This is a genomic window from Delftia deserti (assembly GCF_042653485.1).
GTDB classification, from domain to species: Bacteria; Pseudomonadota; Gammaproteobacteria; order Burkholderiales; family Burkholderiaceae_C; genus Comamonas; species Comamonas acidovorans.
Genome location: NZ_JBHSIH010000001.1, coordinates 2501765 through 2610201, shown reverse-complemented (window position 1 = coordinate 2610201; position 108437 = coordinate 2501765). Strand labels below are relative to the sequence as shown.

Below are 108437 nucleotides of genomic sequence, written 5' to 3'. Positions count from 1 at the left end.
CGGAGTTCTCTGAGATTGCCAATATGGAGCCATCAGGGAGCCGCGTGAGCTTCTTGATCAGAAGCTCGCCGCCGCACCTGAATGCATAGAGCTTGCCATCCTGAATTTCTGTAGCCCCTCTATCCACCAGTACCACACCTCCGCTGTGGATAACTGGGTAATTGCTGTCACCGTCAGCGTCCACAAGTACAGCGTCTTTCACATACATCCCGAGTTTTCGGATGAAATCTGGACGGAAAAAGAGAGAGGGGTTTTCCTCTTCATCGAAAACAGCTCTGCCATAGCCGTTTGAGAACTTCACGGCCATATGGCGGACTGCCACAGACTCCTCCGAGGACTCCTGAGGGGAGACAGCAGCCGCAGCGGCAGCCTCGGCGGCCAAGCGTGGGCTGAAGTCAGCAATGTCGCAGCCGAGCCCCCGAGCGAAGCCGATCGCCGCCTTCATGCTGATGGGCATGCCTTTGCCGTTAAGGCACTGCCAGACGGCACCCTGGTTGCCGATGTCGTACTTTGCGCCAAAGGCTTCTTGCGAGAGGCCGTGGCGCGCTGCCTGGTACAGGGTCTTCAGGCGGGCCGACTCTTCGAAGTTCTCCTGAGTCAGCTTGGAGGATTTGGAGGACTTTTCCATGTCGCGCGAAAAATAGCAGGCCTAGTGGGAAGCGCAACTAGCGCATCTATTGACGGTGTGGACTAGCGCAGCTAGTATTGCGGCATGAGCACGATCAAAGCCATCCGCGAACGCCTGGGCCTGTCCCAGCTTGCCCTGGGTCGAGGCATCGGCTGCACGCAGGGGAACATCTTCCACTATGAGCGCGGCCAGACGCTGCCGCCTGATGCGGCAAAGCGTGTGATCGCCTTCGCCGCAGAGCGTGGACTGATCCTGACGATGGACCAGTTGTACGGCCTGCAGCCACTCCCTCCAGCAGCACAGCCCCCCGAGGCCTGAGCCATGCCACCGCGTCAGAGCCTCCCACGCTCGCTGCGCGCTGTCGCCAGCTCGCGATCCACGCACATCACAACCCGGCTCGCCCGGCAGCGGATGTGCAGCTCCCCCGCTCTCCAAGACAGCTCCAGCTGGCTCGTCGTCAACGTCTGCTCCCGAGCGCTGGTGTCCGGATTCACGTTTGTGCTGACGCTGGTCCTGGTGCTGGCGTGGAAGGGCTGTGTGCTGAGGTTCATGGCGGCTCCCTTTGGTGTGGTGTTTGTTTGCATGGCCGCGATGTTCGGCTACCCCCTCTTTCCCGTCCACGTCCAATTTTTCAGGAGCCGGATATGAGCGCTCTCGATGCACTGCGCCGCGGCGTAGATAACTTCCCTGGTGGCCGCGCTGTCGTGGCTGTTCGTCTCGGCAAGACCGATGAGGTTCTGCGTAAGGAGCTCTCCGGGGCCTCGTCGCACAAGCTCGGCGCCGTCGATGCGCTGACCATTGCCAGCCTGCTGCGCGAGGCAGGCATGCCCCACTGCTACGACTACGCGGCCTACGTGGCCCACGAATGCGGTGGCCGCTTCGAGGTGCTACAGGAGCCCGTCGCTGGCGCTGCCAGCCCGATGACCAAGATATCCAAGCTGGTGCTGGAAACCTCGCATGTGACGGGCGCTGTGATCGCTGCCATGCAAGACGGCGTGATCTCAGACAACGAGCTGGCGCAGATCGAGCGCGAGATCGCCGAGGCCGAGGAGGTGCTGCGCAAGCTGCGCCAGGCCGCGCGAGCCGTGAATGCTGCAGGCAAGCCGAACCGGGAGGTCGCATGACCGTCCAACAGCAACATCCGCTCTCCAGCGTTTTTCCGAGCATGCCTCGCACAGTCTTCGAGAAATACCGTGATGGTGTGCTGCCGCCACCCCAGTCGGTGATCGACGCAATGCTGTCCAGCGACTGGTTTCTGCGGCTCAAGAAGGGGCAACGAGCGATCTACGCGGCTGGGTGGCACCACCTCCGCAAGCAGGGGTCCAACCAGTACAAAACCATCCTGCGAACGGACACGATTCGCTTCAAGGCCGAGGAGGCCCAGCGGTTGGTGCATGCAGCCAAGGCCCAGGCGGCTCGGGAGTTGGCGCATGCAGCTTGAGCTCCAGCGTATTCGCATCGACGGTGGCACCCAGTCTCGCGTCGAGCTCAATCATGAAGTGGTGGAGGAGTACGCCACAGCCATGGAAGAGGGAGCCACCCTCCCTCCCGTGGTCGTGTTCTTCGACGGGACAGACCACTGGCTTGCAGATGGGTTTCACCGCTACTTTGGCGCAGACCATGCGGGGCGCGATTCGATTGAGGCGGACGTGCGCAACGGCACCAAGTTGGATGCGCAACTGTTCTCGTTTGGCGTCAATGCCCATCACGGGCTTCGCCGTTCCAGCTCAGACAAGCGCAAGGCAATCGCCGGGGCATTGAACCATCCAGTTTCGTGCAAGTGGAGCAACAACCAGATCGCCAAGCACTGCGGCGTTTCTGACAAGACGGTGGCGGCAGTGCGTGACGCTCACTTCGGAAATTCCGAAGTGACGCAGCAAGAGCGCTCGTACACCACAAAACACGGAACCCAGGCGGTGATGCAGACCAAGAACATTGGTCCTGCTTCTAGCCCTGCAGCCATTGATGCAAAGACGTTGCCACCTCAAGCTGCTGGCCCCGTGATGCCCCCTCTTGAGGAGGAGCTGGCCTCACCTGCGCCCGTGCAGCAATGCGGACCTGCGGCAGCCGAAACAAGCCCGCAGGAGCCTGCTGAATCGCGCCCTCCCGAGTACAGCGATTTGGAGCAGGCGCAGGACCAGATAGCCGATCTGCAGGCGGCGCTGGCGCTGGCGAACCTGGGTAGCGCATCCGAAGAGGACCGCCAGCAAGCGGCTGAGTTGATTGCGTCCCTGCAGGCCGACGTGAAGTCCCTGCAGGCCCAGCTGCGCGCCGTCACCAGCAGCCGCGATTTCCTGCTGCAAGAGAACGCGCAGATGAAAGCGCAGATGGCTGCGCAACGCAGGGAAATCACACGCCTGAAGGCGTCTGAGTCTGCATGACCACATGGGCCACGTCGCCGGCCTGTGATGGCGACCGTTCAGGAGTTGATATGTCTCAGTTGGTGTTGCGCGACTACCAAGTCAACAGCGTTGAAGGCCTGCGCGATGGCTTCAGGGCCAAGCACACGCGCCAGGTGCTGACCCTTCCCACTGGCGGCGGCAAGAGCCGAGTCATGGAGCACATGATCCATGGGGTCCAGGCAAAGGGCACTCGAATCATGTTCGTGTGCGAGCGCCGGGTCTTGGTGGAGCAGTTCTCCAAGCACCTCGACCGTGCCGGCATCGACCACGGCGTGCTGATGGCAAAGCACTGGCGTTTTCGGCCGCAGTGCCAGGTACAGATCGCAAGCGTGCAGACGCTGGAGCGCATGAAGACCTTGCCCAAAGTGGACCTGATCTTCATCGATGAGGTTCATGCCTGCATGCGGCAGTTCGTCATCAACCTGATGCTGGCGCAGCCAGATCTACGCATCATCGGCGCGACCGCAACCCCGTTCCATCCTGCCCTGGGGCGCCATTTCACGAACGTCGTAAGCACGATCACCATGTCGCGCTTGGTCGATGAGGGGCATCTTGTGCCGTTCCGTGTTTTTGTGGCCCGCGAGGTCAGCACCGAAGGCTTGAAGGTCGTGGCGGGTGAATGGAAGAAGGACGATCTGGAGCAGCGAGGCCGCCAGATCGTGGGTGACGTAGTGGCGGACTACGTGCGCATCTCCCACGAGGTCTTCGGCGAGTACCGCAAAACCATCTGCTTCTCTTGCGGCGTGGAGCATGGTGCAGAACTGGCCCAGCGATTTATCGATGCTGGGGTCAATGCAGTGCAGATCAGCTCTGAGGATGCGGAGGAGTATCGCGATCAGGTGCTGGAAGAGTTCGCGCGGCCAGACACCGACCTCAAGGTGGTGATCTCCGTAGCCATCCTAAGCCGTGGCTTTGACCAGACAGACGTCGAGCATGTGATCCTTGCGCGACCTCTGAAGAAGAGCTTTTCGGAGCATGTCCAGATGGTCGGGCGCGGAGCCAGGCCTCATGCCGGAAAGCAGTTCTGCGTGATCCAGGACCACAGCGGGAACTGGCTGCGCTTTCAGGAGGACTGGGAAAAGCTGTTCAACGACGGTGTGGAAAGCCTTGGCCCGGGCACAGACACGAAGCCGCGCAAGGAGCCGACTCCCAAGGAAAAGGAGGCAGCCAAGTGCCCGAAGTGCTCCGCGTTCTGGCCGCCCAAGACCGACACCTGCAGCAACTGCGGGCATGTCCGAACCAAGCACAACGCCGTCGAAACCGTCGCCGGTGAAGTGGTCGAGGTGGGTGCATCGAAAAAGCCGAAGGCCGAGAAATTCAGCGCCGAGTACAAGCGCGACTTCTACGCCCAACTGCTCGGCAACGCCCTGCAGCGCGGACACAACCCCGGCAGCGCATACCACCGCTATGTCGAGAAATTTGGGGTAGGGCCTTCGGGGCCCAAGCCTGAGCCGGCACCAGTGGGCGAAGAGGTCCGCCGCTGGCTTGTGAGCCGCAACATCCGCAACGCTGCAGACCGGAAGCGGGTGGCTGCATGACCGACCGCATCCGCGATGCATTGCAGTACCTGAACCACGACGACCGCGAGGTCTGGATCATGGCGGGTATGGCCATCAAGGCCGAGATCGGCGAGAGCGGATTCGACCTCTGGGACGAATGGAGCCGCCGCGCTGACTCCTACGACCCAAAGGCTGCGCGCTCGTCTTGGCGCTCCTTCCGTGGGTCCGGCGTCACTGTTGGCTCACTCTTTCATGAGGCGTCGGCCGCTGGCTGGAAGCCGCGTGACGACGTTGATTTCCAGCCGCTGACGGAGGCCCAGCTGCAGGCGCAGCAGGAGGCCCGAGACGCACGCATCGCAGCAGAGCAGGCGCAGCGTCGTCAGGACCAAGAAAAGGCGGCGCGTAAAGCTGGATGGATCCTGCACCAGTGCAAGCATGAGCAGCACGCCTACCTCCACTCCAAGGGGTGGCCCGAGGCTACGGGCAGCGTCTGGTGGGCTGCAGAGGACTCGAATCTCTTGTGCATCCCCATGCGTGTTGGCTCGGCCCTCGTCGGGGTCCAGATGATCGACCGCAAGGGCGAAAAGAAGTACCTGCGTGGGCAGCGCACCAGCGGCGCCTCCTACTGCATCGACAACAGCGGCCCTGGTGCCCTGGATTGGTGGGTGGAGGGTTATGCCACCGGCCTGAGCCTGCGCGACTGCCTGCAGGCGCTGCGCATGCGCTATCGGATCCACATCTGCTTCAGCGCTGGAAACCTCAAGCGCATGGCGAACCGTGGGGTTGTGGTGGCCGACAACGATGCTTCCGGCACCGGGGAGGCCGCCGCCAAGGCTACGGGCCTGCCTTACTTCCTGCCGCCTCAAGGCGACTTCAACGATATGCACCGCAAGGACGGCGCTTTCCGGGCTTCCCAGGCATTGCGCCGTTGGCTGACCCAGGCCCGCACGGAGGCCGTCATGTAGCCCCTCATGCGCAACCCATGCCAGCGGCTCAATACGCGGGGGCATGGGCCAAGAAATCGGCTACCCGGGATGTGCAAGCCGAAGCGTGGGTGGAGTACCTAGAGCGCGCGCAGGGTCTCGATGCAGAGGCTGTAAGTCTGGGTTACCTGCTGGGGCGCATCGGCCACCACAGGGCGCGAAGCGATGGGCTAACTGCCACTGCCTCTTGCGCGTACCACGAACTCATGGAGCCCCATGGGTAAGGGGTGGTATGCGCTTTGCTCCGGGTCTTCAACCTTGCCTCAAGTGAATACAGGACTTGAACAGGAATAGAGATAGAGATGAATGGATTACGAGGAACACAGGCGCGAGATGTTGAAGCACTGCATCCGGCTCGCGCAGATAGACAGGCACTACGCCTGGTGGGCCGCTCAGCGATACGCGGCCGACTCACATGGGGTGCTGGCAGACCTGCCGCGCCAATTGACCGCCGCCATGCTGGCGCTGGCCACAACGACAACACCAACCACAAGAGGACCGCATGAACATCGACGCACCAACCAAGCCCGCAGCCGCTGAGCGGCCCACTGTCGCAGAGCGCTTGACCAGCGCCAGCACCAGCAGCGACCTTTCCGTCGATCTGGAGAAGCGCGGCGACGCCGACTACCTGATCGCCGCAGGCATCCAGCGCGCAGTCCTGGGCCGGCTGGTCCAGCAGCTGATCTGCGAATGGGACCGCCGCGAGAAGCCGCGCCCACTGACCGACGAGCAGCTGCAGCGCGTTGCCGAACAGATGCCCCGCAAGAGCCGGGGCCGTCTCGACATGGTGGGCGCCCGCGTGGCTGAGGGCCGTTGGCACATGGAGCGCCGCATGGAGATCCTGCGCGGCCTGCCGCAGTACACCCGCCTGGTGGACGCGCACGCTGGCTTTCTGCCCTGGGTGCTGGCGCAGGGCATCAAGGACGCCCGCGCCAAGCTGACCGACGTGCTGCTCTGGTGGTGCGACCGCAAGTGCCCAGGCTGCGGCGGGGTCAAGCTGGGTGAGATGGCGATCTGCGAGACCTGCAAGGGGTTCGGCACCCGCGAGGTGCCGCACGAAGCCGAGGGCCAGCTGATTTCCGGGCACATCGCCGCCCATGTGGACCGCGCACGCTCGGGCACCATCGCAGCCCTCAAGCGGATGAAGGGGCTGAAGACGGTTGCGGCCGGCAAAGGCTGAGGTATACTGCGTGCCTAGAGCGCAGGCGCAGACAAAACCGCCAGCGCTCACCCTGACAAACGTCCCCAGGCGGTGAGTCTGGCAAGACATGGAAGCGATGGGGGAACACGCCCCTACAGATCACAAGCCCGCACGGTTCACGCCTTGCGGGCTTTTTCGTTGGCTCCCCGATCCAGCCGGGGCCGCCCCTGAGTGGGTTGATGGGGCGGGCACTCCTCCGCAAGCGCAGCGGCGCTGGATAGTTCGCGAACGGCATTTCCCCTGTGGCATTGGCCATAAGTCCGAAGGGGCGACCAATTCAAGGCTCCGCTTGTGCGGGGCTTTTTCGTTTCCGCCGCCACCAGGTGCACCCGGCAAAGCATGCATTGCGCATGGGGTGCAAGGCCTGCGTGGCGGCTCCTGTTCCACCATCAAGGAGATCCACATGTCCCAGACAGAAGAAGCCGAAGGCGTTGTTTACCGCCATCTCGAAGATTCCATGGAGCGAATCATCCCGGCGCAGCCTCATGTGCTGGCACCTGACTTGGGCCAGAAGGTGGAGATCCTCCACGATGGCGTTCGTCGCCTGCTCTTCGTGAATGGGCACCTCATCGGCCAGCTGCTGAAGCTCGAAACGCCACGCGGCGTGGGCATGTTGGCCGGCGTCCTGGACATCAGCTTCGTGGCTTCCGAGATCGTGGAGCGCAAGGTGAGCCGCGATGAGTTCAACGCCCTCAAGTCCGAGGGCGTGGCGAGGAGCTGACGATGAAAGAGCGCATCGCCAAGCTCCTCGACTACATGACCAAGCAGCAGGCGCTGGCGCTGGGCTTCACCAACCATGGTGCGATTTACGGCATCCCCTGCTGGATTGGCGAGACCGACGCCAAGGGTCCGATGGTGGCTGCGAAGTGGGGTCCAGCCGAGTACCTGATCTCGCTGGGCCACTGGGTCACAGGCCTGACGCTCTCGATGCTGGGGCGCGAGCCCAATTTCCGCATCCAGATCGGCCGCGAGATCCGCTGAGGTGCTGCCATGGGCCAGCGACCACGCATCAGCGCGCTGCCGCTGAGGATCCAGAAGGCCGACTCCCGCAAGCTGCAGCAGGCCCCGCGCCTGGGTGCCACTGGCCGATCCAGGGGACGAGCCAGGCAAGAGGCTCGGCTGCGGATCTGGTTGCGGGATGGCCCGCGCTGCGCCTGCTGCGGCGAGCTGATCGACATCACGCCCGGCACGCCCCGGCCCTTCGAGCTGGATCACGTCGTCCCGCTGTGGCAGGGCGGCGAGGACTCCGACGAGAACCGGCAGTGCCTGTGCGTCAGCTACGACGCCGAGGGCAACAAGCACGGCTGCCACGTCGAGAAGACGGCCCGCGAGGCGGCGCTACGAGCCCAACTTTGAAGGAATGACCATGCGATCCATCCGAATGATGGCTGCTGCGGTTGCTGGCGCTGCAATCCACTCCCTGGCCCAGGCCGCGCCCGTGGTGGTGATTCCGGTGCGCCCTGTGATCGTGATCCCGCCTGCCAGGCCGGCGCCGATGGCGCCACGTCCGACGCCCACTGCACCGAAGCCAGCCAAGGCAACCCCGATCCCCGTTGTCGTGCCGCATGTCGCGGCCCCTACGTGTTCCAACGAGCGCCGCGAGCGCAAGGAGTGCTGACCTATGCGAATGATGTGCCCCCACTGCCAAGAGCATGCCTACACCCGCACCAGCCTTCAGCTGACCAGCACCAGCCGCGAGACCATCTTCCAGTGCCGCAACTTCGAGTGCGGCCATGTGTTCTCGGCGGTCACCGAGATCAACCGCACCATCAGCCCCAGCGCCATCCCGAACCCTGCGGTGGTCCTGCCGATGAGCACGCACATCAAGCGCAAGCTGCTGCAGACCCAACTGGACGCAATGCCGTCCTCGCAGTACCAGCCCGGCTCCCACGCCGCGCCGGCCGTCACCACATCGCACCAGGGCACCGAGGCCCGCCACTGAGGAGGCTGCCATGACCCCGCGCGACCAAATCCAAGAGCACGCCAAAACCGCCGCCGCGAAGATCCGCGACGTCATGCAGGAGTTCTCCAAGCAGACAGGCATGCGCGCCAGCGTGGAGGTGGGCTGGCATCAGACGAGCCGCCTTGAGTCCGCGACGCCGGAGTTCATCGTCACGACCGTCCGGCTGCGCATCGATGACGAGGCCCAGGGATGAAAGTCCGAGCACTGAAGAGGCGCGCCATCCCAAGGATGCTGTTCGCTACCCGGATGCGGACATACGACCGCGCATGGCAGGAGATGCTGGATGCCCTTTGCGCATCGCTCGTGGAGAGCATCCGAGGCATTCAGGCGTGGACTGCCTCGCCCGTGCCAATGCCGCCTGAGCATGAGTTCAAGGAGGGCGACTACGCCACCCGGGACGGCACGGACGTGCAGCTGGTGACCTACGCCAACGACCGATATGCAGACTTCCTGTGCCTGAAGGCGCCGCGCACCGGATGGATCGGCGTTGGAGAGGTAGAGCACAACGGCCAGTGGAAGTACGCGCCGCTGACGGCCGAGGAGGCTCGGGATATGGGCGCGGTGCTCGAAGCGGCGCCAGAGCCCGCCTGACGCGATCCAGGGGCATCGCCGGGGCGACCGAGGGGAGGGGAGGGGGTCAAAGGCTGAGAGGCCTCTGCCCGGATACCGCCCTGTTCCGCACGCGCAGAAAATTCCCCCCTTTTTGATTTAGGAATCAGCAAATGGCAGGCGTCAAAGGCAAGAGTGGCGGCCCGCGCGCCAACTCTGGCGGCGCTCGCCCGGGTGCTGGCCGCAAGAAGGCGGCACCCAAGGAATCAGCAAATGGCTCGGCCGTCCAGGTGGCGATGGAGCCACAGGCCCAGGGCGGCGCGTTGAAGCGCTCGCGGGCCAAGGCGGTCGAGATCCCGGAGCGCGACATGCTCACCCTGTTGCAGGACATTGCCCTCGGGCGGGTCGATGCCACGGCGGGGCAGATCCGGGCCGCCATCGCCGCAGTGCAGTACACGCACACAAAGAAGGGCGACGGCGGGAAGAAGGAGGAGCAGGCAGCAGCCGCCAAGAGGGTGGCGAGCCGATTCTCTGCTGCCACGCCACCGAAGTTGGTGGCCGCAGGAGGCAAGAAACTGTGAGGTGATGGATGGACTGGTCAACAGCCTGTGTCGATTGGGAGAGCAGGCTGGTAGAAGGTCGCTCCATCATCCCGGCACCAATTTTCCCGGAGCAGGCAGAGCATGCGCTCGGCATCTTCAAGCAGCTGCGGGTCGTGGACCTGCCGAAGACGGTATGGGACGAGGAACTGGAGGAGTACCGCAGCCCGAACTTCGGGGAGTGCTCCGAGCCATGGGTGTTTGACTTCGTGGCGGCCATCTTCGGGGGCTACGACGCCGAAACCGGCAAGCAGCTGATCCGCGAGTATGGGCTGCTGATCTCGAAGAAGAATACAAAGTCCACCATTGCGGCGGGCATCATGCTTACGGCTCTGATCCTGTGCTGGCGCGACGAGGAGGAGCACCTAATCCTCGCGCCGACCAAGGAAGTCGCCGACAACAGTTTCAAACCAGCGGCCGGCATGGTGCGCGCGGATCCCGAGCTGTCGGAGATGTTCCACATTCAGGATCACGTCCGCACCATCACCCACCGCGTCAACCGCAACAGCCTGAAGGTGGTGGCGGCCGACACGGACACAGTGTCCGGCAAGAAGTCGGGTCGCATCCTGGTGGATGAGCTCTGGCTGTTTGGCAAGCGCTCCAATGCGGCGGCCATGTTCCTGGAAGCGCTGGGCGGGCAGGTCTCGCGCGATGAGGGCTGGGTCATTTTCCTGACCACGCAATCCGACGAGCCGCCTGCCGGTGAATTCAAGCGCAAGCTGAATTACTGGCGCGACGTGCGGGACGGCAAGATCAACGACCCGAAGACGCTGGGCATCCTGTACGAGTTCCCGAAAGCCATGGTCGAGTCCAAGGCCTACATGCAGGCCGAGAACTTCTACATCACGAACCCGAACCTCGGCCGGTCGGTTAGTGCCGAGTGGCTGCAAGACCAGATCAAGCTGTACGAGGGCGAGCGCGACGGCACGTTCCAGAAGTTCCTCGCCAAGCACCTCAACATTGAAATCGGGCTCAACCTGCGCTCCGACCGTTGGGCTGGCGCTGACTTCTGGGAGGCCGCTGCCATCCCGGTGTTCTCGCTGGAGGAACTGCTGCAGCGTAGCGAGGTGGTGGAGGTCGGTATCGACGGCGGTGGCCTGGATGACTTGCTCGGCCTGGCGGTCGTCGGTCGCGAGATTGATACAGGCCGCTGGCTTTCCTGGGGGCGTGGCTGGATCCACCCAATTGCGCTGGAGCGCCGCAAGTCCGAGGAGTCCAAGTACCGCGACTTCATCAAGGCCGGCGACCTGGTGCTGGTGGATAGAGTGGGTCAGGACGTCGAGGAAGTTGTCCAGATCGTGGAGCAGATCGTGGACACGGGCCTGCTCGACAAGGTGGGCGTGGACCGCCTGGGCCTGGGCGCCATCTATGACGCCCTGGTGGGCACAGAGGACGAGCCGGGGCCTGTGGAGGCTGCCCAGGTGGTGGGCATTCCGCAGGGCTACCAGTTGAACGGGGCGATCAAGACGGCCGAGCGCCACGTCGCCGCCAAGAAGCTGGTGCACGGCGGCAGCGCCCTCATGGCCTGGTGCGTGGGAAACGCCAAGACGGTGATGCAGGGCAATGCCGTGACCATCACCAAGCAGGCCAGCGGCGTCGGCAAGATCGATTTGCTGATGGCCCTTTTCGATGCCGTGTATCTCATGGCCCTGAACCCGGAGGCTAAGGCCGGCCCGGCGATTTACTCACTGGAGCTGGGATGACACAGACATTCAACATGACCGCGCAGGATCGCGGCAGCCGCGTGCTGTCCGGCTGGATCGCGGGACGCGAGGGCGCGGCGGAGCGCGCCGGCCTGGTGGCGCTGGGCGAAAACGAGGTCACCAGCAGCGGAACGTCCATGGGCGAACTGGCAAACCTGCTGGGGGCTTCCAGCCGCTCGGCGGCCGGTGTGCGTGTGACCAAGGAAACGGCCATGCGCGTGTCGGTGGTCTATGCCGCCGTCTCGCTGGTCGCGGGCGCCATCGCCTCGCTGCCCATCTCGATCTACGAGCGAGACACGCGCGAGAAGGTGGACCACGATTATTGGTACTTGCTCAACGAGAACGCGGGCGGCGTCTGGTCCGCCTTCACGTTCTGGGAGTACCTGATGAGCGCCAAGCTCTTCGAGGGGGACGGCTTCGCCGAGTTGGTGCGCTCCAGCGTGCGCAGCTCCAAGATCATCGCGCTCAAGCCGCACCATCCGCTGAGCGTGGACCCGTTCAAGAAGGGCGACAAGGTGCTGTACCGCATCAATCCCTCAGACGGCGGGCCGGCATACACGCTGGACAGCGCGGACATGCTGCACGTCCCGAGCCTGGGTTTCGACGGCCTGCGCAGCCCCAGTGCGATCACCTTCGCAGGGCGCGAGGCCATCGGCGCGGCCATTGCCGCCCAGGAGCACACAAGCCGGTTTTTCGCCAGCGGCGCGAACATCGACTACGCGCTCAAGGCGCCTGGTCGGCTCTCCGACAAGCAGCTGGGCGACCTCAAGGCCTCGCTGCTGGCGCGGGCGATGAACGGTGGCCGTGGGCCGCTGATCCTCTCGGGCGGTCTGGAGCCGGCGCAGCTGTCCATCAACAGCAAGGATGCCGAGATCCTGGCCACCCGCCTGTTCAACGTGGAGGAAATCTCCCGGATTCTGGGCGTGCCGCCGCACATGATCGGTCACACGGACAAGCAGACCAGTTTCGGCACGGGCATCGAGCAGCAGGGCATCGGCTTCGTGCGCTACACGCTGCAGCGCCACCTGACGCCGATCAAGCAGGAGCTGAACCGCAAGTTCTGGCCCGTGCGCGAGAAGCTGTTTCTGGAGCACATGGTCGAGGCCCTGGAGCGGGCCGACCTGAAGACCCGGTACGAGGCGTACCGCATCGCGATGGGCCGGGCCGGCGAAATGCCGTGGATGGATGCCAGCGAGGTGCGCCGCCGCGAGAACCTGCCGCCGAACGCCAGCCTGCTGCGCAACCCCGGCAACCCTGGAAAAGATGACGGGAAGGGAAACAATGAAAAACCGACTCAGTAAGCTGTACGCGGACAACCGCCGCGCCAGTGCCCGCAAGTTCGAGGTGGTGGCCAAGGCCGACGACCGCGAGGCCGAGGTCTTCCTCTATGACCACATCGTGTCCAGCGAACTGGAGGCTGAATGGTGGGGCGGCATCGCCCCGGGGCCGTTCGTGAAGGCCATCCGTGATCTGGACGTGGACACCATCCATCTGCGCATCAACAGCCCAGGCGGTTCGGTGTTCGCGGCACGCGCCATGGAGCAGGCCCTGCGCGAGCACGGCGCCAAGGTGATCGTGCACATCGACGGCATCGCGGCCAGCGCGGCGACCTTCATCGCCATGGCGGGCGAGGAGGTGATCATGGCCAAGGGCGCCATGTTCATGATCCACAAGGCATGGACCGGCATGTGGGGCAACGCGAACGACCTGCGCAAGGAGGCCGACCTCCTGGACAAGATCGACGGCACCCTGGCCGAGACCTACGCGGCCAAGACTGGCAAGGAGTTGGCGCAGATCTCCGAATGGATGGCCGAAGAAACCTGGTTCACGGCCGACGAGGCTCTGGAGAACGGCTTCGCCACCTCCATCGCTGCGAGCGACGCCAAGGCGCGCGCAAGCGCCAGGGCCAACGCCAAGGCCTGGAACCTCTCGGCCTACGCCAACGCGCCGCGCGACCCCTGCGACGAGCCAGAGCCCACGCCCCAGACTGAGCCCGCGAACGACCAGCAGTTCGCCACCGAAGACCACCGCGCCCGCCAGCAGCAGCGTTTGAGCATGCTGGCCCGCCTCTCCCATCAGTAAGCGCCTCGCGCAACTGAGACCGCCGCCCACCGAGGCGGCTTTTTCATGTCCGAACGACCTGCGCGAGCGGTCACAACCTGAAAGAAAGGCTCACCATGAGCAAACTTGCACAACTGCGCGCCCAGCGTGACGCGAAGGCCAAGGCCGCCGCCGAACTGAACGCCAAGACCCCGGCCGACCAGCGCATGCCGTCCGCCGATGCCTCGGCCCTGGACACCATCCTCAACGAGATCGAGGCCATCGACGGCGAGATCGCCCGCGAGAACCGCATCAACCAAGTGGCCGGCGACGAGCGCGCCGAGCACGAGGCTGCGCTCAACCAGGCCACGGTCCATGGCGGCGGGCGCACCGAGGAATCCCAGGCTCTGCGCGCCATGCTGACTGGCGGCCTGTCCAACCTGTCTCCTGAGCAACGCAACGCCATGGCTGCGCGCCAAAATCCCGACATCCGCGCCGCCATGTCCACCACGACCGGCTCCGAGGGTGGCTACACCGTGGCCACCGAGTTCAGCCGCTCGCTGATCGAAGCCATGAAGCAGATGGGAGGCGTCCGCGCCGTGGCCAGCGCGATCCAGACGGCGACCGGCGCGCAGATGCTGTTCCCCACGGCCGACGCCACGTCCGAAGAAGGCGAAATCGTGGGGCAGAATGCCTCGGCCACCGTCGGCGAAACCACCTTCGGCCAGGCATCCATGGATGTCTACAAGTACAGCTCCAAGAGCATCGCGCTGCCCTTCGAGCTGCTGCAGGACTCGTTCATCGACATCGAGGCCTACATCAAGTCGCTGCTGGCTCTGCGCCTGGGCCGCATCCAGAACCGCCACCAGACCGTGGGCACTGGCACCGGCCAGCCTCGCGGCATCGTGACGGGCGCCTCCGTCGGCAAGACCGGCGCCACGGGCCAGACCACCAGCGTGACCTATGACGACCTGGTGGACCTGGAGCACTCGGTGGACCCGATCTACCGCTCGCGCGCTGCCTGGATGTTCCATGACGATGTGCTCAAGGTGCTGCGCAAGATCAAGGACACCCAGAACCGCCCGATCTTCGTGCCGGGCTACGAGCAGGGAAACCCTGGCGGCGCCCCTGACCGCCTGATGGGCCGCGCCATCAACATCAACCAGAACATGGCCGCCATGGCAGCCAATGCCAAGTCGATCCTGTACGGCGATTTCAGCAAGTACCTGATCCGCGACGTGATGGACGTCACCCTGTTCCGCATGACCGACAGCGCATACACGCTCAAGGGCCAAGTGGGCTTCGTGGCCTTCTGCCGTAGCGGCGGCAACCTGCTGGACGTGGGCGGCGCCGTCAAGGCCTACGCCAACTCGGCCACCTGATCGGCCACCGATGAACCCAGGCCCCGGCTACGGCTGGGGCCGCATCTCAAGGAGCCGACATGGCAACGAAACCGAAACCTACACCCACGGCACCCGAAGCACCTGTCGCCGACCAGGCTGCAGTCCAGCAGGACCAGCAACAGGGTGCAGACGAGACTGCGCAGGCCGGCGAGATCCAGGCCCCGGCTACGGCTGGGGCCGCAGATGAGCAGCCCGCTGGCGCTGACGTGAAGCAAGACCCCGGCCCGCAGGAACTGGTGCTGGTCGATGTGCGCGTCCTGGCCGCCGTGACCATCGATGGCGTGCGCTTCCAGCCTGACGACGTGATCGAGGGCATGCCTGAGACCATTGCCCAGGCCTACGCCGGCAGCGTGGACCCGCACGCCGACGCCGTGGCCTACGCCCGCTCGGTGGGCGCGCCCGTCAAGCCTTTCCCGGGCCAGGCCCATGCAGAGGATTGACCTCGCGCGGGCCAAGCTGCACCTGCGGGTCGATGGTGATGAGGAGGACGCCCTGATCGAAGGCTGGATCGCTGCTGCGTACCTGGCCATCGAGGGGAAGATCTTCGCCAAGCTCTACGAGGACCAGGCCGAAATCCCGGAGGGGGCCGTCGGCGTGGTCATCGATGAGGCCATCCACTCGGCCGCGCAGCTGATCATCGGGCACCTGTACGCCAACCGCGAGGCCGTGGCCCCGGGCCAGGCCGCCGAGATCCCGATGGGTGCCGACTGGCTGCTGCTGCCATACATCAACACGGCAGGAGGCTTCTGATGCAGGCCGGCACCCTTCGAGACCGCATCCACATCCAGCGCAAGACAGGCGGCGCGGATGACTGGGGCACTCCGCTGCCCGAAGGCTGGGAGAACATCTCCCCGGGCCGCATCGCAGCCAGCGTGCTGCACAAGTCTGGCCTGGGCACGATCAAGGCAGACGCTGAGGTGTCCATCGTCCGCGCGAGCATCCGGATTCGCCGCCGCGCTGGCGTGGACGCCGGCATGCGGGTGCTGTTCGACGGCCATATCTACGAGGTCAAGGCAGTGCTGCCTGGGCCAACCCGCGAGTACATCGACTTGGTGTGCGAGCTCACGAAAGGACCGACCCAATGACAAAACCACGGACCCCGCGCACCACGCGGGCGCCGCGCGCTGCCCAGGCGCCGGCCGACGACGGCGGGCCACGCACGGTGCTGACGACCAAGCCCGGAACCATCGGCCCTTACGGCTACGACGCAGGCCTGCTGATCGATGACGTGCCCGCCGATGTGGCTGCGGCAAACGCGGGCTGGATGAACGCGGACCCTGAGCGAGTGGCCGAGGCCCGTGCCGCGCGTGCCGACGCTGTGCCGTTCAAGGGCTGACGACCATGGCCAGCCGGCGCGATCTGCGCAAGCAGGCCCTGCAGGGCAACAAGACCTTCGGCATGGCGGTGGACCTGGGCGCGCTGGACAGCCTGCTGGCGGACCTGGGCGACGATGTGCATGAGGCTATTCGGCCAGTTGCCCAGGCGGGCGCTCAGGTGCTGTACGAGCGGGTCAAGATCAACGTGCGTGCGTTGGGGCGCTCCACGGGCAATCTGGACCGCTCGATCTACCAGGCCTTCAGCCCCGAGAAGTCGGCCGATGGCCAGCGCGCGGAGTACCACGTCAGCTGGAACCATGTCATCGCGCCCCATGGCCACCTGGTGGAATGGGGCTACCTGCAGCGCTACCGCTACTACCGGGGCAACGACGGACAGGTGCGGCCCATGGTCCGGCCTGGCATGGATGGCAAGAAGCCGCCAGGCCGGCGCGCCAGCCAGGCGCAGAAGGATGCCTACTACGTCACCCTGCCGACGCCGATCCAGGTGCCTGGCAAGGCATTCGTGCGCAGTGCGGAGAGCTCTGTGCCTGAAGCGCAGAAGGCCGCCGAGGCTGAACTGTGGCGCAGGCTGTTCGAGAAGGGGGCCTACGGTGGCACTTGAATCTGACCTCATGGCCGAGCTGCTGGCCGAGTGCCCGCGCGTCGTCGTGGGAACCGCGCCCTACGGCACGGCCATGCCCTACGTGACCTGGCAGCACATCGGCGGCGACGTCCTGCGCTACACGGACAACGCGCCGGCCGACAAGCGCAAGCCGCTCATCCAGATCAACACCTGGGCCGCCACGCCGCTGCAGGCCTTCGCGCTGATCCAGCGCATCGAGGAGCGGCTCTGTGCCGCTGCCGCGTTCACTGCGCGCCCGCACGGCGACCCCATCGGGGCCTATGACGACGCAGGAGTCGTTTCTGGCTACCTGCAGACCTTTTCCATTCTGGGCGCCAGATAGGCCGCCCGACCTGTTCCGCCGCCCAGGCGGTCTCCCGCCCGCGAGGGCACTCCATCAACCCGCTTCGGCGGGTTTTCTGCTTTTGAAAGGGCCACAACATGGCATCTCTCCCTACCGGCTCGCGCATCGCCGTGGCCACTTCCATCGGCGCCAAGGTGCCCATCACAGCGATCACCAACGCGACCGAGGCGGTCTGCACGGCAGCTGGTCACGGCCTGGCCGTCGGCAACATCGTGATCATCCTGTCCGGCTGGGGTCGTCTGAACGGCCTGGTGTTCCGGGTCAAGGCCGTCCCGACGCCTGACACGTTCACGCTGGAGGGCCGCAAGGCGAACACCAGCAACACCAACCTGTTCACCCCTGGCGGTGGCGCTGGCTCGTTCCAGAAGGCGCTGACCTGGGTGGACGTGGTGCAGATCCTGTCCAACAACACCAGCGGCGGCGATCCCAAGAAGGTCACGTACCGCTACCTCGAATCCGAGAACGAGCAGGAAATCAACGACGGTTTCAGCCCGGTCTCGCGCTCGCTGGAAATCGACGCCGACGCCATCGAGACCCCCGGCTACAACGCGCTCGAAGACCTGTCCGCCAGCGGCGCCGACACCATCCAGCGCCTGACCATGAAGAACGGCGCCACGTCGTATCTGGCCTGCACTGTGGCGCTCAACGACGAGGTGCTGATGCAGGACGGCCAGGTCAACCGCGTGAAGGCCGACTTCAGCGGCAAGGGCCGCTCCACCCGCTACGCCAGCTAAGGCGTCCACCCCATGCACCGACGCAGCCGCTTCGCTCCTTTCAGCGGGGCGGGCGGCTGCGCACGGGCTTTCTCTTTTTCCATCCGCTGAAAGGATCAATCCATGCCCGCTCAAACCAAGACCGCTGTTTCCTCTGCCGCAGACCAAGCCGGCAAGCAGAAGCCCCCAGCCTTCATCTTCGGCGACCGTCCCGAGTCCATCACCGCGCCCGTCTCTTTCGTGCGCGTGACCGGCGAGGTGGTCGAGCTGGAGTGCAAGTTCAAGTACCGCACGCGCCGCGAATTCGGCGAACTGTGGGACGAGGTGTCCAATGCCAATGTCCCTCAGCCTGCCGACGGCGAGAAATTCAGTTTCGCCAACCTGGCCGACCGTGGCCTGGAATTCAGCGCCGAACGCACCCTGAAATACCTGGTGGGCTGGGATGTGGAGATCGACCTCGACAAGGCGGCCCTGGTGCAGCTGTTCGATGAAGAGCCCAACGCCGCGCCAGCATTCTGGGAGGCCTACCGCGCGGCCCTTGTGGATGGCCGCGTAAAAAACTCCTGAGCGCCACCGTCGCCTATTTCACGCCCGATCCCGAAGTTGCAGAAGGCTGCGAGCCAGAAGACTACTGGGAAGACCCAGTGGAGGCCTGGCCCGAGAACGCCGAGCCGCTGGCACTGTTCGTCGGCCTGCAGACGCAATGGGCCTGGGTTGTGGGAATGGGCGGCGGCGGGCGCATAGGCCTGCGATATGAGGCGGTCTATCCGCTGCTTGACCGCGTGGCACAGGGTGACCAGGAGCTCTGGGACGAACTCTTCGCCGACGTGCGGCGGATGGAGATGGCCGTGGTCAACATCCCGCAGAAAAGGTGAATGCTATCGACTAACATCGTGCTGCAGTTAACTAGATTAGGGGTATTACATGAGGAAGCTGGGTTCTACCTGCATATCGGTGGCATTCGCCACTATGTTGTCAATTGCGGCTCCAGTTGCGTCCGCTCAGGCGTCCAAGCCGTCAAAATCAGTTGAAAACATGGTAAAGGCTGCAATTCGTGACGGGCTAAAGGACCCGACAAGCGCGCAGTTTTCTGAAATGTACACTTTTATGTCAGGGGGCTCCCGGCATACTTGCGGCTATGTGAATGCTAAAAATTCGTTTGGCGGATACACAGGGAAGAAACCATTTTTTGTACGCAGCGTTGATTCCGAGATTAAGGAGATAGCTACAGAGGGGTCTGGAAATGGGGCAATGGCAGTCATCAGCTCCATGTGCGATCCAGTCGAGGTTGGAAGATTGGCTGCGGTTAGATCTGCTGCAGAGGCCAAGGATAGAGAGGCCGAAAAGAAGGCGATTTGCCAAAAAAATACGAACGCCTCAACTGAAGGGCAATGCGGAGAGTGGTATCGAAAGTGCGAGATTAAATTTAAAGGGCTTGGGCCAGATGAGTTAAAGGAGTACATGAATTTGTGCAGAAGATCTGGCTATGATGCAGCAGCAGAGAAATGGCAGTCCACGATGGGTAAAACTATTACTTTTGGCAATGATTAGGCTGGACAGCCTAGACTAATTTATCTGGAATTGAAAGCCGCCTGAGGGCGGTTTAATTATTTATGGCTCGCTTCGGTGGGCCATTTTGTTTGGGGGTTTCATGGAAGAGCAAAACCGCAAAATTGGCTTCGTGGTTTCTGCGGAAGACGATACCAAGACCACCTTTCAAAACATCAAGACGGGCGCCGCCGATATGGCCGACTCCGTCACAAAAGCTGGCGAGCGTGCGGGTAAGGGCATGAAAGGTATCGGGGACGGTGCCGATGAAGCCGCCCAAAAGATGGACCGCGCCGAGAGCGCTATGGCCCAGGCGTTGACCCGTGCGGCGGAAAAGGCGCGAATTGCCGCCGAAGCCGGCAACAGTCTTGCGAAGGCCTTTGAGATCAAGCTCGATATGCGAGGAATGGATGCCTCCAAGTTTGATCCGGTAATTGCCAAGATACGTGAATATGAGAACGCATTGGCGGCGACGAAAGCCCAGCAGGCCAAGGATGCGGGCCAGAGCTCGTTCCTTGAATCCCTGCGTTCTCAGACACAGGCCCTGGGCAAGACCAAGGCCGAGCTGCTGGAGCTGCAGGCTGCGCAGCTGGGTGTCGCCAGTCAGGCCGCCCCGTATATCGCCAAGCTGCGCGAGACTGAGGCCGGCATGGGCAAGGTGGGCGTGTCGGCTGCGCAGACCGCCGCCGCGATGCGCATGGTGCCAGCGCAGTTCACGGACATCGTTGTGTCGCTCCAGTCTGGCCAGGCCCCGCTGACGGTGCTGCTGCAACAGGGCGGCCAGCTGAAAGACATGTTTGGCGGTGCTGGCGCGGCTGCGCGCGGCATGGCTGGCTACGTGGTCGGCTTGGTGAATCCCTTCACAGTGGCTGCTGCTGCCGCCGCAACGCTTGGCGTAGCGTATTACCAAGGCAGCAAGGAGTCGGACAACTTCCGCCGCTCCCTTGTGCTGAGCGGCAACCAGGCCGGCACCACCGTCGATGAGCTGAATGCCATGGCTCGCGCCATCGCCAGTACGTCAGGCACACAAGGCGCCGCAGCTGCAGGCCTTGCTGAGATGGCTCGTTACAGCAAGGTCGCATCCGACCAGCTGAAGGACTTCACCGCCATCGCTCTGCAATGGGAGAAGACCACGGGCCAAGCCGTCAGCGAGACGGCCAAGCAGTTTGCGGAACTGGCAAAGGATCCGCTGCAGGCATCGCTCGCTCTGAATGAGCAGATGAACTACCTGACTGCGAGCATCTACGACCAGATCAAGGCGCTGGAGAAGCAGGGCAAGACTGCTGAGGCTGCGGCTGTGGCTCAGAAGGCCTACGCAGACGCGATGAAGACAGGCGCAGACGAGCTGACCCAGAACCTGGGCTACATCGAGGCGGGTTGGAATAAGGTCAAGACCGCTGCAAAGAAGGCATGGGACGCCATCCTGGATATCGGCCGTGAAGGCACAGCCGAGCAGAAGCTCGCCTCCGTGCAGAGCGACCTGCAGGCGGCAGAACGTCAACTCGCGAATGCTGAGCGTGCGGCCTTCGGGGGCAGCCGTGCCAGCAAGGCAGAGGTGGAGCGGCGGCGTGCGGCTGTCGAGGATCTGCGCGCACAGGAGAAGAGCCTGCGCGACGGCATAGCGGCTGGTCAAAAGAAGGCGGCAGAGCAGGTCGCAAGCAATGATTACGTGGATGCCATGCAGGCATTCGACCAGGTCGCCGGGCAGTTTGCCTCCAAGGAGGTCAAGCGCAAGCAAGAGCTGACGGTCGCACAGAACCTCTACAACGAGGCCGTCGAGAAGACGGAGAAAGCCTTTGCGAAGAACCCCGAGTTGATGGCTTCCAAGCTTGCGAAGCTGAAATCGGACTACGACAAGACAGTCGCTGGCATCGAAAAAAAGTTCACCGAGAAGGGCGCGGGCGGCGGGATCAACGTTACCGAGAACCAGATGGCGGGACTGGAGGCCAAACTGGCAGGCGCAAGGCAGTACCGCGAGCAGCTGCTGACGCTGGGAGCCGCCGCATCCGATCTCAACGAAGGAGAGCGCGAGTCCATCAAGCTGGCGGCACAGATCGAAAGGACCACCAACGCCAAGACCAGGGCAAAGCTCGAAGAGGCGAAATCCATCGCCGACGCATGGGGCGCACAGGTGCGCAGCAACGACGAGTTGCACAAATCGCAGAAGGCCTATGAATCGCTGATCGCCGGCAACTACAAGGCGGCCGATTCCCTCACCGAGCGCGCCCGCGAGCAGGAAGCCGCCAATGCCGTGTTTGGCAAGGGCCGCACCGAGATCGAGCGCATGACCCTCGCCACGCTTGAGCAGCAGATGGCCGAGGCACAGGACAGCCTCCGCTTTAGCCCGCAATACATCGCCAGCCTGGAGGCCAAGATCGCCGCGCAGAAGCGTTGGGTGACCGCCTTGCAGCAGGCCGACTATAAGCAGATGGATGACCGTCTCACGAAGTCGCTCCAGACATCGAAAGATGAGCTTGCGATCCAGAAAGAGGGCCTGTCGCTCCTGGGTGCCGATGAGGTGCAGCGCAAGAAGATCGTCGCGCAGCGTCGCATCGCATTGGAGCTTGCCAAGGAGCTTGCGGCGATTGATCGCGCTACCTACAGCGACGATGAGATCGAAAACCTCATCGCAAAGCAGGACCTGAAAAAGAAGGCCCGCGAAAAGGCTGAAACCGACACACAGACCTCGCTGCTGCGCATCCAGGAGGAGTACGTCAACAAGCAGGTTGAGCAGTACGACGAGATCTTCCGCAAGGGCTTCGCCGACATGCTCAACAACGGGCGCGACGGCTGGGACAGCTTCACGAAGAGCCTGACCACCACGTTCAAGACGACCGTGGCGGACCAGATCTACAAGATGTTCCTGCGCCCGTTCGTTGTGCAGGTTGTTGCCTCGCTCATCGGGGTTCAGGGAGGTGGCGGCGGTGGCCTGGGAGGCGTAGGCGGCACGGGGGGCTCAGGTGGCGGCTTTGGCGGGGGCATCCCTGGCCTGGGTCTGCTGGGTGAGAGTGGCCTGTTCGCAGGCACGAACTTCGGCGCAGGTCTCATGGGTGGCATGCCGGCTTTGTCTGGCGGCATCGAGATGATGATGGGAGGCGAGTTGCTCGCGGGCGGCATGCAGGCCTTCGGCGCTGCGCTGCCATGGGCGGGAGCTGCCCTTGCGCTGATCAGTCTGATCAAGTCTTTCGACAAGTCTGGCACCCCGCACTACGGTGCGGATGCCGTCTACTCTGGCGGAGAGACGACCGCTGTGAAGCGGCGCGAAGACGGTGCCCTGGGCTACTACGAGGGCGCCAAGTACTGGAACCAGGGCGCGCAGGACTTTGTGAACGGCGTGGCCAAGTCCGTGGGCGGCATGCTCGACTCGTTCGCAAAGAGCTTCGGCCGCGAGACGGGATACATCGTCAAAACCGGCTTTGCAGACGACAGCAGCAAAGACGGCGCCTGGGGCGCGCTGCAGATCGTGGGTCCTGACGGCAAGACCATTGTTGACTGGTCCAAGGATCAAAACAACAAGTGGGCGCCGCGCGAATTCGCAGATGGCGAAGCAGGGCAAAAACAGTACTTGGACATGATCGCCAAGGATGTGGCGGCGGCGATGAGCAAGACGCTCGGTGATGCAGACTGGGCAACTAAAGCGCTGGAATCCGTCAAGGACCTTGATAGCCTCAACGCCGTGTTGCAGCAGATCGGTGCTGTCAAGGCGGCGTTCGACGGTTGGGCCAAAACGCTCACGGGGTTCGCTGATATCACCGGCAAAGCTCAGACGGAGTTGCTCAAGTTCGCCGGCGGCATTGAGGCCTTGGCGAGCGGTGTGAATGCCTTCTACGCCGGCTTCTATTCGGAGCAAGAACGGGCGCTGATCCTGCAACGCCAGGTGCGCGACCAGCTCAAAAAGCTGGGCATCGACATCGACCCTGCGGGCGGCGAGGCAGCGAAGAAGGCTTTCCGCAAGCTCATCGAGGATGCGCTGGCCTCTGGCAACAACGAGCTGGCGGCGAAGCTGCTGGCCCTGGCGCAGCTCTTCGGGGTGGCTGCCGATGCCGCGCAGAAGTCAGCGGACACGGCGGCCGAGGCGGCCAAGACGGCGGCAGACGAGGCGGCCAAGGCCCTGGAGGAGTCGCGCAAGAAAGCCAAGGAGGCCGCATACGCGAACTTCGAGGCTGCGATCCAGCGCGAGCAGAAGTATTGGCAGGACGTGGCCAGCGCATCGCAGGAAGCCATAAGCAGCCTGTCGAGCGCACTTAGCACGTTGCGCAGCAATGCGCGCGACCTGTACGGCTCGCTGGACGCCACGCAGCAGATGCTGGCCGCCCAGGGGATGGTCTACATCGAGGACGCGCTTTCCGGCGTGCGCGGCGGGCGAAAGCTCACCGACTATGCAGGCTTGACAGATGCCATCGGCGCGGCCCGGGGTGGCATCAACTCGGGGCGCTACGCGACGCAGTTCGAGAAGGAGCGCGATGCGCTGATCCTCGCCGGCCAGCTCACCGAGTTGGCTGAGAAGGGCGATGCGCAGCTCAGTTTGGAGGAGCGGCAACTAAAGAACTCGCAAGAGCAGCTTGAGCGCCTGGACAAGACGCTCGGCTACTGGCGTGACCTGATGGACGGCAACAAGGCTCAGATCGACGCCACGCTCAGTGTCGAGGCGGCCATCCAGGCGCTGAAAGCACTGATGTTCCCGGAGCAGCCAACCGGAGCGGGATCGAAGCCGGGTAAGGGCGGCGGCTTGGGATCTGACGTGACGCCAGGCCCTGGCAGCAACCTGCACGGCGGCGGAGGCGACTCCCCATACAAGCATGTCTACACGAACCCGGACGGCTCTGCGTACTACGCATCTGTGACTGCCAAGGATCGCGTGGATCGCTTGGACAGCCTGAAGGATGGCTACCACGCATTTGACGGCACGGGCAATGCTGCAGGCCTCTATGACTGGGCGCGGCAGAACAACGCCACACCGCAGGACCTGGCCGAACTGTCCGGCCTGCGGCAGTCCGACTGGGAAGCCTGGCTCGCGGCGCAGCGCGCGCCTGGCTTTGCGTCAGGAGGCCTGCATCTGGGTGGCCTGCGCATGGTTGGCGAGCGTGGCCCTGAGTTGGAGGTCACAGGCCCTGCACGGTACTGGTCTTCAGCGCAGACCCAGCAAATGCTGAGCGGTGTAGGAGGCAGTGCTCGTGTCGAGTCCCTGCTGGAGCAACTTGTCGCGGAGAACCGGCAGATGCGGAGCCAGATCGCGGCGCTGGAGCGCAATACAGCCGGCATGCCGCAAATGGCCGACCAATTCGACACGGTTGCGGACTCCGGTTTCGTGAGGATGAAGAGCGTATGAACATTCTTTTGCCGAAGACGATCACGCCGGATTCCTTCGGCCCTGCCACTTCGATTCCCGAGCTTGATTCGGCCCGAGGCGAAGTGGCATGGGTTGGCTCTGGCAACTACAAGGTTGGAGACCGCCGCGTCTATGAAAGGAAGATCTATGAGTGCGTGAAGGATCACACGGGCACAGCTGTAACGCCGGACAAGTTGCCGGCTGAGTGGCTCTTCAAAGAGCCCACGAACCGATGGTGCCCGTTTGATCAATACCTATTCACAAAAGCCCGTGCCCTGCATTCGCTGACCTACGAGCTGAAGGGCGTTTTCGTGGATGGGGTTGTGCTGTACGGGCTGGAGGCTGATGGGCTGGACATCTCGGTCACTGCCGGCCCTGGTGGTGCGAACCTGATCCCGCCCGTCAGCGTGGATCTCTGGCAGCAGGCCTACGGGGAATTCGAGTACCTGTTCGGCGACCTGCAGCGGGGCACGCACTACACGCTCAAAGGCCTGCCCATCCATCCCGATGCGCGAATCACGCTCACAGTCCGTCGCAACAACGCGGATGTGGAGGCGGCTGTGGGCTACATCAGCATCGGCAACCAGAAGACGCTGCTGGCGCCCTCAGGGGATATTAGCGCCGTGGAGGACGGGGCAGAGGTGGCCACCAAAGACTACGGCTACACGGAGGATTTCCCAGACGGCACCTACAGAGAAATCGAAGGGCGCAAAGCAAAAAACATCAGCCTCAGCTGCGTCATCAAGGCCGACCAGGCGCCGTTTGTTGACTCGCTGCTCACGCAGATAGCGGGCAAAGCAGTGGCAATCGAGGTCTCGCAGATGGCCAAGTTCTCGCACCTGGCCACGGTGGGGAAAGTCACCGGCACCGTGCGCTCGACGGGTGGGCCTACGGCGCGCGCCGAAATTCAGATTAAGGGAAATGTATGACGGACATTGTTCCAACTCCAGCGGCGCCGAATGTGCCGATTTATCCGGCCCTGGGCAGCGCGAACTTCAATCAGGAGGCGTACACCTACGGCACTTCAATGCCGGCTGTGTCGTACCGCATCTGGGAGATCGGCAAGTCCAGCGAGACGAATGCGATGGCTGCCAACGAGCGGGCCACAGCAGCCGCCGAATCTGCGGGCCAGGCGCAAGGATTCAGGAATGAGGCCGAGAGCTTCCGGAACGCCGCGCAGGGCTACCGCAATGAGTCGCTGACATTCCGCAACGATGCGGAAGGATTCAGCACCACGGCCAAGAACTACCGCGACCAAGCTCAAGGCTTCCGCAACGAGGCGGAGGGTTTCCGGAACACAACGCAGGGCTATCGAGATCAGACCCAGGTATTCCGCAATGACGCGGAGGGCTTCCGCAACCAGGCCCAGGCCTACCGCGATCAGGCCGCCGTTTTCGCATCCGAGCAGATCAAGGGCAGCAGCACCACAAGCGTGACCCCTGGTGCCGGCGCAAAGAGCTTCACGATTGAAGCGAGCCGCTCGTTTGTCGTGGGCATGTATGTGGTGGCCACGTCCACCAGCGACCCGGCGACTAGCATGAGCGGCCTCGTTCAGAGCTACAACCCGAACACGGGCGCCATGGTCATCGGGGTGGACGTGTTCTCGGGCTCCACAGCGAAAGCGGACTGGGTGATCGGTGTGGCTGCCCGAGCGGCGACCGACAGCCTCACGCGCCAGGTTGTCACGACGAACACGACTTGCGTCGCGGGTGTCGCATACATCGTTGCTGCCGCAGGCATCACGCTCACGCTACCTGCATCGTGGATGCCAGGCGACAAGATCGCAATTATCGAAGCCATTGGTGACGGTGCCCAATACACCCAGGCTTGGGGCTCCACAAAACTACGCAGCCGCAGCATTGGCACGCAATTGCTGACCGCAATATTTGGCAGCACAAATGTTCTAACTTATCAGGATTCGACACGGGGGCTTGTATGAATATTAATGACTTGCTAGGCCAGGGCGGGAGTATCCCATTTTGGCAATCTGGCCGAACAGTGCTTAAAGGGGACTACGTAAAAAGTCCTCTGGACCTGGAGATATACCAGCGACTGACTGCGGATGGTGCCGGCACAACTGACCCAGCAGACGACTTCACAAACTATGTGGCGGCCAGCTATGTCCGAACATCGTCTCTTCGGTCGTCGGCACTTTCCCCCATAGGGGCTTCTTCAACATTTGCTCAGTACGGCGCGACACTTGCAGCCCCTTCAATATCCGCAGGAGTGCGGACGCTAATAGTTAGCGCGACGGGGCGTGGTAGTGTTGGATTTCTTGGCGTCTCAAATTTTATTGGTTCTTCCAGGACATTCCGGCTTGAGTTAATAATTGATGGTCGCGCCCTGGTAGACAACAATATATCTCTTTCGACAAATCAATATATCTTGCCTATTGGTCGCACATCAATGAATAGCGCAGGAAATGAGGGGTACTATGCGTGGGATGACAACTACCCCATCAATTTCAGGAGATCAGTTGCTGTATACGTAACTCCAACGACTGCAGTAAGCACATCTTTCTACATCGCGCATAATCTGCGAGGCATGGCATGACAGAAATGATCACTGAAATCATTGGCGGTCTTGAGATCACGCGATGGCCTGATGCCCCTCGCGTCGAGACTGGGCCGCACTCGTGCTCGCGCCGGCAGGGTCGTCTTGCGCTACTCATGCTGGGTCTGCTCGAAGAGGCTGAGGCCGCCATCGCAGCGATGCCCGACGGGAGTGACAAGCGTGCCGCGCAGATCGAGTACGAGGCCGACACCTGGGAGCGCAGCAACCCGTTTCTGTCGGCGCTCTGGGCGCAGCTGGGCGGCACGCCGGAATCGCTCGATGCCGCCTTCGCGCTCGCTGTGACGCTCTGACCGTCCCGATTGACCACACCCCACGACAGCCGCCCGCGAGGCGGTTTTTTCATGCCCGAACGGAATGCCTGATGCGCATATTCATCACCCTCCTCATCAGCCTGCACCTTGTGGTGCCTATCGCCGTATGGGCGCAATCGACGGTCAAAACGCCCCTGAGCTACACGCTGCAGGAATACGGGATCGTGCTCGGCACGGCCCTGCTCGGCGGGCTCGCGTCCTGGTGGATGAAGGTCCGCCGGGGCGAGATCCTGGCCTGGAACCTTTCTTCGCTGATCGGCGAGCTGTGCGTGAGCGCGTTCGCCGGGCTGGTCGCGTTCTGGCTCTGCGAGTACTTCACCCTCAACCCACTGCTGACGTCGGCGATTGTGGGTATGAGCGGCCACGCTGGAGCCAAGGGGCTGATCTGGGTTGAGTCTGCGGGCCAAAAAGTGCTGGAGAAGAAATTGGGTATCGACAAGCCAAAGGAAGACCAATGACCCTCGACACCATCATCAAGACCGCGATCAACCCTGCGTTGGGCCTGCTGCCGGCCGCCATGGATACGCCCGAGGCTCGCGTGATGCTGCTGGCCATCGGCCTGCAGGAATCCCGATTCGACCACCGCTACCAGCTGGTGCAGGGCAAGCCCGGCGCCAAGGGCCCAGCCCGTGGCTTCTGGCAGTTCGAGCGCGGGTCTGCAGCGAGCCGTGGCGGTGTCTGGGGGGTGTTCCTGCACCCATCCACCAACCGCCTGCTGCGCACCATCGCTGAGCAGCGCGGGTGCCTGCCTGTTCCGACGAACCTCTGGGAGGCCATTGAGCAAGACGACGTGCTGGCCGCCGCGATGGCCCGGCTGCTGCTGTTCACGGATCCGCGCCAGCTGCCCGCCATCGGCGACGTGCAAGGCGCCTGGGATCTCTACGCGCTGCGCACCTGGCGCCCTGGCAAGCCTCACCGGCAGACCTGGGATGCTTTCCACGCTCAGGCGCGCGCCGCCATCACAGGAGCAGCCACATGATCTCCGCGCTCTACACCCATCTTGCGGCAGCCGGCGCGGCCCTGGCCATCGGAGCCTCCGGCGCCTGGTGGACCCAGGCCCAGCGCTACGGCCTGCAGATCGAGCAGCTGCAGCACCAACAGACCAGCGCAGCGCTGGTCGCCACGCAGCAGGCCGTCACGGACATGGCCGGATTCCAGAAAGGACTGACCGATGCACTCGCAACCTTCCAGGCCACGGGCCGGCGCAACCAGGCCGCGCAGCAGGATCTGGACCGCAGCCTGCGTGATCTGCGCACTGCTACTGCAGGCATGCGGGGCGACTTTGCCGGCCTCCCAGAGCGCATCGCTGGAGCTGCCAAGCCCGCCCTCGCTCAGTACGCCTCAACCTGCACAGCCGTACTCCAAGAGCTGGCAGACCGAGGTGGACGCATGGCAGAGCGCGGTGCAGACATCGCGCGAGCGGCTGATGGCCACGCCGCTGACGCCGCGCTGATGCGGGAGGCCTGGCCAAGGGCGTCGCGCTGAACTCGGTGCGCTACGATCACCAAATTCCCTAACTTCGGAGATGGCATGACTGCGGCGAGCGACTACCTGTCGAAAGAGACACTTGAGCAAGTCTCTACTGAGAGCTTTGCGCAGAACGTGGCCAACTACCGAGCCCTTCTCATTAGATGGGGGAAAGAGGTTGATGCGGACAGCGTTGATGACAAGCGAGCTCAGCTTCTTTTCAAGGAAGCTTCAATGCTCCAGGAGATCATCCAAGGTCAAATGTCAGAGGCTAGAAGTCGTGGCGCTGCCCTCGGTGTGCCTCGGCAGGAGTTGGAGGAGGTTGTCAACATTTATGCAAATGTGTTGCGCAAACTTGTTCTCCGAGTTGCAAGTTCGCTGGACTTGTATGCTCCGGAATTACAGGGGATCATTGACGTATTTGAGAAGCAGCCGGAAGGATCACAACCTCAACAGCTAAAAAGCTTGGTGGGGAAGGTGAAGATGGCAAGGGCAACTCAGGGCCAGCTGATAAGCGACCCCGCTCACGCCAGTCTTGTTGCCCCCGCCTACTTGACGTTGATGAACGACATCGCTGCTCTAGTGCGAGAGATTGCACCAAGAGCATCTAGCGGTGGAGCGCCGCCACCGCCTCCGATTCTTGGCGCGCAGCCATCGGACGGCGGGGGGTCAGACCTTCCCCGTCGGGTTCAGAAATTGGAGGACAAGATGGACTCGGTAGCCGGAGACATCGCCGTCATCAAGAACACTCTGACGCGGATGGAGGAGTTCTTGAAGCACTCTGCTATGAAAACAGACATAGCCAAAGTGGAAGAACGCTTGGCTCACACCCCTACAAAGGCCGAAATGTACATCGCCGGAGGCACCGTTGCTGTAGCAGTTATCGGTCTCATGGCGAAGGGGTTTGGCTGGCTCTAGCGAGATCGACCGCCGCGAGGGCTACGAGGTGCGGCCGCTGGCGGCGCTGGTGGTGTGCACGATGATGGTTGTAAATTTTTAAGGCTCAATAGTCAGTGATCTTGAGATAGACTGCCGCACATGAATGCAAACCTCAGGTAATGCAGTCGCTGCTCTCGTCTATGGATGTTGTTTAATTTAGAAGTTGATGTTCAGGAGTTGATTTCATGGATGCTTGGGAAAAAAGTGTAAATTATTTTTTTGCTGTCCTGATGGTAATCATGCTGGCAGTTCCTTTTTTCGGGGCAGTTGTTGCAATAGGCATGTTTTTTAGTGGGCTAAGCGACGCCTATAAGCAAAGAGAATCGAGCCTCTTGCCGACTGCGGTTGTGGGTCCTATTGGTTATTTTTTGGTGATTATTTTGGGGATGTATTATTTTAAACATAAGGAAATAATCATTGGGTTGATGGCTATTTATTCGTGTATTTGGGTGTTTTTTTGGGTTGCAGCAAGGAAAAAGCTTCTCAAAATTAGGGGTAGGTAAATATTTTTCTGTCGCTTACTTCGAATTAACTCCGAATCTTCTCAGGCACATAAGTTAATTGTTGATAATTGGTTCTTGTGGAATTCATAGTTGCAGCAATAAGCTTTGATCAGATCGCAATTGCCCTGCTGGGCGCCCTGGCGGCTTGGCTCTCCCAAGCTCGGGGCGAGGGCTCGCGCAAGTGGGCGCCAGTGTTCGGCATGCTGGGGCAGCCCTTCTGGTTCTATGCCAGCTGGCAGACCGAGCAGTGGGGCATCTTCGCTGTGTCGATCATCTATGCGGGCGCCTGGGCTCGGGGCCTTTGGGTCTACTGGATCTCGCCGCGCCGTGAGCGTGGCACGGGCTCCATCCAACTGGTGCCAGGCCGCAAGCCATGATCTATACGCTTCACATAGACAAAGAGGGGTCCGGCTCCTACGCCGTCCGAGTGCTGGATGGGCGGGATGAGGTCGCAGTGTTCTATGCTTCCACGATCTCAGGAGCTATCCGCGACTGCGCTGTCGGCACGTTGCCAGGCCTCGATGGCTTCCACATCTGGTATGGCCATGTTTCCGTTGGCACGACCTCCATTGACGCGATGCGCCACGACGCCGAGACGCTGGCGCAGCGGCTGGTGAGCTTGCATTCCCAGTACGGCGGGTAGGCGGCCAGGCCAAAAACCGGCTTGGTCAGACCTGAAATCCCGGCAAGTTGGGCGAGGGCTGGACGTGAAATCCGGCCCAACCAACTGCTGCTCATGTCCCACTTATGTCCCAGACGCCCACTTAATGCACTGTAAGTGGTTGTCAACATTGGAAAAATGATGGTCCCTCCGACAGGAATCGAACCTGTATCTGGCGCTTAGGAGGCGCCCGTTCTATCCATTGAACTACGGAGAGAGGCAAACCGCGATTGTAAACGCTCGGGGCGGGTCTGCCCTGCACGCCGCCCGCCGGGCGGTGTGCAGGGTGCCGGGGCGTCAGTCCTTGCGCACGGTGTAGATCAGGTCCAGCGCGCTGGTTTCCCCGGTCTGGCCGCGCAGGGTGAGGCGGCGCGAGAGGTCGTAGAAGATGTACAGCGTGCCCATGGCCCCCGAGAGGCTTTGCTCGTAGGTGACATAGAGGTCGCTGGACAGGCGCTTGCCCAGGGTGAGGGCGGCGCCGGTGGAGCCTTCGCCGCCCGGTCCCTTGAAGCCGATTTCGTCCAGGCCCAGGTTGCTGGCGATCTTGCCGCTGTTGTTGCGCCCGCCGCTGAGCAGGGACAGCGCGGCCTGCTGGAGCAGGGCGCTTTCGGCGCCGCCCGTGGCGGGGTCGCGGCCCATGACCACCCAGGAGAGCTTTTCGGCATCGGGCATTTCGGGGTCGGAGTACAGGCGCACGCGCGGGGTGTTGGCCGTGCCCTGCACCTGCACGCCTGCGCGCACGGCGATGTTCGGGCGCAGCGCCAGGATGTCCAGCGAGGGGTTGGCGTAGGGGCCGTTGAAGCGGATGAGGCCTGTCTCCACGTCCAGCGACTGGCCCCAGGCGCGATAGCGGCCCTGCACGGTGCGGATCTCGCCCGTGATGCGCGGCGGGCCGCCCGCCACGGTGGGGCCCTGCACTTCCAGCGCGCCTTCCAGGCGGGTGGTGATGCCGTAGCCCTGCAGCGCGAAGTCGCGGCCCAGGTCGAGCTTGACGAGGATGTCGGGCAGCTTGATGGTTTCCGCGCGGGCCTGGGCCTTGCGGTCGGCCTGCTGCTGTTTGCGCGCCGCTTCCTGCTCGGCCTTGCGCGAGGCGGCCGAGTGCACGACCACGTCGGAGTCCAGCGAGGGCGCGGATTCCTCGGGCAGGATGATGGTGGCGCGGTCGGTGGTGAGGTCGCCGCGCAGCGTGAACTGGCCTTGCTCCAGCCTGGCCTGCAGGCCGCCGGAGATGCTGACCTGGCGGTCTGCCCGCACCAGCACCTGCAGCCTGGTGGCCTGGGCGCGCAGGTCCATGCTCAGGCCGGAGTTGCTGCCATCGGCATTGGGCGGGTCCCAGCGCACGAAGCCCGAGCCCGTGAGTTCGCCGCCTTCGCGCGGTGCCGTGGTGAGGTTGCCGCTGTAGCCCAGGATGCGCGCATTGCTGCCGCGCCCGCCCTGCATGCGCAGTTCGGTCAGGTCCAGCCGGTTGCCTTGCAGGCGGGCGCGCAGCACGCCGTTTTGCAGGTCGATGCCGTCCAGCGCGGACAGGATGCTCAGGCCGTCGGCCGAGAGATTGCCCTGCCACTGCGGGTTCTGGCGGTCGCCGCTGATCTCGGCCTTGGCCTGCAGCGATCCGGTGACGCGCCAGCCGGGCGGGGCGAACAGCGCCCAGATGCCGATGTCGGGCATGCGGGCGTCGATCTGGCCGGACAGCGGGGCCTTCTCGGGCCAGGTCCAGGTGCCGTTTTGCTGGGCCAGGCGCGTGCCCAGCTGGGCGGTCAGGGTGCCGGCGCGTTCGCTGTCCCAGTCGAGCTTGGCCTGCACGTCGTCGTCCTGGGCGCGCACGCTCAGGCGGGCCTGCTTGATGTGGGCGCGCATGCCGGCGCCGCGCACGGTACGGGTGCGCACTTCACCGGGCTTGCTGGAGCGCGGCCCCGTGGTGTGGATGACGGTGGTGCCCGAGCCGTCTTCCACGGCCAGGCGCAGGTCGCCGGCGGCACGTTCGACCAGCAGTTCGGCCTTGAGCGCGGGGCCGGTGGTGTCCAGGTCCCAGCGGGCATTGAAGCTCAGGTCGCCGCTCAGGCCCATGGCGGCCAGCGGAGGCTCCTCGGCCATGGACAGGGCATCGACCCAGGCCAGCGGCAGGGCCTGGGCGCGGCCGGTGCTGCGCAGGGCCCAGCGGCCGTCGCCGCCCTGGGTGGCGCGGGTGTCGTCCCAGGCCAGCAGCACGGGCTGCGGCGCCTCGGCATTGGCGCGGCGCTGGGCCAGCGTGGGCGGCGTGACCTGCAGGCTGCCGGCCGATGCCGTGAAGGTGGTGGACAGCACGGTGCGGCCCGTGGTGCGCTGGGCGATCTGCACGGGCTGCTTGCCCGCCAGTTGCAACTGCCATGGGCCGGGCAGGTCCTGGCCCGGATTCAACCGGGCCTGCAGTCTGTCGATGCTGGCCTGCCAGTCCAGCGGGGCCGCGCCGCGTGCCGTGGCAAGGCCTGCCTGCAGGGCCGTGTCGATCTGCGCGGTCTGCGTGCCGCGCTTCGCCTGGCCGGTGAGGGTCAGGCCGGCCTGCTCGGGCGAGCCCTTGAGGGCCAGGCGCAGTTCGGGCAGTTCCAGCGCCTGCTCGGGCGGCGTGTTGGCGGGCAGGTAGCGCAGCTTGGCGGCCTGCAGGTCGGCCTGCAGTTGCAGGCCGCTGGCGGGCAGCGGGTCGCCCACGGCGGCCTTCATGCGCTTTTGCAGTGCGCCCCATCCGCCACGCCAGCTGGCGTCCAGCTGGGCCTGGCCTTCGATCAGGGCGCCGGCCAGCGGGTCCTTCATGCCGGGCAGCTTGCGCAGCCACTGCGTGAGGGCGGTGAGCGACGACAGCTTGAGCTGGCTGCTGCCCTGGCCTGCGGCGGGGCTGATGTGGCCGTCCAGCGAGAGCTCGGCGCCGGGCAGCTGGGCCTTCAGCACGGTCTGCAGTTTTTGCTGTTCGGTGTCGAACTGCAGGCTGCGGCTGCGCACCGAGGCCTGCAGCGCATCAAGCTGCAGGTTCTCCAGCGAGAGCACGGGCTGGGCCCAACGGCCCTTGGTGGCGAGTTTCTCTATGCGCAGGGGCTGGCGCCTGGCGCCTGCGGGCGCGGCTGCGGCCTGGATGTCCACGCTGAAGTCCACCTGCTGCTCTGCCGTGGCGCTGGCGCGCAGCTCGCCCTGCAGCGGCGCGGCTTCCAGGAGGCTGTAGAGCGCGGCGGGGTCCAGGCGCTGGACCTTGGCCTGGCCTTCGAAGACCTTGGTGGCGGGCTCGAAGCGGCCCTGGGCGTCGATGCTGCCCGAGCCTATGGCGATCTGCGCCTGCTCCAGCAGCCACTGCTGGCCGTCATAGCGCACCGCGGCCTCGATCTGGTCCAGCGGCAGGCGCTGGCGGTCCCAGGGGCCGGGCATGGCGTTGTTCAGGCGTGTCGTCAGCTGCCAGGCGGTGGTGGCGATGGCCGAGCCTGGCGCCTGGTCCGATGCCTGGTCCGATGCCTGTTCCGTGGCGGGTGCCTGGGCTGTATCAGCTGCCTTGCCATCCGGCCCGGCCTGCAATTCGCCGCTGATGCGGGTGCGCGGTCCCTGGGGCCAGAAGGCGGCGATGTCGATCTGGCTGAGCTGGGCGCGCGCGGTCTGCAGCGGCTGGGGCTGCCAGGGCCGGATGCTGGCCTCGACGTCCGCATGCATGGGTTCGGACACCGGGGCGGCTTCGTTGCGCTCCCTGGCCTTGCCGTTCTTGCCATCGGCCTTGGCGGATTTCTGTACGGCGGGAGGGGTAGATGCTTCCTCGGACACCGTCCCGGGCTTGGCATCAACCTGGAGCTTGATGCCCAGTTGCGCAGCGGCGGTGGCCAGGGTGCCGTCGATCTGTGCCTTGGCCTGCACGGCCAGCGGTGCAGGTTTGGGGGCCTTGGCCGTGGAGGCTTCGTCATCCGAAGCCAGGGCAGGCGCTTGCAGGTCGCCCTGCAGCTGGGCCTGGATGGCCATGGGCGCACGGGCCTGCAGGCGCAGCCTGGCCTGGTAGTTGCCATCGGCCCATTGCAGGTCGCGCACGTCCAACTGGTGCTCGCTGCCGTCGTAGACGTAGTGGCCTTGCAGGCCCAGCACCTCGGCCTGGGGCGGGCCTTGCCAGACGATGCGCTCCACATGGAAGGGCACGTCGATCTTCACGGGCAGCACGAGCTGCTGCAGCGGCTCGACGGGTTTCTTGTCCTCGGGGTCGGGCGTGCTGGCAATGTTCAGCTCGGCGATGCGCACTTCGCCCAGGCGCACGGTGCGCGACAGCAGGGGGCGCAATTGCCAGCCGATGGTGGCGTCGCGCAGCTCCACCTTCATGGTGGGGCTTTGCCATTGCAGCCAGCCGATGCGCCCGCCCTGGCGCACGGTGCCGGTGACTTCCTTGGCCTGCAGGCTCTGGCCTGCGGGCAGCCAGCCGGCCACGCGCTGCAGGGTGTAGGCCAGCGAATCGGCGCGGCCGGCCCACCACCAGGCGGAGCCCAGCAGGGCGGCCAGCAGCAGGACCAGGACCAGGAAGAACCAGAGCAGGGCGCGCAGCCAGCGGCGGCGGCGGGGCGCGGGCGGGGGCGCCGGCGGGGAAGGGGACGCCTGGGGGCTTTGATCTGGCGCGGCGGAGGAGGCAGGGGTATTCAAGCGGGAATCCACCATGGTCAGAAGTTGAAGCCCAGGCGCAGGTGCAGGCGCAGCTGCTTTTCCTGGGCGCCCCAGGCGATGTCGGCCTGCACGGGTCCCACGGGGCTGCGCCAGCGCAGGCCGGTGCCCACGCCCACGCGCATGTACATGGAGTCGGGCGCATCGCCCACGGTGCCGGCGTCCAGGAAGACGGCGTGCTCCCAGTCTTGCGTGTTGCCCTTGATGACGATGGGCCGCTGCCATTCGATGCTGCCCACGGCCATGTAGCGCCCACCGATGACCTTGCCGCTGTCGGTGCGCGCACCGATGCTCTGGTAGCCGTAGCTGCGCACGGTGTTGTCGCCGCCGGTGATGAACAGCTGGGTGACGGGCAGGTCGGCATCCTTGCGGGCCAGCACGGCGCCGCCGGAGGCGCGCAGCGCCAGGCGGCTGCGGCGCTTGGTCTCGGGATCGACCTCGCCGATGGGAATCAGGCTGAGCCAGCGGCCCGAGACGCGGCCGAACGGCGTGCGCTGGGGCGTGAGCGTGGTGCCCGCGCCGACTTCCCAGGCGAAGCCGAAGCCCGAGGAGGGCGCCAGCGTGCTGTCGAAGTAGCGCCCGGTCCAGCCGTAGTTGGCCGTGACCGACGAGCTGGACGGGGGCGCGCCCTCGCCCTGGGTCTTGGCGTAGTCGTACTGCAGGTAGTAGTTGCGGTCGATGTGGTCTTCGGACTTGGTGCGGCCGGCGCGCAGCTGCAGGCTGTTGACATCGAAGTCGCCCGAGGGCGCGCGCTCGGCCTTGGCCGTGGTGAACCAGCGCCACAGGGTTTCATCGGGCAGGGCGGTCCACTGCGTGGAGATCAGCGGGTTCTTGCGGTCGAAGCGCATGCGCGTGACGGCACGCCAGCCCAGCCAGGGCAGGCGGTTGTGGATGTGGTCCACGCTCAGGCGCGGGCCGGTGTCGGTGCTCATGCCCACGCCGAAGACCCATTTCTGCATCTGGGCCTCGCGCACCTGGGCGATGACGGGCGTGGTGACCTGGGCGCCCTTGCGCTTGAGGGCCTCCTCATCCTCGGCGGCGCTTTCTCCCTGCTGGGGCACGTTGGCCAGCGTGAGGAAGACGGAGTCGTAGTAGCCGCTGCTGGCCAGGCGCAGCTGGGCATCGACCAGGGCGGTCTGGTCGTATTCCTCGCCCTCGGGCAGGCGTGCGATGCGGGCCGTGCCCACGGGGTCGTAGCGCTGGGCGCCTTCGATGCGCAGCGGGCCGAAGGTATAGGCCGGGCCGGGCGCATAGGCCACGCTGACATCGGCCTCATGCGTGTCGGCGTCGATGTCGGCCAGGCTGGAGTCGATGCGCGCCAGCGGGTAGCGGCGCGACTGCAGCGTGCGCAGGCCCTGGCTCTTGGCCTGGCTCCAGTTGGACTGGCTGAAGCGCTGGCCGGGCTGCAGCGGCCAGTCCTCTTCGATGGTGGCGCGCTGGGAGGCGCCATCGGGATCGTCGGCATTGACGCCCGCAAAGCGCACCTGGCTGCGCGCAATGGTGGCGGGCTCGCCCGGGTCCACCTTGACGGTGACCTGCAGCGGGGCCTCTTCGGATTCGGGCGTTTCCTTGATCTCCACCGTGACCGTGGGGCTGAAGTAGCCCAGCGTGCCGATCAGGTCGCGCACGTTGGCGTCGGTGGCGCCCAGCAGCCGCGTGAGTTCGCGCCGCTGCAGATCGCTCTGGTAGCGGTAGCGGCGCAGTTCGAGGTGCTTTTCCAGCAGCTCGCGCACTTCCTTGGGCGCATCGACGACGAGCGAGAAGGCCGGGTCGCCGGTCGCTGCAATCAGCGAAGGGTCCGTGTCCTTGTCATCATTCTTGGACGGCAGGAGGCTGCAGCCACCGAGCATCAGGGCTGCACTCAACAGAAACAAAAACGCCGGCCCTCGGGCCGGCGCTGTCGCGGGGGGGAGCTTGGGCATCGGCCTATTTTGACAGCAGGCGCATGGCGTCTTCCAGACCTTTGAGTGTCAAAGGGTACATGCGGTTGCCAGTGAGCTGCTGGATGATGCTGATGCTCTGGCGGTACTGCCAGACGCCGGGCGGCTCGGGGTTGATCCAGGCAAAGCGCGGGAAGGCATGCGTCAGGCGCTGCAGCCATTCGGCGCCGGGCTCCTCGTTCATGTACTCCACGCTGCCGCCGGGCTGCAGGATCTCGTAGGGGCTCATGGTGGCGTCGCCCACGAAGATCAGCTTGTAGTCCTTGTTGTACTTGCGGATGATGTCCCAGGTCGGGAACTTCTCGGCGAAGCGGCGGCGGTTGTTCTTCCACATGAAGTCGTAGACGCAGTTGTGGAAGTAGTAGAACTCCAGGTGCTTGAACTCGCTCTTGACGGCGGAGAACAACTCTTCCACGCGCTGCACATGCTCGTCCATGGTGCCGCCCACGTCCATGAGCAGCAGCACCTTCACGTTGTTGTGGCGCTCCGGGATCATCTTGATGTCCAGGTAGCCCGCGTTGGCGGCCGTGCTGCGGATGGTGTCGGGCAGGTCCAGCTCCAGCTCGCCGCCTTCGCGCGCGAACTTGCGCAGCCGGCGCAGCGCGACCTTGATGTTGCGCGTGCCCAGCTCCTGCGTGTCGTCGTAGTCGCGGTAGGCGCGCTGCTCCCAGACCTTGACGGCGCTCTTGTTGCGGCCCGGCCCGCCGATGCGCACGCCGGCCGGGTTGTAGCCGCCGTGGCCGAAGGGACTGGTGCCGCCCGTGCCTATCCATTTGTTGCCGCCTTCGTGCCGCTCCTTTTGCTCTTCGAGCCGCTTCTTGAGCGTCTCCATCAGCTCGTCCCAGCCCATGGCCTCGATGGCGGCCTTTTCCTCGGGCGAGAGCTCGCGCTCCAGCAGCTTCTTCAGCCAGTCCTGGGGGATTTCGCGCGTGAGGTCGGCCACCATCTCCACGCCCTTGAAGTAGGCGGCAAAGGCGCGGTCGTACTTGTCGTAGTGCTTCTCGTCCTTGACCAGCACGGTGCGGCCCAGGTGGTAGAAGTCGTCCAGGCTCCAGGCGTCGTCGCTCCTGGGGCCGACCACGCCGGCCTGCAGCGCCTCCAGCAGGGTCAGGAACTCCTTGACCGAGACGGGCAGCTTGGCCGCGCGCATGGTGTAGAAGAAGTCGATCAGCATGGCATCTCCCGAAGGCCCGGCGTACGCGCCCTCATGTGCGCGCCACGGCCGTGCTGCCGTCCGAATGGCGCTGCAACTGGTCCAGCAACTGGGCGCGCGACTCGGGCCATTCGCCGCTGCGCAGGCTGTACATCACGGTGTCGCGGATGGAGCCGTCGCGGCGCAGCGCGTGGCCGCGGATCACGCCGTCCTTCTTGGCCCCCAGGCGCTCGATGGCGCGCTGGCTGGCGAAGTTGAAGCAGTCCGTGCGCCAGCCCACCACATGGCAGGACAGCGTGTCGAACGCATGGCCCATGAGCATGAGCTTGGCCGAGGTGTTGACATGGGTGCGCTGCACGCTGCGCGCGTACCAGGTGTAGCCGATCTCCACGCGGCGCACCTCGGGCAGGATGTCGTGGTAGCTGCTGGTGCCCAGCACCTTGCCGCTGTCGTCGTCCAGCACGGCAAAGGCGAAACGCTTGCCCAGGCTGCGCTGCTCCAGGGCGGCTTCGATATAGGCACGCACGTCAGCGGGCTCGGGCGCCGAGGTCACGCGGATGCGCCACAGCTGGCCGTCCTGCACGGCCTCGAGCAGCCCGGCTTCATGGGCGAGGGCCAGGGGCTCCAGCCGCACGCCGTTGAAGCGCATGACCACGGGTCGCACAAAGCCCTGGTGCGCCACCGCGCCGGCCACGGGAATGGTCGTCACCTGGCCGGTGAGGGCCGGCACGCCCGTGTCGTTGGTGTGTTCGGGATGGGGCATGGGCGCAGGCCTCAGCGGTTGCGCTGGTTCATGAAGACCAGCTTCTCGAACAGGCTCACATCCTGCTCGTTCTTGAGCAGGGCGCCCACCAGCGGCGGCACGGCGACCTTGCCCTCGGCGGTCTGCAGCGACTCCACGGGAATGTCCTCGGCCACCAGCAGCTTGAGCCAGTCGATCAGCTCGCTGGTGGAGGGCTTCTTCTTGAGGCCGGGCAGGTTGCGCACGTCGTAGAACACCTTCATCGCGGCGGCCAGCAGCTCGCCCTGCAGCTTGGGGAAGTGCACGGCCACGATCTGGCGCATGGTGTCGGCGTCGGGGAACTTGATGTAGTGGAAGAAGCAGCGGCGCAGGAAGGCGTCGGGCAGCTCCTTTTCGTTGTTGGAGGTGATGAACACCAGCGGCCGGTGCTTGGCGCGGATCATCTCGCGCGTCTCGTAGCAGTAGAACTCCATGCGGTCGATCTCGCGCAGCAGGTCGTTCGGGAATTCGATGTCGGCCTTGTCGATCTCGTCGATCAGCAGGGCCACGGGCCGGTCGGCCGTGAAGGCCTGCCACAGCACGCCCTTGATGATGTAGTTGTGGATGTCCTTGACGCGCTCGCCGCCGTCGATGTCGGACAGCTGCGAGTCGCGCAGGCGGCTGACGGCGTCGTATTCGTACAGGCCCTGCTGTGCCTTGGTGGTGGACTTGATGTGCCACTGCAGCAGCGGCATGTCCAGCGCGGCGGCCACTTCCTCGGCCAGCATGGTCTTGCCCGTGCCGGGCTCCCCCTTGACCAGCAGCGGGCGCTGCAAGGTGGCTGCGGCATTCACCGCGAGCATCAAATCCTGGGTGGCGACGTAGTTCTCGGAACCTTGAAATTTCATGGGCGGTATCAGCGTAAGTATTGATGGGGACGCTTGACGGTGACTGCCATAATCGTTCGCGCTACCCGCTCAGCAGTAGGCATCCGTCAGAACTCTTGAAGGATTGTGCGCGCAAAATGATAAAAACTTTGACCACGGTATTGGCGCTGGCTGTCGCATCTGTGACCCCTGTGGCACAGGCCCAGCAAAGCAAAGGTGACGCAAAGGCAGGGGAGGGGAAGATCGCCATGTGCATTGGCTGCCATGGCATCCAGGGCTACCAGGCCAGCTTCCCCGAGGTGTACAAGGTCCCCAAGATTTCAGGACAGGGCGCACCCTACATCGTGGCCGCGCTGCAGGCCTACCAGAAGGGCGAGCGCAAGCATCCCACCATGCGCGGCATTGCCGATCCGCTGACCGAGCAGGACATGGCCGACGTGGCAGCCTACTATGCCGAGCATGGCGTGGCCAAGGCCGCCGACGCCAAGGTCCGCGAGCCCAGCACCCAGGTCGCCGCGCTGCTGCAAAAGGGGGCCTGCGTCTCCTGCCACGGCCAGGGTTTTTCCAAGCCCATCGACCCCAGCTACCCGAAGGTGGCGGGCCAGTATGCGGACTATCTGTACTCCGCCCTCAAGTCCTACAAGACCGAAGGCAACCCCCACATCGGCCGCAGCAACGGCGTGATGGCCGGCATTGCCAAGCAGTTCACCAACAACGAACTCAAGGCGCTGGCCAACTACATCGGCAGCCTGGATGGCGAGCTGCAGACCCTGCCCCAGCCGCATTTCCGCCTGGGCCAGAAGTCGCAGTAGGTCGCGCCTTTCCTCCAAAGCAAAAGCCCGCAATTGCGGGCTTTGTTTCGAGCTTGGTTTTGGGCTTTGTCTTGAGGCGCTGAACGGCCCGGACTATGCGCCGCCCGTGGCCTTGGCGCCGTCGCTGGTGGCGCGGCGCTGCACGGCGGCAATGTAGGCCTCGCCATCCGGGGGGCGGCCCGAACGCTGGCTTTCCCAGAGCATCTGCCCCAGGCATTCCATGGTGGCGTGGTGGGCGTCGTGCAGCGAGTCCAGGCGGCGACTGAGCAGCTCCACGGCCTGGCGTATGCCGCGCGGCTGGTCGATGCTGCACTGCTCGCTGATGGACAGGTGCATGGACAGGTGCAAAAACGGATTGGTCACGCCGGGCGTGGCGTCGTAGTCGCGCAGCAGGGCGGCGTCCACGTCGGCGAGGTCATCGAAATACTCGGGATGCTCGGCAATCCAGAGGCTGGCCAGCGTCTCTATGGCCTCCATCGGCGCGCCGTTCAGCATCTTGGTGCGCACGCCGCAGAAAAAGCGCCGCACATCGGCTTGGGTGGGGTTGAACATGGTGGCGCGCAGCGTAGCACGCAGCCCTTTTGGGCGGGCACGCAAGGACTTTGCCGAGGGCCCGCCCCAAGAACGGGATCAGATCACTTCAAAGACCTTGCCGGTCTGCGCACCCTCGATGCTGCGCTGGTAGGCCAGGGCCACGCGCGCTGCGGGCACGGTCTCGAAGCCGGGGAAGAGCGACCCATAGGCCTGGGCCGATTCGGTCAGCAGCGTGGGGCTCACGGCATTGATGCGCAGGCCGCGCTGCAGTTCGACCGCAGCGCCGGTGACGAAGCCGTGGAGGGCCGCATTCACCGTCGATGCATTGGCGCCGTGGCGGATGGGCTCGGTGGCGGCGACGCCGCTGGTCAGCGTGATGGAGCCGCCGTCGCGCAGCCAGTGCTGTCCCAGCAGGGCCAGCCGCACCTGGCCCAGCAGCTTGTCCTGCAGGCCGGAGTTGAACTGCTCGGCCGTCATCTCGGACAGCGGGCCGAAGTGCAGCTTGCCGGCCGTGCTGACGATGGCGTCCACCTGGCCGGCGGCTTCGAACATTTTCTGCAGCGTCTCGGGCTGCGTGAAGTCGGCACGCAGGTCGCCGCTGCTGCGGCCCACGGTGACGATCTCATGGCGCGGGGCCAGCAGGGCGTGGACGGCGCGGCCAATGGTGCCGGTGGCACCGATGAGCAGGATCTTCATGCGGTTTTCTTTCGGAAGAAGTGAACAGGCCTGCAGTGTTTTGCAAATTGCCTATGCCATAAAGTAGCCAAATCTTTTTGTACTACTAAGCATTGGTTAGCAATCCATGGACAAGCTGCGCAATATGGAGGTCTTCATGGCCGTGGTCGAGGACGGCAGCTTTGCCCAGGCCGCGCGGCGCCTGGACATCTCGGCCGTGATGGTGGGCAAGCATGTGCAGCAACTGGAAGCCCACCTGGGCGCGCGCCTGCTGCAGCGCACCACGCGGCGCCACAGCCTGACCGAGGTGGGTCGCAGCTTCTACGAGGACAGCCGCCAGGTCTTCGAGCAGTTGCGCTGGGCCGAGTCTGCCGTGGAGCGCAGCCGCAGCGCACCGCAGGGCCTGCTGCGCATCAGCGCGCCGACCACGCTGGGCAACCATGTGATCGCGCCGCTGGTGGCCGACTACCAGCTGGCCAATCCGCTGGTGCGCGTGGACCTGCAACTGAGCGACGGCATGGCCGACCTGGTGGGCGAGAACATCGACGTGGCCGTGCGCATCGGCCCCGTGGGAGGCGAAGGCCTGGTGGCGCGGCCGCTGCAGCCCTATCGCATGGTGATCGCGGCGGCGCCCTCGTACCTGCGGCGGCGCGGTCATCCGCGTGGCGTGGACGATCTGGCGCGCCATGACTGCCTGAGCTATGCGGTCTGGCAACGACGCTCGGAATGGATTCTGCGCGGCGACGGCTCGGGTTCGGTGCAGTGGCCCGAAGACGCCCGCCTGCGCTGCAACAGCGGCGACGGGCTGCGCCATGCGGCGCTGCGCGGCCTGGGCCTGATCCTGCAGCCCGAGGTGCTGCTGGCCGCCGACATGGCCGCGGGCCGGCTGGTGCCCGTGCTGCAGGACTGCGTGCCACTGCCGCGCCCGGTGCACCTGGTCTATCTGCCGGACCGCCGCCAGCTGCCCAAGCTGGCGCAGTTCGTGGACCACATGGTGCGGGCGCTGGGCGCGGCCTGAGGCCCGGTTTTCAGGGGCCGGGCGGCGGCGGGGCTTCCTGCTGCGCCTGGTCCTTCTCCTGCTGCGCCTGGGCCTCCTGCCGCTCCTTGGCCATCTGCTCGACCAGCTGCTGGCGGCCCTGCTTGGCCACGGCAATGAGCTGGGCCTGGTCCTTGTGGTGGGGGTACATGCGCTCGATCAGCTCCAGGTTGTGCTCCCGAAAGCGCGTGGTGGTGCGCTCGGCCTCGGCAGGGCTGTGGCCCGCAAGTTCCAGCACGGTGCGGGCCGAGACCAGGCTGGACTCGAAGACTTCGCGCTCGACATGGTGCACGCCCAGGTCGCGCAACTGGTACCAGTGCGCCATGTCGCGCGCGCGGGCCACGATCTCCAGGTGCGGAAAGCGCTTGCGCACGCGGGCGGCGATCTTCAGCGATTGCTCGGAAGAGTCCACGGCAATGACCAGCACCCGCGCCTTGTCCGCGCCGGCAATGCGCAGCAGGTCCATGCGCGTGGCATCGCCGAAGAACACGCGGTAGCCGAAGGTGTGGGCCACCTCCAGCATCTCCACGCTGTGGTCGAGGATGGTGGCCGGCACGCCCTGGGTCAGCAGCACGCGTGCCACGATCTGGCCGTAGCGGCCAAAGCCCGCAATGATGATTTGCGCGTCCTGCGGCTCCGAGATCTCATGGGGCCTGGCAGTCTGGCCCGCGCCGTCGACCTGGCAATCCTTCATGTCGGCAAAGCGCTTGAGCAGCAGCTTGTCCATCAACACGAGAACCAGCGGGCCGACCAGCATGGACAGGGCCACGGCGGCCACCAGCATGGACGAGATGCTGTGGTGGAACACCTTGTACTGCGCCGCCGTCTGGAACACCACGAAGGCGAACTCCCCGCCCTGGGCCAGCAGCAGGGTGAACACCGGGCGCTCGCGCCAGGGCAGCTTCAGCACGCGGGCCAGGGTGTAGAGCACGGCGCCCTTGAGCGCCAGAAAGCCCAGCACCATGGCCGCCATGGCCCAGGGCGCGCGCAGCAGCACGCCGAAGTCGATGCTCATGCCCACGGCCATGAAGAACAGGCCCAGCAGCAGGCCCTTGAAGGGCTCGATGTTGGTCTCCAGCTCGCTGCGGTACTCGCTGTCGGCCAGCAGCACGCCGGCCAGGAAGGCGCCCAGCGCCATGGACAGGCCCACCTGCACCATCAGCATGGCAATGCCCACCACCAGCAGCAGCGAGGTGGCCGTGAAGATCTCGGGCGTGCGGCTGCGCGCGATCCAGCGCAGCAGGGGGCGCAGCAGCAGGCGGCCGCCCACCACCACGGCGGCGATGGTGCCCACGGTCTTGAGCACCTGCAGCCACAGGTGGCTGTCGGTGTGCGTGGCATTGGCGGCCTTGACCGCGCCCAGGATGGGGATCAGCGCCAGGATGGGAATGGCGGCCACGTCCTGGAACAGCAGGATGGAGAAGCCGGCCTGGCCGCTGGGCGTGCGCATGAGGTTGCGCTCGGCCATGACCTGCAGGCAGATGGCCGTGGATGACAGGGCCAGGCCCATGCCCGCGATCAGGCTCACGCGCCAGGAAAAGCCGAAGGCCCAGGCCGCCAGGAACAGCACGCCCGTGCAGGCCAGCATCTGCGCCAGCCCCCATCCCAGAATGGGCCGGCGCAGCTCCCACAGGCGGCTGGGCTGCAGCTCCAGCCCGATCACGAAGAGCATCAGCACCACGCCGAACTCGGCAAAATGAAGAATGTCATCCACATTGCTGACAAGCGATAGTCCCCAGGGGCCCATGGCAATGCCGGCACCCAGGTAGCCAATGATGGCGCCCAGGCCCAGGGCACGCGCAATGGGCACGGCCAGCACGGCGGCGGTGAGATAGAGAAAGCCGTAGGTCAGCCAGATGGGGGCGCTGTGTTCCATGGGAGCTTGGGATCTTGGAGTTGGTGTTTACCCTGGGGCAATTGATTGTGTCACTCTCACAGCCGGGTCAGCTTCCTGACAGGGTTGAAAAATGCCACCGAATGCTTCATCGCCCCATCCGGCTTTGCAGCGGCAGCGCGCCACATCGACTGCGCAGTTTTAAGATGCCGGCCTGCTCCGTATTTTTAAGGTGTTTGGCATGGATTGGCATACTTGGATCGCCTACTTTGTGGCCTGCTGGATCATTGCGGTCTCCCCGGGCTCGGGCGCCGTGCTGTCCATGAGCCATGGCCTGTCGTATGGCGTGCGCAAGAGCAGCGCCACCATCTTCGGGCTGCAGCTGGGGCTGCTGACCATCTTGCTGATCGCCGGTGCGGGCGTGGGCTCGCTGCTGCTGGCCTCCGAGTGGGCGTTCAACGCCGTCAAGATCGTCGGCGCCTGCTATCTGATCTACCTGGGCATCAGCCAATGGCGCTCGGGTGCGGCTCCGCTGGCCACGCAGGAATCCATGCCCGAGCTCAGCGTGCGCCGCCGCGTGCTCACGGGCTTCCTGACCAATGCCACCAACCCCAAGGGCATCATCTTCATGGTGGCCGTGCTGCCCCAGTTCATGACCACCAGCCGCCCGCTGTGGCTGCAGTTGCTGATCCTGGCCGCCACCATGCTGGCCGTGGACACCATGGTCATGCACGGCTATGCGGCCAGCGCCAGCGCGTTGCGCGGCTTCATGCGCAGCGCGCGTGCCGTGCGCAGCCAGAACCGGGTCTTCGGCGCGCTGCTGATGGCCGTGGGCACGGGGCTGTTCTTCGTGCAGCGCGCCTCGCGCTGAGGCCCGCCCTGGGCTAACCCTAGGCTGTCGCGTGCCCGACATGGAGCGCGCGGCACCGGCCCCTACCATTTGGGGCATGAAAACCTTCCATTCCTATTCCGAAGTGCGTGCCTGCGTGGGGCAGGAAGTCGCCGTCAGCGACTGGATCACCATCACCCAGCAGCAGGTGCAGCTGTTCGCCGATGCCACGGGCGACCAGCAGTGGATCCATGTGGACCCCGAGCGTGCGTCCAAAGGCCCCTTCGGCGCGCCGATTGCGCATGGCTTTCTGACGCTGTCGCTGATTCCCCAGTTCTTTCAAAGCTGCTTTCACATCGAAGGCGCACAAATGGGCGTGAACTACGGCCTCAACCGCGTGCGCTTCACCTCCCCCGTGCCCGTGGGCAGCCGCCTGCGCGCGCGCCTGACGCTGCAGGCCGCCGAGCCCATCGAGCCCGGTGGCCTGCAGATGACCTGGCTGGTGACCGTGGAGCGCGAAGGCGCCGACAAGCCGGCCTGCGTGGCCGAGTCCGTGGCCCGCAACTATGGGGCTGCGCCCTGAATGAAAAAAGCCCGCAGGCGGCACCTGCGGGCTGGCTGCGTGGTGGCAGCGGTTGCTGGGGGATCGTCCGGCCGAACGTATGGCTTCAGGCGCCGAAGTTCAGTTGTCCGGCGCGCTCTGCGGCAGCGGCTTCGCGGCGCACGTCATCGCGATTCACGCTGGTGGCAGCGGTGTTCTGGATGGGCAGGTAGCTTTCGGCTACGGAGGGCATGGTGCCATTGGCCTGGGCGGCCTTGAGGTCGGCAATGACCTGGGCGCGTGTCAGCGTGCCCTGGGTCTTCACTTCGGGCGGGTAGCTGCTGTTGTCGGCGTAGTCGAAGCCGGCGGCCTGGGCGGCGATGGCGGAGATGGAGAGGGCGGCCAGGACGGCAAAACGGCGGGTGTTCTTCATGATTCAAGTCCTTTGTTTTGTTTCTGGGACAGGGCGTTCTTTGCGGAAATCGCTTGGTAACGTAGAGCCCATGACTCAAATGTAGGACGGCTTGGAATCAGGAAAAACCCTTGGATTGGCAATGCGCTTTTTCAGCCGTTGAAACAATCGGCCGGGAACTTTCTGCCCGGTCCGGCTGATCGCTCAGGCCGCGCCGGATGCTCCCTCGGACAGTGCGGCGCCGGCAAACTGCTGCTGGCGCCAGGCTTCAAACACCGTCACGGCCACGGCATTGGACAGGTTCAGGCTGCGCTGCTGCGGCAGCATGGGCAGGCGCAGGCGCTGCCGCGGCGGGAACTGCTCGCGCACTTCGGGGGGCAGGCCCTTGCTTTCGGAGCCGAACACCAGCCAGTCGCCGGGCTGGAAGCCGATGGCGTGGGCGGGGCTGCTGCTGTGCGTGGTCATGGCGAACATGCGCTGGCGGTCCGGCTGGCAGTCCTGCAGGAAAGCCTGCCAGTCGGCATGGCGGCGCACGGGCGCGTACTCGTGGTAGTCCAGCCCGGCGCGGCGCATCAGGCGGTCTTCCATGGAAAAGCCCAGCGGCTCGATCAGGTGCAGGCTGCAGCCGGTGTTGGCGGCCAGACGGATCACATTGCCGGTGTTGGGCGGAATCTCCGGCGTGACGAGAACGATATGGAACATGGCCCGTATTGTCTCGCGCCGGCATATGCCCCCGGGCCCCGAACCCCCTCGGTCAGGGCGTGCGCGCCAGCACCAGGGCGCTGACCTCGGCCGCGCCTGCACGCCGCAGGCAGGTGGCCAATGCATGCAGGCTGGCGCCCGTGGTCATCACATCGTCGATCAGCAGAACCTTGCGGCCGCGCACATGGGGCAGTTGCGCTGGCGGCACCGCAAAGACCGTGCGCAGCTGGCGCAGGCGCAGGGTGCGCGGCAGGTCATGCTGGGCCTGTGCCGTGTGGGCGCGCTGCACGGCCTGGTGCCGCAGTTTGCCTCGGGTGGACGGGGTGGACAGCGCACGGGCCAGCACCAGGGCCTGGTGAAAGCCGCGTTCGCGCAGGCGCTGGGCAGACAGGGGCATGGGCAGCAGCAGATCGCATTGCGCCAGATGTTCGCGGGCACCGGGCTGCTCCAGCAGCAGGGCGGCCAGGCTGCGTGCCAGGCCGGTGTCTCCCCGGAATTTGAAGTCGCCGATCACCGTGTGCCAGGGATAGGCGTAGTCCAGCGCGGCAAGGCAGTGCGTCAGTGGCGGGGGCTTGACCAGGCAGGCGCCGCAGACCTGCTGGCCGCCGCTGGCGTCGTGGCCCGCTGGCAGCGGCATGGCACAAAGCCCGCAGCGCGCCAGCGGCCTGGCCCAGCGCAAGCGGCAGTCCTGGCACAGGCGCTGGGCCGGCCAGCGGCGGCAGATGGCGCACTGGCTGGGCAGGCCGGCGTGCCAATGCGAAAGCCATGACGCAGGCAGGTTGGGCATGGAGTCAATATACTCGCGCCGCGTCCGCCACCCCTTTGCTCCGGGGCCGGGCGCCTGTCTTTCGAGGAGCCCGGATTCCCCGCCCAGCCATGTCCCACGAATTGCCCCCCACCATCGATCCGGCCGCCGCATTGCGCTGGCAGCAGGCCGCGCCTGTGGCCTCGCCGTGGCTGCATGAGGAGGTGGCGCGCCGCATGCAGGAGCGGCTGGACTGGATCGTCAAGCCGCCCCGGCGCTGGTGCCACTGGCAGCCCGTGCGCGGCGGCCTGCAGGCCCATGCGCTGCTGCGCCAGCGCTATGCGCAGTCCGAATGCCTGGTCTACGAAGCCTCGCCGCTGCACGAGGCCGCGGCCCGCGAGCAGCTGGGCGCGCGCTGGTGGCAGCCCGCGCGCTGGACCGGGGGCGCAACGCAGTTTGGCGAGCCCGAGCCTGCCGGCGTGGACATGCTGTGGGCCAACATGGCCCTGCACCAGCAGGCCGACCCGCAGGCGCTGATCACGCGCTGGCACCAGGCGCTGTCCGTGGATGGCTATGTGATGTTCTCCTGCCTGGGGCCCGATACGCTGCGCGAGCTGCACGCCATCTACGCCCAGCTGGGCTGGCCGCCCGCCGGCCAGTCCTTCACCGACATGCATGACTGGGGCGATATGCTGGTGCACGCAGGCTTCAGCGAGCCGGTGATGGACATGGAGCACATCACGCTGACCTTTGCCACGCCCGAGCGGCTGCTGCAGGAGCTGCGCGAGCTGGGCCGCAACTTCCATCCGCAACGCTTTGCGGCGCTGCGCGGCCGCCGCTGGCAGCAGCGCCTGCACGATGCCCTGCGCGAGCGCCTGGCCGGCCCCGACGGGCAGCTGGCGCTGACCTTCGAGATCGTCTACGGCCACGCCTACAAGCCGCAGCCGCGCGTGCGCCTGGAGTCCAGCAGCGCCGTATCGCTGGAGGACATGCGCAGCATGCTGCGCCAGCCGCGCAACACGGGTTTGCGATAGCCCCAATGTCGCTTTCCGGTCATTGATCGAAAACAAAAACGTCTACACTTTTCCCGAGCTGACAGAGACAACAGCTTTTCCCTGGGCTCGCTTTCCCGGGCCGGGAAAAGACCAGCGGTCCGCAGGCCGAAAGGGGAGACGATTTGGTGTTTCGTTTTGCCACGGGAACGAGAACGGGCCGACCCATCCAGGAGCGGCCTGCCCACGAGTTTGATCATCACCGGCTGCAGCAGTGCCTGCTCCTCTGGGAGCGGGCACTGGTCTTTCTGTCCCTGCTATCCCCCCTTCTGCGTCGCATGCCGGGCCGCATGCTTCCCCTTTTCCAATCCGCCCCCGGTCTGCATGGCACACATGCACGGAATGGCCGGCGTGCGCGCATTCTTCCGTCCACCTTGCTGCTGTCCCCCGAATTCATGCGCCTGCAGGCGCAGGCGGGGATGGCTGCATGCCCGAATCCCGGTCCCGCGTCCGAGCTGCCGCTGATGCCGGCTGGCACGCTATTGGTGATTGCGCGCAGGCACATCTGCGGCGCTTTCATGCATGCTCGGACAGTTGAGGCCGGGAGTTGCCCTTTGGGCAGGCGTTGAACGGTCTGGCTGCGCGGCCCCCACGCCGGCGCAGCGGAGCGAGTGGATAACCCGAGGCTTAGATGTAAGTGAAAACTATGAAAAGCATTTCCACCAGGCTGGTTCTCTGGGGCTTGATGAGTGTGGCAGGGGGAGGCTCCCTTGCGCATGCGACGACAGATCTGCCAGGCGGCCCGGCCGTCAATCAGCTCAACCTTCATCCGGCGGTCACGCGCATCGCGCATGAGCAGCATTACCTGCACTGGATGATGCTGATCATCTGCACGGTGATCTTCATCGGCGTGTTCGCCGTGATGTTCTATTCGATCTGGAAGCACCGCAAATCGCGCGGCGCCAAGGCGGCGAACTTCCACGAATCGGCCACGGTCGAGGTGGTCTGGACCGTCGTGCCCTTCATCATCGTCGTGCTCATGGCGCTGCCGGCCACCAAGGTGCTGGTGGCGCAGAAGGACACCACCAACGCCGATGTCACCATCAAGGCCACGGGCTACCAGTGGAAATGGGGCTACGACTACATCAACGGCGAAGGCGAGGGCCTGAGCTTCATCTCCACGCTGGACAGCAGCCACCGCGCGCTGTCCGACAGCGGCGATGTCTCCAAGGCGCCCAACGACTACCTGCTCAAGGTGGACAACCCGCTGGTCGTGCCCGTGGACCGCAAGGTGCGCATCATCACCACGGCCAACGACGTGATCCACTCCTTCATGGTGCCGTCCTTCGGCATCAAGCAGGATGCGATCCCGGGCTTTGTGCGCGACACCTGGTTCCGTGCCGAGAAGACCGGCGACTACTACGGCCAGTGCGCCGAGCTGTGTGGCAAGGAGCATGCCTACATGCCCATCCACGTGAAGGTGCTGTCGAGCGACGGCTACAAGGCCTGGGTGGACGAGCAAAAGAAGATCGCCGCAGCCAAGAAGGACGACCCCAGCAAGGTCTGGAGCCTGCCCGACCTGATGGCACGCGGCGAGAAGGTCTATGCCGCCAACTGCGCGGCCTGCCACCAGGCCAACGGCAAGGGCGCCGGTCCCATCAAGCCGCTGGACGGCAGCCCCATCGTCCTGGGCCCCACGGCCGAGATGATGCATGTGGTGCTGGAAGGCCGTGCCAACGGCGCCATGCCCGCCTGGAAACAGCTGAGCGATACCGAGCTGGCCGCCGTGGTCACCTTTGCCAAGAACCACTGGTCCAACAAGACCGGCCAGCTGGTGCAGCCGGCCGAGTTCGTGGCCGCCCGCACCGGCAAGTTCCCTGCGCAGTGAGCACGCAAGACAGATGAGCGATTGGAGATAACAGCATGAGCGCCGTACTTCCCCCCATCCACAGCCCTGCGGGCGAGGGCCACGAACATGCGCATGAGCACGAGCATGGACACGGGCATGACGACCATCACCACCACGCCACGCCCACGGGCTGGCGGCGCTGGATGTTCGCCACCAACCACAAGGACATCGGCACGCTGTATCTGCTGTTCTCGTTCACCATGCTGATGGTGGGGGGGGTGCTGGCGCTGCTGATCCGCGCCGAGCTGTTCCAGCCCGGGCTGCAGATCGTCAACCCCGAGCTGTTCAACCAGCTGACCACCATGCACGGCCTGATCATGGTGTTCGGCGCCATCATGCCGGCCTTCGTGGGCTTTGCGAACTGGATGCTGCCGCTGCAGATCGGTGCCTCCGACATGGCCTTCGCGCGCATGAACAACTTCAGCTTCTGGCTGCTGATTCCGGCCGGCCTGATGCTGGTGGGCTCGTTCTTCATGCCAGGCGGCGCCCCCGCCGCAGGCTGGACGCTGTATGCGCCGCTGACGCTGCAGATGGGCCCGTCCATGGACACCTCCATCCTGGCCATGCACATCATGGGCGCCAGCTCCATCATGGGCGCCATCAACATCATCGTCACCGTGCTCAACATGCGCGCGCCCGGCATGACGCTGATGAAGATGCCCATGTTCGCCTGGACCTGGCTGATCACCGCCTACCTGCTGATCGCCGTCATGCCCGTGCTGGCCGGCGCCATCACCATGACGCTGACGGACCGCCATTTCGGCACCAGCTTCTTCAATCCCGCAGGCGGCGGCGACCCGGTGATGTACCAGCACATCTTCTGGTTCTTCGGCCACCCCGAGGTCTACATCATGATCTTGCCGGCCTTCGGCATCATCAGCCAGATCGTGCCGGCCTTCAGCCGCAAGAAGCTGTTCGGCTATGCATCCATGGTGTATGCGACCTCGTCCATCGCCATCCTGTCCTTCATCGTGTGGGCGCACCACATGTTCACCACCGGCATGCCCGTGACCGGCCAGCTGTTCTTCATGTACGCCACCATGCTGATCTCGGTGCCCACGGCCGTGAAGATCTTCAACTGGGTGGCCACCATGTGGCGCGGCTCCATGACCTTCGAGACGCCCATGCTGTTCTCGGTGGGCTTCATCTTCGTGTTCACCATGGGCGGCTTCACGGGCCTGATCCTGTCGATGGCGCCCATCGACATCCAGCTGCAGGACACCTACTACGTGGTGGCCCACTTCCACTACGTGCTGGTGGCCGGATCGCTGTTCTCCATGTTCGCGGCCTACTACTACTGGGCGCCCAAGTGGACCGGCGTGATGTATTCGGAGACGCGCGGCCAGATCCACTTCTGGGGCTCGCTGATCTTCTTCAACGTCACCTTCTTCCCCATGCACTTCCTGGGCCTGGCCGGCATGCCGCGCCGCTATGCCGACTACCCCATGCAGTTCGCCGACTTCAACATGGTGGCCTCGCTGGGCGCGCTGGGCTTCGGCCTGATGCAGGTGTACTTCTTCCTCTTCGTCGTCGTGCCCGCCATGCGCGGCAAGGGCGAGAAGGCGCCGCAAAAGCCCTGGGAGGCTGCAGAAGGCCTGGAGTGGGAAGTGCCCTCGCCGGCGCCGTTCCATACCTTCGAGACGCCGCCCAAGCTGGATGCGACGGCGACCCGCGTCATAGGCTGATACAGCAAGGGAAAGACACATGGACGCACAGCAACGAAAAGCCAACCTGCGGCTGGCGCTGATCCTGGTATCGGTGGCGCTGGTCTTTCTGGCCGGCTTCGTGGTCAAGATCACCGTGCTCCATTGAGGGCCGGCAACAGGAGGGACGTCCGTGAGCGTGCGCAGTGAAAACGCGAAGATGGTGGGCAAGCTGGCCGTGGTGGCGCTGGGCATGTTTGCCTTCGGCTACGTGCTGATACCCATCTACAAGCACATCTGCGAGCTCACGGGCATCAACATCCTGTCGCTGTCCGAGCGCCAGGTGCCGGGCAACGGCACGGCCGGGCGCGATGTGAAGCTGCCCGCCAACTCGCAGGTGGACAAGAGCCGCACCATTACCGTGGAGTTCGACGCCAATGCGCGCGGGCCCTGGGACTTCAAGCCGGCGCAGCGCTCCATCCAGGTCCATCCGGGCGAGCTGGCCACGGTCATGTACGAGTTCCAGAATGTGCAGGACCGCCGCATGGCGGCCCAGGCGATACCGAGCTATGCGCCACGCCAGGCGGCCGCGCATTTCAACAAGCTGGAGTGCTTTTGCTTTTCGCAGTACACGCTGGAGCCTGGAGAGAAGCGTGAATGGCCGGTGGCCTTCGTGATCGATCCGCGCATCTCCAAGGATGTGACCACGATCACGCTGTCCTATACCTTCTTCGAGGTGGGCGGCAAAACGCCGGCCGCACCCACGGGCGAGGCGCCGGTGGCGGCAGGGCCGAAGCAGGAGCCCGCCTCATGAATGCGCCGCAGCCCGAGGAGCCGCGCCGCCGGCCCAGCGTGTGGCGCACGATGCGTGCCGTGGCCTGGTCGCTCTTCGGCGTGCGCAAGGGAAGCGAGTACCAGCAGGACGGGGAGCGCATCACGCCGCTGCATGTGATTGCAGTGGGGCTGGCGGCCATCTTCGTGCTGGTGCTGGGATTGATCGCGCTGGTCAAGCTCGTGGTCTGAGCGGCGCGGCCATCGGGGACAGAGAGTGATACACGGGAAACAGAGAACCAAGAATTTCAGGAGCTGAGCAATGAGTGCAACCACCCACGGCAAAACGCCTTACTACTACGTGCCGGCAGAGTCCAGCCACCCCGTCATGGCGGCGACGGGGCTGTTCTTCGTGATCCTGGGCGCAGGCAACTGGATCAACGGGCATGAATGGGGCATGTACAGCCTGGGCCTTGGCCTGGTCTGGTGGCTGGCCGTGCTCTTTTTCTGGTTCCGGGAAGCCGCGCATGAAAGCGAGTCGGGCAAGTACGGGCGCAAGATCGACCTGTCCTTCCGCTGGAGCATGAGCTGGTTCATCTTCTCCGAGGTGATGTTCTTCGGCGCCTTCTTCACCGCCCTGTGGTGGGCGCGCTCGCATTCGGTGCCCGCGCTGGGCAGCCTGGACAACGCCCTGCTGTGGCCCGACTTCAAGGCCGTCTGGCCCAGCATGGCGGCCGGTGCCACGGCCTCGCCGGCCAACAGCGTCGAGCCCTTCCAGACCGTGGGCCCGTTCTGGCTGCCCACCATCAACACGGCGCTGCTGCTGACCTCGGGCGTGACGCTGACCATTGCCCACCATGCGCTGCAGGCCGGCCACCGCGCCCGCACCATCGCCTTCATGTGGATGACGGTGGTTCTGGGCTTCGTCTTCCTGTGCGTGCAGGGCTACGAGTACTACCACCTGTACACCGAGCTGAACCTCAAGCTGTCCTCGGGCGTGTTCGGCTCGACCTTCTTCCTTCTCACGGGATTCCACGGCTTCCACGTCTTCGTGGGCATGCTGATGCTGTTCTTCATCACCATGCGCCTGCATGCGGGGCACTTCACGTCCGAGCGGCATTTCGGCTTCGAGGGCGCGGCCTGGTACTGGCACTTCGTGGACGTGGTCTGGCTGTTCCTCTACGTCCTCGTGTACTGGATGTGAGGGCCAGTCCGCCCCATGCAAAAAGAAGCGCCTGGGCGCTTCTTTTTGTTTGCGGGGCAGGGGGCTTGTCTATTGCCCGGCGGTCCAGCCGGTGGGATGGATGTAGCCCAGCTTGGCGGCCAGCAGCACGCACAGGAACAGCGCGATGGACAGGCCCACGCGCAGCGCCAGTGCGCGGAACATGGCGCGGCTGCGGTGCCTGTCGTCGCCCGGACCCTCCTGGTCTTCGGGATTGCGGCGCATCATGAAGAACAAGGCGCTGCCCAGACTGGCGACAATGGCCAGCAGGGCGAGAACGATCACGAATTTCATGGGTGGATTATCCGGTGCGTGTTTCCAGAATGCCAGACCGCTGGCGGTTTGTACTGATCACCTTGGCCGCGCTGATCGGCGTGGCCATCACGCTGTCCCTGGGCCGCTGGCAACTGCAGCGCGCGGCCTACAAGCAGCAATTGTTCGATGCCGTGCAGCGCCAGCAGGACCTGCCGCCGTTGGACAACGCGCAGCTGGCGCCCATGCAGCCCGGTGCTGCCATGAACCCCGAGGCGGCACCCTGGCTGCACCGGCCCGTGCGACTGCAGGGCCACTGGATTGCCGGGCAGTCGCTGTACCTGGACAACCGCCAGATGCAGGGCCAGCCGGGCTTCTTCGTGCTCACGCCGCTGCGGCTGGCCGCGCCGCATGAGGATGTGGTGATTGCCGTGCAGCGCGGCTGGGTGCCGCGCAATTTCCTGGACCGCGCGGCCTTGCCCGAGGTACAGACGCCCGAAGGCCTGGTCACCGTCCAGGGGCGCATGGAGGCCGCGCCGTCCCGGCTCTACGAATTCGGCCGGGCAGGGGCAGACCCTGATGGGCAAAAGTCGCGCATCCGACAGAATGTGGACATTGCCGAATGGGCCGTGGCCTCCGGGCTGCCGCTGCGCGACTGGAGCCTGCTGCAGACCGGCGAAGCCAGCGAAGGCCTGCGGCGCGACTGGCCCGTTGTGACGGCCGGTGTCGAGAAACACCATGGCTATGCGTTCCAATGGTTTGGACTCGCGGCCCTGATCACGCTTTTGTATGTCTGGTTCCAAATCGTCCGACGCTTTGTCCGCCCGCGCCATGCCCGCCCCTGAGACTCCCCTGGAGATGACCGTCCATGGCCTGCCGCCCTTGCAGCCGGGCTTGGCTGGCGCGCAACGCACGCGCAGCGGCCGCTGGAAGATGCTGGCCGTGTTCGCGGTCTGTGCCGCGCCCGTGGTGGCCTCCTACCTCACCTACTACGTGCTGCGGCCCGGCCAGCAGCGCAGCTTTGGCGAGCTGATCGCGGCCCAGCCGGCCCTGCCTTCGGCCACGGCCACCACGCTGGACGGCGCGCCGCTGCCGCTGCAGTCGCTCAAGGGCCAGTGGCTGCTTCTCAGCGTGGCGGGCGGTGCCTGCGGTAGCGCCTGCGAAAGCCATCTCTATCTGCAGCGCCAGCTGCGCGAGACACTGGGCCGCGAAAAGGACCGGCTGGACCGGGTCTGGCTCATCTCCGACGACGCAGCCGTGCCCGCGCACCTGCGCCCCGCGCTGGCCCAGGCCACGGTGCTGCGCGTGCCCGAGGCCGTGCTGCGCGGCTGGCTGCAGCCGGCGGCCGGCCAGGCGCTGCAGGACCACCTGTATGTGGTGGACCCGCAGGGCCACTGGATGATGCGCATGCCCGCCGGCCTGGGCATGGCCGATGCCGGCAAGGCCAAGCGCGACCTGGACCGGCTGCTGCGTGCCTCGGCTTCCTGGGACACGGCAGGGCGTCCGGGCGACGGCGGGTAGGGCTGGCCAGTAGACAGGCAGGCAGGCAGGCAGGCCCCGCAGCCCCGGGGTCTTGCGGTTATGGGTTATGGTTTGCGGCTGTGCGAAAGCTCCTTCAGCGGACGCTTTCGCCTTTTCCCTTTCCAGCCCGGGCCGGCGCGCAGCCTTTGCGGCCACGCAGCCTGCGGCAACTACCTTGTTGAGGAAGCATGAACAAACGGACAGCGCTGCGCGTTCTGGGCTTGACCGCCATGGCATGGGGCGCCCTGGCGCTGAGCGGGTGCTCGCGCGAGGCAAAGACCAGTTTCCAGGGCGTCGATGTCACGGGCGCCGAATACGCCAAGGACATTCCCCTGCGCGATGTGGACGGCAGGCAGCGCAGCCTCAAGGACTTTGCGGGCAAGGTCGTCGTGGTCTTCTTCGGCTACACGCAATGCCCCGATGTCTGCCCCACCACCCTGCAGGAGCTGGTCGAGGTCAAGCAGCAGCTGGGCGCCGATGGCGACAAGCTGCAGGGCGTCTTCGTCACCCTGGACCCCGAGCGCGACACGCCCGAGGTGCTCAAGGCCTACCTGGGCAATTTCGACCCCGGCTTCGTCGGCCTGCACGGCACGCCGGACGAGACCGCCGCCGTCGCCAAGGACTTCAAGCTGTTCTACAAGAAAGTGCCCGGCAAGACCGAAGGCAGCTACACGCTGGACCATTCGGCCGGCAGCTATGTCTATGACACGGCCGGCCGCCTGCGCGTGTATGAGCGATACGGCGGCGGCCCGCAGGTGCTGGGTGCCGACGTCAAGGCCTTGCTGCAGGAAAAACGCTCCTGATCCTGCGCGCGCCGCAGCCAATGTGACCCCCGTCACATTGGCTGCGTTTAGGTGCGCTGCAGCGCACCATCCCTGATGTGCATCGCCTCAGGACTGCTTAGAGTGGGCCCCGCCTGGGGATGTCATGCCGACGCCCCGCCCATCTCCGAGAGACCTGATCCATGCGGCGAAACGTGTACGTCACCCAGCGTGAGTACCCTCTGAGCGAAGGAGAGACGCTTCTTTCCGTCACCGACCTGAAGGGGCGCATCGTCTATGCCAACGATGCCTTCATCCGCGTCAGCGGCTTCGAGGCCGCCGAGCTCTACGGCAAGGCCCACAGCATCGTGCGCCATCCCGACATGCCGGCCGCCGCCTTTGCCGACATGTGGTCCACCATCCAGCGCGGGCTGCCCTGGAGCGCCCTGGTCAAGAACCGGCGCAAGAACGGCGACCATTATTGGGTGCGTGCCAACGCCAGTCCCATACGCCATGCGGGCGCCGTGGTCGGCTACCTGTCCGTGCGCACCCGGCCCGAGCCGCGCGAGGTGCAGCAGCATGCGGCGCTCTATGAACAGATCAATGCCGGCGTGCGCTCGCTTGGCCTGCACCGGGGCTTTCCCGTGGGGCGCGGCGCCGTGGGCGCGCTGCAGCGGTGGTGGCGCTTTCGGCCACTGGCCTGGCGCGTGCAGGCCGTGGTGGCCGGCCTGTGGCTGCTGGGTTCGGCCGGGTTGTGGTCACCCGCGCTGCAGCCATCGGCCGTGCCGCTGGCCGAGGTCTGGCCGGCCTGGCTGATCTGGAGCCTGGCCTGCGTGGCGTCCGGGCAGTGGCTGCGCAGCCGTCTGCTCATGCCCCTGGCGGCACTGCGCGGCCAGGCCCAGGCCGTGGCCAGCGGGCAGCAGACCGATGCACTGTTCCTGCAGCGCACGGACGAGATCGGTGCCATCGGCAGCGCCGTGCGGCAGACCGGGCTCAACCTGGTCTCCCTGGTCGGCGACATCCAGGGCAAGAGCGACCAGGTGCGCCGCTGCGCGCTGGCCGTGCAGCAGGGCAGCACCGAACTGAGCGATCGCACCGAGGCCGCGGCCGCAAGCCTGGAGCAATCGGCCCAGGCCATGCAGGCCCTGGCCGGCGCCATCGAGCGCAGCAGCGCCCAGGCCGGCGAGGCCGCCGCCCGCGCGCGGCACGGCGTGGACATGGCAGGGCAGAGCAGCCGCATGGTCGTGCAACTGGACCAGGGCATGCGCGGCGTGGCCCAGACCAGCGACCAGGTGGGGCAGATCAGCTCGCTCATCGACGGCATTGCCTTCCAGACCAACCTGCTGGCGCTCAACGCCGCCGTGGAAGCCGCACGCGCCGGGGAACACGGCAAGGGCTTTGCCGTGGTGGCCGACGAGGTGCGCGGCCTGTCCCAGCGCAGCGCCCACGCCGCGCGCCAGATCAAGGCATTGATCGAGGCATCGCAGCAGCAGGTGGCGCAAAGCTGCGCCATGGCGCGCGAAGTGGGCGAGGCCATGCAGGCTGTGCAGGCCGATATGCGCGAGCAACTGGTGCTGGCCGAAGGCATGCAGGCCGCCAGCCAGGCCCAGGCCGGCGGCGTGCAGCAGGTGCAGGCCGCCGTGCAGCAGCTCGAACAGATGACCCAGCACAATGCCGCTCTGGCGCGCGACACCATCGGGCACGCACAGCTGCTGGCCGCACAGGCGCAGGCGCTGGAGGCTGCGGCATCGGTATTTCACGGCAGCGGGGCGTCCGCATGATGGCGCCGGGCTGGAGCATGGATGCCGGCGACTCCGCAGCTCCGGGCGAGGCGCTGGACGAAGACCTCAAGCGCGTGGCAATGGAGGCCGCGCCCGACGGCATCCTGCTCGTGGACCGCGGCGGCCGCATCCTGCTGGCCAATCCCGCCATACAGGCCATGAGCGGTTATGGCACCGCCGAATTGCTGGGCCACCCGCTGCAGATGCTGCTGCCGGCCGAGGCGCACGCGGCCCACGGGCCGCAACTGCAGTCCTACTTCGCCCAGCCCGCGCGCCGGCCCATGGGCCAGGGGCGCGATCTGTGGCTGCTGCGCAAGGACGGCAAGCGCCTGTCCGTGGACATCGCCCTGGGCCACTCGCCGCACGGCGGCGGTGTGGCCGTGGCCTTTGTGCGGGACCTGTCGCAGCTGCGCCAGATGGAGGCCTGCATGCACTACCACGCCACCCACGATACCCTGACCGGCCTGCTCAACCGCTGGCAGTTCGGGCTGCAGCTGGAGCAGGCGATCTCGCAGGCACAGGCGGGCTCGGGTGCCGGCCCCGCGTCCTTTGCGCTGCTGCTGCTCGACCTCGACAACTTCAAGGCCATCAACGACGGCTATGGCCATGACGTGGGCGACCAGGTACTCAAGGAGGTGGCGCGCCGCCTGCAGGCCGCGCTGGGCGGCTCGGCCACGCTGGCGCGCATGGGCGGTGACGAGTTCACCGCCCTGCTGCAGCCCTGCAACGAGCCCGATCTGCGCCAGCGCATAGACGCGCTGCTGCACGAGCTGTGCCGGCCCTGCACCATAGGCCACTACGCGCTGAACTTCGGCGCCAGCGTGGGCGCAGCCTTCTATCCGCAGGACGCGGGCGATGCGGCCACCCTCATGCGCTATGCCGACATGGCCATGTACGACGCCAAGCAGCGCGGCCGTGCCTCCTATGCGCGCTACGCCAGCGCCATGGGCGAGGCCATGGCCGAGAAAGTGCTGCTGCACGAACGCCTCAAGCACGCCCTGGACCGGGGTCTGCTGAGCCTGCACTTCCAGCCCCAGGTGCAGGTGCTGGGCGGCCAGGTCCAGGGCGTGGAAGCCCTGCTGCGCTGGAACGACGAGCAGATGGGCTGGGTCTCGCCCGAACGCTTCGTGCCCGTGGCCGAATCCACGGGCCTGATCCTGGCCCTGGGTGAGTGGGTGATCGATGCTGCCTGCCGCCAGGCCGGCGACTGGCTGCGCGCAGGCATGCCGCTGCGCGTGGCGGTCAACCTCTCGGCCCAGCAACTGCGCCAGGCCGACCTGCAGCAGCGCCTCATGGCCAGCCTGGCCCGGCATGGCGTGCCGCCGCACCTGCTGGAGCTGGAAGTCACCGAGTCCGCCGCCATGACCGACCCGCTGCAGGCGCGCGAGCTGCTGGGCAGCCTGCTGGCGGCCGGCGTGTGCGTGGTGCTGGACGACTTCGGCACCGGCTACTCCTCGCTGGCCCACCTGCGCGATCTGCCCGTCTCGCGCGTGAAGATCGACCGCACCTTCATCGGCCCCATGCTCGACAGCCCGGCCGACGCCAAGATCGTCAAGGCCGTGATCGCGCTGGCCCGCACCCTGGGCCTGCAGGTGGTCGCCGAAGGCGTGGAAACGGCCGAGCAACTGCGCCTGCTGCGCATCCTGGACTGCGACGCCTACCAGGGCTGGCTATTCGCCCGCGCCATGCCGGCAGAGCAGATTCCAGCACTGATCCACAGGCCCGTGGCGACGCTGTTGGCGCAGCAGGCGGGGGTGGCCTAGGGTGTGAACAGACCCTGGTTCAGGCCTGCCTTTGGATGTGCCTGCGCGCAGCGCGCAACAGATGATTCACGGCGTGCAGCATGAGGTCATCCCTGTCGTCGCCGTTCACCCGCTGGAGGATTCCGACGACACGGTCCAGGTCCGAAGACATTCTGGGCAATACCACAGACTCCATGTCTGGCAGGGGCTCGCTGTCCATGTGGCCATAGGCCGTGTCGTAGTAGCTGCGCAGCAAATCGAGCGCAGCATGCACGTCCGGATACTGGCACCGCTGCGCGTGCACTTCCAGCACGGCCAGCGCCGCTTCCATATGGCACAGCGCATCGGACGCCAGGTCCTCGGCGTTGAACGCAGGCTGCGGGGGGCTGCCTGCACATGCCTGGCGGGCAGGCGCCGATATGCCATCATCCGACATGGTTTCGTTCCTCCTGAAAGGGCGCGAATCAGCAGATCCGTGTGTTTGAGCGATACGGATCTTGCAAGCGGGCTCGCCAGTGGCTGCTGTCGAGTGTGAATGAATAGTACATCAAAAGGCTAGTCTTTGATAGCCTTTTTCAATCCTTCATGGGAAATCCCGATTTCGCGAACCGTCTGGCGGACGCTCGAAGCCGCCTGCACCTGACCCAGGTCGAGCTGGCTGCAGCCAGCGACATTGCGGCGACGCAGATCAGCCGTTACGAGACCAGGAGAGCGAAGCCGCGCCCGGATGTTGCCAAGCGCCTGGCTGCCGCGCTCGCTGTGGACCTGGAGTGGTTGCTCAGCGGAACAGGGGTGCCGGAGAATGAAAAACCGCCCGGTGTGGGCGAGCCTGCGTCAAATCTGGTCTTGCGAGCCACCGCGGATACGGCAAGGCGATGGGGGGAAATCATTTCCCGAACGGGACTGGCTCCAGAGTCGCTGTTTCGCCGGATGGTGCTTGAATTCGAGGCGCAGACAGAGGCCAGGTACGGAGAGCTTCTTCACCGTATCGAGCGGTTGGAGCAGGCATTGGGCGGTGGGAAGAAAAAGGATGGAAAAGACTAGTCTTTTCTATTGCGGATCGTGAGGGCCGAGGCGAAAGGCCTGCGCTGTCGTAACCGCTTGCAGCGCCCCGATCTGAAACAAGGGGGCAACAGGCCAGACAGGCTTTTGTAGAGGCTTTCGCGAGAAAGTCCGGTGTCGCGAGCGAGCTGAGTCATGCCGCACCGCGCGCGCGTGCGATGTCGCCCAGAGCCGCAGCAATGTCCTGCGCCTGGCTGGACTTGTCTGCGCCGCCAAGCATCACGATCAGAACATGATCGCGTTGGATGTAGTACATACGCTAGCCTGGCCCGAAAAAAGGAGCCTGGTATGGGTGTTCAGCCTCCCATCCTCTGGTACTCCAAATCCCTCACGCCTCCCCCACTGATCCTCAGCAACACCGCAGGCTGCAGCACGCAATGCCATCGGTCCGGCCGCTCCAGTGCGCCGAGCTGCACCAGGCGCACCAGGCTGCGCGCGATGGTCTCGCGCGTGGTGGCCAGCAGGGCGGCCAGTGCGCCCTGGCTGGGCAGGCGCACCAGCAGGCTCGACTGCAGCGACGCCAGCTGCATGAGCGTGGCGGCCAGCTGGCGCAGCACGCCGGGGATGCGCACGATGCGTGCCCATTCGGCCAGCAGGGCGTTGTTGTGGGTGTAGCTGGTGGCCAGTGCGCGCACGAAGTCGGCATCGACCAGGCCGCGGCGTGTGATGGTGGGGATGTCCACGCAGCAGATGCGGCCGGGGCCCAGCGCCTCGAAGTGCATGGCCGAGGGCTGCTGCAGCCAGCCCGGGCTGCCCAGCGCATGGCCGTTGCCGAACAGTGCCACGGGCCGTGCCACGCCGTCGGCGCCCTGGCGCATGGCCAGTACGAAGCCGATCTTGATCACCTGGAATTCATGGGCGACGCTGCCCTGCGCCTGAAGCCTGTGCCCCTTGGCCAGGCCGCGTTCCCGGATATGCGGCAGCCATTGGCGGAATGCGGGCTCGGGCAATTGGCCCAGCAGGCAATGGGACGAACGCATGCATTCGCTGCAGCGAACCGCTGAAGGCGTGGAGGACGACGATGGCATGGCACGCAGGCTAGGATGCGCCGCAGCCTGGGCGGGCAGAAAGCCACCCAGGGCACCGGCAATGGACCCGGGCGGCGCGCCCCGGGAGAAGCCGTGCAGGCTAGCGGGCTATGCCGTTGAATGCAACATGATGTAACGCGTTTCGTGCGGGATGGCGGCCATCTGCCGCTGTTTCTTGACCTGGGTCAGACGGCTGCGGTGCTGTCGGCGTTGTTGGCGCTGCTGTCACTGCTGCCGCTGCCGTCACTGCTGTCACTGCCGTGGGTGCGGGCCGCCTCGCGCATGCGTGCCAGTTCGCGTGCGGGCAAAGGGATGTCGCCGCCGGCGACCTTCATCAGCAGGCAGTGCAGCATTTCGGTGGACAGGCCGTGCAGCACCAGGCGGTGGCCGGCGCGCAGGGTGGACAGGGGCACCAGCGGGTGCTTGTTGTTGAGCATGACCAGGTGCTCGGGCGAGGCGAGGATCTTGGCCGCATAGATGGCCACGGTTTCGTCCAGCTGCAGCGAGTTGCTGGCGCGCCAGAAGTCGTTGTCGGTCAGCAGCAGCTGGTAGACGGGCGTGTAGACCTCGATGGCGCTTTGCAGGTCCAGCAGGTTCAGGCGGCCGCGCGGCATGTCCTCCAGGCGCAGGGGCGGGTTGCGCAGCATGGCGAAGTCGGGCTCGGCCACGGGCTGCAGTTCCTGGCCTGCGGCGCGCAGCGCGTTGTTCAGGCGGATGACGAAGTTGAACAGGTTCAGGTCGTGCCTGAGGAACAGGTCGTCCTTGATGTCGTCGATGCTGCCCGGCTCCAGCGGCGTGGTGGCCACGGGCGTGGGCGCGTTGGCCGCGACAAAGGCCAGGATCTGCGAGCCCAGGTGGAAATGGCGCAGGATGAGCCAGTTGGCCTCGGGCGAGACGAAGCGGTTCATGCTGAAGGCCAGCAGCCTGTGCAGCAGCCTGGAGTGCGCCCAGTTGCGCGGCAGCAGCACCTTGAGGATCTGGATGAGCACGATGCTGGTGCGTGCCAGCGGCCGCAGGAAGGGCAGCAGGTACTGGCGCGAGCCGCTGCTGCAGTCGCGCAGCCAGGCGGCCTTGACGTCGTCGGGCAGCGGCGTGCTCTGGTCCAGGTACAGCGCACGCCAGGGGCTGGGGTCGCGCTCGTCGTGGGGCGGTTCGATGAAGTCTGGGGGTTGCATCAGTGCTCCTCGGGCAGGACATGCTCGAACTGCATCAGGTACAGCGCCGCCGTGTGGCGCGCGGTGCGCACGATGGCCTGCGCCGCCGTGCCCCCGCTGCCGCCTGTGCCGTCCAGCGCCATCACCATCTGCACGGCCATGAGCCAGCGCTCCAGGTGGTGTTCGTCGTTGGCGCCGTGGTATTCCAGGAAGCGGAAGGCATCGGGCGGCAGCGGCAGGCTGGCGCGCAGCAGCGGCAGCAGGCTGGGCACGATGCGCTGGCCCGTGCCCTCGATGATGTAGATGGCGCCCAGCAGGCCGATCGGATTGGGCGTGGCGGCCAGGCCGTGCAGGTAGGCGTTGAGCGCCTCGCCGCCGGGGTTGCGGCGCAGGCGTGTGAGATCGGTCTCGGTGCCGCCGGCCTTGAGGTAGTCCTCGTGCAGGATGCGGAAGTCGTTCTGCTCCTCGCCCGCATGCACGTCGATCAGTGCGGCCAGCGCCGCGTGCTCGCCGGTCAGCGAGGCCGCGCCCTCGCGCATCCACAGGCTGCCCTCGCGCACCTGGGGAACCCAGTGGCTCATCCAACGCACGTAGTCGGCGGTCTGCAGCCTGCCTGTGCGTATGCGCTGCAGCAGCGGCGTGCGCCACACGCGCGAGCGGTAGTCCTGCCAGAGGCTGGCCAGCTCGGTCAGCAGCGGTGCCAGCGCGGCCGGCGCCTGGTCCGGGTCATGGGGCGGGGCGATGGTGGAGGCATCGGGCAGCAGGTCCGGAGCAGCGGGAGCTTCGGCGGTGGCACTGCGTGCTGCGGCCGTGGCCCGGGTGGCGGTGGGAGCCTGGGCCGCATCCTCCACTTCCAGCAGCATGTAGCCGGCCGTGAAGCGGCCCGATTCGGGAATGAAGCACAGCACGGTGTCGCCGTGCTTCAGGCGCGCCGATTGCGTGCGCAGGAACTCGGACAGCATCACGAAGATGGAGGCCGCGCCCGTGTTGCCGCGCCAGGCCAGGTTGCTCCACCAGCGCTCGCGCGGGATGCCGAGCTGGGCCTTGCCCAGCAACTCATCGACCACGGGGATGAAGCGCTCGGACGAGTAGTGGCACAGGAAATGGTCGATGCCGCGCCCGGGCACCCAGCCCGTGTGGGCCAGGTGGGCGTATTCGTGGATGCAGACATCGAACAGGTGCGGCAGCAGGCGGATGTCCTGGCGCAGCGACAGCGCGCCTGCGGCCTCGGCATCGCCCCAGGCGGCAAAGTCCAGGTGGCTGGTGGCACGGTCGGGCGTCAGGCCCAGCTGCATGCAGACCGGGTAGTCGCCCGCAAAGCTGCGCAGGTGCGTCCAGCACAGCTTCAGGCGCAGGCCGGGTGCATGGGGCAGGGCCTGCGGGCCGCCCAGCAGCACGGCGCCTGCGCCATCGGACAGCATCCAGCGCAGGAAGTGGGCGTCGAAATCCGTGTCGTATCCCTGGGCCGCGAAGCGCGAGCGCTTGAACAGGCGCGAGGGCATTTCGCTGGCCACGGCCAGGGCCAGCGAGTCGGGCGCGCGGTCCACGGCCTGGGCCGCTGCCTGCAGCGCGCCCACGCTGGCGGCGCAGACGCCGTGCACGGACAGGGTCTCCATGGGCGGCGCGGCCATCTCTCCCTGGATCATGTTGGCAAAGCCGGGCATGAGGGCATCGCCGCCCGAGGAGCCGCTGGCCAGGAAGCCGACATCGCCCAGCGCACGCCCGGCCTGTGCCAGGCAGTCATGGATGGCCTGGGCGGCCATGGCCGTGTTGCTGTGGACGGTGCGGCCTTCGGCGTCTATGGCGTAGTGGCGCTGGACAATGCCGTTCTCGGCCAGGATGCGGCGCTTGAGGCGCTCGGACAGGCGGTTGAGCGGCGCCACGTAGGCATCCATGCCTGCGTTGTCCACGGGTTCACCGGGCAGGAACATGCCTGCGGCATGCAGATAGACATTGGAATAGGCGACGGGCATGGGTTCAGGGTCGTATCAGTCGTATGTTCCGGGAGGCATTTGCGCACGCGTGCGCGCCGGCGGCCAGACCGTGCCGAGCACGAAGACGCGGGCCATGTAGGGTAGCAGTCCGCCTTCGTTGAGCGCAGGGGCCACGCGCTGGCGGTAGTGTTCGCTGTGCAGGCGCGTGAGCTCGGACCAGTGGGCCTGGGGCCGCTCGTGGTGGGCCGTGTGCAGGCCGATGTTGAACAGCAGCGGATTGACCCAGCCCTCGAAATTGCGCGCGTAGTTCAGTGGCGTGGCGCTGTCCAGCCGCTGGCCGCGCGTCAGCGGCCGGCCATCGGCATGGGCGTGCTGCAGGTAGTTGGTGGCCAGCAGCCAGTGCAGGCCATGCAGCTGGGGAACGATCACCAGCAGCAAGGCCTTTTGCCAATCCAGCGACAGCAGCAGCGCCCAGCTGCCCAGCCACAGCAGGTACTGGCCCATGCAGTAGCGGAAGGCGCCGGGCCAGTGCCGGCGCAGCTGTCCCAGCCAGCGCAGGAACAGCGGGTACAGCACCCAGCCGGCCTGCAGTGGGTGGAGCAGGTAGCCCAGCAGATGGTTGTGGTCGCCGCCGAAGCGGTAGGTGCGTGCCATGTCGCGCGGGCCATGGCGGAAGCGGTGGTGGTTGGCCACATGGGCGGGCCAGAACACAAAGGTCGGGTGGCCCTGCAGCAGGGTCAGCCAGTAGTCCGTGAAGCGATTGGTCCAGCGCCCGCGCCACATGCGCAAATGCGTGTGGTTGTGGTGGATGACGCCCACGCCCAGCGTGAGGAACAGTTCGATCCCGTAGAGCCACAGGTTCCAGCCATGCCGCCACTGCCACCACACGATCAGCGGCAGCGCCACCAGATAGGCCAGCGACTGCAGGTCGCGCCAGTGGCGCAGCCGGGGCAGCCGTGGCTGGATGTGGCGGGCGGTCGGTCGGCTCATTCAGTCCTGGGCCGGGCCGTGGGGGGCAGTGCCACGCGCGTGCGCATCAGCCGGTCCATGAAGGCCAGCGCAAAGCCGTAGTTGCCATTGGGCCGGGCATGGTGCAGATGGTGGCGCCGGCTGGCGGCCAGCGCATGCGTGTCGGACACCCCGGGGAAGAAGTCGTAGTTGGAGTGGCCTATGACGTTGAGCAGCAGGCTGAGTACCGGCACCGAGGCCAGCGACCAGAAACTGAAGTCATGCACCACCATGGGCAGCAGGATGACGTTGCCCAGCATCAGCGCCTCGATGGGATGGAAGCTGTAGGTGGACCACGGCGTGGTGACGATGGAGCGGTGGTGGTCACCATGAAAGCGCCCCAGCAGCCGCGTGTGCAGCAGGCGGTGGTTGATCCAGAAGTGCACATCGTTCCAGATCAGCAGCACCACGATTTCGATGGCGATGCGCCAGGGGCCTGCATCGGGCTCCAGCCGCGCCCAGCCCAGTTGCAGAAGGCCCCAGGGCACGATCATGCCGATGCCGAAGATCAGCACCGAATGCAGCGACTGGCGCCATTCGCGGCGCAACTGGTCGGGCTTGAGCGGGCGCGTGTCCAGCACGCGGCCCGTGCCGCGCCGCTGCAGCCAGCGCGTGAGCGCCGTCATGCCCCAGCCGCCGGCCGTGTACAGCACGCCGAAGAAGAGCAGGCCCCAGGCCATGACCTGCCAGGCGTTGAGTTCGGTGAAGGCTTGGGCAGCGGTCATGGCAGTGTGATCGAGCACGTCATTGCGCGTGGATTCCCTGTTCGCGGATGATGCGGCCCAGTGCCGTCACGTCCTGGCGTATGCGCAGGGCCAGGCCCTCGGGCGAGCTGCCGACAGCCTGCCAGCCCTGGGCGGCCAGGCGTGCACGCATCTCGGGCGAGCGCACGATCTCGCCCACCGCCTCGGCCAGCTTCTGCACATGGGCGGCGGGCATGGCCTTGGGCGCGGCCACGGCGTTCCAGATCTCCAGATCGAAATCCCCCACGCCCAGCTCCTTGAGGCTGGGCAGTCCCGGCGCCAGCGGGCTGCGCGCGGCCGAGGTCACGGCCACGCCGCGCAGCTTGCCGGCCTGCACCTGGGCCATGGCCAGTGCGGGCGGCAGCATGGACAGCTGCAGGTCGCCCCCCTGGATGGCGTTGAACACCTGCGGATAGCCGGGGTAGGGGATGTGTTCGGGCCTGAGCGCGGAGCGGCTCTTGAGCAGCTCCATGCCCAGGTGGCCCACCGTGCCCACGCCTGGGGAACCGTAGCTCCAGCGGCTGCCAGCCTGGGCAGCGGCCTCCAGGAAGGCGCGGCCCTCGGGCGCGCCGGCCGGAGCCACCAGCACCAGGGGCGCCACGCCGATCAGGCTGACGGGCTGCAGATCCTTCACAGGGTCGTAGCGCACAGCGGGGTTGAGCAGGCGGGCAATCGTCAGGTTGCCGTTGATCATCACGCTGAAGGTATGGCCGTCGCGCGCACGGGCCACCTGCTCGCCCGCGATGTTGCCGCCTGCGCCCACCCTGTTCTCGACGATGACGGGCTGGCCCAGGCGCTTTTCCAGCGGCTCCGCCAGGGCGCGCGCCGTGAGGTCGGGGGAGGAGCCGGCGGGAAAGCCGACGATCAGGTGCAGCGGCTTGCTGGGCCAGTCGTCGCCCGCCACGGCAGCGCAAGGCAGCAGGGCCGAGGCCAGGGCGGTGGCCAAGGCATTGGCGAAGAGGCGGCGTAATGGCGAGATGGCGCTGGCGGGCATGGGGGCGTGTGGGCCGCAAAGGCTGCGGGCAATAAAAAACCCGGAGATTATCCGGGTTTGTCTTGAAGCGGCTTGTCAGCCCAGGCCGTCAGGCCATCAGGCGAATTCGGCCAGGGCCTTCTTCATCTTCTTCATGGCAGCCACCTCGATCTGGCGGATGCGCTCGGCGCTCACGCCGTAGACGGCGGCCAGCTCATGCAGCGTCATGCCGCCCGAGCCGTCGTCGTTGACCTTGAGCCAGCGCTCCTCGACGATGCGGCGGCTGCGGTCATCCAGCGACTCCAGCGCCATGGCAATGCCGTCGGTGGCCAGATGGTCACGCTGGCGCGACTCGATCATGGCCGTGGGTTCGTGTGCGCCATCGGCCAGGTAGGCGATGGGGCCGAAGGCCTGTTCGCCATCGTCGCCGGGCGAGGGATCCAGCAGCACGTCGCCACCGGCCAGGCGCGTTTCCATCTCCATGACTTCTTCGCGCTTGACGTTGAGCTTCTCGGCCACGGCGTCGATCTCGCCCGAGGTCAGCGTATCGCGCAGCATGGCGCCGTCCTCGGCCATGGCGGCATCGGACTTCAGGCCCTGCTTCATGGAGCGCAGGTTGAAGAACAGCTTGCGCTGGGCCTTGGTCGTGGCGACCTTGACCATGCGCCAGTTCTTGAGGATGTACTCGTGGATCTCGGCCTTGATCCAGTGCATGGCGTAGCTCACCAGGCGCACGTTCTGATCGGGGTCGAAGCGCTTGACGGCCTTCATCAGGCCCACGTTGCCTTCCTGGATCAGGTCGCCGTGCGGCAGGCCGTAGCCCAGGTACTGGCGCGAGATGGAAACCACCAGGCGCAGGTGGGACATCACCAGACGCCCTGCGGCGTCCAGATCGCTGTGTTCTTTGAGCTTGCGGGCATAGTCCTGCTCTTCCTCGAGGGTGAGCATGGGCAGGCGGTTGACCGCGGAAATGTAGGCATCCAGATTGCCCAGAGGCGGCACCAGGGCCCAGGGGTTAGCGGGTGCCAAGGTGGTCGCAATGGAGCCGGAGGCGTTTGTCATTGCAGAGTTCCTTTCTTCCATTCCTTCATATTAGCACTCGTTATGACCGAGTGCTAAAGCCAAAGTTCCGTGGGTTTTTCAGACGGTTGCACTCATTTTTGGAGTGCCAAAAGTCGTTTGTGCCTAGTCTGAGCGATTTTTGGAAACCCTGCTTGCCAGCGGTGGGCGCATATTGCCGGGAGAGCATTACAGTTTTTCCAGCAGGCTTTCAATCTGCCGGCCCAGTTGCAGCAGGCCGGCTGCAGCTTCGCCGCTGGATACCACCGTGCCGGGCTTGCCGCAACCGTCATCCACCAGGCCCTGCGGGGCGCGCCCGGCAACTGTTCTCCAGCATCTGGGATGCTTGAGCGGCCGAGCTGCCTCGCGGGTCTCGCGGCCTGACGGCGCTGCATCGCCTGTGGCTTGCCGCCCGGCCTTCAGCAGGCCTGTGACAGCTGCTCCAGGATCGCCGGGTTCTCCAGGGTGGAGGTGTCCTGCACGATGGGCTCGCCGCGTGCAATGCTGCGCAGCAATCGCCGCATGATCTTGCCGCTGCGGGTCTTGGGCAGGTTGTCCCCGAACCGGATGTCCCTGGGCTTGGCGATCGGCCCGATCTCCTTGGCCACCCACTCCCGCAGCAGCCTGGCGATGTCGGCCGCCTCGGCGCCGCTGGGCCGCGAACGCTTGAGGACGACGAAGGCGCATATGGCCTCTCCCGTCGTGTCGTCGGGCCGGCCCACGACGGCGGCCTCCGCCACCAGGTCGGTCATGGCCACCAGGGCGGACTCGATCTCCATCGTGCCCATGCGGTGGCCGCTGACGTTCAGCACATCGTCGATGCGGCCGGTGATGGTGAAGTAGCCGGTGCGCGCATCGCGGACCGCGCCGTCTCCCGCCAGGTAGTAGCGGCCCTTGAACTCTTCGGGAAAGTAGCTGGCGACAAACCGCTCGGGATGGCCCCAGATGTTCCTGATCATGGAGGGCCAGGGGCGCTTGATCACCAGGATGCCGCTGTCGCCCCAGGGCAGCTCGTTGCCGGCCTCGTCCACCACGGCGGCGGCAATGCCCGGGAAGGGCAGCGTGCAGGAGCCCGGCACCAGTTCCGTGGCGCCGGGCAGCGGCGTGATCATGTGCCCGCCCGTCTCCGTCTGCCAGAACGTATCGACGATGGGGCAGCGGCCCCCGCCCACCTGCTCGTGGTACCAGTGCCAGGCGGCGGGATTGATCGGCTCGCCCACGGACCCCAGGATGCGCAGGCTGCCCAGGTCGTAGCGCGCGGGATGCACCTGCGCATCGGCGTCGGCGGCCTTGATCAGCGAGCGAATGGCCGTGGGCGCCGTGTAGAAGACCGTCACCCCGTGGGCCTCGATCATTTTCCAGAAGCGTCCCGCGTCCGGGTAGGTGGGCACGCCCTCGAACACCACCTGGGTGGCGCCCAGCGCCAGCGGGCCGTAGGCGATATAGGTATGGCCGGTCACCCATCCGATGTCCGCCGTACACCAGAAGACATCGCAGGGCTGGAGGTCGAAGGTCCAGGCGCAGGTCACGGCGGCATGCAGCAGATAGCCTCCCGTGGCGTGCTGGACGCCCTTGGGGGTTCCGGTGGAGCCCGAGGTGTAGAGCAGGAACAGCGGATGCTCGGCCTGCACCCATTCCGGTTCGCAGACATCGCTCCGGGCTGCGGTGATTTCGTCGAGCCACAGGTCCCGGGGCTGGTGCATGGCGATGGCGCCGCCCGTGCGCCGTGCCACCAGCACGTGGCGGACCTGCTCGCAGCCGGGCTGGGCCAGGGCCTCGTCCACGATGCTCTTGAGGGGCAATTGCCGTCCTCCCCGCACTTGCTGGTCTGCCGTGATGACGGCGCAGGCCCCCGTGTCCGCGATGCGGTCGCGCAGCGCCGTGGCGGAGAAGCCGCCGAACACCACGCAGTGAATGGCGCCTATGCGTGCGCAGGCCTGCATGGCGGCCACGCCGTCGATCGACATGGCCATGTAGATGACGACGCGGTCGCCCTTGCCGACACCCAGGCTGCGCAGGGCGTTGGCCAGGCGATTGACCCGCACAAGAAGCTGCGCATAGGTCACCTGCGTCACCGCGCCGTCATCGGCTTCGAAGATGAGGGCCGTGCGCTCGCCCAGCCCCCGCTGGATGTTGCGCTCCAGGCAGTTCCAGCTGGCGTTGAGCGTGCCGTCATTGAACCATTCGTAGAACGGGGCGCGGCTTTCATCGAGCACGCGTGTGAACGGGCGCTTCCACGCGACGAACTCGCGTGCGAGCCGGCCCCAGAACGCCTGCGGGTCGGCGTCCGCCTCCGCGACGAGCCGGTCGTAGGCGGCGCGCCCGCTCACGCGCGCATTTCGGGCCAGCTCTGCAGATGGGGGATAGGACGGTGCAAGGGACGGTGCAAGGTCTTGGCTCATGGTGGTTGTCTCCTGGGTCTAGAAATCAAGGGGGTCACGAAACCGGCGCAGAGCCTCAGTCGCAAAGGCTCAGGCGCAAGGCCCCGGGGCGTCAGTCCCCGCAGTGCCGGCCTATCCAGCCGGCAATGGCTGCCGCGCTGCGGAAGTCGTCGCAGGAGCGGGCCGGAATGTCCGGATGGCGCTGGTTCCACAGGCGTGCCAGCGCCTGGCCGGGGCCGATTTCCAGCACGCACCGCACCTGGCGAGCGGCAATGCTGTCCATGCAGTCGTCCCAGTGCACCGTGCCCGCTATCTGCTCGGACAGGGCCGTGCGGGCGCCTGCGGCGTCACGCACGCGCCGGGCCGTGTTGCTGAACAGCGCCACGGCGGGCGCGTGCACGGCCGCCTGGCCCAGGTCCTGTGCGAAGGCCTGGGCGGCCTGGCGCATCCACGGGGTGTGGGACGCCACCTGCACGCGCAGACGGGTGGCATGCGCGCCCTGGCGGGCCGCCAGCGCCTGCGCCTGCTCCAGCGCCGCATGGGGGCCGCCCAGGATGAGGTTCTCGGTGCCGTTGCGTATGGCCACGGCCAGCCCGGTCGTCTCCAGCAGGGCGGCCATGCGTGCGGGCGGCAGGCCGCTGACGGCCAGCAGCCCGCCGCCGGGCATTTGCTGGGCGCAGCGGTCCATGGCCGCCGCGCGGCGCGCGGCCAGGGCAACGATGTCGCAGGCATCCAGCGCGCTCGCGGCACCGAATGCGGGCAGTTCCCCCACGCTGTAGCCCGCCACGGCCGAAGGCGCGGGCAGTTGCGGGGACAGCTGCATCCACGCGGCCATGGCCAGGCCCGCCAGCAGGGGCTGGGCCACGGCGTTGGACTCGGTCCACGGCGCATCGGCCAACCTGTCGCGCCAGTGCGCAACCTGCAGCTGTTCGCAGACTGCCTGTGTCCATGCATCGTCCGCCAGCCAGGGAAGCATGGCGGGATGCTGCGTACCCTGGCCCGAAAACAGCAGTGCAAAGCTCATGGCCGCCCGCAGACACGCAGCACCCAGCAGGCCGCCGCCAGGGTATCGGCCGCGCCGCCCGGCGAAAGGCGGCGCGCCACGAAATCGTCGCAAATGGCCTGCGCCCTGGACAGGCCGTCGTGATGCGCGCAGCCGCCTGCCTGGAGAAAGCGCCGCGCGGCATCCTGGCCATGGCGCAGCCCCTGCATGCCCGCGCGGTGGGCGAGGTTGCAGTCGTCCAGCACCGCCATGATGTGGAACAGGGCCTCCAGCCGCGCCAAGGGAGCGGGCAGCCCGCTGGCATGCGCTCTGGCCAGCGCCGGCACGGCGGTGTCGAACAGGACGGGAAAACCCAGGGCAGCCTCCTGCGATGCGCCCCGCAGGCCGTGGCGGCGCGCGGCGATGCCGCCGGGCAGGGCGGAGGTCCGCAGGCTGCGCTGCTGCAGCGCATCCCCCCAGTGGCGGCACAGGGCCTCGCGCAGCCACGCGGGGCCGGGAATGCAGGCCTGCTCGGCCAGCACCGCGCCGCCGGCCGCGCACAGCAGGCCCAGCATGAAGACGGCGCCACGGTGGGTGTTGATGCCGCCGGTGGCGGCCAGCATGCGCTGCTCCGCCTCGATGCCCAGGCGCTCCAGCACGGGAAACGATGCGCCCTGGCTACCCGCCTGGGCCATTTTGGGGAAGTAGCTGCGCAGCGCGAACAGGCTGCGCATGAAGCTGTGGGCATCCATGTCGTCATGGCTGCCGCGGTCCACCAGGGTCACCAGGCCGGGCTTGGGTGTCAGCGACAGTTCGTCGTAGAGGGCCAGCGTGGCCGCGCGGCCGATATGCCCGGTCGATGGCAAGGCCCGGGCCGGGTGGAGAAGGGCAGGTTTCATGCAGGAACTCCAGGCGCCGCAGCCGACGCACACCATTCATGGTCTTCACGCAGTGCCACCCCGTGCAGGCCCTTGACCAGGGCCGATCGCACCCTGCCTGCACGCCAGGTGGCCCATTCGCGCCAGGCCACGGCCCAGCCGCCGGGAAACACCAGCTCGGCATCCACGCGCGGGCCTTCCTGCGGCATGGCCTGCAGCAGGGCGGCCAGCCGATCGCCCTGTTCGGCACCATCGACCGGCACCCAGAGGTCGATGTCCGAGCCGGGCCGCAGATAGGGCAGGCCCGTGAGGCACTGCCACCCGTGGCTGCCGAAGACAAAGCCCGTCGCCCCGGCCGTGTGCAATCGCTGCTGCAAGGAGTCCAGCGCCTGCCGCAGGGCGTCGGACACCGCCAGGGGCGAGGCTATCAGCTCGTCCAGCGAGGGAAATTCGCGGGTGCCGATGGCCGCGCCGCGCGCCACATCGAAGCCCATGCGCCGCCGCTGCCAGCGCCCGGGCGCAGGCAGGCCCAGCGCCATCCGGCCGGCGCCGGCGTGGTCGGCCGACTGCCGCGCGACCACCAGCGGCAGTGCATGGTCGCGCCAGTGCGTGAGGATCTCGCGCGCCTGCGCATCCCAGGGGCGTTCCAGCAGGTCCGCCCAGGCCTGCGGGCCCAGGTCCACCAGCTGGTGGCGGTGCAGGGTGTCCAGCATGCTGCGGCCTGCCTTCATCCAGCGGCCAGGACGCGCTGCACCACCTCGGCGGCCAGCTTGCGGCCGCCGCGCTCGGCGCCGTCCAGTGCGCGCATGTCCTCGCGCGGGCTGTGGGCCAGGGCGTCGCGCAGCGCCGCCTGCAGATCGCCTTGCCACAGGCCGCGCACGCCGCCCATGGCCACGTAGTTGCCCACGCCGGGCGCGAACACCGGGTTGGACTCGGACAGGGCATTGAGCAGGGACTCGGGCAGCTTGGTGATGCGCGACATGGCGGGGATGCGCATCACGCGGATCTCGGCCTCGGGCAGGGCGTAGCAGGCATCGGCGATCAGGCCCGAGGTGATGAAGCCGCCCGACAGCGCCTGGTCATAGACCAGGCCGATGACGCGGTGGCCCCGGCGCCGTGCCAGGTCGATGCAGGTGCCCAGGTGGGACATGGCGCGGTTGATGCCCAGCAGCTCGTCATGGCGGCGCAGTTGCTGGCCCTGCGTGTCGATCAGCAGCACGATGGGGCGGCCAGGGTGCGCGCCGACCGTCTCCAGCACCACCCGGGCCTGGGCCAGGGCCAGCCGCACGCCGATGGGCGCGTGGCCCGTGGTGCCGACGATGGCGAGGGTCTGGCCATCGAACACGGCGTGGCCTTCGAGGAAATCGCCGTTGGCCTGAATCTGGTGGCCCGGGCCGAACAGGTGCTCGGCAAGTGTGTTCCATTGCATGGCGGCTACTCCTGTGAAATGCCCGTGGCGGGCGTGGTGCGCAAGGCACGCACGGCGGCGGCGTCCAGGTCGGGCACGCGCCAGGCGTCGGGCACGCCCAGGGCCTGCCACAGGCGCATGGCCTCGTCCTGCGGGCCGATGGCGCTGCCCGCCTTGAGGGCGTCCAGGGTGTCCAGCCGCGCGCGCAGCAGCGCATGCTCCTGCAGCAGCCCTTCAAGACTCACCGGACGGGAGTGGTCCAGCGCGGCGATGGCGGCGGCGCGGAAGGCCTCGACATCGTCGGCCACCAGCGCATCGCAGTCGCCGCACAGCCAGCGGTGCTTGCCGCCCGTGGTGCGCCAGACCAGGGCGCGGTCGCGCGCATCGAATTCATCGACGCCGTGCGAGGCCTCGATCACCTCCGGTCCCGACATGGCCAGGCGGCCGATGTCGCTCATCACCACCTGGTCGGCGCAGCGCGCCACGATGCCCATGCCGCCGAAGCAGCCGTTGGCCCCGCCGATGAGGACCACCACAGGGATGCCCGAGGCGCGCACGTCCAGCAGGGCGCGCATGACCTCCGACACCGCGATCAGCCCGGCATTGGCCTCATGCAGCCGAACGCCGCCCGACTCTGCCAGCAGCAGCACGGCCGCGGGCCGCTCCAGCAGGGCGCGGCGCAGCAGGCCCACGAGCTTGGCGCCATGCACCTCGCCCACGCCGCCGCCCATGAATTCGCCCTCCTGCGCGGCCACGAACACCGTGCGCCCGCCCAGCAGGCCCCGGCCGATGGCCACGCCGTCGTCAAAGGCGCTGGGCACGCCCAGTTGTGCCAGATGCGGGCTGGTCAGACGCTCGGAGGGCGGCAGCCATTCATGGAAGCTGCCGGCATCCAGCAGCTTCGCCAGGCGCTCGCGCGCCGTGCATTCCGCGTAGCTGATCATGGCCGGCCTCCCTGCAGTTCGGCCAGGGCCTGGTCCAGCCGCAGGCTGACCACGGCCGGCGTGGCCCCCATGTCGTTGATGGACACGCGCACGCCGCCCACGGGGTGGCGCTCGCGGAAATCCTCCACCACGGCCTGCCAGATGGCGCCGAAGCCGTGTGCCGAGGTCTGCACCTGCACTTCGCAGCCATCGCTGCCCGTGCTCTCCAGCATCACCTCCAGGTTGCCCGAGCCGACCACGCCGACCAGGACGGGGGCGAAGGCGCCGGCCGGCCGGCCGCCTGCGAAGCAATAGCTCAGGGACTCCAGCCCTGCGGGTATCTCGCTCATATCGTCTCTCCTACCAGTTCCTGAATCGGCGGGGAGGCTGGTACAGCCCGCCCGAGGCCTGGGCCAGATCGCGCATGCTGCGCGCGGCCAGCAGATTGCGCGTGGCCTGGCGCGGGTCGATGCCCAGGTCCTGCGGACGGCGGATCACCCCGCGGTCGCGCAGGTTCTCCACCATGCGACGGTCGCGCGCCAGGCCCACGGCCGTGTAGCCGGCCACGCCGCGGATGGCCTGCTCGCGCTCTTCGTCGCTGCGGCACAGCAGCAGGTTGGCGATGCCTTCCTCCGTCAGGATGTGGGTCACGTCCTCGCCGTAGATCATGATGGGCGGCAGGTCCATGCCGGCCTGCTCCTGCAGCGTCCAGGCATCGAGCCGCTCCACGAAGGCGGGCTGCATGTGCTCGCGGAAGGTCTCCACCATCTGCACCACCAGCTTTTGCCCGCGCGGCGTGCCTGCCGCGCCGCTGCGGCCCGCGCGCGCCTCGCGCCCGGCCTTGAGCCAGGCGGCGCTGGCATGGCGCCGGCCGCGCGCGTCCGCTCCCATGTTGGGGGCGCCGCCGAAGCCGGCAATGCGCCCCAGCGTCGCGGTGGAGCTGTTGCCGTCCAGGTCGATCTGCAGCGTCGAGCCGATGAACAGGTCGCAGGCATAGTGGCCCGCCGCCTGGCAGAAGGCGCGGTTGCTGCGCAGGCTGCCGTCGGCGCCGGTGAAGAACACGTCCGAGCGCGCACGGATGTAGTCCTCCATGCCCAGCTCGGAGCCGAACGAATGGATGGACTCCACCCAGCCGGCCTCGATGGCCGGTATCAGCGCCGGATGCGGGTTCAGCGCCCAGTGCCGCGCAATGCGGCCCTTCAGCCCCAGCGCTTCGCCGTAGGTCGGCAGCAGCAGCTCGATGGCCGCCGTGTCGAAGCCGATGCCATGGTTCAGGCGCTGGACCTCGTACTCGGCGTAGATGCCCTTGATGGCCATCATGGCCATCAGCACCTGGATTTCGCTGATCTGGGCCGGGTCGCGCGTGAACAGCGGCTCGATGACGTTGGGCCGGGGCGCCTGCACGACGAAATGCACCCAGTCCGAGGGAATGTCCACGCGCGGCAGCGCCGTGGTGGTGCCGTCCACCATCTCGTTGACCTGGGCGATGACGATGCCGCCCGAAAAGGCCGTGGCCTCGACGATGGCCGGCGTGTCCTCGGTGTTGGGGCCTGTGTACAGGTTGCCCTGGGCATCGGCCGCGTGGGCGGCGACCAGGGCCACCTTGGGCGTCAGGTCCACGAAGTAGCGCGCGAACAGCTCCAGGTAGGTGTGGATGGCCCCGATCTCCAGCTGCCGGGCCGAGACCAGCTTGGCCAGCCGCGCCCCTTGCGGGCCGGAGAAGCTGAAGTCCAGCCGCCGCGCGATGCCGTTTTCAAACACATCCAGGTGTTCCGGCAGCGCCAGCACCGACTGCACCATGTGCAGGTCGTGCACCTGCTGCGGATCGAGCTGGACCAGGGCGCGGGCCAGGAAGTCGGCCTGCTTCTGGTTGTTGCCTTCGAGGCAGACGCGGTCGCCGGGCGCCAGCACGGCGTGCAGCAGCTCGGTGATGGCGCCGGCATCGACGCGCTTGCCGGCCAGGCGCGGCCCGAGGGCGGCCCGGGCGCGCGCCAGCCTGGCGGCGCGCTCCCCGGCTTTGAGGTTCCAGGAGGGGTCAGTCATGGGATATCAGGGGTTGGCGTGACATGGAGGTGGCAGGGGGCGGGCGTCCCGGTCGAAGTGCCTGGCTAGAGGACCACGAACAGCAGCCACACGAGCAGCGGCGCCACCAGGGTGACAAGGCCGCCGTAGACCATCAGCTGGCGGAAGAAGCGGTCGCGGTCCACGCCCTTGGCATTGGCCAGGACGAGGGCGCCGTTGGTCGAGAAGGGGCTGACATCCACGATGGTCGAGGACACGGCCATGGCCGCGATGAAGCCGACGGCGCTCACATCGGAGCCGCCCTGCAGGAAGGGCACGGCCAGCGGGATCAGCGAGCCCAGCACCGCCGTCGAGGAGGCGAAGGCCGACACCACGGCGCCCACGAAGCACAGCAGCAAGGCCGCCACCAGGGGCGAGGTCAGCTGCGCCACGCTGTGGCCGACGAAGTCGATGGTGCCCATCTTGTCCATCACGCCCACATAGGTGCTGACACCCACGATGAGCATGATCTCGGGCCAGGACACCTGGCCCAGCGCGCGCTTTTGCAGGTTGGGCGCCATCAGCGTCAGCACCAGGCCGATGGTGATGGAGACAAAGCCGATGTCCTGCTTGAAGAACAGGGTGAGGACCGCGAGCGCCAGCAGGCCGACCACGGTGGCCACCTGGTAGCTGCGCGATTGCGGGGCGGCGTCCTGTTCAGGGGCGGCGCGCATCAGCGAGTCGCTGGAGCGTGCAGCCGTGTTGCGCTCCTCGGACAGGGCCTCGCCTTCGGCGTCGCCATACACCTGGGCGCCGCCCTGGGCATGCGAGACGCGCGGCGTGGCGGGCACGCTGCCATCGGCATCGGCCTTCATGCGCATCAGCCGGGCGCCGCCCATCAGGAAGAACAGCAGCACGGCCACGGCCAGGTTGACCCCCATGCTGGCCAGCATGGTGGCCATCTCGTTGAGCGGCAGGCCCGCCTTGGCCACGATCTTGTTGGTGATGCCGCCGTAGATGCTGATGGGCGAGAAGCCGCCGCCCTGCGCGCCATGGATCACCAGCAGACCCATCATCAGCGGATTGATGCCGTACCTGGCGGCAAAGCCCAGGGCAATGGGCGCGATGATGGCCACGGCCGCAGGGCTGACGGCGCCCACCGCCGTCAGCAGGGCCGCAATGAAGAACATGATCCACGGTATGGCGGCGATGCGCCCGCGCACGGCGCGCACCGCCATGCGGACCAGCCAGTCGATGGTTCCGTTGTTCTGCGCCAGCGCGAACAGGTAGGTGATGCCCGCCAGCGTCAGAAACAGGTCGGCGGGAAAACCGCCAATGATGGCCTTGGTCCCCATGCCGGCCACCAGGGTGCCGACCAGGAAGGCCCCGACAAAGGCCAGCAGGCCCATGTTGATGGGCAATGCCGTCGCCAGGACGAACATGCCTATCAACGCGCCAATCGATATCCAATGGGAATTCATGCGATGTCTCCGGTTTTTTATGCGCCTGCAATACGTGTGCATGCTGGTATGCACGGTACGCGGCGGCCCGGAGCGCATCAATAAAGCGCGAGCGCCAACAATTACGCAGAGAGAAACAATGAAGGGTTAACCCGGCGAAGCGGGGCTGTCGCCCCCGGCATGGCGGGTCAGCCGAGCTGCCCGTCCGCGAGGCGGCACACGCTGAGCAGGGCCAGCAGGTTGGGGTCGCGTTCGCGGGAGCGCAAAAAGGTCAGCACGATGGTCTGGCGCATCAGGTACCTGGCCTGCAGCGGTATCAGCTGCACCTTCTGCGGCATCACGCCGCGCACCCGCCCGGGCAGCAGCGTGTAGCCGACGCCGCCGCTGACCAGGTTCATCAGCGAGAAGATGTCATCCGTCTTCATCACCACGTTGGGCGTGAAGCCGGCCACCCGGAAGGACTCGATGAAGCCTCCATAGGTCGCAAAGCCTTCGCCCAGGCTCACGAAGTTCTCGCGCGCCATGGCGCCCAGATCGACCTCGGCCAGATGCGCATAGGGCGAGCCCACGGGCGCGGCAAAGAAAATGTCGTCCTCGAACAGCAGCTGCGTCTGCATGTCGGCGGCGTTGTCCGGCATGGCCATCAGCGCCGCGTCCAGCGTTCCGTTGCGCAGCCGCTCCAGCAGGCCGGCGTTCGAGCCCAGCACCAGTTCGGTCTGCAGATCGGGGCGGCGCAGCTTCAGCGCCATCACCAGTGCGGGCACGGTGCGGTTGGTCAGGGAGTACAGCGAGCCGATGCGGATGCGGTCCGCCGAGTAGCCCGCCACCTCGCGCGTGGCGCGTATGCCCTCGGACATGGTGGCCAGCACTTCCCTGGCGACATCGGCCAGGGTCTGCGCTGCCTCGGTGGGCTTGAGGTTGCGCCCCTCGTGCCGGAACAGGGCGCAACGCATGCCGGCCTCCAGCGCGTGCAGGGCGCGGTGCACGCTGACCGAGCTGGTCTCCAGCCGTTCCGCCGTCTTGGCGAGATTGCCTGTCTCCAGGAAGGCGAGCAGCACCTCGAGTCTGCGGAAGGTTATTTCGTCATCGATTCTCAGGCTCATGGCAACGTCACGCTCTCATCGTGGGGGACGGGCGGATTGTGGCGTTGATCGCGTTGCGTGCACAGACTCCGGTCTGTCCGGGGGCCGCGGCCCCGGGCGGCTCACGATGCGGATTGGCTGCGCCGGATGCTGCGGATGTCGAAGGCGCCGCCGGTCTGGGCCTGGTCGCTGGTGGTGACGGCCCGCTTGCCGAGCAGGGGAAAGACCAGCTCGGCAAAGCGGATGGATTCCTCCAGGTGCGGGTAGCCCGAGAGCACGAAGCTGTCCGCACCCAACGCGGCGTACTCGCGCAGGCGCTCGGCCACGGTGGCGGCATCGCCGACCAGGGCCGTGCCGGCGCCGCCGCGCACCAGGCCCACGCCGGCCCAGAGGTTGGGCGCCACCTCCAGCCGGTCGCGCCGCCCGCCGTGCAGCGCGGCCATGCGCGACTGACCCACGGAGTCCATGCGCGCATAGCCGGCCTGGGCGCGGGCGATGTCCTCGTCGGTGAGCTTGCTGATCAGGCGCTCGGCATCGGCCCAGGCCTCTTCGTTGGTCTCGCGCACGATGACGTGCAGCCGCACGCCCAGGCGGACCTGGCGGCCCTGCTGTGCGGCGCGGCGGCGGACGTCGGCGAACTTTTCGGCCACGGCGGCGGGGGGCTCGCCCCAGGTGAGGTAGGCGTCCACCTGGCGCGCGGCCAGGTCGTGGGCGGCGTCCGAGGAGCCGCCGAAGTACAGCGGCGGATGCGGCTTTTGCACCGGGGGAAAGAAGTTGCGGCCCTGCTTGACCTTGAAGTATTTGCCATCGAAATCCACGGCCTCGCCGGCCAGCAGGCGGCGCCAGATGGTCAGGAATTCATCGGCATAGGCATAGCGTTCGTCGTGGGCCAGGAAGATGCCGTCGGCCTCCAGCTCGGTGGCATCACCCCCGGGCACCACGTTGAGCAGCAGGCGCCCGCCCAGGGCCTGGTCCAGCGTGGCGGCCTGGCGTGCGCTGGACACGGGCGCGCCCAGCGAGGTGCGCAGGGCCACCAGCAGCTTGATGCGCTGCGTGACGGGCACCAGGCTGGAGGCCACCACCCAGGGGTCCAGGCAGGAGCTTCCGGTGGGGATCAGCAGGCCGTCGTAGCCCAGCTCCTCGGCCGTGACGGCGATCTGGCGCATATAGGCGTTGGTGGGGGCGCGGCCGAAGTCGGAGGTGCCGAGGTAGCGCGTGTCGCCCGAGGTGGGCAGGAACCAGAAGATGTCTGGCGATGCGTGGGGGTCTTGGCTCATGGGATCTCCGGGGACGATGGAAAAGACGGTGGCGCGGCCTCGCCCGGCACCTGGCCCAGGCGCTGCAGCCGCGCGCGCACCACGCTGCGGCTGATGCCCAGCTGGCGCGCGGTCTGCACCTGGTTGCCGCGGTTGCGCTGCCAGGTCTTGAGCAGCAGGGCGCCCAGCACGTGCTGCTCCAGGCCTTCGGCATGCACGTCGCACAGGCTGTCCAGCGCTTCGCCCAGGGCCAGTTCGGCGGCGGCGGCCTGGGCACCGTGTTCGGCCTCGCGTGTGGGGGCGGGATCGGGCTCGCCCTGGCTGCAGGCGATGTGCAGGTCGCCCGCGCCGATGTGCATGCCCTGGGTCAGCAGCAGGCTGCGGTGGATGACGTTCTCCAGCTCGCGGCTGTTGCCGGGCCAGTCGTGCTCCAGCAGCTTGCGCTGCGCGTCCTGGCTGAGTGTCATGGGCGCGTAGCGCATGCGCTGGCAGTAGCTCGCGATGAAGTGGCGCGCCAGCGGCAGGATGTCGGCCGGGCGCTGGCGCAGCGGCAGCACGGTGAGGGTGACGACATCGAGCAGGTAGTACAGGTCTTCGCGAAAGCGCCGCGCCGCCACCTTGGTGTGCAGTGGCGCGCTGCTGGCCGCGAGCACGCGCACGTTGGCCGGCGTGCGCTGGCTGGCGCCGATGCGGGTGACCGCCTTGTCCTGCAGCACGCGCACCAGCTTGCTCTGGATGTGCAGGGGCAGGTCGTCGATCTCGTCCAGCAGCAGGGTGCCGCCGTGGGCGTCCTCGAAGCGGCCGGGCAGGTTGCCGAAGGCACCCGTCAGCGCACCGCTTTCGTGGCCGAAGAGCTCGGCGTTGATCATGGCCTCGGACAGCGCGCCGCAGTTGACGGCGACAAAGGGGCCGTGGCGGCGCGGGCTCAGGCGGTGGATGTGGCGGGCCACCATTTCCTTGTCGGCGCCGCTGTCGCCCAGGATGAGGACGCCGGCCTCGCTGGCGGCCACCTGTCCCATGGTCTTGAGCAGGGCCTGCGAGGCCGGGTCTTGCAGTATCCACGGCGCGGGCGCGGCGCCGTCATCGTGTGCGGCAGAGGCTGCGGGCGCATGCACGGTTGCAGGTATGGGCGCAGGTGTTGCCGAGGACTTGCCGGGCGGCCAGGTGGGCAGACGGGTGTTCATGGCGCGGCGTCACGAGTAGAAGCTGGGCTGCGGATGGGTTCCGTTGAGCACCCAGTCGCCCAGCTCCTGCAGCTTGTAGTGCAGCGGGTCGTGCAGCGTCTGCGTGCGCAGGTTGCGCCAGAAGCGGTCAAAGCGCAGCGCCGCGTGCGTGGCGCGCGCACCCGTGGCCTCGAAGATGCGGCTGGACAGGTCCAGCCCCGAGCGCGTGGTGGCAATCTTGGCGGCCGTCACGGCCACGGCGACTTCGCCGCGCTCGTGGGCGGTCAGCGCAGCTCCCCGGCGCCAGGCGGCGTCAAAGCGCTGCGCGGCCTGCATGGTCAGCAGGCGTGCGCCTTCCAGCGCGGCCCACAGCTCGCCATACAGCGCCTGGATGTGGGGGTCTGCGCTGGCCGCATCGGCAGGGGACTTGAACCAGGGACGCGCCTCGTTCAGCGTGTAGCCGCGCGCCTGCTCCAGCGCGCCCTGGGCAATGCCCAGGAACAGATGGGCCAGGATGAGCTGGGCCAGCAGCGGGCGCAGCGCGGCATGCGGCGTGGACAGCGGGCCGGGGTCCAGCAGCAGCTCGGCCGCCTCCACGCGCACGCGCTCGAACAGGGCCGAGCCGCTGTCGGTCTGGCGCTGGCCCATGTTGTCCCAGTCGCGCAGCAAGGTGATGCCCGTGCGCTCCGTGGGCACCACGCCGATCAGCAGCTGGCCGCTGTCGGCATCGATGGCCGAGGCCACCAGCATCTGCGAGTCCAGCGCGCCCGAGGTGAAGCTTTTCTTGCCCGAGAACTCCCAGTGGCCGGGCTGGCGCGTGGCCGTGGTGCGGCGGTCCAGAGGGTTCAGCGTATTGCCCCAGAACCAGCGGTGGCGCGCCGTCTGCAGCAGCCAGGGCTGCCACTGGGCGGGCTGGCCGAACAGTTGCACGGTGGCCAGGTGCAGGTGCTGGAAGCCGTAGACATGGGCCAGCGAGCCGTCTGCCGTGGCCAGGATGCGCACCGTCTCCAGCGTCTGCACCCAGTCCGCGCCCAGGCCGCCCAGCTCGCGCGGAATGCTCAGTGCCAGCAGGCCGCTGGCGCGCAGCGCATCGCGCTCGGCCTTGGGCGTGCCGCCTGCGGCATCGCGCCGGGCTGCCGTGGCGGCAAGGCGCTGCGCCAGATCCTGCGCAGTGGCTATCGGGTCCGCAGGGACGGCCTCTGCCTGGCTCACGCGGGCTGCCCGGCCAGAGCCAGGTCGGCGGCTTCGGGAACGGGCCGCTGTGCCTCGGCCTGGGCCTGCACCAACTGCTGCAGCGCACCGCGCAGCACCGGGGCCGACAGCTGCACGGTCAGCTCGATGCGCTGGCGCAGCGATTCGCTGTGCACCTGGCCGTCCTGGATGTCCTCGGGCGTGGAGTACACGCCAATGGGCAGGGTGAGGGCCGAGAAAAAGCCGAACAGCGGGCGCAGCTGGTGGTCCAGGATGAGGGCGTGGCGCGGGCTGCCGCCGGTGGCGGCCAGCAGCACGGGCGTGCCCTGCAGCGCGTCCAGGTCGATGAGGTCGAACAGGTGCTTGAGCAGGCCCGGCAGGCTGGCGCGGAAGACCGGCGCGCCGACGATGAGGAAGTCGGCCTGCTCGATGGCTTCGATGGCCTGCAGCGTGGCCGGTGGCAGGTCGTTCTTGGACAGGGCCGCGCCCAGGTGGGGCTGCAGGTCCAGCAGGTCGATGACCTGTGCCTGCAGCGGCAGCTCCTGGCCCAGGCGGGCATGCAGGGCGTCCAGCAGGACACGGGTGCGGGAGGGGCGGCTCAGGCTGCCATTGACGATGACAGTCTTCAGCGATCGGCTCATGGAAACTCCTTGGCGTGGGTTCCAGGAGGCAGCGCGGCATGCGGTTTGCGAAGACTGCCAGCCCGGACGAGGTGGGATGGATGCCTTCATTACAGGGCCGAACGCCGGTATGGCGAAAGAAACTTAACGCATTTGCTTATCGGTTTGGATGCCTTGGCAAGTGCTTGTTTCAGAAGGGATTTTTTCGGGGCATGGCATGTGCTAATGCGTTCTGGCGATATGCGCACGGCCGCTGCGCCCGTCCCTGCGCAGCGCGGCCGCGCAAGGGCCTTCAGCCCGCCACGCCCGTCACGCCCGTCACGCCCACGTGCCAGTAGTAGATGGGGTCGGCGCCGTTGAGCAGGATGTCGCCCGCCGAGCGGGCCTTGTACAGCACGGGGTTGTGCGAGGCCAGGGTGCGCGCATTGCGCCAGTGGCGGTCCAGTGCCAGGTCTTCGGACAGGGCGCTGGAGCCGCCCACCTCGAACAGCCGCGCGGCCGCCTGCAGCACGGGATCGACCACGGCCACCTGGGCCTGGGCCGTGCGCAGCTCCAGGGCATGCAGCTGCTGCAGCGGCACCTCGCGCCCGGCCTCGCGCTCGCGCGCGATGCGGCCCAGTTCGGCGGCCACGTCGGCCACGGCCAGGCCCGCGATGTAGGCCGTGCCGGCCAGCTGGCCGACGATGTGCTGCACCAGCGGATCGTCCTTGGGCAGGGTGGCGCTGCCGTGGCTGAACACGCGGCGGCGCGCCTGCACATAGGCGATGGCATCGCGCTGCAAGGCCCGCGCGATGCCGGCCAGGGTGGCCAGGTGTGCCAGCTGGAAATAGGCCACCAGGGGCGTGGGCTGGGCGCGCGGGAAGCGGATCACGGCATCGTCGGGCACGCGCACCTGGCTGAGCACGGTGGTGCCCGAGCCGGTCAGGCGCTGGCCAAAGCCGCGCCAGTCATCGAAGCGCTGCACGCCCGCCTCCGAGGTGGGCACGACGGCGTGCACGGTCTGGTCTTCCTTGCCCGGCTCCACCGCGCGCGCCACCACGGTCACCCAGTCGGCATACAGCGTGCCCGTGCTGTAGAACTTGTGTCCGTCCAGCCGCCACCAGCCGGGCTGCGCATCGGGCACCAGGGTGGTCTGCAGCGTGCCCAGGGTGCCCGTGCCTACCTCGGTGGTGGCATTGCCGAACACGGCGCCGCGCGCGGCCAGCGGCAGCCAGCGGGCCTGGGTGGCGGCATCGCGGTCGATGAGCACGCGGTCCAGAAAGCCGAAGTGCGGGCGCAGGATCTGGGCGACGTTGGAGTCGGCCTCGGCCAGTTCGGTCCACAGCGCAAACAGCTGCTCCACGCTGGCGCCGGCCCCGCCAAGGCGGCGCGGCACGCGCAGCGCGGTGAAGCCGCTGTCACGCAGCCAGGCGATGGGTTCATGGGCCAGGCTGCGCGTGCGTTCGCGCTCGGCCGCACCCTGGGCGATGCGGTCGAACACGGGGCGAAAGCGCGCCTGCAGGGATGGCAGCGAGGGCGCGTCTGGATCGGTCGGGCCGTCTGTGGTTGGGCCGGGCGCCGCGTAGGCCGCAGGCTCGGTGGCGCAGGGGAGGGTGGTGGTCATGGCTTTGCAAATTCAAAGGCCCGCCAACCCGGCCTGCCTGCAAGGCAGAGCCGGGCCACGGGCCGGTGGGGGAGGGTGGCTAAGGACTTCAACGCCGCCAGCGCGCGGCGGCGTGGCTGGCGGGCAGGCGGTCGCCCTGGCCGAACAGGCGCTGGCGCAGCGTGGCGTCCTCGCCGTAGCTGGTGCGGTAGCGGCCCCGGTTCTGCAGCTCGGGCACGACCAGGCGGGCGAAGTCTTCCCAGGTCTCGGGCGCGACGATGCGCGTCAGGTTGAAACCGTCGATCTCGCCCACGTCGATCCAGCGCTCCAGCTCGTCGGCCACCTGGGACGGGTCGCCCACGATGGTGGCGTAGCGGCTGCCCAGCGTGAACTGCTCCAGCAGCTTGCGCCGCGTGGTCCAGCCCTGCTTCTGGGCGGCCTGGGCCGCCGACTGGATGGCGTTGGTGTTGCCGAAGGAGATGGGGTCGTCCAGCCCGTACTGCGCAAAGTCCACGCCGGTGCTGGCGGCAAAGTGGGCCAGCCCGCTTTCCGCGCTGGCGTGGGCCAGGTAGTCGGCGTATTTCTCGCGGGCCTCGGCCTCGGTGCGGCCGGGCACCACGGCCACGCCGGCGTAGATCTTGATGTCCTCGGGACGACGGCCCGCGTCCACGGCGGCCTGGCGCAGCTGGCGCGAGGCCTCGCGCGCGGCCTCGGGCGTGCGCGCGCCGATGAAGATGCCCTCGGCATGCCGGCCTGCAAAGCGCAGCCCGCGCGGCGAGGTGCCGGCCTGGAACAGCACGGGCGTGCGCTGGGGCGAGGGCGCGCTCATGTGGATGGCGTTGGCGCGGTAGAACGGCCCCTCGTGCACCACAGGGTGCACCTTGCCGGGCAGGGCGTGGATGCGCCGCGCCTTGTCGGCGATCACGGCACCCTCTTCCCAGCTGCCTTCCCAGAGCTTGTAGGAAAGCTCCAGGAAGTCGTCGGCGCGGTCGTAGCGGCTGTCGTGCTCGGCCAGGCCGTCCTGGCCCAGGCCGCGCGCGCCGCTGTCCACATAGCCGGTGACGATGTTCCAGCCGATGCGGCCGTTGGTCAGCTGGTCCAGCGTGGTCACGTCGCGCGCAAAGGTATAGGGCTGGTGCGCGCCCACGGTGGCCGTGAGGCCGAAGCCGATGTGCCGCGTCACCGCCGCCATGGCCGAGACCAGCAGCCAGGGGTTGTTGACGGGCAGCTGTATGCCTTCGCGCAGGGTCAGGTCCACGCCGCCCTGGTAGACGTCGTAGTAGCCGACCACGTCGGCAATGAAGATGCCGTCGAACAGGCCTTCCTCCAGCACCCTGGCGATGTGGGTCCAGTAGGCCAGCGTGCCGTACTCGGTGGAGCGGTCGCGCGGATGGGTCCACAGGCCGTGGTGTATGTGGCCCACGCAGTTCATGTTGAAGGCGTTGACGTGGATGTGGCGCTTGGCTTGCGTCATGGGGCGGGTCCTGCAGTCCGTTGCGTCAGTTCTTCAACCAGGCCAGGCGGTAGAGCTTCTGGTCGTTCAGGTAGAAGGCGTGGATGGTCTTGCGCACCACGTCGGAGTTTTTGTAGATGTCCAGGAAGCGGGCGATGCGCGGGTCGGCCGCGCGGTCGCTGCGGGCCACGAACTGGATGGCCCAGGAGTCGTCCTCGTAGCTGGTGTAGGCCAGGCCCTTGCTGGCATCGAAGGCCTTGGAGGCGATGATGAAATACGGAAAGCCCTGGGCCAGGTCCACGTCGGGCGTGGTGCGCGCCAGCTGCGGGCCCTCGATCTCCACGAACTGCAGCTTCCTGGGGTTGGAGACGATGTCCGCCTGGGTGCCCAGCAGCCCGGTGTCGGGGCGCAGGGTGATCAGGCCTGCGTGCTGCAGCAGGCGCAGGCCGCGGCCCACGTTGACGGGGTCGCTGGCAATGGCCACCTTGGCGCCCGTGGGCAGGTCGGCCAGGGATTTGTGGCGCGTGGAGTACAGGCCCAGGTAGGACAGGATGCCCGCCTGCACGCTGGTGAACTTGAAGCCCTTGCTGCGCGCTGCATTGGCCAGGTAGTTGCTGTTCTGGTAGTAGTTGAGGTCGATGTCGCCCGCGTCCAGCGCCACGTTGGGCGTGGCCCAGTCGGTGAATTCCACCACCTGCACGTCCAGGCCCTGCTTCCTGGCTTCCTTGGCGGCAGCTTCCACCGAGTCCGCGAAGATGCCCGGCACCACGCCGATCTTCAGGGGCGCGGCCAGGGCGCTGCCCGCGAGCAGGGCAGCGCCCAGGAAGGCGGCCAGCCGGGGCCAGAGGGTGGGGAAGGTCGTTGTCATCATTGCATTCCTGTGTCGTTGATAAAGGTCAGAGCGCGCCATGGCGCGGCGGGCGTATGCCGTTGAGCACGTAGTTGCCCACGGCGTGGTATTTCCAGCGCACGGGGTCGTGCAGGGTGTGGGTGCGCGCGTTGCGCCAGAAGCGGTCCAGGCCCTGTCCCGCCAGGGTGGAGGCCGTGCCCGCCAGCTCGAACAGCTTGCTGCCGGCCAGCAGGCTGGCGCTGGTGCTCAGCGCCTTGGCCTGGGCCACGGCCACCGAGGCGGCGGCCACGCTGTCGTCCGTGGGCGCGCGCTGGGCGGCGTCCACGGCCAGGGCCGCGCGGGCCACCAGGGCATCGGCGGCGCGCAGGCGCACGTGGACATTGCCCAGTTGCTGCAGCAGCAGCGGGTCCTGCGTGGCGCTGGCCACGCCCGCATCCACCCAGGGCCGCGCATGCTCGCGGATGAAGGGCAGGGCGGCCTGCAGCGCGCCGTGGCCAATGCCCGCGTCCAGGGCGGCATGGATGATCTGGGCGAAGGGGCCGATGGTGGTGGGCCGCTCGAAGGAACTGGTGAAGGGCACCACCCATTCGGGCTCCACGCGCACGCGGTCGAACTGCACGGAGCCGCTGCCCGTCACGCGCTGGCCGAAGCCGTCCCAGTCGTCGGTGACGGTGACGCCGGCCGCATCGCGCGGGATGAAGACCAGATACATGCGCTCGCCTTGCCCCGGCGCCTCTTCCTGCGCGCTGACCAGGGTGGGAATCCAGTGCGCGAACAGGGCGCCCGTGCAATAGAACTTGCGCCCCTGCACGAACCAGCCGCCGCTCTCGCGCAGCAGCCGGGTGCGGCGCTGGAAGTCGCGGTGGCCGATCTCGGCCAGCGCATTGCCCAGGCGTTCGCCGCGCAGCACACGGTCATAGAAGAAGGCCTTTTGCGCGGGCGATCCGCCCACGCGCAGCACTTCCAGCGAGTAGTAGTGGTTCTGCGGAATGTGGCCGAAGTTGCCATCGGCCGCCGCAATCAGGGCAATGGCCTGCGTCAGCGTGCCCGTGGATACGCCCGCGCCGCCGTACTCCCGGGGAATGGTGATGCCCCACAGGCCGCTCTGGCTGAACTGCTCCACCTCCTGCCAGGGCAGCAGGCGGTCGCGGTCGCGCGCCAGCGCGCCGGGGGCGATGAGGGCAGCAAAGCTGCGGGCTGCCTCCAGGGCCTCGGCCTCGCTGCCGATGATGTGGGCGGGCCGGGCTGGAGGCGCTGCGGGCGCGGGCTGGCTGCCCGGCGTGGAGGCCAGGGCCTGCAGCTCCTGGGTCGATGTCTGTGTCATGGCGGTCAGTTCCACTGGTGGCGGCGCGGCAGGGCGCCGTTGAGCAGGTAGTTGCCCAGCAGGTGGTATTTCCAGCGCACGGGGTCGTGCAGCGTGTGCACGCGGGCGTTGCGCCAGTGGCGGTCCAGGCGGTGGGCAGCGCGGCTGGCCGAGGAGCCGGCCAGCGCGAACAGGTGCTCGCCGGCCTGCAGCGCGGCCTCGGTGGTGAGGATCTTGGCCTCGGCCACGGCCACCGAGGCCTGGGCGCTGGCCTGCTCGTCCACCGGGCCAGCAGCCGCTGCAGCAAGTGCATCCAGCGTGCGCGCGGCCTCCAGCAGCACGGCATGGGCCGCGTCCACCTCGATCTGCAGCTGGCCGACCTCGTGGATGAGGTGGGGATCGTCGCTGGCACGCGCCACGCCGGAGTCCATCCAGGGCCGGCTCTTGTCGCGCACGAAGTCCACCGCGTCGCGCAGCGCGCCCTGGGCAATGCCCGCGTCGATGGAGGCCTGGATCAGCTGCGACACCGGGCCGGACAGCGAGGGCGTGGCCTCGAACTGCCAGGCAGGCACCACGTCATCGGGCCGTACCTGCACCTGGTCCAGCTGCACGCTGCCGCTGGCCGTGGTGCGCTGGCCGAAGGAGTCCCAGTCGTCGAACACGGTCACGCCCGGCGCATCGCGCCGCACCCAGACCTGCACGATGCGGCCCTCCTCGTCCTGGGCACGGAAGGGCACCCAGTGCGCGAAGGCCGAACCCGTGGAGTAAAAGCGCGTGCCGCTGACGCGCAGGCCGCCTGCCGCATCGCGCGACAGGCGCGCCGTGGCCTCCAGGACATGGGCCGCGCGGCCCTTGCGCTCCGGCCCGGCATTGCCCAGGCGGTGGCCGGCCAGCACGTCGGCGAACCAGCGGCGCTTCTGGGACTCGCTGCCCATGTCCCGCAGGTTCTGCAGCACGGCGAAATGGTTCTGCGGAATCTGGCCCAGCGAAGGGTCGGCCGCGCACAGCGTGACGAAGACCTGGGCCAGCGTCTCGTACGAGGCGCCCAGGCCGCCGTAGGCGCGGGGCACGGTGATGGCGCCCAGCCCGCTGGCCGTGTGGCGCTCGATTTCCTGCCAGGGCAGGCGCCGCTCGTGGTCGCGGGCCGCTGCGTCCACGCGCCATTCGTCGGCCAGGGTCTGGGCGGCCTGCAGGGCCTCGGCCTCGCTGGTGATGCGGTGCGGGGTGGAGGGCGGCAGGGGCAGGCGCCGCAGCGCCCCGCCCGGGGTGTGGTGTGTGTTGCCGGGCAAGGCTGCGCCCAGGGCATCCGGTGTGGTCATTCCGTGCCTCGTTGCTGAGTCGGTGGGGAGAGGGCCGCCAGGCGGCGGCCCCGGAGGGAAAGGCGTGGTGCCTGTTTTCAGCGTCAGCGGCTGCGCAGCCGGCGCACGTAGCGGTCGCCCAGCACCTGGACCACGGTGACCAGCGCGATCAGCACGGCAATCACCAGCAGCATCACCTGGGTGTCGAAGCGCTGGTAGCCGTAGCGGATGGCCAGGTCGCCCAGGCCGCCCGCGCCCACGGCGCCGGCCATGGCCGAGGAGCTGATCAGCGCCACCAGGGTGATGGTGAAGCCGCCCACGATGCCGGGCAGGGCCTCGGGCAGGTAGACGTGGCGCACGATGTCCCACTTGCGGCAGCCCATGGCCTGGGCTGCCTCGATGAGGCCGGGATCGACCTCGCGCAGGCTGACCTCGACGATGCGCGCGAAGAACGGCGTGGCGCTGATGGCCAGCGGCACGATGGCCGCCCACACGCCGATGGTGGTGCCCGTCACCAGCCGCGTGAACGGGATCAGCGCCACCAGCAGCACGATGAAGGGCGTGGCACGGAAGCCGTTGATCACGCTGCCCAGCGCGCGGTGCGTGCGCGGCGAGGCCAGGAAGCCGCCGGGCGCGGTGACGATGAGCAGCACCGCCAGCGGAATGCCCGCCGCCAGCGCGATGCCGCCCGAGACGCCGACCATCATCAGCGTGTCGGCCAGCGCGTTGCCGTAGCGCTCAATGGGAATGGACAGATTCAGCGACATATCCGAGATCCTTGATGTCATGCGCAATGGCCGCCGGGCCCTGCGTCAATGTGTGCCAGTCATGCGCGGCCGTGCCGCCGCCCAGCGCGATCAGCAGCTGCCCCTGGGCATGGCCCTGGATGCGGTCCACGCCGCCATGCAGCAGGCGCACCCGGCCGCCCAGGGCCTGGGCGATGCGCGGGAAGTCGGGCTCCAGCCCGTCCTCGCCGCGGTAGGCCAGCTGCAGGATGCGTTCGTGGCGGCCTGCGGGCGCGTCGGGCAGCAGGCGCTGGCGCAGGTCGTCGGGCAGGCCGTGCTGCAGCGGTGCCAGCAGGGCGCGCGTGGCCGGGTGCTGCGGGTTGCCGAAGACCTTCCAGACCTCGCCCAGCTCGGCGATGCGGCCCTGCTCGAGCACCAGCACGCGGTCGGCGATCTCGCGGATCACGCTCATCTCGTGCGTGATCAGGATGATGGTGATGCCCAGCTTGCGGTTGATGGTGCGCAGCAGCTCCAGGATGGACTGCGTGGTCTCGGGGTCCAGGGCCGAGGTGGCCTCGTCGCACAGCAGGATCTCGGGGTCGGTGGCCAGGGCGCGGGCAATGCCCACGCGCTGCTTTTGCCCGCCCGACAGCCGGCTCGGATAGGTGTCTGCCTTCTCCTGCAGGCCCACCAGGGCCAGCAGCTCTTTCACCCGCGCATCGATGCGTGCGCGCGGCAGGCCCGCCACCTGCAGGGGCAGGGCCACGTTGTCATGCACCGTCTTGGCCGACAGCAGGTTGAAGTGCTGGAAGATCATGCCGATGCGCCGGCGCAGCTGCACCAGTTGCGATTCGTCCAGCGTGCCGATGTCCACGCCGTCGACCCGCACCTGGCCGCTGCTGGGCTGCTCCAGCCGGTTGATGGTGCGCAGCAGGCTGGACTTGCCCGCGCCGCTGCGCCCGATGATGCCGAAGATGCTGCCCGGCGCGATCTCCAGGCTGATCGCGTCCAGCGCCTGTACGGGCCCGGCCGAAGACTGGTAGGTCTTGGCCACGCTGCTGAAGGCCACGGCGCCGGGTCCGCGGATGGATTCCCGCGTGGTGCCGGCCGCTGCCGATGAGCGCCTGCCCGCCTCATGGGCCGGCCTGTCCGCCAGGGGCTGCCTGGCTGCAATGCTGGTTGACATGGCTGAAGTCCTCCCCGTGCCGCTCAGGGCTTGACCCAGGCCAGGTTGTAAAGGCGCTTGTCGTTGGAGAAGGCGCGCTGGGCCTCGGCCTTCACCGCATCGGAGTTCTGGTAGATGCGGATGAACTTCTGCACCACGGGGTCCTGCGTGCGGTTGGCCTTGACCACGAACTGGATGGAAAAGCGCGCGTCCTCGATACCCGAATATGCAAGCCCGCTGGACGGATCGAAGGCCTTGGCCGCCACGATGAAGTGCGGGTAGCCCTGGGCGATGTCCACGTCGCCCGTGATGCGCACCAGTTGCGGCCCCTCGACCTCGACGAAGCTGAGCTTCTTGGGGTTCTCGACGATGTCGTCCAGGCTGCCCAGGTAGCCCACGCCGGGCTTGAGCTTGATCAGCCCCACCTTCTGCAGCAAGAGCAGGCCGCGCCCCTGGTTCACGGGGTCGTTGGCAATGCCCACCTTGCCGCCCTGCGGCACCTGGGCGATGGCCTTGTGCTTGAGCGAGTACAGGCCCACGTTGGCCAGGATGCCCGTGCCCGCGCTGGCCAGCTTGTAGCCGTTCTTCTGGATGGCGTTGTCCAGGAAGGGCTGGTGCTGGAAGTAGTTGATGTCCAGGTCGCCCGAGTCCACGGCCACGTTGGGCGTGGTCCAGTCGGTGAACTCCACCACCTGCACATCGATGCCCTGGGCCTTGGCCTCCCTGGCGGCCACGGCCACGGAGTCGGCGTAGGCGCCGGGCACCACGCCGATGCGCAGCTTGTCGGCAGCGTGGGCGGAGAACAGGGCCAGGGCGGCCAGCGGGGCGATCAGGGCACGGGAAAGCTTCATCGGGATCTCCGGAAAAAAAGGGTTCGAAAAGGCAGGAAGGGGCCGCGTCACGGCTTGCGCCACGGCAGGCTGTACAGCCTGTCGTTGGCGGCGAAGGACTTGTGGATCTGCGCCTGCACGGCGCCCGAGGTCTGGTAGATGCGCACGAACTGCGCAATGCGCGGGTCCCGGGCGTTGTCCTGGCGCGAGACGAAGCGGATGGCGTAGTACAGGTCGTCAATGCCCGAATACAGCAGCGCATTGCCGGCCACCTGCGGTCGCCCGGCGTTGACGAAGTGGGCCGGGTAGCCCTGGGCCAGGTCCACATCGTCCAGCGCGCGCACCAGCTGCGGCCCTTCGATCTCGACAAAGCGCAGCTTGCGCGGGTTGGACACGATGTCGTCCAGCCCCGCGCGCGGGCCCTTGCCTTCGCGCAGCTGGATCAGGCCGGCCTTCTCCAGCAGCAGCAGGCCGCGCCCCTGGTTGACGGGGTCGTTGGCCACGCCGACGCGCGCTCCCTCCTTCAGGTCGGCAAAGCGCTGTGTCTTGAGCGAGTACAGGCCGATGTTGGGCAGCAGGCCCGTGGCCACGCTGGCGAAGGCATAGCCGCGCTCGCGGATGGCGTTGTCCAGGAAGGCCTGGTGCTGGAAGTAGTTGAGGTCGATGTCGCCGGCCGCCAGCGCCGTGTTGGGCGTGGTCCAGTCGGTGAACTCGATGACTTGCACGTCCAGCCCCTGGGCGCGCGCCTCCTTGGCGGCGACTTCCACGGAGTCGGCCAGCGAGCCGGGCGTGACGCCTATCTTCAGCGCGGCGGCGGCCGCAAGGCCGGGCAGCGCCAGCGTGGCGGCAAGCGACCAGAGCAATGTGTTTCTGCGCGTGGGCATGGCGTGGTTCCTTCAGGAGAAGCCTGCCCGGCGGCGCCCACATGGCGCCTGCCGGCATGGCTGCTGAAGGCATTGCAACACCCGGTCCCGGCGGGCACCACGACGGAATTCACATTTCCTTATGGCGACTCATGCATGCCGCAAGTAGTTGATCGACAAGGACATTCTGCGCGGAAAGGATTGAGCTTATGCCCGCGAGAAATATGGCGCGGCGCCAGCTGCGCAGGCTTGCAGCAACCGGCGTGCCCGGCCGTGCGCGCAGGCTCAGGCGCTGTGCTGGGCCTTCATCCTCGTCCAGGCCTTGAAGAGGATGGCCTGCAGGCTGGCGCGCTCGCCATCGTCCAGATAGTCGACCAGGGATTCGCACATGCGCCAGAAGGCCGGCAGCGCGCGGGCCAGCACCTCGCGGCCCTGGTCGGTGAGCGCCAGGTCGAAGCTGCGGCGGTCTTCCTGGCTGAGGCTGCGCGCCAGCAGCGAGCGCTTTTCCAGCCAGTCCAGCAGGCCCGTCACCGACGAGCGCGTCACGCCGACGTAGCTGGCGATATAGGAGGGCGTGACCACCGTGTCGCCCAGCAGCCCGCGCTCGGCCAGGGCGAAGATCATGAGTACGTCGAGCTTGCTCTCGGACAGGCCGAACGCCTGCAGCGATGCGTTGGCGCGCTGCTCCACATCGTCGGCCAGCCACAGCAGCAGCAGGCCCAGGCCGGCGGCCGGCGTGTCGGTGCCGGGCTGCGCGGTTTCGGCCATCAGGGCCAGGTGCGGGCGCAGCGCATCGGGGGCGTTGGCGAGGGGGGTGGAATCGGGGGCCGGTGCGGCAGCGGTCTTGCGCGGACTCATGGGAGTGGATGAAAGCGGGTGAAACCGGATTGAAGCCGGGAGAAGAAAGGGCGGTTGATTTTACGGCTTTCATATATTACGCTTTGTGTATAGTACGTTAAGCGTATTATTTGGCGGCACACAAATCTGCAAGGACATCCCATGCCCATCAAAGTTCTGGAACTCCACCATGTCGGATTCGGCGTCAACCACGCCCAGGCCGACGCCATGCTCGACTTCTACCGCGAAGTGCTGAACCTGCCCCAGGACGCCGCGCGCTGGAAGATCCCCGGCATCTATGGCTCCTGGATCAACCTGCCCAACGGCAGCCAGTTGCACATCCTCGGCAGCGAGGGGCCGTCGCGTTATGCGCAGGGCCCGGGCAGGGACCCCGTGTCCAACCACATCGCGCTGGCCGTGGACGACATCCTCGGCGCCGAGCAGGAACTGCTGGCGCGCGGCGTCGATTACTTCACGCTGGACAACGTGGCATCGCCCAGCCTCAAGCAGCTGTTCCTGCGCGACCCGGCCGGCAACCTGGTGGAACTGCACCAGTCCAATGCGCGCGCCCCGGGCATCGCCCAGGCCGAGCAGGACGCGGCGCGCGCCGGCAACGAGTGACGCGACGCCCTCCCTTTTTCCCTTCCCATCCGGATTCCCATGTACTTTGAAATGCAATCGCTCAACAGCGAGCAGCGCAGCAACATCCTGCACTCCCTGGTTCTGCCCCGTCCCATCGCCTGGATCAGCTCGGTGGACGGGGACGGCACGGTCAACGTCGCGCCGTTTTCCTTCTTCAACGCCATGTCGGGTGATCCGCCGCTGCTGTGCGTGTGCATTGGCTCGCGCCAGGGCGTGCTCAAGGACACGGCGCGCAACATCGCGGCCACGGGCGAGTTCGTGGTGAACCTGGTGTCCGAGCCGCTGGCGCGCCGCATGGCGGTGACGGCCATAGAGTTCGGCCCGCAGGTGGACGAGTCGGCCCAGGCCGGCCTGGTCCTGGGCGATGCACGGCGGGTGAAGGCCCCGCGCATCGTGGACAGCCCTGCATCATTCGAGTGCCGCGTGCGCCAGCTCATCGACATCGACGGCGTGCGCAGCCTGGTGCTGGCCGACGTGCTGGCCGCCCATGTCATGGATGCGGCCGTGGTCGATGGCGAGCTCATGTACTTCGACCCCGCGCCCATGGAGCTGATCGCGCGGCTGCAGAACCCCGGCTGGTATGGCCGCGTGGGCGATGCCTTCCAGATGCCCACGCCCTCGGTGGCGCAGTGGGATGCCATGCAGCGCCAGGGCGTGTCCGACGGCTACCTGGCCTGGGCCGACGATGGCCCCGCCGCGCGCTGAAGGGCCGCCCATGCTTGCGCAACACACCATAGACAGCCTGGCGGCCGAGCTGCACGCCAGCGAAAAAAGCCGGGTGCAGGTCCGGCACTTTTCCCGCCGCCATCCGGACATGACGGTGCAGGACGGGTACGCCATCTCGCGCGCCTGGATGCGGCTCAAGCGCGCCGAGGGCCGCACGGTCAGGGGCCACAAGATCGGCCTGACCTCGCGTGCCATGCAGCAGGCCGTGCAGATCACCGAGCCCGACTACGGCACCCTGCTGGACGACATGTTCTTCGAGCCCGGCGGCGACATTCCCTTTGCGCGCTTCATCGCTCCGCGCGTGGAGGTGGAACTGGCCTTCGTGCTGGGCCGCACGCTCAAGGGGCCGGGCGTCACCCTGTGCGATGTGCTGGCCGCCACCGACTGGGTGGTGCCCGCCGTGGAAATCATCGACGCCCGCATCGAGCAAAAGGACCGCGATACCCAGGCCATGCGCACGGTGCGCGACACCATCGCCGACAACGCGGCCAATGCCGGCATCGTCATGGGCGGGCGGCCCGTGCGCCCCGACGCGGTGGATCTGCGCTGGGTGTCGGCGCTGCTGCAGCGCAACGGCGTGATCGAGGAGTCCGGCGTGGCGGCCGCCGTGCTCAACCATCCGGCCACGGGCGTGGCCTGGCTGGCCAACCGGCTCGCGCAATGGGATGAGCAGCTGGACGCAGGCCAGGTGGTGCTGGCCGGCTCGTTCACGCGGCCCGTCACGGCCCAGGCTGGCGACAGCTTCCATGTGGACTACGGGCCGCTGGGCTCCATTGCCTGGCGCTTTGCCTGAGCTTCGTCCGCAGTGCGGCGATGGTGTCGCCTGCGGCACAGTCCGCGGGCCCGGCGCGTCGCCGACAATGCAGCGGCGCCGCCCGCCACCGGTGCGCGGGCGGCGGCTGCAATACATGCACTACAGGATGGACAAGCAATGGAGATGAAGAACGCAAAGACGGCCGTGGTCACGGGCGGAGGAACCGGCGTGGGCAAGGCCGTGGCGCTGGCCCTGGCGGGCGCGGGCTACCAGGTGGTGGTGGCGGGACGCCGCCAGGCGCCGCTGGACGAGACCTGCGCCGAGGCCCAGGCAAAGTACGGCGCAGGCGAGCGCATGCTGGGCATTGCCACCGATGTCAGCGACCCGGCTGCGGTGGAGCAGCTGTTCGCGCGCACGGTGCAGCGCTTCGGTCGCGTGGACCTGCTGTTCAACAACGCGGGCCGGGGCAATCCGCCCGGCTCCTTCCTGGACTGGACGCCCGAGCAGTGGCGCGAGGTGGTCGATGTCAACCTCAACGGCATGTTCTATTGCCTGCAGCAGGCCTTCCGCACCATGCGCGACCAGTCGCCGCGCGGCGGCCGCATCATCAACAACGGCTCCATCTCCGCGCATGCGCCGCGCCCCAATTCCAGTGCCTACACGGCCACCAAGCATGCCGTCATGGGCCTGACCAAGACGGCTGCGCTCGACGGCCGCGCCTACGACATCGCCGTGGGCCAGATCGATATCGGCAATGCCATGACCGAGCTGGCATCGCGCATGGCCCAGGGCGTGCCCCAGGCCAATGGCGAGATCGCGGTGGAGCCGCTGATCGACGCGGATGTGGTGGGCCAGTCCGTGCTCTACATGGCCAGCCTGCCGCTGGAGGCCAACGTGCTGTTCCACACGGTGATGGCCACCAAGATGCCCTTCGTGGGCCGGGGCTGAACCGGCAGGGGCAGGTCTTCAGGCCTGCACGCCCTCGGGCCCTCAGGCCCTCAGCCCTGCACGCGGCGGCTCGCCGTCTCGGACGGGAGCTCGCCGAAGCGGCTGCGGTACTGGGCCGCGAAGTGGCCCAGGTGCAGGAAGCCGTACTTCTGCGCCACGTCGCGCACGCCGGATCCGGCTGCGACGCCCGGGCCCTGGGCTGCCTGGAGTTCGGCGCGCACCCGGTCCAGCCGCAGCTGGCGCAGGAAATCCATGGGCCCCATGCCTGCGTGCTGGCGGAAGGCGGCCTGCAGCGTGCGCGCGCTGCAGCCGGCCTCGCGGCAGACATCGGCCAGCGACAGGGGCTGCTCCGCATGGGCCTGCATGTACTCCTGGGCCTTGCGCACGCCGCGCGGCAGCAGGCTGCGCCGGCTATCCCCGGCCAGTGCGCGGCTGTGGCTGTGCGTGGCCGACATCAGCAGGCTGGTCAGCAGGTATTCCTCCGCATGCCGGGCCAGCGCCTGCGTGGCCTGCAGGGCGTTGCCCGCATCCAGCGTGTGCCGCAGGCAGTCGATGAAATGCACCAGCGGTGCCAGCGCCGGCTGGTCCAGCGGCACGCCCAGATCGAACACCAGGGGCCGGCCTGCGGGCGCCTGCAGCAGCGCCTCCAGCCGCGCCACCAGGGCCGGGCGCGCCAGGCGCACGATCAGGTGCGGGCTGTCGTCGGCCCAGCGCATGGACAGCGGCTCGGTCGGCGAGGGCAGGGAGGCCAGGCGCGGCGTGGCATCCACCTGCTGCGCGCCGCAGCGGATCTCGGCACTGCCGCGCAGGGGAATCTGCAGCAGGAAGAAGTCCCGCAGGTAGCCGGGCTCGATGTGCACGCCGGGGCCGTACTGCACATAGTTCAGGCTGACGTTGCGGGAAAGCGGCGCGCTGTGGTGGCAGGCGTCCAGCTCCGCGCGCGGGCGCAGCATGCCCAGGCCATGCGGACAGAAGACGCGCGCCACGCTTTCGCGGGCCTCGTCCATGTCGTGGCTCTCGAAAAGCCGGTAGCGCTGCAGCGGCAGCGGTGTGTGCATGGCGTGTTCCATAGGCTGGGCAGAACGTAGCAAAAACCACCCGCTCCCACAATTCGGACCATTCCCCGGGAGCCAATTTCTGCGCGCCAGGGACAGTGCCTGCGCTTGCCGGATGCCTGCGCGGCCCGGCCCCCCGTAACGTGTGCTGCACAGGCCAGCCCGGCCTGGCATCCACACGGGAGAACAAGCGTCATGTTCAAGGGACTCGAAGGCAAAAGCGCCATCGTCACCGGCGGCTCCACCCTGATAGGCGCCGGCGTGGTGCGTGCGCTGCACGCGGCCGGCGTGAAGGTGGTCATTGCCGACATCGATGCCGACAACGGCCAGGTGCTGGCCGATGCGCTGGGCGAGGGCGCGCATTTCGTGCGCACCGACATCACCGACGACGCGCAGGTCGCCGCCTGCGTGCAGCAGGCGTGCAGCCGGCACGGCGGCGTGCACATCCTGGTCAACCTGGCCTGCTCCTATGTGGATGAGGGCCTGCAGTCGCCGCGCGCGGACTGGCTGGCCTCGTTCAACGTGAACGTGGCCAGCGCCGTGGCCATGCTGCAGGCCGTGCACCCGCACATGGTGGCTGCCGGTGGCGGGGCCGTGGTGAACTTCACCAGCATCTCGTCCGAGGCCGCGCAGACCGGGCGCTGGCTCTACCCGGCCAGCAAGGCGGCCATGAAGCAGCTCACGCGCAGCATGGCCATGGACCTGGCGGCCGATGGCATCCGCGTCAACAGCGTCTGCCCGGGCTGGACCTGGTCGGCGGTGATGGACCGGCTCAGTGGCGGCGACCGCGCCAAGACCGACCGCGTGGCCGCGCCCTTTCACCTGCTGGGCCGCGTGGGCGATCCGCACGAGGTGGCCCAGGTGGTGCTGTTCCTGTGTTCGGACCATGCCAGCTTCGTGACCGGGGCCGACTACGCGGTGGACGGCGGCTACGGCGCCATGGGACCCGAGCGGGCCGTGGCCGCCATTCCCCAATTGATGGACTAGTACGCAGTACGGACACGGAGCCGCAAGGAGACAGCCATGAAGAAAATCGCCATCGTCGGTGCCGGCCAGTCGGGCCTGCAACTGGGCCTGGGCCTGCTGGCCGCGGGCCATCAGGTCACGATACTGAGCAACCGCACGGCGCAGGACATCGCCCAGGGCAGGGTCATGTCCAGCCAGTGCATGTTCGACAGCGCGCTGCAGATAGAGCGCGGCCTGGGCCTGGACCACTGGTCGCGCGAATGCCCGGTGGTCGAGGGCATAGGCCTGTGCGTGCCGCATCCGGCGCAGCACGGCGAGAAAGCGGTCGGCAAGGCCATCGACTGGGCCGCGCGGCTGAACGCGGGCGCGCAGTCCGTGGACCAGCGCCTGAAGATCCCCGCATGGATGGACGACTTCCGCCGCCAGGGCGGCGAGCTGGTGCTCAAGGACGCGGGCATCGCCGAACTGGAGGACTGCGCGCGCAGCCATGACCTGACCCTGGTGGCCAGCGGCAAGGGCGAGATATCGAGGCTGTTCGAACGCGATGCCCACCGCTCGCGCTTCGACCAGCCCCAGCGCGCGCTGGCGCTGACCTATGTGACGGGCATGAAGCCGCGCGAGCCGTTCTCCGCCGTGTCCTTCAACCTGCTGCCGGGCGTGGGCGAGTATTTCGTGTTCCCGGCGCTGACGACCACGGGGCCCTGCGAGATCATGGTGTTCGAGGGCGTGCCCGGCGGCCCCATGGACTGCTGGGGCGATGTGAAGACGCCCGGTCAGCACCTGGAGCGCAGCCGCTGGATACTCGACACCTTCGTGCCCTGGGAGGCCGAACGCTGCCGCGACATTGCGCTGACCGATGACAACGGCATCCTCGCGGGCCGCTTCGCGCCCACGGTGCGCAAGCCCGTGGCCACCCTGCCTTCCGGGCGCAAGGTGCTGGGCATGGGCGACGTGGTGGTGCTCAACGACCCCATCACGGGCCAGGGCTCCAACAACGCGGCCAAGTGCGCCGACACCTATCTGCGCAGCATCCTGGCGCGCAGCAATGGCGACGGCAATGGTGACGGCAATGGTGACTGCAATGGTGCCTTCGACGCCGCCTGGATGCAGCAGACCTTCGACCGCTACTGGTTCGGCTACGCGCAATGGGTCACGCAGTGGACCAACATGCTGCTGGCGCCACCGCCGCCCCATGTGCTCAAGCTGCTGGCCAGCGCGGGCACGCTGGCGCCGCTGGCCAGCGCCTTTGCCAACGGCTTCGACGACCCGCGCACCTTCTTCCCCTGGTTCGCGGACGCGGGCGAGGCAGACCACTACATCGACAGCTGCGCGGCCATCGCCGCCATGGCAGCCGTCCCCGCCTAGCCGCAGAGGCCGCCATGAGCACATGCGACACCCCGGCCGCCGCCACGGCCTGCTCCTTCGATCCGCGCGAGCTGCGCAAGGCCTTCGGCCAGTTCACCACCGGCGTGACCGTCATCACCACGCGCGCGCCGGACGGGCGGCGCGTGGGCATGACGGCCAACTCGTTCTCCTCTGTGTCGCTGGACCCGCCGCTGGTGCTGTGGAGCCTGGCGCGCCAGGCGCCCAGCGTCTGCGATTTCCAGGGCGCCAGCCACTTCGCCATCCATGTGCTGGCTGCGGGCCAGCACCTTCTGTCGCGGCGCTTTTCCACGCCGCAGCAAGACAAGTTCGTCGGCCTGGACTGCGCGGAAGGCCCGGCCGGCGTGCCCCTGATCGATGGCGTGCTGGCCCGCTTCGTCTGCCGCAACGTCCGGCAATACGATGGCGGCGACCACCTCATCTTCATCGGCCAGGTCGAGCGCTGCGAACGCTTCGACGGCGAGCCCCTGGCCTTTCACGCGGGCTACTATCAGGTGACGGTGCGGCACCCCGAATGCGTATGACGGGCCATGAAAAAAGCGGCACCGCAGCTTTCCCCACCCTTTGAAACGGAGACAACCCCATGCAGCAGAAAGAACCCCCGGCAAGCCGCCATGTGCGCATCAACGCGCTGGACGGCAGCGGCAGCTTCAACGCCTACCTGGCCGTGCCGGCCTCGGGCAGCGGCCCCGGCCTGGTGCTGGCGCAGGAGATCTTCGGCGTCAACGCCACCATGCGCGAGGTGGCCGACTACTACGCCGAAGAAGGCTACGTGGTGCTGGTGCCCGACCTGTTCTGGCGCCAGCAGCCCGATGTGGAGCTGGGCTACACGCCGGCGGACTGGGAGCGCGCCTTCGGCTTCTACAAGGGATTCGACGAGGCCCTGGGCGTGCAGGACATCCAGGCCTGCCTGAACGCCCTGCGCCAGCGCCCCGATGTCACGGACGGCAAGGCCGGCGTGCTGGGCTTTTGCCTGGGCGGCAAGCTGGCCTACCTGGCCGCCTGCCGCACCGATGCCGATGCGGTGGTCGGCTACTACGGCGTGGGCATCGAGGCGGCGCTGGACGAGGCCGAGCGCATCCGCTGCCCGCTCACCCTGCACGTGGCCGAGCTCGACGCCTTCTGCCCGCCCGAGGCGCGCCAGCGCATCGTCCAGGCGCTGGGCGGGCGTCCCGGCGTGGCCGTGCACGTCTACCCTGGCGTGGACCATGCCTTCGCGCGCAAGGGCGGCGACCATTTCCACCGCGCCTCGGCCCTGATGGCGCACGAGCGCAGCATTGCCACGCTCAAGTCCGCCATCGGCCCGCATTTCGACCTGGCCGCGCTGTGGGACAAGCACTGCGAGTACGAGTTCGCCACGCGCAACGTGGACGACACCATGGCCACCATGGTGGCCGAGCCCTATGTGAACCACATCCCCACCATGACCGGCGGCGTGGGCTTCAGCAACCTGCACGCCTTCTACACGAACCACTTCGTCAACAGCAATCCGCCCGATACGTCGCTGACGCCGATTTCACGCACGGTGGGTGCCTCGCAGGTGGTGGACGAGATGCTGTTCTGCTTCACGCACACCACCGAGATCCCGTGGATGCTGCCCGGCGTGCGGCCCACGGGGCGGCGCGTGGAGATCCCGCTGCTGGCCGTGGTCAAGTTCCGTGGCGACAAGCTCTACCACGAGCACATCTACTGGGACCAGGCCAGCGTGCTGGTGCAGGTGGGCCTGCTGGACCCGGCGCTGCTGCCCGTGGCCGGCGTGGAGACGGCGCGCAAGCTGCTGGACGAGACACTGCCCTCCAACGAGCTGCTCAACAAGCGCTGAGCGCAACGCGGGCGCATGGCCCGCCATGCGTTCTTGCCGGGGCCTGCACAGGGCTTCGGCTCCCCCGGGCAATGGGCAGGACTGCATCGCCCGGAGCGCCGGCCATCTCGTTCCACGCCGTGCGACCCCCGTGTTTGCCCTGATGCTCCTGATATTTGAAACGTTACAATGAAACGATTCAAAAATTAGATGCGGAGCAAGTATTTCAATGAAAAATATGAGTTTATCGATGGAAACGTTTCACATTCCATCGGAAATGTGCGGGAATTTGATCAACGGACAATGGCGCAAAGGTGAAGTGCCGCTGCCAGTGATCGACAAGTATTCAGGTGAGCAGATCGCCCTGGTCAGCGCCGCCACCAGCGCGCAGGTGACTCAGGCCGTACAGATCGCGCAACAGGCCATGGAGCGGGGGGCACCGCCGCCTGCCGAACGTGCGGCCATCCTGCGTCGCGCCGCCACGCTGCTGGCAGAACGCCGTACCGCGTTTGTCGATGTGATGGTGGCGGAAGCGGGTTTCACCCAGCCCGATGCCGCAGGGGAAGTCGACCGGGCCATCATCACCCTGGGGCTGACCGCCGAAGAATGCACCCGCATCGTGGGTGAGATGGTTCCGTTCGCCGCCAGCCCCGGCGCTCACCAGCGTCTGGGCTACACCGTGCGCCATCCTATAGGCATCGTGGCGGCGATCACGCCGTTCAACTCGCCGCTGAATACCGTGCTGCACAAGGTGGCTCCGGCGTTTGGTGCGGGCAATGCCGTGCTCCTCAAGCCATCGGAATACACGCCGCTGACGTCGGCACTGCTTGCACAGGTGCTGCTGGATGCCGGCATGCCCGTCGATTTCCTGGCCATGCTCCAGGGCTGTGGAGATACCGTCGGCAGCGCCTTGCTGGCCGCGCCCGAAGTGGCCTTCTATACCTTCACGGGCAGCACCCGCGTGGGCCGCATCATCCAGCAGGCTGCGGGACTGCGCCGCACGCAAATGGAGCTGGGCAGCATCGCCAGCACTATCGTCTGCGCCGATGCGGATCTGGACAAGGCCATTCCGAAATTGGTCAACGCTGCCTTTCGCAAGGCAGGGCAGGTGTGCACGTCCGTTCAGCGCCTGTATGTGGAGCGTCCCGTCTTCGACACCGTGGCGCAGCGACTCAAGGACGCGGCCGGCGCCTTTCCTGCCGGCAATCCACGGGATGCCGCAACCCGTGTGGGCCCGCTGATCAATGAGGCTGCCGCACAGCGTGCAGAGCAGTGGATCCAGGAAGCCGTGGCCGCCGGTGCGCAGCTGCTGTGCGGCGGCCAGCGTGAAGGCTCGGTGATCCAGCCCGCCGTGCTGATTCGCGGTGCGGCGCACACCAGTGCCTGGTGCATGGAGGCCTTCGCGCCGCTGCTGTCGCTGGAGCCCTTCGATCATCTTGACGAAGCCCTCGCCGGAGCCAACTCCACGCCCTACGGCCTGTCTGCAGGCGTGTTCACCACGAATATCAACAAAGCCTTTCTCGCCACGCAAAAGCTGCGCTTCGGCACGGTGCAGATCAACGAAACCTCGAGCGCGCGCTCCGATGTCATGCCCTTCGGCGGGGTGAAGGACAGCGGCTTCGGCAAGGAGGGGCCATGGCATGCGATGCGTGAAATGACCGAAGAACGCCTGGTGGTCTTCAACCCCTGAGCTGCAGCGCCGATCCCCTGCCTTCGCCCCACGATCCAACGATGCCATGAAAACAAAAAAGCATTCTTCATTGACACGCCGTGCTTGCATGGCCGCACTCATGGCGCTTCCCGCGTTTGCCGTGAACGCTGCAGGCTTTCCCGAAAAACCCATCTCCGTCGTCGTCCCCTTCGCGGCTGGCGGCCCCACGGACGTGCTCACGCGCGTGATCGTCGAGCGCATGGCGCGCGAGCTGGGCCAGCCCATGGTGGTGGAGAACTTCCCCGGAGCCGGTGGCACGGTCGGCAATGCCCGCGTTGCGCGCGCCAAGCCGGACGGCTACACGATTCTCGCGGGCAACATAGGCACGCTGGCGGCCAGCCATTCTTTCTACAAGAAGCTGCCGTATGACATGGTCCAGGACTTCGTGGCCATCTGCGGCATCGGCGATGCACCGCAGGTCGTCTCCGCGCGCCCGGACTTTCCCGCCACGGGCCTGGATGCCATGCACGACTTCATCAAGCCGCAGGAAGGCAAGGTGACCTTCGGGGCGGCCGGCGTCGGTTCCGGCTCGTATCTCGGCGGCGTGCTGCTCAAAAACGCTCTGGGCGTCAACGTCCAGGCAATCAATTACCGGGGTGCCGGCCAGGCGCTGACCGATGTGATGGCGGGGCATGTCGACTACATGGTCGACAGCTCCACCACCTCCGTCGCCTACGTGAAATCCGGCAAGGTCAAGGGCGTGGCCGTGTTGCGACCCACGCGCATCAAGGCCTTGCCGGATGTGCCTGCCGCCGGTGAGTCCACGCGGTTCACGCATCTGAACTACGACATCTGGAACATGCTGGTGCTGCCTGCCGCCACGCCGCCCGAGATCGTCGCGCGCCTGAACCAGGCGGCACGCACGGCACTGCGAGATCAGGATGTGCTTGCACGCCTGGCCAGCTCAGGCATTGAAGTCCCGAGCGAAGTGCACCAGACCCCCGCAGGTGCCACCAGGCTGCTGCACGCGGACATCGAACGCTGGCGGCCGCTCATCAAGAGCCTCGGTGTCCAGCTCGACTGAGCCCGGCCCACAGCACGCCCTACGACAGAACATCAAAACCAGGAGACAAACCATGGTCCTTTCATCCATCGCGCGATCGCTGCGCCACATCTGCGCCGGCACCATGGCGCTGACCTTGGCCACCCATGCCGCAGCCGATGCCCCCGACGCGAACTGGCCCGCCAAGCCGGTCACGCTGGTGGCGCCTTTCACGCCCGGAGGTACCACGGACATCGTGGCGCGCGCGTTGGCGAACCAGTTGCAGATCATCTGGAAGCAAGCCGTCGTCGTGGACAACAGGCCCGGCGCGGGTGGCACCGTCGGCGCAGCGTTGGTGGCGCGCGCAAACCCCGATGGCTACACCCTGCTGCTCGCCAACGTGGGTCATGCCGCGGCGCCTGCTCTGTACAAGAATCTTCCGTACGACTTCACCAGGAACCTGGACTCGATCACCAACGTCGCCATTGTTCCCAACGTGTTGCTGGTCCCCAAGAGCCTTCCCGTGTCGAACGTGGCCGAGCTCGTCAAGTACATGAAGGAGCGCAAGGCGCCCGTCTCCTATGGCTCGGCAGGCATCGGCAGCACGCAGCACCTGTCGGCCGAACTGCTGAAGTCGCTGGCCAGGGTCGATGCGGTGCATGTCCCCTACAAAGGTGCTGCACCGATGATGACCGACCTGATCGGCGCTCGCCTCGAATTCGCCATCGATTCGGCCGGGTCGGCCGCCGCGCAGATCTCCGGGGGCCACGTGAAGGCATTGGGCGTCACCACGACCAGGCGCACGGCCTCTTTCCCCAACCTGCCCACCCTGGATGAATCCGGTCTGCCCGGCTATGCAGCCACCACGTGGTACAGCA

Annotated in this window: 114 protein-coding genes, 1 tRNA gene and 1 pseudogene (2 of these 116 running past the window's edge); 68 read left to right on the top strand and 48 right to left on the bottom strand. The window is 66.9% G+C overall.

Features of this window, described 5'->3' with window-relative positions; translation table 11 throughout:
• Positions 1 to 628, bottom strand: partial view of a S24 family peptidase gene (locus tag ACFPFG_RS12830; RefSeq protein ID WP_016447884.1) — the 5' portion only. It extends 80 nt beyond the left edge of the window; the window shows 628 of its 708 coding nt (coding positions 1-628); the start codon lies at positions 626 to 628; its stop codon lies off the left edge, out of view.
• Between the two features lie 84 nt (positions 629 to 712).
• Between ACFPFG_RS12830 and ACFPFG_RS12825 the strand changes: the two genes are divergently transcribed.
• From ACFPFG_RS12825 to ACFPFG_RS12630, 40 genes are all read left to right on the top strand, one after another.
• A complete protein-coding gene (locus tag ACFPFG_RS12825; RefSeq protein WP_016447883.1) occupies positions 713 to 946 on the top strand; it encodes a helix-turn-helix domain-containing protein in 234 nt (77 codons plus the stop codon).
• 326 nt (positions 947 to 1272) lie between these two features.
• Positions 1273 to 1752, top strand: coding sequence for a phage regulatory CII family protein (locus tag ACFPFG_RS12820; protein WP_380106879.1), 480 nt, complete (start codon positions 1273 to 1275; stop codon positions 1750 to 1752).
• Entirely contained in the window at positions 1749 to 2069 is a 321-nt protein-coding gene (locus tag ACFPFG_RS12815; RefSeq protein WP_380106877.1) for a hypothetical protein, read from the top strand. Before ACFPFG_RS12820 ends, ACFPFG_RS12815 begins: the two co-directional genes overlap by 4 nt.
• Complete coding sequence (locus ACFPFG_RS12810; RefSeq protein WP_380106875.1) at positions 2059 to 3009, top strand: hypothetical protein; 951 nt, start codon at positions 2059 to 2061, stop codon at positions 3007 to 3009. Before ACFPFG_RS12815 ends, ACFPFG_RS12810 begins: the two co-directional genes overlap by 11 nt.
• Positions 3006 to 4568: a DEAD/DEAH box helicase gene (locus ACFPFG_RS12805; RefSeq protein WP_133073361.1), complete on the top strand. Its 1563-nt coding sequence runs from the start codon at positions 3006 to 3008 to the stop codon at positions 4566 to 4568. The genes ACFPFG_RS12810 and ACFPFG_RS12805 overlap by 4 nt, the downstream gene beginning before the upstream one ends.
• The gene (locus ACFPFG_RS12800; RefSeq protein ID WP_133073362.1) at positions 4565 to 5494 is read left to right on the top strand and encodes a PriCT-2 domain-containing protein; all 930 of its coding nucleotides are present in this window, start codon (positions 4565 to 4567) and stop codon (positions 5492 to 5494) included. Before ACFPFG_RS12805 ends, ACFPFG_RS12800 begins: the two co-directional genes overlap by 4 nt.
• Before the next feature lie 520 nt (positions 5495 to 6014).
• On the top strand, positions 6015 to 6692 hold the full coding sequence (locus ACFPFG_RS12795; RefSeq protein WP_380106872.1) for a hypothetical protein: 678 nt from the start codon (positions 6015 to 6017) through the stop codon (positions 6690 to 6692).
• Between the two features lie 424 nt (positions 6693 to 7116).
• On the top strand, positions 7117 to 7434 hold the full coding sequence (locus tag ACFPFG_RS12790) for a hypothetical protein (RefSeq protein WP_380106441.1): 318 nt from the start codon (positions 7117 to 7119) through the stop codon (positions 7432 to 7434).
• A gap of 2 nt (positions 7435 to 7436) precedes the next feature.
• Positions 7437 to 7694 carry a hypothetical protein gene (locus tag ACFPFG_RS12785; RefSeq protein ID WP_380106439.1) on the top strand — a complete coding sequence of 86 codons (258 nt, stop codon included), beginning with the start codon at positions 7437 to 7439 and terminating at the stop codon, positions 7692 to 7694.
• A 9-nt stretch (positions 7695 to 7703) separates the two neighbouring features.
• Positions 7704 to 8069, top strand: a complete 366-nt coding sequence (locus ACFPFG_RS12780) for an HNH endonuclease (protein WP_380106870.1) — start codon at positions 7704 to 7706, stop codon at positions 8067 to 8069.
• A gap of 10 nt (positions 8070 to 8079) precedes the next feature.
• Positions 8080 to 8331, top strand: coding sequence for a hypothetical protein (locus ACFPFG_RS12775; protein ID WP_380106868.1), 252 nt, complete (start codon positions 8080 to 8082; stop codon positions 8329 to 8331).
• A 3-nt stretch (positions 8332 to 8334) separates the two neighbouring features.
• Positions 8335 to 8655 carry an Ogr/Delta-like zinc finger protein gene (locus ACFPFG_RS12770; protein ID WP_212644906.1) on the top strand — a complete coding sequence of 107 codons (321 nt, stop codon included), beginning with the start codon at positions 8335 to 8337 and terminating at the stop codon, positions 8653 to 8655.
• A 10-nt stretch (positions 8656 to 8665) separates the two neighbouring features.
• Complete coding sequence (locus tag ACFPFG_RS12765; RefSeq protein WP_380106866.1) at positions 8666 to 8869, top strand: hypothetical protein; 204 nt, start codon at positions 8666 to 8668, stop codon at positions 8867 to 8869.
• A gap of 152 nt (positions 8870 to 9021) precedes the next feature.
• The gene (locus ACFPFG_RS12760) at positions 9022 to 9267 is read left to right on the top strand and encodes a hypothetical protein (protein WP_380106864.1); all 246 of its coding nucleotides are present in this window, start codon (positions 9022 to 9024) and stop codon (positions 9265 to 9267) included.
• Between the two features lie 131 nt (positions 9268 to 9398).
• Positions 9399 to 9806, top strand: a complete 408-nt coding sequence (locus ACFPFG_RS12755; protein ID WP_380106863.1) for a hypothetical protein — start codon at positions 9399 to 9401, stop codon at positions 9804 to 9806.
• A gap of 8 nt (positions 9807 to 9814) precedes the next feature.
• A complete protein-coding gene (locus tag ACFPFG_RS12750; protein ID WP_380106861.1) occupies positions 9815 to 11527 on the top strand; it encodes a terminase large subunit in 1713 nt (570 codons plus the stop codon).
• Positions 11524 to 12828, top strand: a complete 1305-nt coding sequence (locus ACFPFG_RS12745) for a phage portal protein (protein WP_380106859.1) — start codon at positions 11524 to 11526, stop codon at positions 12826 to 12828. The genes ACFPFG_RS12750 and ACFPFG_RS12745 overlap by 4 nt, the downstream gene beginning before the upstream one ends.
• Positions 12809 to 13609 carry a head maturation protease, ClpP-related gene (locus ACFPFG_RS12740; protein ID WP_380106857.1) on the top strand — a complete coding sequence of 267 codons (801 nt, stop codon included), beginning with the start codon at positions 12809 to 12811 and terminating at the stop codon, positions 13607 to 13609. The genes ACFPFG_RS12745 and ACFPFG_RS12740 overlap by 20 nt, the downstream gene beginning before the upstream one ends.
• Before the next feature lie 95 nt (positions 13610 to 13704).
• Positions 13705 to 14949 carry a phage major capsid protein gene (locus tag ACFPFG_RS12735; RefSeq protein WP_380106855.1) on the top strand — a complete coding sequence of 415 codons (1245 nt, stop codon included), beginning with the start codon at positions 13705 to 13707 and terminating at the stop codon, positions 14947 to 14949.
• Between the two features lie 59 nt (positions 14950 to 15008).
• Complete coding sequence (locus ACFPFG_RS12730; RefSeq protein WP_380106854.1) at positions 15009 to 15410, top strand: hypothetical protein; 402 nt, start codon at positions 15009 to 15011, stop codon at positions 15408 to 15410.
• On the top strand, positions 15397 to 15720 hold the full coding sequence (locus ACFPFG_RS12725) for a head-tail connector protein (protein WP_099750621.1): 324 nt from the start codon (positions 15397 to 15399) through the stop codon (positions 15718 to 15720). The genes ACFPFG_RS12730 and ACFPFG_RS12725 overlap by 14 nt, the downstream gene beginning before the upstream one ends.
• Positions 15720 to 16055 (top strand): phage head closure protein, encoded by a 336-nt coding sequence (locus ACFPFG_RS12720; RefSeq protein ID WP_380106851.1) that lies wholly within the window; start codon positions 15720 to 15722, stop codon positions 16053 to 16055. The genes ACFPFG_RS12725 and ACFPFG_RS12720 overlap by 1 nt, the downstream gene beginning before the upstream one ends.
• Positions 16052 to 16306 (top strand): hypothetical protein, encoded by a 255-nt coding sequence (locus ACFPFG_RS12715; RefSeq protein ID WP_380106849.1) that lies wholly within the window; start codon positions 16052 to 16054, stop codon positions 16304 to 16306. The genes ACFPFG_RS12720 and ACFPFG_RS12715 overlap by 4 nt, the downstream gene beginning before the upstream one ends.
• Before the next feature lie 5 nt (positions 16307 to 16311).
• Positions 16312 to 16908, top strand: coding sequence for an HK97 gp10 family phage protein (locus ACFPFG_RS12710; protein WP_380106847.1), 597 nt, complete (start codon positions 16312 to 16314; stop codon positions 16906 to 16908).
• Positions 16898 to 17251: a tail completion protein gp17 gene (gene gp17, locus ACFPFG_RS12705; protein ID WP_380106845.1), complete on the top strand. Its 354-nt coding sequence runs from the start codon at positions 16898 to 16900 to the stop codon at positions 17249 to 17251. Before ACFPFG_RS12710 ends, gp17 begins: the two co-directional genes overlap by 11 nt.
• A 98-nt stretch (positions 17252 to 17349) precedes the next feature.
• Positions 17350 to 18006 carry a phage tail tube protein gene (locus tag ACFPFG_RS12700; RefSeq protein WP_289241190.1) on the top strand — a complete coding sequence of 219 codons (657 nt, stop codon included), beginning with the start codon at positions 17350 to 17352 and terminating at the stop codon, positions 18004 to 18006.
• Between the two features lie 102 nt (positions 18007 to 18108).
• Positions 18109 to 18552, top strand: coding sequence for a phage tail assembly chaperone (locus ACFPFG_RS12695; RefSeq protein ID WP_380106843.1), 444 nt, complete (start codon positions 18109 to 18111; stop codon positions 18550 to 18552).
• A complete protein-coding gene (locus ACFPFG_RS12690; protein ID WP_380110267.1) occupies positions 18498 to 18860 on the top strand; it encodes a DUF1799 domain-containing protein in 363 nt (120 codons plus the stop codon). The genes ACFPFG_RS12695 and ACFPFG_RS12690 overlap by 55 nt, the downstream gene beginning before the upstream one ends.
• Before the next feature lie 49 nt (positions 18861 to 18909).
• Positions 18910 to 19536, top strand: coding sequence for a hypothetical protein (locus ACFPFG_RS12685; protein WP_380106841.1), 627 nt, complete (start codon positions 18910 to 18912; stop codon positions 19534 to 19536).
• A 100-nt stretch (positions 19537 to 19636) separates the two neighbouring features.
• On the top strand, positions 19637 to 24862 hold the full coding sequence (locus ACFPFG_RS12680) for a phage tail length tape measure family protein (protein WP_380106839.1): 5226 nt from the start codon (positions 19637 to 19639) through the stop codon (positions 24860 to 24862).
• Positions 24859 to 25791: a hypothetical protein gene (locus ACFPFG_RS12675; protein ID WP_380106837.1), complete on the top strand. Its 933-nt coding sequence runs from the start codon at positions 24859 to 24861 to the stop codon at positions 25789 to 25791. Before ACFPFG_RS12680 ends, ACFPFG_RS12675 begins: the two co-directional genes overlap by 4 nt.
• Positions 25788 to 26801 carry a hypothetical protein gene (locus ACFPFG_RS12670; protein ID WP_380106835.1) on the top strand — a complete coding sequence of 338 codons (1014 nt, stop codon included), beginning with the start codon at positions 25788 to 25790 and terminating at the stop codon, positions 26799 to 26801. Before ACFPFG_RS12675 ends, ACFPFG_RS12670 begins: the two co-directional genes overlap by 4 nt.
• 610 nt (positions 26802 to 27411) lie before the next feature.
• Entirely contained in the window at positions 27412 to 27726 is a 315-nt protein-coding gene (locus ACFPFG_RS12665) for a hypothetical protein (RefSeq protein WP_380106833.1), read from the top strand.
• A 71-nt stretch (positions 27727 to 27797) separates the two neighbouring features.
• Positions 27798 to 28205: a phage holin family protein gene (locus ACFPFG_RS12660; protein ID WP_046988572.1), complete on the top strand. Its 408-nt coding sequence runs from the start codon at positions 27798 to 27800 to the stop codon at positions 28203 to 28205.
• On the top strand, positions 28202 to 28726 hold the full coding sequence (locus tag ACFPFG_RS12655) for a hypothetical protein (protein WP_380106831.1): 525 nt from the start codon (positions 28202 to 28204) through the stop codon (positions 28724 to 28726). Before ACFPFG_RS12660 ends, ACFPFG_RS12655 begins: the two co-directional genes overlap by 4 nt.
• On the top strand, positions 28723 to 29232 hold the full coding sequence (locus ACFPFG_RS12650) for a hypothetical protein (RefSeq protein WP_380106829.1): 510 nt from the start codon (positions 28723 to 28725) through the stop codon (positions 29230 to 29232). The genes ACFPFG_RS12655 and ACFPFG_RS12650 overlap by 4 nt, the downstream gene beginning before the upstream one ends.
• Before the next feature lie 45 nt (positions 29233 to 29277).
• Entirely contained in the window at positions 29278 to 30132 is an 855-nt protein-coding gene (locus tag ACFPFG_RS12645) for a hypothetical protein (protein WP_380106827.1), read from the top strand.
• Between the two features lie 206 nt (positions 30133 to 30338).
• Entirely contained in the window at positions 30339 to 30656 is a 318-nt protein-coding gene (locus ACFPFG_RS12640) for a hypothetical protein (protein WP_380106826.1), read from the top strand.
• A gap of 98 nt (positions 30657 to 30754) precedes the next feature.
• On the top strand, positions 30755 to 31033 hold the full coding sequence (locus ACFPFG_RS12635; protein WP_380110265.1) for a hypothetical protein: 279 nt from the start codon (positions 30755 to 30757) through the stop codon (positions 31031 to 31033).
• Positions 31030 to 31299: a hypothetical protein gene (locus ACFPFG_RS12630; protein WP_380106825.1), complete on the top strand. Its 270-nt coding sequence runs from the start codon at positions 31030 to 31032 to the stop codon at positions 31297 to 31299. The genes ACFPFG_RS12635 and ACFPFG_RS12630 overlap by 4 nt, the downstream gene beginning before the upstream one ends.
• 160 nt (positions 31300 to 31459) lie before the next feature.
• Here the strand turns inward: ACFPFG_RS12630 and ACFPFG_RS12625 are convergent.
• The 6 genes from ACFPFG_RS12625 to ACFPFG_RS12600 form a co-directional block, all read right to left on the bottom strand.
• Positions 31460 to 31534: transfer RNA gene (locus ACFPFG_RS12625), tRNA-Arg, on the bottom strand.
• 80 nt (positions 31535 to 31614) lie between these two features.
• A complete protein-coding gene (locus ACFPFG_RS12620) occupies positions 31615 to 35961 on the bottom strand; it encodes a translocation/assembly module TamB domain-containing protein (RefSeq protein ID WP_380106823.1) in 4347 nt (1448 codons plus the stop codon).
• A gap of 2 nt (positions 35962 to 35963) precedes the next feature.
• The gene (locus ACFPFG_RS12615) at positions 35964 to 37886 is read right to left on the bottom strand and encodes an autotransporter assembly complex protein TamA (protein WP_465251921.1); all 1923 of its coding nucleotides are present in this window, start codon (positions 37884 to 37886) and stop codon (positions 35964 to 35966) included.
• A gap of 4 nt (positions 37887 to 37890) precedes the next feature.
• Positions 37891 to 39078, bottom strand: a complete 1188-nt coding sequence (locus ACFPFG_RS12610) for a vWA domain-containing protein (protein ID WP_183019092.1) — start codon at positions 39076 to 39078, stop codon at positions 37891 to 37893.
• A 31-nt stretch (positions 39079 to 39109) separates the two neighbouring features.
• Complete coding sequence (locus tag ACFPFG_RS12605; protein WP_312377202.1) at positions 39110 to 39820, bottom strand: GNAT family N-acetyltransferase; 711 nt, start codon at positions 39818 to 39820, stop codon at positions 39110 to 39112.
• A gap of 11 nt (positions 39821 to 39831) precedes the next feature.
• Positions 39832 to 40686 carry an AAA family ATPase gene (locus ACFPFG_RS12600; RefSeq protein ID WP_183019094.1) on the bottom strand — a complete coding sequence of 285 codons (855 nt, stop codon included), beginning with the start codon at positions 40684 to 40686 and terminating at the stop codon, positions 39832 to 39834.
• A 116-nt stretch (positions 40687 to 40802) separates the two neighbouring features.
• Between ACFPFG_RS12600 and ACFPFG_RS12595 the strand changes: the two genes are divergently transcribed.
• The gene (locus tag ACFPFG_RS12595) at positions 40803 to 41477 is read left to right on the top strand and encodes a c-type cytochrome (RefSeq protein ID WP_197957298.1); all 675 of its coding nucleotides are present in this window, start codon (positions 40803 to 40805) and stop codon (positions 41475 to 41477) included.
• Between the two features lie 93 nt (positions 41478 to 41570).
• Here ACFPFG_RS12595 and ACFPFG_RS12590 read toward each other — a convergent pair whose 3' ends face one another.
• Positions 41571 to 42029 carry a DUF1841 family protein gene (locus tag ACFPFG_RS12590; RefSeq protein WP_012203591.1) on the bottom strand — a complete coding sequence of 153 codons (459 nt, stop codon included), beginning with the start codon at positions 42027 to 42029 and terminating at the stop codon, positions 41571 to 41573.
• A 78-nt stretch (positions 42030 to 42107) separates the two neighbouring features.
• A complete protein-coding gene (locus ACFPFG_RS12585) occupies positions 42108 to 42707 on the bottom strand; it encodes a short chain dehydrogenase (RefSeq protein ID WP_380106819.1) in 600 nt (199 codons plus the stop codon).
• A 106-nt stretch (positions 42708 to 42813) separates the two neighbouring features.
• Here ACFPFG_RS12585 and ACFPFG_RS12580 point away from each other — a divergent pair, with 106 nt between their 5' ends.
• Positions 42814 to 43704 carry a LysR family transcriptional regulator gene (locus ACFPFG_RS12580; protein ID WP_183019096.1) on the top strand — a complete coding sequence of 297 codons (891 nt, stop codon included), beginning with the start codon at positions 42814 to 42816 and terminating at the stop codon, positions 43702 to 43704.
• 10 nt (positions 43705 to 43714) lie between these two features.
• Here the strand turns inward: ACFPFG_RS12580 and kefC are convergent, their stop codons facing one another.
• On the bottom strand, positions 43715 to 45598 hold the full coding sequence (gene kefC, locus ACFPFG_RS12575; RefSeq protein WP_380106817.1) for a glutathione-regulated potassium-efflux system protein KefC: 1884 nt from the start codon (positions 45596 to 45598) through the stop codon (positions 43715 to 43717).
• Between the two features lie 199 nt (positions 45599 to 45797).
• On the opposite strand from kefC, the gene ACFPFG_RS12570 reads away from it, so the two are divergent.
• A complete protein-coding gene (locus tag ACFPFG_RS12570; protein ID WP_012203595.1) occupies positions 45798 to 46427 on the top strand; it encodes a LysE family transporter in 630 nt (209 codons plus the stop codon).
• Between the two features lie 76 nt (positions 46428 to 46503).
• Complete coding sequence (locus ACFPFG_RS12565) at positions 46504 to 46968, top strand: MaoC family dehydratase (protein WP_183019098.1); 465 nt, start codon at positions 46504 to 46506, stop codon at positions 46966 to 46968.
• An 85-nt stretch (positions 46969 to 47053) separates the two neighbouring features.
• On the opposite strand, the gene ACFPFG_RS12560 is transcribed toward ACFPFG_RS12565, so the two are convergent.
• The 3 genes from ACFPFG_RS12560 to ACFPFG_RS12550 all read right to left on the bottom strand — a co-directional run bounded on the left by ACFPFG_RS12560 (position 47054) and on the right by ACFPFG_RS12550 (position 48827).
• Positions 47054 to 47359 (bottom strand): DUF4148 domain-containing protein, encoded by a 306-nt coding sequence (locus ACFPFG_RS12560; protein WP_380106814.1) that lies wholly within the window; start codon positions 47357 to 47359, stop codon positions 47054 to 47056.
• A gap of 183 nt (positions 47360 to 47542) precedes the next feature.
• Positions 47543 to 48040 (bottom strand): tRNA (cytidine(34)-2'-O)-methyltransferase, encoded by a 498-nt coding sequence (locus ACFPFG_RS12555; RefSeq protein WP_380106812.1) that lies wholly within the window; start codon positions 48038 to 48040, stop codon positions 47543 to 47545.
• Between the two features lie 52 nt (positions 48041 to 48092).
• Positions 48093 to 48827: a phosphoribosyltransferase family protein gene (locus tag ACFPFG_RS12550; protein WP_183019101.1), complete on the bottom strand. Its 735-nt coding sequence runs from the start codon at positions 48825 to 48827 to the stop codon at positions 48093 to 48095.
• A gap of 89 nt (positions 48828 to 48916) precedes the next feature.
• Between ACFPFG_RS12550 and ACFPFG_RS12545 the strand changes: the two genes are divergently transcribed.
• The 7 genes from ACFPFG_RS12545 (at position 48917) to ACFPFG_RS12515 (ending at position 55304) form a co-directional block, all read left to right on the top strand.
• Positions 48917 to 49819 carry a class I SAM-dependent methyltransferase gene (locus ACFPFG_RS12545; RefSeq protein WP_380106810.1) on the top strand — a complete coding sequence of 301 codons (903 nt, stop codon included), beginning with the start codon at positions 48917 to 48919 and terminating at the stop codon, positions 49817 to 49819.
• Positions 49820 to 50483: 664 nt separating this feature from the next.
• Positions 50484 to 51665 (top strand): cytochrome c oxidase subunit II, encoded by a 1182-nt coding sequence (coxB, locus tag ACFPFG_RS12540; protein WP_183019103.1) that lies wholly within the window; start codon positions 50484 to 50486, stop codon positions 51663 to 51665.
• A 35-nt stretch (positions 51666 to 51700) separates the two neighbouring features.
• The gene (gene ctaD, locus ACFPFG_RS12535) at positions 51701 to 53371 is read left to right on the top strand and encodes a cytochrome c oxidase subunit I (protein ID WP_160851933.1); all 1671 of its coding nucleotides are present in this window, start codon (positions 51701 to 51703) and stop codon (positions 53369 to 53371) included.
• A 19-nt stretch (positions 53372 to 53390) separates the two neighbouring features.
• Entirely contained in the window at positions 53391 to 53498 is a 108-nt protein-coding gene (locus ACFPFG_RS12530; RefSeq protein ID WP_220808608.1) for a cytochrome oxidase small assembly protein, read from the top strand.
• A gap of 24 nt (positions 53499 to 53522) precedes the next feature.
• Positions 53523 to 54143 (top strand): cytochrome c oxidase assembly protein, encoded by a 621-nt coding sequence (locus ACFPFG_RS12525; protein ID WP_183019104.1) that lies wholly within the window; start codon positions 53523 to 53525, stop codon positions 54141 to 54143.
• The gene (locus ACFPFG_RS12520) at positions 54140 to 54352 is read left to right on the top strand and encodes a DUF2970 domain-containing protein (RefSeq protein WP_380106807.1); all 213 of its coding nucleotides are present in this window, start codon (positions 54140 to 54142) and stop codon (positions 54350 to 54352) included. Before ACFPFG_RS12525 ends, ACFPFG_RS12520 begins: the two co-directional genes overlap by 4 nt.
• A gap of 70 nt (positions 54353 to 54422) precedes the next feature.
• Positions 54423 to 55304 carry a cytochrome c oxidase subunit 3 gene (locus ACFPFG_RS12515; protein ID WP_183019106.1) on the top strand — a complete coding sequence of 294 codons (882 nt, stop codon included), beginning with the start codon at positions 54423 to 54425 and terminating at the stop codon, positions 55302 to 55304.
• A gap of 69 nt (positions 55305 to 55373) precedes the next feature.
• Here ACFPFG_RS12515 and ACFPFG_RS12510 read toward each other — a convergent pair whose 3' ends face one another.
• Positions 55374 to 55616: a twin transmembrane helix small protein gene (locus tag ACFPFG_RS12510; RefSeq protein ID WP_380106805.1), complete on the bottom strand. Its 243-nt coding sequence runs from the start codon at positions 55614 to 55616 to the stop codon at positions 55374 to 55376.
• Positions 55617 to 55645: 29 nt separating this feature from the next.
• On the opposite strand from ACFPFG_RS12510, the gene ACFPFG_RS12505 reads away from it, so the two are divergent.
• The 5 genes from ACFPFG_RS12505 (at position 55646) to ACFPFG_RS12485 (ending at position 61400) form a co-directional block, all read left to right on the top strand.
• Positions 55646 to 56419 carry an SURF1 family protein gene (locus tag ACFPFG_RS12505; protein WP_380110260.1) on the top strand — a complete coding sequence of 258 codons (774 nt, stop codon included), beginning with the start codon at positions 55646 to 55648 and terminating at the stop codon, positions 56417 to 56419.
• Positions 56406 to 57095 carry an SCO family protein gene (locus ACFPFG_RS12500; RefSeq protein ID WP_183019108.1) on the top strand — a complete coding sequence of 230 codons (690 nt, stop codon included), beginning with the start codon at positions 56406 to 56408 and terminating at the stop codon, positions 57093 to 57095. Before ACFPFG_RS12505 ends, ACFPFG_RS12500 begins: the two co-directional genes overlap by 14 nt.
• 188 nt (positions 57096 to 57283) lie before the next feature.
• Positions 57284 to 57898 carry an SCO family protein gene (locus ACFPFG_RS12495; RefSeq protein WP_183019109.1) on the top strand — a complete coding sequence of 205 codons (615 nt, stop codon included), beginning with the start codon at positions 57284 to 57286 and terminating at the stop codon, positions 57896 to 57898.
• A gap of 161 nt (positions 57899 to 58059) precedes the next feature.
• Complete coding sequence (locus tag ACFPFG_RS12490; protein WP_197957292.1) at positions 58060 to 59637, top strand: methyl-accepting chemotaxis protein; 1578 nt, start codon at positions 58060 to 58062, stop codon at positions 59635 to 59637.
• Positions 59634 to 61400, top strand: coding sequence for a putative bifunctional diguanylate cyclase/phosphodiesterase (locus tag ACFPFG_RS12485; protein WP_197957291.1), 1767 nt, complete (start codon positions 59634 to 59636; stop codon positions 61398 to 61400). The genes ACFPFG_RS12490 and ACFPFG_RS12485 overlap by 4 nt, the downstream gene beginning before the upstream one ends.
• 19 nt (positions 61401 to 61419) lie before the next feature.
• On the opposite strand, the gene ACFPFG_RS12480 is transcribed toward ACFPFG_RS12485, so the two are convergent.
• On the bottom strand, positions 61420 to 61815 hold the full coding sequence (locus tag ACFPFG_RS12480) for a hypothetical protein (protein ID WP_183019112.1): 396 nt from the start codon (positions 61813 to 61815) through the stop codon (positions 61420 to 61422).
• 149 nt (positions 61816 to 61964) lie between these two features.
• Here ACFPFG_RS12480 and ACFPFG_RS12475 point away from each other — a divergent pair, with 149 nt between their 5' ends.
• Positions 61965 to 62423 (top strand): helix-turn-helix domain-containing protein, encoded by a 459-nt coding sequence (locus ACFPFG_RS12475; RefSeq protein WP_197957290.1) that lies wholly within the window; start codon positions 61965 to 61967, stop codon positions 62421 to 62423.
• Here the strand turns inward: ACFPFG_RS12475 and ACFPFG_RS12470 are convergent.
• From ACFPFG_RS12470 to ACFPFG_RS12310, 32 genes and pseudogenes are all read right to left on the bottom strand, one after another.
• A pseudogene (locus tag ACFPFG_RS12470) lies at positions 62420 to 62661 on the bottom strand (helix-turn-helix domain-containing transcriptional regulator). The gene ACFPFG_RS12475 and the pseudogene ACFPFG_RS12470 overlap by 4 nt on opposite strands.
• Before the next feature lie 76 nt (positions 62662 to 62737).
• A complete protein-coding gene (locus ACFPFG_RS12460) occupies positions 62738 to 63421 on the bottom strand; it encodes a Crp/Fnr family transcriptional regulator (RefSeq protein WP_183019114.1) in 684 nt (227 codons plus the stop codon).
• A 233-nt stretch (positions 63422 to 63654) separates the two neighbouring features.
• Complete coding sequence (locus tag ACFPFG_RS12455) at positions 63655 to 64644, bottom strand: DUF6999 family protein (RefSeq protein WP_380106801.1); 990 nt, start codon at positions 64642 to 64644, stop codon at positions 63655 to 63657.
• Complete coding sequence (locus ACFPFG_RS12450) at positions 64644 to 66596, bottom strand: 3-oxoacyl-[acyl-carrier-protein] synthase III C-terminal domain-containing protein (RefSeq protein ID WP_380106799.1); 1953 nt, start codon at positions 66594 to 66596, stop codon at positions 64644 to 64646. The genes ACFPFG_RS12455 and ACFPFG_RS12450 overlap by 1 nt, the downstream gene beginning before the upstream one ends.
• Positions 66597 to 66611: 15 nt before the next feature.
• Positions 66612 to 67547: a fatty acid desaturase gene (locus ACFPFG_RS12445; RefSeq protein WP_380106797.1), complete on the bottom strand. Its 936-nt coding sequence runs from the start codon at positions 67545 to 67547 to the stop codon at positions 66612 to 66614.
• The gene (locus tag ACFPFG_RS12440) at positions 67544 to 68290 is read right to left on the bottom strand and encodes a sterol desaturase family protein (protein ID WP_380106795.1); all 747 of its coding nucleotides are present in this window, start codon (positions 68288 to 68290) and stop codon (positions 67544 to 67546) included. The genes ACFPFG_RS12445 and ACFPFG_RS12440 overlap by 4 nt, the downstream gene beginning before the upstream one ends.
• A 19-nt stretch (positions 68291 to 68309) precedes the next feature.
• Entirely contained in the window at positions 68310 to 69302 is a 993-nt protein-coding gene (locus tag ACFPFG_RS12435) for a Bug family tripartite tricarboxylate transporter substrate binding protein (protein WP_183019119.1), read from the bottom strand.
• Between the two features lie 96 nt (positions 69303 to 69398).
• The gene (rpoH, locus tag ACFPFG_RS12430) at positions 69399 to 70343 is read right to left on the bottom strand and encodes an RNA polymerase sigma factor RpoH (RefSeq protein WP_183019120.1); all 945 of its coding nucleotides are present in this window, start codon (positions 70341 to 70343) and stop codon (positions 69399 to 69401) included.
• 416 nt (positions 70344 to 70759) lie between these two features.
• Positions 70760 to 72742 (bottom strand): acetate--CoA ligase, encoded by a 1983-nt coding sequence (acs, locus tag ACFPFG_RS12425; RefSeq protein WP_380106793.1) that lies wholly within the window; start codon positions 72740 to 72742, stop codon positions 70760 to 70762.
• A gap of 91 nt (positions 72743 to 72833) precedes the next feature.
• Positions 72834 to 73745, bottom strand: a complete 912-nt coding sequence (locus ACFPFG_RS12420; RefSeq protein ID WP_380106791.1) for an acyltransferase domain-containing protein — start codon at positions 73743 to 73745, stop codon at positions 72834 to 72836.
• Positions 73742 to 74602 carry a triphosphoribosyl-dephospho-CoA synthase MdcB gene (gene mdcB / locus ACFPFG_RS12415; protein ID WP_312377315.1) on the bottom strand — a complete coding sequence of 287 codons (861 nt, stop codon included), beginning with the start codon at positions 74600 to 74602 and terminating at the stop codon, positions 73742 to 73744. The genes ACFPFG_RS12420 and mdcB overlap by 4 nt, the downstream gene beginning before the upstream one ends.
• Positions 74599 to 75294 carry a malonate decarboxylase holo-[acyl-carrier-protein] synthase gene (gene mdcG, locus ACFPFG_RS12410; RefSeq protein WP_380106788.1) on the bottom strand — a complete coding sequence of 232 codons (696 nt, stop codon included), beginning with the start codon at positions 75292 to 75294 and terminating at the stop codon, positions 74599 to 74601. Before mdcG ends, mdcB begins: the two co-directional genes overlap by 4 nt.
• 14 nt (positions 75295 to 75308) lie before the next feature.
• Complete coding sequence (locus ACFPFG_RS12405) at positions 75309 to 76010, bottom strand: biotin-independent malonate decarboxylase subunit gamma (RefSeq protein ID WP_380106786.1); 702 nt, start codon at positions 76008 to 76010, stop codon at positions 75309 to 75311.
• A 5-nt stretch (positions 76011 to 76015) separates the two neighbouring features.
• Positions 76016 to 76933: a biotin-independent malonate decarboxylase subunit beta gene (locus tag ACFPFG_RS12400; protein WP_063327115.1), complete on the bottom strand. Its 918-nt coding sequence runs from the start codon at positions 76931 to 76933 to the stop codon at positions 76016 to 76018.
• Positions 76930 to 77262 (bottom strand): malonate decarboxylase acyl carrier protein, encoded by a 333-nt coding sequence (gene mdcC, locus ACFPFG_RS12395; RefSeq protein WP_380106784.1) that lies wholly within the window; start codon positions 77260 to 77262, stop codon positions 76930 to 76932. The genes ACFPFG_RS12400 and mdcC overlap by 4 nt, the downstream gene beginning before the upstream one ends.
• Before the next feature lie 10 nt (positions 77263 to 77272).
• A complete protein-coding gene (mdcA, locus tag ACFPFG_RS12390) occupies positions 77273 to 78955 on the bottom strand; it encodes a malonate decarboxylase subunit alpha (RefSeq protein WP_312377322.1) in 1683 nt (560 codons plus the stop codon).
• Positions 78956 to 79020: 65 nt separating this feature from the next.
• Positions 79021 to 80394, bottom strand: a complete 1374-nt coding sequence (locus tag ACFPFG_RS12385) for an SLC13 family permease (protein WP_183019128.1) — start codon at positions 80392 to 80394, stop codon at positions 79021 to 79023.
• A 167-nt stretch (positions 80395 to 80561) separates the two neighbouring features.
• The gene (locus tag ACFPFG_RS12380) at positions 80562 to 81476 is read right to left on the bottom strand and encodes a LysR family transcriptional regulator (RefSeq protein ID WP_012203697.1); all 915 of its coding nucleotides are present in this window, start codon (positions 81474 to 81476) and stop codon (positions 80562 to 80564) included.
• A gap of 101 nt (positions 81477 to 81577) precedes the next feature.
• A complete protein-coding gene (ssuD, locus tag ACFPFG_RS12375) occupies positions 81578 to 82732 on the bottom strand; it encodes an FMNH2-dependent alkanesulfonate monooxygenase (protein WP_197957278.1) in 1155 nt (384 codons plus the stop codon).
• Entirely contained in the window at positions 82729 to 83895 is a 1167-nt protein-coding gene (locus ACFPFG_RS12370) for a sigma 54-interacting transcriptional regulator (protein ID WP_380106781.1), read from the bottom strand. Before ACFPFG_RS12370 ends, ssuD begins: the two co-directional genes overlap by 4 nt.
• 9 nt (positions 83896 to 83904) lie before the next feature.
• On the bottom strand, positions 83905 to 85086 hold the full coding sequence (locus ACFPFG_RS12365) for an acyl-CoA dehydrogenase family protein (RefSeq protein WP_380106779.1): 1182 nt from the start codon (positions 85084 to 85086) through the stop codon (positions 83905 to 83907).
• On the bottom strand, positions 85083 to 85706 hold the full coding sequence (gene msuE, locus ACFPFG_RS12360) for an FMN reductase (protein WP_013803959.1): 624 nt from the start codon (positions 85704 to 85706) through the stop codon (positions 85083 to 85085). Before msuE ends, ACFPFG_RS12365 begins: the two co-directional genes overlap by 4 nt.
• 271 nt (positions 85707 to 85977) lie before the next feature.
• Positions 85978 to 87288: an acyl-CoA dehydrogenase family protein gene (locus ACFPFG_RS12355; protein WP_380106777.1), complete on the bottom strand. Its 1311-nt coding sequence runs from the start codon at positions 87286 to 87288 to the stop codon at positions 85978 to 85980.
• An 88-nt stretch (positions 87289 to 87376) separates the two neighbouring features.
• Positions 87377 to 88741, bottom strand: a complete 1365-nt coding sequence (locus ACFPFG_RS12350; protein WP_013803957.1) for an LLM class flavin-dependent oxidoreductase — start codon at positions 88739 to 88741, stop codon at positions 87377 to 87379.
• 25 nt (positions 88742 to 88766) lie between these two features.
• On the bottom strand, positions 88767 to 89591 hold the full coding sequence (locus tag ACFPFG_RS12345; protein ID WP_380106775.1) for a MetQ/NlpA family ABC transporter substrate-binding protein: 825 nt from the start codon (positions 89589 to 89591) through the stop codon (positions 88767 to 88769).
• A gap of 25 nt (positions 89592 to 89616) precedes the next feature.
• The gene (locus tag ACFPFG_RS12340) at positions 89617 to 90894 is read right to left on the bottom strand and encodes an SfnB family sulfur acquisition oxidoreductase (protein WP_380106773.1); all 1278 of its coding nucleotides are present in this window, start codon (positions 90892 to 90894) and stop codon (positions 89617 to 89619) included.
• A 5-nt stretch (positions 90895 to 90899) separates the two neighbouring features.
• On the bottom strand, positions 90900 to 92192 hold the full coding sequence (locus tag ACFPFG_RS12335) for an SfnB family sulfur acquisition oxidoreductase (RefSeq protein WP_380106771.1): 1293 nt from the start codon (positions 92190 to 92192) through the stop codon (positions 90900 to 90902).
• A gap of 83 nt (positions 92193 to 92275) precedes the next feature.
• Entirely contained in the window at positions 92276 to 92938 is a 663-nt protein-coding gene (locus tag ACFPFG_RS12330; protein WP_012203707.1) for a methionine ABC transporter permease, read from the bottom strand.
• Complete coding sequence (locus tag ACFPFG_RS12325) at positions 92910 to 94082, bottom strand: methionine ABC transporter ATP-binding protein (protein ID WP_380106768.1); 1173 nt, start codon at positions 94080 to 94082, stop codon at positions 92910 to 92912. The genes ACFPFG_RS12330 and ACFPFG_RS12325 overlap by 29 nt, the downstream gene beginning before the upstream one ends.
• 23 nt (positions 94083 to 94105) lie before the next feature.
• Positions 94106 to 94912 (bottom strand): MetQ/NlpA family ABC transporter substrate-binding protein, encoded by an 807-nt coding sequence (locus tag ACFPFG_RS12320; protein ID WP_016449092.1) that lies wholly within the window; start codon positions 94910 to 94912, stop codon positions 94106 to 94108.
• A 47-nt stretch (positions 94913 to 94959) separates the two neighbouring features.
• Positions 94960 to 95775 carry a MetQ/NlpA family ABC transporter substrate-binding protein gene (locus ACFPFG_RS12315; protein ID WP_183019138.1) on the bottom strand — a complete coding sequence of 272 codons (816 nt, stop codon included), beginning with the start codon at positions 95773 to 95775 and terminating at the stop codon, positions 94960 to 94962.
• Between the two features lie 264 nt (positions 95776 to 96039).
• A complete protein-coding gene (locus ACFPFG_RS12310; protein WP_183019139.1) occupies positions 96040 to 96612 on the bottom strand; it encodes a MarR family winged helix-turn-helix transcriptional regulator in 573 nt (190 codons plus the stop codon).
• Positions 96613 to 96753: 141 nt separating this feature from the next.
• Between ACFPFG_RS12310 and ACFPFG_RS12305 the strand changes: the two genes are divergently transcribed.
• From ACFPFG_RS12305 to ACFPFG_RS12290, 4 genes are all read left to right on the top strand, one after another.
• On the top strand, positions 96754 to 97212 hold the full coding sequence (locus ACFPFG_RS12305; RefSeq protein WP_046238848.1) for a VOC family protein: 459 nt from the start codon (positions 96754 to 96756) through the stop codon (positions 97210 to 97212).
• A 39-nt stretch (positions 97213 to 97251) separates the two neighbouring features.
• A complete protein-coding gene (locus ACFPFG_RS12300; protein WP_380106765.1) occupies positions 97252 to 97938 on the top strand; it encodes a flavin reductase family protein in 687 nt (228 codons plus the stop codon).
• A 10-nt stretch (positions 97939 to 97948) separates the two neighbouring features.
• A complete protein-coding gene (hpaH, locus tag ACFPFG_RS12295; RefSeq protein WP_026062081.1) occupies positions 97949 to 98752 on the top strand; it encodes a 2-oxo-hept-4-ene-1,7-dioate hydratase in 804 nt (267 codons plus the stop codon).
• Positions 98753 to 98890: 138 nt separating this feature from the next.
• Positions 98891 to 99661, top strand: coding sequence for an SDR family oxidoreductase (locus tag ACFPFG_RS12290; RefSeq protein ID WP_183019143.1), 771 nt, complete (start codon positions 98891 to 98893; stop codon positions 99659 to 99661).
• 50 nt (positions 99662 to 99711) lie between these two features.
• On the opposite strand, the gene ACFPFG_RS12285 is transcribed toward ACFPFG_RS12290, so the two are convergent.
• Positions 99712 to 100719: an AraC family transcriptional regulator gene (locus tag ACFPFG_RS12285; protein ID WP_197957270.1), complete on the bottom strand. Its 1008-nt coding sequence runs from the start codon at positions 100717 to 100719 to the stop codon at positions 99712 to 99714.
• Positions 100720 to 100911: 192 nt separating this feature from the next.
• Between ACFPFG_RS12285 and ACFPFG_RS12280 the strand changes: the two genes are divergently transcribed.
• The 7 genes from ACFPFG_RS12280 to ACFPFG_RS12250 form a co-directional block, all read left to right on the top strand.
• A complete protein-coding gene (locus ACFPFG_RS12280) occupies positions 100912 to 101703 on the top strand; it encodes an SDR family oxidoreductase (protein WP_063327107.1) in 792 nt (263 codons plus the stop codon).
• Between the two features lie 36 nt (positions 101704 to 101739).
• Positions 101740 to 103047: a styrene monooxygenase/indole monooxygenase family protein gene (locus ACFPFG_RS12275; RefSeq protein ID WP_380106762.1), complete on the top strand. Its 1308-nt coding sequence runs from the start codon at positions 101740 to 101742 to the stop codon at positions 103045 to 103047.
• A 14-nt stretch (positions 103048 to 103061) separates the two neighbouring features.
• A complete protein-coding gene (locus tag ACFPFG_RS12270) occupies positions 103062 to 103589 on the top strand; it encodes a flavin reductase family protein (RefSeq protein WP_016449085.1) in 528 nt (175 codons plus the stop codon).
• A 59-nt stretch (positions 103590 to 103648) separates the two neighbouring features.
• Positions 103649 to 104887, top strand: coding sequence for a dienelactone hydrolase family protein (locus ACFPFG_RS12265; RefSeq protein WP_183019147.1), 1239 nt, complete (start codon positions 103649 to 103651; stop codon positions 104885 to 104887).
• A 229-nt stretch (positions 104888 to 105116) separates the two neighbouring features.
• The gene (locus tag ACFPFG_RS12260) at positions 105117 to 106556 is read left to right on the top strand and encodes an aldehyde dehydrogenase family protein (protein WP_380106759.1); all 1440 of its coding nucleotides are present in this window, start codon (positions 105117 to 105119) and stop codon (positions 106554 to 106556) included.
• A gap of 88 nt (positions 106557 to 106644) precedes the next feature.
• Positions 106645 to 107601, top strand: a complete 957-nt coding sequence (locus tag ACFPFG_RS12255) for a Bug family tripartite tricarboxylate transporter substrate binding protein (RefSeq protein ID WP_259649185.1) — start codon at positions 106645 to 106647, stop codon at positions 107599 to 107601.
• Between the two features lie 52 nt (positions 107602 to 107653).
• Positions 107654 to 108437, top strand: the 5' portion of a protein-coding gene (locus ACFPFG_RS12250) for a tripartite tricarboxylate transporter substrate binding protein (RefSeq protein ID WP_099752293.1). The gene runs 212 nt beyond the window's last position; 784 of the gene's 996 nt are visible here — the first part of the coding sequence; the start codon lies at positions 107654 to 107656; the stop codon falls past the right edge of the window.

Coding starts and splice junctions, on each gene's coding strand:
- ACFPFG_RS12825 (WP_016447883.1), top strand. CDS start 713: ATGAGCACGATCAAAGCCATCCGCGAACGCCTGGGCCTGTCCCAGCTT.
- ACFPFG_RS12820 (WP_380106879.1), top strand. CDS start 1,273: ATGAGCGCTCTCGATGCACTGCGCCGCGGCGTAGATAACTTCCCTGGT.
- ACFPFG_RS12815 (WP_380106877.1), top strand. CDS start 1,749: ATGACCGTCCAACAGCAACATCCGCTCTCCAGCGTTTTTCCGAGCATG.
- ACFPFG_RS12810 (WP_380106875.1), top strand. CDS start 2,059: ATGCAGCTTGAGCTCCAGCGTATTCGCATCGACGGTGGCACCCAGTCT.
- ACFPFG_RS12805 (WP_133073361.1), top strand. CDS start 3,006: ATGACCACATGGGCCACGTCGCCGGCCTGTGATGGCGACCGTTCAGGA.
- ACFPFG_RS12800 (WP_133073362.1), top strand. CDS start 4,565: ATGACCGACCGCATCCGCGATGCATTGCAGTACCTGAACCACGACGAC.
- ACFPFG_RS12795 (WP_380106872.1), top strand. CDS start 6,015: ATGAACATCGACGCACCAACCAAGCCCGCAGCCGCTGAGCGGCCCACT.
- ACFPFG_RS12790 (WP_380106441.1), top strand. CDS start 7,117: ATGTCCCAGACAGAAGAAGCCGAAGGCGTTGTTTACCGCCATCTCGAA.
- ACFPFG_RS12785 (WP_380106439.1), top strand. CDS start 7,437: ATGAAAGAGCGCATCGCCAAGCTCCTCGACTACATGACCAAGCAGCAG.
- ACFPFG_RS12780 (WP_380106870.1), top strand. CDS start 7,704: ATGGGCCAGCGACCACGCATCAGCGCGCTGCCGCTGAGGATCCAGAAG.
- ACFPFG_RS12775 (WP_380106868.1), top strand. CDS start 8,080: ATGCGATCCATCCGAATGATGGCTGCTGCGGTTGCTGGCGCTGCAATC.
- ACFPFG_RS12770 (WP_212644906.1), top strand. CDS start 8,335: ATGCGAATGATGTGCCCCCACTGCCAAGAGCATGCCTACACCCGCACC.
- ACFPFG_RS12765 (WP_380106866.1), top strand. CDS start 8,666: ATGACCCCGCGCGACCAAATCCAAGAGCACGCCAAAACCGCCGCCGCG.
- ACFPFG_RS12755 (WP_380106863.1), top strand. CDS start 9,399: ATGGCAGGCGTCAAAGGCAAGAGTGGCGGCCCGCGCGCCAACTCTGGC.
- ACFPFG_RS12750 (WP_380106861.1), top strand. CDS start 9,815: ATGGACTGGTCAACAGCCTGTGTCGATTGGGAGAGCAGGCTGGTAGAA.
- ACFPFG_RS12745 (WP_380106859.1), top strand. CDS start 11,524: ATGACACAGACATTCAACATGACCGCGCAGGATCGCGGCAGCCGCGTG.
- ACFPFG_RS12740 (WP_380106857.1), top strand. CDS start 12,809: ATGAAAAACCGACTCAGTAAGCTGTACGCGGACAACCGCCGCGCCAGT.
- ACFPFG_RS12735 (WP_380106855.1), top strand. CDS start 13,705: ATGAGCAAACTTGCACAACTGCGCGCCCAGCGTGACGCGAAGGCCAAG.
- ACFPFG_RS12730 (WP_380106854.1), top strand. CDS start 15,009: ATGGCAACGAAACCGAAACCTACACCCACGGCACCCGAAGCACCTGTC.
- ACFPFG_RS12725 (WP_099750621.1), top strand. CDS start 15,397: ATGCAGAGGATTGACCTCGCGCGGGCCAAGCTGCACCTGCGGGTCGAT.
- ACFPFG_RS12720 (WP_380106851.1), top strand. CDS start 15,720: ATGCAGGCCGGCACCCTTCGAGACCGCATCCACATCCAGCGCAAGACA.
- ACFPFG_RS12715 (WP_380106849.1), top strand. CDS start 16,052: ATGACAAAACCACGGACCCCGCGCACCACGCGGGCGCCGCGCGCTGCC.
- ACFPFG_RS12710 (WP_380106847.1), top strand. CDS start 16,312: ATGGCCAGCCGGCGCGATCTGCGCAAGCAGGCCCTGCAGGGCAACAAG.
- ACFPFG_RS12700 (WP_289241190.1), top strand. CDS start 17,350: ATGGCATCTCTCCCTACCGGCTCGCGCATCGCCGTGGCCACTTCCATC.
- ACFPFG_RS12695 (WP_380106843.1), top strand. CDS start 18,109: ATGCCCGCTCAAACCAAGACCGCTGTTTCCTCTGCCGCAGACCAAGCC.
- ACFPFG_RS12685 (WP_380106841.1), top strand. CDS start 18,910: ATGAGGAAGCTGGGTTCTACCTGCATATCGGTGGCATTCGCCACTATG.
- ACFPFG_RS12680 (WP_380106839.1), top strand. CDS start 19,637: ATGGAAGAGCAAAACCGCAAAATTGGCTTCGTGGTTTCTGCGGAAGAC.
- ACFPFG_RS12675 (WP_380106837.1), top strand. CDS start 24,859: ATGAACATTCTTTTGCCGAAGACGATCACGCCGGATTCCTTCGGCCCT.
- ACFPFG_RS12670 (WP_380106835.1), top strand. CDS start 25,788: ATGACGGACATTGTTCCAACTCCAGCGGCGCCGAATGTGCCGATTTAT.
- ACFPFG_RS12665 (WP_380106833.1), top strand. CDS start 27,412: ATGACAGAAATGATCACTGAAATCATTGGCGGTCTTGAGATCACGCGA.
- ACFPFG_RS12660 (WP_046988572.1), top strand. CDS start 27,798: ATGCGCATATTCATCACCCTCCTCATCAGCCTGCACCTTGTGGTGCCT.
- ACFPFG_RS12655 (WP_380106831.1), top strand. CDS start 28,202: ATGACCCTCGACACCATCATCAAGACCGCGATCAACCCTGCGTTGGGC.
- ACFPFG_RS12650 (WP_380106829.1), top strand. CDS start 28,723: ATGATCTCCGCGCTCTACACCCATCTTGCGGCAGCCGGCGCGGCCCTG.
- ACFPFG_RS12645 (WP_380106827.1), top strand. CDS start 29,278: ATGACTGCGGCGAGCGACTACCTGTCGAAAGAGACACTTGAGCAAGTC.
- ACFPFG_RS12640 (WP_380106826.1), top strand. CDS start 30,339: ATGGATGCTTGGGAAAAAAGTGTAAATTATTTTTTTGCTGTCCTGATG.
- ACFPFG_RS12630 (WP_380106825.1), top strand. CDS start 31,030: ATGATCTATACGCTTCACATAGACAAAGAGGGGTCCGGCTCCTACGCC.
- ACFPFG_RS12620 (WP_380106823.1), bottom strand. CDS start 35,961: ATGGTGGATTCCCGCTTGAATACCCCTGCCTCCTCCGCCGCGCCAGAT.
- ACFPFG_RS12615 (WP_465251921.1), bottom strand. CDS start 37,886: ATGCCCAAGCTCCCCCCCGCGACAGCGCCGGCCCGAGGGCCGGCGTTT.
- ACFPFG_RS12610 (WP_183019092.1), bottom strand. CDS start 39,078: ATGCTGATCGACTTCTTCTACACCATGCGCGCGGCCAAGCTGCCCGTC.
- ACFPFG_RS12605 (WP_312377202.1), bottom strand. CDS start 39,820: ATGCCCCATCCCGAACACACCAACGACACGGGCGTGCCGGCCCTCACC.
- ACFPFG_RS12600 (WP_183019094.1), bottom strand. CDS start 40,686: ATGAAATTTCAAGGTTCCGAGAACTACGTCGCCACCCAGGATTTGATG.
- ACFPFG_RS12595 (WP_197957298.1), top strand. CDS start 40,803: ATGATAAAAACTTTGACCACGGTATTGGCGCTGGCTGTCGCATCTGTG.
- ACFPFG_RS12590 (WP_012203591.1), bottom strand. CDS start 42,029: ATGTTCAACCCCACCCAAGCCGATGTGCGGCGCTTTTTCTGCGGCGTG.
- ACFPFG_RS12585 (WP_380106819.1), bottom strand. CDS start 42,707: ATGAAGATCCTGCTCATCGGTGCCACCGGCACCATTGGCCGCGCCGTC.
- ACFPFG_RS12580 (WP_183019096.1), top strand. CDS start 42,814: ATGGACAAGCTGCGCAATATGGAGGTCTTCATGGCCGTGGTCGAGGAC.
- kefC (WP_380106817.1), bottom strand. CDS start 45,598: ATGGAACACAGCGCCCCCATCTGGCTGACCTACGGCTTTCTCTATCTC.
- ACFPFG_RS12570 (WP_012203595.1), top strand. CDS start 45,798: ATGGATTGGCATACTTGGATCGCCTACTTTGTGGCCTGCTGGATCATT.
- ACFPFG_RS12565 (WP_183019098.1), top strand. CDS start 46,504: ATGAAAACCTTCCATTCCTATTCCGAAGTGCGTGCCTGCGTGGGGCAG.
- ACFPFG_RS12560 (WP_380106814.1), bottom strand. CDS start 47,359: ATGAAGAACACCCGCCGTTTTGCCGTCCTGGCCGCCCTCTCCATCTCC.
- ACFPFG_RS12555 (WP_380106812.1), bottom strand. CDS start 48,040: ATGTTCCATATCGTTCTCGTCACGCCGGAGATTCCGCCCAACACCGGC.
- ACFPFG_RS12550 (WP_183019101.1), bottom strand. CDS start 48,827: ATGCCCAACCTGCCTGCGTCATGGCTTTCGCATTGGCACGCCGGCCTG.
- ACFPFG_RS12545 (WP_380106810.1), top strand. CDS start 48,917: ATGTCCCACGAATTGCCCCCCACCATCGATCCGGCCGCCGCATTGCGC.
- coxB (WP_183019103.1), top strand. CDS start 50,484: ATGAAAAGCATTTCCACCAGGCTGGTTCTCTGGGGCTTGATGAGTGTG.
- ctaD (WP_160851933.1), top strand. CDS start 51,701: ATGAGCGCCGTACTTCCCCCCATCCACAGCCCTGCGGGCGAGGGCCAC.
- ACFPFG_RS12530 (WP_220808608.1), top strand. CDS start 53,391: ATGGACGCACAGCAACGAAAAGCCAACCTGCGGCTGGCGCTGATCCTG.
- ACFPFG_RS12520 (WP_380106807.1), top strand. CDS start 54,140: ATGAATGCGCCGCAGCCCGAGGAGCCGCGCCGCCGGCCCAGCGTGTGG.
- ACFPFG_RS12515 (WP_183019106.1), top strand. CDS start 54,423: ATGAGTGCAACCACCCACGGCAAAACGCCTTACTACTACGTGCCGGCA.
- ACFPFG_RS12510 (WP_380106805.1), bottom strand. CDS start 55,616: ATGAAATTCGTGATCGTTCTCGCCCTGCTGGCCATTGTCGCCAGTCTG.
- ACFPFG_RS12505 (WP_380110260.1), top strand. CDS start 55,646: ATGCCAGACCGCTGGCGGTTTGTACTGATCACCTTGGCCGCGCTGATC.
- ACFPFG_RS12500 (WP_183019108.1), top strand. CDS start 56,406: ATGCCCGCCCCTGAGACTCCCCTGGAGATGACCGTCCATGGCCTGCCG.
- ACFPFG_RS12495 (WP_183019109.1), top strand. CDS start 57,284: ATGAACAAACGGACAGCGCTGCGCGTTCTGGGCTTGACCGCCATGGCA.
- ACFPFG_RS12490 (WP_197957292.1), top strand. CDS start 58,060: ATGCGGCGAAACGTGTACGTCACCCAGCGTGAGTACCCTCTGAGCGAA.
- ACFPFG_RS12485 (WP_197957291.1), top strand. CDS start 59,634: ATGATGGCGCCGGGCTGGAGCATGGATGCCGGCGACTCCGCAGCTCCG.
- ACFPFG_RS12480 (WP_183019112.1), bottom strand. CDS start 61,815: ATGTCGGATGATGGCATATCGGCGCCTGCCCGCCAGGCATGTGCAGGC.
- ACFPFG_RS12475 (WP_197957290.1), top strand. CDS start 61,965: ATGGGAAATCCCGATTTCGCGAACCGTCTGGCGGACGCTCGAAGCCGC.
- ACFPFG_RS12460 (WP_183019114.1), bottom strand. CDS start 63,421: ATGCGTTCGTCCCATTGCCTGCTGGGCCAATTGCCCGAGCCCGCATTC.
- ACFPFG_RS12455 (WP_380106801.1), bottom strand. CDS start 64,644: ATGCAACCCCCAGACTTCATCGAACCGCCCCACGACGAGCGCGACCCC.
- ACFPFG_RS12450 (WP_380106799.1), bottom strand. CDS start 66,596: ATGCCCGTCGCCTATTCCAATGTCTATCTGCATGCCGCAGGCATGTTC.
- ACFPFG_RS12445 (WP_380106797.1), bottom strand. CDS start 67,547: ATGAGCCGACCGACCGCCCGCCACATCCAGCCACGGCTGCCCCGGCTG.
- ACFPFG_RS12440 (WP_380106795.1), bottom strand. CDS start 68,290: ATGACCGCTGCCCAAGCCTTCACCGAACTCAACGCCTGGCAGGTCATG.
- ACFPFG_RS12435 (WP_183019119.1), bottom strand. CDS start 69,302: ATGCCCGCCAGCGCCATCTCGCCATTACGCCGCCTCTTCGCCAATGCC.
- rpoH (WP_183019120.1), bottom strand. CDS start 70,343: ATGACAAACGCCTCCGGCTCCATTGCGACCACCTTGGCACCCGCTAAC.
- acs (WP_380106793.1), bottom strand. CDS start 72,742: ATGAGCCAAGACCTTGCACCGTCCCTTGCACCGTCCTATCCCCCATCT.
- ACFPFG_RS12420 (WP_380106791.1), bottom strand. CDS start 73,745: ATGAGCTTTGCACTGCTGTTTTCGGGCCAGGGTACGCAGCATCCCGCC.
- mdcB (WP_312377315.1), bottom strand. CDS start 74,602: ATGAAACCTGCCCTTCTCCACCCGGCCCGGGCCTTGCCATCGACCGGG.
- mdcG (WP_380106788.1), bottom strand. CDS start 75,294: ATGCTGGACACCCTGCACCGCCACCAGCTGGTGGACCTGGGCCCGCAG.
- ACFPFG_RS12405 (WP_380106786.1), bottom strand. CDS start 76,010: ATGCAATGGAACACACTTGCCGAGCACCTGTTCGGCCCGGGCCACCAG.
- ACFPFG_RS12400 (WP_063327115.1), bottom strand. CDS start 76,933: ATGATCAGCTACGCGGAATGCACGGCGCGCGAGCGCCTGGCGAAGCTG.
- mdcC (WP_380106784.1), bottom strand. CDS start 77,262: ATGAGCGAGATACCCGCAGGGCTGGAGTCCCTGAGCTATTGCTTCGCA.
- mdcA (WP_312377322.1), bottom strand. CDS start 78,955: ATGACTGACCCCTCCTGGAACCTCAAAGCCGGGGAGCGCGCCGCCAGG.
- ACFPFG_RS12385 (WP_183019128.1), bottom strand. CDS start 80,394: ATGAATTCCCATTGGATATCGATTGGCGCGTTGATAGGCATGTTCGTC.
- ACFPFG_RS12380 (WP_012203697.1), bottom strand. CDS start 81,476: ATGAGCCTGAGAATCGATGACGAAATAACCTTCCGCAGACTCGAGGTG.
- ssuD (WP_197957278.1), bottom strand. CDS start 82,732: ATGAGCCAAGACCCCCACGCATCGCCAGACATCTTCTGGTTCCTGCCC.
- ACFPFG_RS12370 (WP_380106781.1), bottom strand. CDS start 83,895: ATGAACACCCGTCTGCCCACCTGGCCGCCCGGCAAGTCCTCGGCAACA.
- msuE (WP_013803959.1), bottom strand. CDS start 85,706: ATGAGCCGATCGCTGAAGACTGTCATCGTCAATGGCAGCCTGAGCCGC.
- ACFPFG_RS12355 (WP_380106777.1), bottom strand. CDS start 87,288: ATGACCACCACCCTCCCCTGCGCCACCGAGCCTGCGGCCTACGCGGCG.
- ACFPFG_RS12350 (WP_013803957.1), bottom strand. CDS start 88,741: ATGACGCAAGCCAAGCGCCACATCCACGTCAACGCCTTCAACATGAAC.
- ACFPFG_RS12345 (WP_380106775.1), bottom strand. CDS start 89,591: ATGATGACAACGACCTTCCCCACCCTCTGGCCCCGGCTGGCCGCCTTC.
- ACFPFG_RS12340 (WP_380106773.1), bottom strand. CDS start 90,894: ATGACACAGACATCGACCCAGGAGCTGCAGGCCCTGGCCTCCACGCCG.
- ACFPFG_RS12335 (WP_380106771.1), bottom strand. CDS start 92,192: ATGACCACACCGGATGCCCTGGGCGCAGCCTTGCCCGGCAACACACAC.
- ACFPFG_RS12330 (WP_012203707.1), bottom strand. CDS start 92,938: ATGTCGCTGAATCTGTCCATTCCCATTGAGCGCTACGGCAACGCGCTG.
- ACFPFG_RS12325 (WP_380106768.1), bottom strand. CDS start 94,082: ATGTCAACCAGCATTGCAGCCAGGCAGCCCCTGGCGGACAGGCCGGCC.
- ACFPFG_RS12320 (WP_016449092.1), bottom strand. CDS start 94,912: ATGAAGCTTTCCCGTGCCCTGATCGCCCCGCTGGCCGCCCTGGCCCTG.
- ACFPFG_RS12315 (WP_183019138.1), bottom strand. CDS start 95,775: ATGCCCACGCGCAGAAACACATTGCTCTGGTCGCTTGCCGCCACGCTG.
- ACFPFG_RS12310 (WP_183019139.1), bottom strand. CDS start 96,612: ATGAGTCCGCGCAAGACCGCTGCCGCACCGGCCCCCGATTCCACCCCC.
- ACFPFG_RS12305 (WP_046238848.1), top strand. CDS start 96,754: ATGCCCATCAAAGTTCTGGAACTCCACCATGTCGGATTCGGCGTCAAC.
- ACFPFG_RS12300 (WP_380106765.1), top strand. CDS start 97,252: ATGTACTTTGAAATGCAATCGCTCAACAGCGAGCAGCGCAGCAACATC.
- hpaH (WP_026062081.1), top strand. CDS start 97,949: ATGCTTGCGCAACACACCATAGACAGCCTGGCGGCCGAGCTGCACGCC.
- ACFPFG_RS12290 (WP_183019143.1), top strand. CDS start 98,891: ATGGAGATGAAGAACGCAAAGACGGCCGTGGTCACGGGCGGAGGAACC.
- ACFPFG_RS12285 (WP_197957270.1), bottom strand. CDS start 100,719: ATGCACACACCGCTGCCGCTGCAGCGCTACCGGCTTTTCGAGAGCCAC.
- ACFPFG_RS12280 (WP_063327107.1), top strand. CDS start 100,912: ATGTTCAAGGGACTCGAAGGCAAAAGCGCCATCGTCACCGGCGGCTCC.
- ACFPFG_RS12275 (WP_380106762.1), top strand. CDS start 101,740: ATGAAGAAAATCGCCATCGTCGGTGCCGGCCAGTCGGGCCTGCAACTG.
- ACFPFG_RS12270 (WP_016449085.1), top strand. CDS start 103,062: ATGAGCACATGCGACACCCCGGCCGCCGCCACGGCCTGCTCCTTCGAT.
- ACFPFG_RS12265 (WP_183019147.1), top strand. CDS start 103,649: ATGCAGCAGAAAGAACCCCCGGCAAGCCGCCATGTGCGCATCAACGCG.
- ACFPFG_RS12260 (WP_380106759.1), top strand. CDS start 105,117: ATGGAAACGTTTCACATTCCATCGGAAATGTGCGGGAATTTGATCAAC.
- ACFPFG_RS12255 (WP_259649185.1), top strand. CDS start 106,645: ATGGCCGCACTCATGGCGCTTCCCGCGTTTGCCGTGAACGCTGCAGGC.